This is a genomic window from Streptomyces sp. NPDC048442, assembly GCF_040651475.1.
In the GTDB taxonomy this organism is placed as follows: Bacteria; Actinomycetota; Actinomycetes; order Streptomycetales; family Streptomycetaceae; genus Streptomyces.
This window is the reverse complement of the sequence record NZ_JBEZKB010000030.1, coordinates 1-105,478: the sequence shown is the minus strand read 5'-3', so window position 1 is coordinate 105,478 and position 105,478 is coordinate 1. Positions and strand designations below refer to the sequence as shown.

Genomic DNA, 105,478 nt, shown 5'->3' with positions numbered 1-105,478 from the left:
CTGCAGGGGGGACCCTGTGGGAGAGTAGGACGCCGCCGAACAATTATTGTGGGATAGCCCCGCACCAGGAAACTGGTGCGGGGCTTTTCTGCGTTCACGGAGTCGATTACTCTGACTGCGTCGGCGCGTACCCGATCTCGGGGCGCGACCCATTTATCGCTGGAGTGTGACGCCGTGCTGCGCACCATGTTCAAGTCCAAGATCCATCGGGCCACCGTGACCCAGGCCGATCTGCACTACGTCGGATCCGTCACCGTCGACGCCGAGCTCATGGAAGCCGCCGATCTGCTGGCCGGCGAGCTCGTGCACATCGTCGACATCACCAACGGGGCCCGGCTGGAGACCTACGTCATCGAAGGCGAACGGGGTTCCGGAGTCATCGGGATCAACGGGGCGGCCGCCCACCTCGTACACCCCGGCGACCTGGTGATCCTCATCAGCTATGCCCAGGTCGACGACGCCGAGGCACGCGGGTTCGAGCCGCGCGTGGTGCACGTGGCGGAGGGCAACCGCATCGTGGGGACCGGCACCGACATGGCCGAACCCGTACCGGAGGCGGCCGGGCAGGTGCGGAACCCGCAGGCGGTCCTGAAGAGTGTGGACTCGGCGGGCGTGGGCAGCCGCACCGGGAGAGAGTGGGGTTGATCCGCACTTCGACCAGACTCCGAAACTGGAGGTCGATCAGGCATGACCCAGCCGAACCCCGATCCCGTACCGCCTGCGCCGGTTCCGTCGCCAGGACCGATCGGGCCTGACCCCGGGCCGCTGCCCGGACCCGTGCCGGGACCCGCGCCCGGACCGCCCGGCCCCGCACCTGGCCCGATGCCGCCGCTGCCCGACCCCGTACCTCCGGGGCCCGGACCCGACCCGGCTCCCGAGCCGGCACCGGGACCGATGAGCTGAGCGCGGAGCGGGACGAAGACGGAGGAGGGGCCCTGTGCGGGCGTAGCGACCGCACAGGGCCCCTCTCGCTCTAAATCCGTGGCCCGTTAAATCAGTGGACCCGGTCGGGGCGCCTCACTACGGTGTCCCCGTGTCCAGTCCCGAGGCGTCAAGACTCTAGCCACCGGTCGTCCGGTGGCTTCTCGGCATGGTCGCGTGGGTTTTTCCGCGACCGTTTGCGACTGTTGCCCACCACCGGACCACCGGCGTCGTCAAGGCTGTGTCTCATCACGACGTCTGTGGAGCTTTGCTGTGCCGTTCGCTCTCTTACCTGCTCGCGCTTGCCGTTTTCGCGCAGGGCACCTCCGAATTCATGCTGTCCGGGCTCGGGCCGGACATCGCCCGGGACCTGGGCGTTTCCCTGCCGGTTGCCGGGTCGCTGACCTCGGCCTTCGCCGTCGGAATGGTCGTGGGCGCGCCGTTGATGGCGGCCCTGAGCCTGCGCTGGTCGAGGCGCAGGGCGCTGCTGGCGTTTCTGCTCGTCTTCCTCGGCGTCCATGTCGTCGGTGCGCTCACCGGCAGCTTCGGCGTGCTGCTCGCGACCCGGATCGCCGGTGCGCTCGCCAACGCCGGGTTCCTGGCGGTCGCCCTGGTGACGGCCACCGGCATGGCCGAGCCCCGAGCCAAGGGGCGGGCCACCTCCGTGCTCCTCGGCGGGGTCACGCTCGCCTGCGTCGTGGGCGTGCCGGCCGGCGCCTGGCTCGGACAGCTCTGGGGCTGGCGGGCGGCGTTCTGGGCGGTGGTGCTGCTGGCGGTGCCCGCCGTCGCGGGAATCCTGCACTCCGTACCGGGAGACTCGAAGACCTCGGGTGCTTCGGGCGTACCGGAAGGTGCCGCCGCGACCGGCCGTCCCGGGGTACGGGGCGAGCTGCGCGCGCTGCGCAGCACGCGACTGCTGATGACGCTCCTGCTGGGGGCGCTCGTGAACGGCGCGACCTTCTGCACCTTCACCTATCTCGCCCCCCTCTTCACAGGGGTCACCGGCTTCGGCGACATGTGGGTGCCCGCCGTGCTGGCGCTCTTCGGGCTGGGTTCCTTCGTGGGCGTCGCCGTGGGCGGCCGGATCGCCGACGTACGGCCCGTACCCCTGCTGGTGGGTGGGGGAGCGGCCCTGCTCGCCGGGTGGGTGCTGTTCGCGTGCACGGCGGCGCACCCGGTGGCGGCCCTCGTGCTCGTCTTCGTCCAGGGAGCGCTGTCGTTCGCGGTCGGCTCCACCCTGATTTCGCAGGTCCTGTACGCGGCCGGGGGAGCACCCACGCTGGCCGGGGGGTTCGCCACGGCGGCGTTCAACGTGGGGGCGGCCGTCGGGCCCTGGGCCGGGGGCGTCGCGATCAGGGCGGGGCTCGGGTTCCGTTCGCCGCTGTGGGTGAGTGCGGGTCTGGTGGCTGTTGCGCTCGTCAGCGCCGGTGCGGGGCGGCGCGTGTGGCTCAGGAATTTTGATTCCGCTTCAACTCCCGCGCGGGTGAAGTGAGTTCATGCCCTTGTCATGGTCCGCACCATGCCCGTACTTTTGCCGATTGCGACGTGTCGAGAAGTGCGAGTGGAGGAAGCGAGACATGGCCTCAAGCGGTCGTCACCGGCGGTACCAGCCCAGCCGTATCAACAACGCCTCGTTGACGGCGGCGGCCGGCGGCGTCGGCATCGCCCTCCCGCTCGTCGCCACCGGCACGGCCGGTGCGGCCCCCGTGGACATCTGGGAGAAGGTGGCCGCCTGCGAGTCCACCAACAACTGGAAGGTCAACACCGGGAACGGCTACTACGGCGGCCTGCAGTTCCGGCAGGCCACCTGGCAGGCGTACGGAGGCCAGGCCTATGCGCCGCGCGCCGACCAGGCGACCAAGGACGAGCAAATCGCCGTCGCCGAACGGGTGTTGAAGGGCCAGGGCCCCACCGCCTGGCCGGTCTGCTCGGTGAAGGCAGGACTGGTTCGGGGCGGAGACGCCCCCGACATCACCATCACGACCCAGGGCCGCAAGGCCCCCGCGCCGCCGGAGAAGAAGACCCCCGCACCGCCCAGGAAGAAGGCCCCCGCGCCGCCCGCCCGGCAGACGCCCCCGCCGAGGACGGACCCCGCTCCGCCCAGCCCCGCCCCGGGACCGGCCGAAAAGAAGGCCACCTACACCGTCGTCGGCGGTGACACGCTCTCCGGCATCGCCGAGACAGAGCGGGTTTCCGGCGGCTGGCAGCGGCTGTACGAGAGCAACCGCCAGGTCATAGGCGGCGACCCGGACGTCATCCGGCCGGGCCAGCGCCTGCTGGTACGCATCACCGCGCCGAGCAAACCGGACCAGAAGGACCAGCAGGACCGGACCGGCACAGCCCCCGGCACGGACACGCGCAAGAACGACAACAAGGACGAGAACGAGAAGAAGAACGACAGCAAGAACGGCAACAAGGGTGAGAGCCAGAACGACAACAAGAAGAAGGACGGGCCGCCGAAGAGCGGCGAGAAGCAGACCCGCACCGAGACGGTCTCCTCACGCGCGGCCCGCAAGACCGGGCTGAGTGCCCCGGTGGACGCCGACTCCAGCACCCCCTACCGGGCGGCCGGTTCGTCGTGGTCGAAGGGGTACCACACCGGCGTCGACTTCCCGGTGCCCACGGGCACGTCCGTGAAGGCTGTCGCCCCCGGCAGCGTCGTCTCCGCCGGGTACGCCGGTTCGTACGGCTACCAGGTGGTGATCCGGCACGCGGACGGCAAGTACAGCCAGTACGCGCACCTGTCCGCGTTCACCGTCCGCGAGGGCCAGAAGGTCGACTCCGGGCAGCGCATCGGGCGGTCAGGATCGACCGGCAACAGCACCGGGCCGCATCTGCACTTCGAAGTGCGGACGGGGCCCGGCTTCGGCTCGGACGTCGACCCGGTCGCCTACCTGAGGGCGGGCGGGGTCACCGTCTGACCCGACGGGCCATCCTGCTTCTGCTGTACGGGCACACCGGGGAGGAGCTCTGCCCAGGGCTCCTCCGCCGCCTGCGAGGCCTGTAGTGCCCGCGCCGCCTGCGAGGCTTGTAATGCCCGCGGGGTCTGCGAGGCCGGTGATTCCTGCGCCGCCTGTTCCAGCCGGGCCTGCTCCGTCTGCGCGTGGTTCGTCGTCAGCAGGATCAGGCCCGCGGCAGCGAGAAGGCCCGCGCCGAGGGCGAGGGCGGCACCCGTGGGGCCGTACCGGAACGACTCCCCGAAGAGGGCGAGGCCGACGGCGGAGGCGACCGCCGGGTTCACGACGGTCACCGTGGCCAGCGGTGCGGTCAGCCCCGCACCCCGGTAGGAGGCCTGGGACAGCAGCACGCCCGCCGTCGCGAACACCACCACCGCCGGCACGGCCTCCCACTGACCCGACAGTCCGTGCGAACTCCAGCCCACGGCAAGGGACTTGACGAACACCGAGGCGATCCCGAACGCCACTCCGGCCGCCCCGGCCAGCACCATGGAACGCACGACTGTCCGGCGCAGCCACCGTGCCACCGCGAACAGCACCGCGACAGTGGCGAGCGACGCGCCGGCCACCACCAGCTCCTCGCCGTCGGCCAGCGACTCGGCGTGTGCCGTGCCGGTCAGCGACAGCAGCCCCGCCAGGCCGACGGTCGCCATGAGCGCACCCCGCCACGCGAGGGTGCCCGCCCGCCGGTGCACGAACACCGCGGCGATCGGCAGCGCGAACACGATCGTCAGCGCTCCCATCGGCTGGACCAGACTCAGCGGTCCGTAGGCCAGTGCCCCGACGTGCAGCAGCGCTCCGACGCCGTTCAGCGACATCGCGACCCACCAGGCGGGGCGCCGCACGGGTGCGTAGGCATGGTTCCGGTCGGTGGCTGCGACACGCTCCTGGAGGACCGCCCCGATCGCGTACGCGACCGCGGAGACCAGCGCGAGGAGCACGGACAGCGCGAGAGCACTCATGTATCCACGATGACCCCTCGGAGCCTTCACGTCGTCATTCTCAAGCAGGCATGGGGCCGTACTGCCGACGTAGTACGTGAGTACCGCCGGACGCGGGCTGCGGTAATCGCCTTTCGTTGATCACCCCGGCATGGATACGGTGGTGGGGTAATGGCTGCGCCGTATTTACTGAAATAATTGGCCCTTGTGGTTGAAAGGCGGACATGATGGATTTTGTCGAGCTGTCTTCGGTGAACGGCTTCTTCGCGCTGCGGGCGGGGGCGGCGAAGGAACTGCCGGGCAGCGGCGGGCACGTGCCGCTCTCCCAGGTGTACGCGGGTGACACGGCGCCGCTGGCGTTCCGCATCGACAAGGTCGCCGCCCGGCTGCGCGCCCCCGAGCGGCGGGTCGCCGCCTCGATAGCGCACCTGGGGATCGTGGCCCGGCTCTGGTCGGTGGCGCTCGGGTCCGCCGCGTTGTACGACACGGTGCCCGACCTCGCCGCCGAAGGGCTGCACTGGAACCCGGACGGCAGCACGCCCGACGACCTGGTGCTGGTGTCACCGGTGCGGGAGCTGCCGGCGACCGCCGAGACGCTCCGTACGACACTCGTGGACGGCCACCTGCTGCCCCTCGCGGAGGCCTTCCAGCGGGACGGGAACATCTCGGAGCAGCTGCTGTGGGGCAACGCAGGGTCCGCGCTCGCTGCCGCTGTATCCCAACTCCGCTTGTGGTCCAGGGACATGGAGCGTCCCGAGGTGGGGAAGCGGGCCGCAGTGATCGCACACGAGGTGTTCGGCCATCCCGACCTGAATTCCACGGGCGCGCTCAAGGCGGGGTCGTTCCGGCGCAACAGCTGCTGCCTGTACTACCGCTGCCCGGCCGGCGGGCTGTGCGGCGACTGCGTTTTCGAGCGCGCCCCGCAGCGGTCTTCCGTGCGGAGCGGATCTGAGTGACCATCATGGGGTGAAAGTGGGACTGCTCACGCGCGAGTATCCGCCGGACGTCTACGGAGGCGCCGGCGTCCATGTGGAGTTCCTGGCCCGGGAGTTACGGGCCCTGGTGGACGTCCAGGTGCACTGCTGGGGCGAGGGCGAGGGGGAAGGTGCCGGAGGGGGTGTGACGCGCCACCGGCCCGATCCTCGTCTCGCACACGCCAACGACGCACTGCGCACCTTCTCCGTCGACCTCTCCATGGCAGCCGCCCTCGGGGGCCGCGACCTCGTCCACTCCCACACCTGGTACGCCCACCTGGCCGGACACTTCGCCAAACTCCTGCACGGCGTACCGCATGTGATGACCTGTCACTCGCTCGAACCGTTGCGCCCCTGGAAGGCCGAGCAGCTCGGCGGCGGGTACGCGCTCTCCGGCTGGGCCGAGCGGACCGCCGTCGAGGCCGCCGACGCCGTCATCGCCGTCTCCCGGGGCATGCGCACCGACATCCTCGACTGCTACCCGACGCTGGACCCGGCGAAGGTGCGCGTCGTGCACAACGGAATCGACACCACCCTCTACCAACCGACCGAAGCCACCGACGTGTTGGAGCGGATCGGGCTGGATCCCGAGCGGCCCTACGTCCTGTTCGTCGGCCGCATCACCCGCCAGAAGGGCGTCCCGCACCTGCTGCGCGCCGCCCGCGCCCTCGACCCGGCCGCACAGCTCGTGCTCTGCGCCGGAGCCCCCGACACGCCGGAGATCGGCCGCGAATTCCGCGAGCTGGTCGAGGAGTTGGAGCGGGCCAGGGACGGCGTGTTCTGGATTCCGGAGATGCTTCCCCGCCCCGATGTGGTGCAACTCCTCAGCCACGCCACGGTGTTCGTCTGCCCCTCGGTGTACGAGCCGTTGGGCATCGTCAATCTGGAAGCCATGGCCTGCGGCACCGCCGTCGTCGCCTCCTCGGTCGGCGGCATCCCCGAGGTCGTCGACGACGGGAGCACCGGGCTCCTCGTCCCGTACGAGAAGAAGCGGGCGGCCAGGCACCCCGAAGAGTTCGAGGACGCCCTCACCGAGACCCTGAACCGGGTGCTCGACGAGCCGGAGGCCGCGGCGCGCATGGGCGCTGCAGGGCGGGTACGCGCAGTGCAGGAGTTCGGGTGGGATGCCGTGGCGCGGCGTACCGCCGAGGTGTACGCGGAGTTGGTCAAGTGATCCTTGCTGGTTGACCCTTGGGGGCGGCGATGCGCGGTGGACCTTCGGTGCTCGGGATCGTACTGGCAGGTGGGGAGGGCAAGCGGCTGATGCCGCTCACCGCCGACCGGGCGAAACCGGCGGTCGTCTTCGGCGGCACGTACCGCCTCGTCGACTTCGTCCTGTCGAACCTCGTCAACGGCGACATCCTGCGCAACTGCGTCCTCACCCAGTACAAGTCGCACTCCCTGGACCGGCACATCACCACCACCTGGCGGATGTCCAGCCTGCTCGGCAACTACGTCACGCCCGTCCCCGCACAGCAACGGCTCGGCCCTCGCTGGTACTTGGGAAGCGCCGACGCGATCCTCCAGTCGCTCAACCTGGTGCACGACGAACAGCCCGACTTCATCGCGGTGTTCGGCGCCGACCACGTCTACCGGATGGACCCCCGGCAGATGCTCCAGCAGCACATCGACAGCGGCGCGGGCGTCACCGTCGCCGGGATACGGGTACCGCGCAAGGAGGCGTCGTCGTTCGGGATCATCACGCCCGCCGCGGACGGCACACGGGTGGAGCAGTTCCTGGAGAAGCCCACCGATCCGCCAGGACTGCCCGGTGACCCCCGTCGGGTCTTCGCCTCCATGGGCAACTACATCTTCACCACGAAGGTGCTTCTCGACGCGCTGATCAGGGACGCCGAGGACGAGGACTCGGTGCACGACATGGGCGGCAGCATCCTCCCGCAGCTCACCGAGCGCGGCACCGCCATGGTGTACGACTTCGACGACAACCACGTCCCCGGCGAGACCGCGCAGGACCACGGCTACTGGCGCGACGTCGGCACCCTCGACTCGTACTACGACGCCCACATGGACCTGGTCGCCGAACAGCCGGAGTTCAACCTCTTCAACCGGCGCTGGCCGATCTACACCCACTTCGGACAGCTGCCGCCCGCCCGGTTCTGCTCGGCCGGCATCGCCAGCGAGTCCGTCGTCGGTCCCGGCTGTGTGATCAGCGGCCAGGTCACGGGCTCGGTGCTCTCACCCGGAGTGGTCGTCGAGCCGGGGGCGGTCGTCCAGGGCTCCGTACTGCACGACAACGTACGGGTGGGACGCGGCGCGGTCGTGCGCGGCGCGATCCTCGACAAGAACGTCGACGTGCCGCCGGGAGCCACCATCGGCGTCAATCCGGAGCGCGACGCGCAGCTGTACACGGTGTCGAAGAACGGGGTGATCGCGCTGGGTAAGGGCCAGCAGGTCCCGTAGCCGAGCCGCCACCGGCGCCGTCACGCTCCGTGGTCGTACACCTCGTGGTTTGTCGCAGTCGCCCCTGCCTCCGTACGATTCCGCTTTTGAGGACTTCGGGAAATTCCGGCGGTCCTCGACAATGGACACGTGAACGAGAGACGGCAGCGGCGATGACGGTGACAGAGGGCGGCCCCGTGGAGCCCGTGGAGTACGGGCCCGGCATCGACCCGGAGCGCATGGCGCTGTGCCTCAGCGTCCTCGCGGAGCTCGACGAGCTCGACGTCGACCACCCCGACGCGATCACGATCCGCCGCGCCACCGCCGGGATCTACCGCACGGTGAAGCAGCGCCGCCGCCAGGACCGCCGTGCGGCCAAGACCGCCAACGACAAGGCGGTCACCGAGGCCACCGCCACCGGCTCCGCCGTGCGCATCGACGACGAGACCGAGGGCCTCCTGCCGTCGTCGGTCACCGAGGAGGGCCGGATCGCCGGGATACTCCAGCGGCCCCGCTCCTGCTACATCTGCAAGACCCGGTACGTGGAGGTCGACTACTTCTACCACCAGCTCTGCCAGCCCTGCGCCGCCCAGAACCGGGCCAAGCGCGAGGTCCGCGCGGACCTCACCGGCAAGCGCGCCCTCCTCACCGGCGGCCGCGCCAAGATCGGCATGTACATCGCGCTGCGGCTGCTGCGCGACGGCGCGCACACCACCATCACCACCCGCTTCCCCAAGGACGCCATCCGCCGCTTCAAGGCCATGGAGGACTCGGCGGACTGGATGCACCGTCTTGAGGTCGTCGGCATCGACCTGCGCGACCCCGCCCAGGCGGTCGAGCTGGCCGGGCGGGTCGCCGAAGCGGGCCCGCTGGACATCCTGATCAACAACGCCACGCAGACCGTGCGCCGGCTGCCCTCCGCGTACGCCGCGCTGGTAGACGGCGAGAGCGCCCCGCTGCCGCCCGGTGAGCTGCCCGCCCACCAGGTGATCGGCGCGTTCAACTCCGGCGCCGTCGACGGCCTCGCCGCACTGCCCCTGGGCGTCAGCGGTCTGGACGCACAGCAGGTCGCAGACCTGGCCCTGGTCGCGGGCAACGCCAGCGTCGAGCGGCACCGCGACGGCAGCGCCATCGACGCGGGCGGTCTGGTGCCCGACGTCGTCGACACCAACACGTGGGTGCAGACCATCGAGCAGATCTCCCCGGTGGAGCTGCTCGAAACCCAGCTCTGCAACTACACCTCGCCGTTCATCCTGATCAGCCGGCTGCGTCCGGCGATGGCCGACGCCGCCCGGAAGGCGTCCAGCGGGCGCGCCCACATCGTCAACGTCTCCGCGATGGAGGGCGTGTTCGGCCGCGGCTACAAGGGTGCCGGACACCCCAACACCAACGCCGCCAAGGCCGCCATGAACATGGTGACGCGGACCAGCGCCCAGGAGATGTTCCAGACCGACGGCATCCTCATGACCTCCGTCGACACCGGCTGGATCACCGACGAGCGCCCTCACTTCGACAAGCTGCGACTGGCCGAGGAGGGCTTCCACGCCCCGCTCGACCTGGTCGACGGCGCGGCCCGCGTGTACGACCCGGTCGTGCGCGGCGAGGCGGGCGAGGACCTCTACGGGATCTTCCTCAAGGACTACGCGCCCGCCAACTGGTAGAACCGGTCAGCGCTGCTAGATCCGGGCAGCGCTGCGCCAACGGGTAGACCCGGGCAGCGCTGCGCCGGCCCTCTGCTCAAGAAAGGCTCCAGGGCAGAGGGGGAGAGTGGGAATCCGTACCGGGCACCGCCGAAGGATCCGAGGCAACCCCTTGGACAAGGGCGGGTCGGGTACGGCAAATGGGGACGTAGGTCGCAAGCAAGCCCTAGTGACACCCGATCACTGTCGAGGGAGTGCGCAGTGAAGGACCGTGGAGCCACAGCGGGCCGAAAGTCGACGGAATCCATCGAGCGCAAGGGCGCTCAGATGGGTACTCTGTTCGTCACGGACAGAGCGACACCCTCGGCCCGTACCGGGAAGGCCCACCACCAGGGCTGCTCCCGAACGAGTAACACCGGCGCCACCGCGACCGAAGAGCCTTTTCCTTCTTGCCCCTTCGGGCACCCGGCGGCAGTCCGGCAGAGGACGCCGCGGACATGTCCGACGGGTTACGCGACACAAAGGAGTGCGCGGTGACACCAGAGATGACCCAGCACCAGCGCCGGACCGCAGCGCGGACGACGACGTACAGGGCCGGGGCCGACGGCCGGGCCGGTGAGCCCAAGGAGCTCGGCAGCCTGGAGGTGTGGGCCAGGTCGGCGCCGATCCGGCTCGCCGGGTACGAGGACGACCTGGCGGAGCCGCACATCCTGCCGGGAGTCGACTGATCCGGCACGGACGGCCGAAGGGCCGCGCCCCCTGACAGTTCAGGGGGCGCGGCCCTTCGGCTTCCCGGACGGCGGCCAGAACCGGCCACACCGTACGGCCACCGCGCCTTGGGGGTGGCGGTGTGGGTGCAGCGGGCTCGGGTGGGCTGAGCCCAGAGCGAATTCCCTGGTGCCCCGACCATGGTCGTGGGCAGGATGACCGCATGTCAGCCACACCCAGCGGCCCCACCGCATTCCACGACCTGTCCGCCTTCCTGGCCACCCCGCGCGTGAACAGCCTCGCCCTCTCGGCCGACGGCAGCCGCCTGGTCGCCGCCGTGCAGACCCTCAACGGGGAAGGCACCGCGTACGTCTCAGGGCTTTGGGAGATCGATCCGACCGGCGAGCGCGCACCGCAGCGGCTGACCCGGTCCGCCAAGGGCGAGTCCGCGCCCGCGTTCGCCGCCGACGGCACCCTCTTCTTCGTGTCCGGCCGCGACAACACCGACCCGGGCGCGGAGAAGGGCGAAGGCAAGGACGGCGCCACCCTGTGGGCGCTGCCCGAGCGCGGCGAGGCCCGGCAGATAGCCCGCCACCCCGGCGGTATCTCCGGCTACGCCCTCGCCGCACGCGCCGCCACGCTCGCCTACTCCGGCGGCCTGCTGCCCGGTGCGGCCGACGCCGAGGCGCACGCCAAGCTCAGCAAGGACCGGGAGGACGCCAAGGTCACCGCGATCCTCTACGAGGCGGGCCCCACCCGGTTCTGGGACCACGACCTCGGCCCCGCCGAGCAGCACACCTTCGTACGTTCCGTCACCGGCGAGGCCGCGACGGTCGACGCGGGCGGCCAGGGCAGCCGGGACGACGGCGAGTCGGCCCTGTCGCCCGACGGCAGCCGGGTCGCGTACACCCGCTTCGTCAACGGAACCGTCCCCGGCCTGAACCGCGACGCCGTGGTGATCGCCGACGCCGCCACCGGGGAGGAGATACGTGTCCTGGAGGACGCGGAGTACGACTACTTCGGCCCCGTGTTCAGCGCGGACGGGCGCTTCCTGCTCTGCCTGCGGCTCCTGAAGCTCACGTACGAGACGCCGTACGACGAGACGCTGGTCCGCGTCGACCTGGAGACGGGGGAGGAGACCGACCTCCTGCCCGGCTTCGACAACTGGCCCGCGGGGATCGCCGTATCGCCCATCGAGGGTGACGAAACGGTGTGGTTCACCGCCGACGAACTCGGCCACGCCCCGGTCTTCAGGCGCGACCCCGACGGCACCGTCACCCGGCTCACCGTCTCCGGCGCGTACTCCTCGCTGCAGGTGGCCCCGGACGCGGCGACGCTGTACGCGCTGCGGACCGACATCGACGCGGCGCCGGTTCCGGTCCGCCTGGACGCGGCGGGCGCGGCTCAGAGCCCGGTTGCGCTCAAGGCGCCCGGAGACATCGGCGCTCTGCCCGGCAGGCTGACCGAGGTACGGATCGACGGCGACGACGGATTCCCGCTGCGGGCCTGGCTCGCAGTGCCCGAAGAGGCGTCGGCGGACGCCCCGGCGCCGCTGCTGGTGTTCGTGCACGGCGGCCCGCAGAGCTCCTGGAACGCCTGGACCTGGCGGTGGAACCCGTGGCCCTTCGTCGCCCGCGGCTACGCCGTACTGCTGCCGGACCCCGCCCTGTCCACGGGCTACGGCCAGCGCATGCACGAGCGGGGCTGGGGCCAGTGGGGCGGACAGCCCTACCGCGATCTGATGGCGCTCACCGACGCCACCGAGGCGCGCCCGGACATCGACGAGACCCGTACGGGGCTCGCCGGAGGCTCGTACGGCGGATACATGGCCAACCGGGTCGCGACCAGCACGGACCGCTTCAAGAGCATCGTCTCGCACGCGGGGCTGTGGGACCTGCGCTCCTTCCAGGGCGACACGGACGGGTCGTGGATCTTCCGGCAGATCTTCGGCGACCAGCTGACGCAGCCCGAACGGTACGAGGCGAACTCGCCGGTGCTGGGGGCTGAGCGGGTACGGACACCGATGCTGGTGGTGCACGGGGCGAAGGACTACCGGGTGCCGGTGGGGCAGGGGATGGCGCTCTTCCAGGACCTCCAGCGCTTCGAGGTTCCGGCGAAGTTCCTGTACTTCCCGGACGAGAACCACTGGGTGCTGAAGCCGAATCACTCGGAGCTCTGGTACGAGACGCTGCTGAACTTCTTCGACGCACATGTGCTGGGGAAGGGGTGGGTGCGGCCGGGGCTGGTGTAGGGGGCGGGCGGGCGGCGGCGGCTTGCGGGGCGGGGCGGGGGCAGGGTTCTGCGGGGCGGTGAGCGTCGTGCGGGTGCGTGGTGGCTGGTCGCGCAGTTCCCCGCGCCCCTAAAAGACTGCCCCTTGGCCTGCTGGCTCTCTTGGGCAGCGGGGCCGCCCCCGTGGGGGCCTGCGGGGCGGGGGCATCGTGCGGTGCGGTGCGGTGTGGCTGGGGGGTGGGCGTCGTGCGGGTGTGTGGTGGCTGGTCGCGCAGTTCCCCGCGCCCCTAAGAGACTGCCCCTTAGCCCTGTTGGCTCTCTTGGGCAGCGGGGCCGCCCCCGGGGGCCCGGTCGTCCACTTGCGGGTGCACTCGATGTGCGGCAGACATGGAGGGACAAATGCCGAGAACGAGGACGGGAGAACCGCGTGCACTCACCTACGCGCCGCCACACCCTCGTGGCAGCGGTGTCGGCAGTGTCCCTGGGGCTGCTGGCCACGGGCTGCGGCAGCGGCGGCGCCGCAGATGACACCACGTCGGCAGGCGATCAGGAAGTACTCCTGCAGCCGGTTGCCGCACAGGGCCCCGATCCGTTCACGCAGTCGACCGCGAAGACCAGCACACCCCTGCCGTCCACGACGACGGCCACCCCCACCAGGACCGCGAGCGCCACCCCCTCGGCCCGCCCCGCGCACCGGCTCTCCGGCGGCACGCCCGGCCTGTACGGCGGCACGCAGTCCCTCTCCAGCTGTGACGTCGAGCAGCAGATCCGCTACCTCACGGGGAGCGGCGCCGACCCGGCCAAGGCGCGCGCCTTCGCCGACGCCAGCAGCATCGACCCGGCCTCGATCCCGGGCTTCCTGCGCGGCCTGACCCCGGTCGTGCTGCGCGTCGACACCCGGGTCACCAACCACGGCTTCAGCAACGGCTCCTCCACGTCCTTCCAGTCCGTCCTCCAGGCGGGCACCGCCGTCATGGTCGACGCCAACGGGATGCCACGGGTGCGCTGCGCCTGCGGCAACCCGCTGCTGCCGCCGACCGTCGTCCCGGGCACGGTGACCCACCGGGGGCAGCCCTGGACGGGCTACCGGCCGGCCGAGGTCGTCGTGGTCACCCCCGCCCCGGTCGTGATCAACAACCTGACGATCGTCAACATCGTCAACAACACCTGGATCGAGCGCCGGACCGGCTCCGACGGCGAGCGCGACAGGGCCCCCGACCCCGACGACGAGCTGCCGCCCCCGCCCGGCCCCGACGACCTGCACCGCAGTACGACGGACACGCCCCCGGACGGCGACGGGGACCAGCAGCCCGACACCGATGGCGGTACGACGTCCGGCAATGTCGGGCCCAGTACCCCTTCCACGGACACGTCCGACCCCGCCGTACCCGGCACCGACCCGGGGGCCGACCCCTCCGGGGAGCAGAACCGGTCGCAGGACCCCTCCGAGAGCACCACCACCCCGGAGAGCACCCCTCCCGGCACCGGCAGCAGCACCGCGCCCCCGCCCACCACGCCCTGCCCCTCCCTCTCCCCGGACGCCCCCGTCACCGGCCCTCCCGTCTCCGTTCCCCCCGGCTGCCCGACGACGCCCCCGGTCTCGCCGCCGCCGTCGGACACCGACCGGGAGCCCGACACCGCACCCGGATCGGACGGTGTCTGACCTGCCCTCCGACCCGCCGGCCGGCCGGTCGGCCGCCTCGGGCGGCGACTGGCCGGCTCCTCCCGCGCTGGGCCTCGCGCTCAACAGGATGGGCATCTTCGACTGGGACCTCGCCCAGTCGTACCTGCACCTCGACGCCTCCGCCCTGGAGGTGTTCGACCTGCTGCCCGAGGAGTACGACGGCACCCCGTCGGGTCTGGCCTCCAGGGTGGCGCCCGGCGAGGGCGAACGGATGGACAGCGTCGTCTCGCAGGCCCTGAAGAGCGGCGAGACCTCGTACGGCAGCTACTTCAGGGTCCGCCGCCGCGACGGCTCGCTGCGCTGGAGCCACACCCAGGGCACCATCCGCCGAGACGCCTCCGGACGGCCGTACCGGATCATCGGCGTCGTCCGGGACGCCACCCAGGAGATCGCCGACCGCGCCGACCGCACCGAGTACGACACGCGGGGGCGGGGCGGCACCGGCGTCGTGGCGGCCACCACGGCCGCGCTCGCGCACGCCCGCAGCGTCCGCGACGTCATCGATGTGCTCAGGGACGCCCACGAACTCGGCAGCTTCGAGTCGTCGTCACTCGTGCTGGGCCTCGTCGAGGCGGGGCGCATCCGCCTGGTGGCGGAGGGACCGGAGTACATGCCCGGCACCCGGCTCACCCGCATCGACGACCCCGAGTACCCGATGAGCGAGGTGGTGCGCACGCTGGCGCCCCGCTTCATCGAGTCGGCCGACGACTTCGCCGCCTCGTACCCCCGGCTGTGGGAGCACGTCCGCGGTTTCGGCGTCACCTCGGCGGCGTATCTGCCGCTGATCGCGCAGGCCCGGCCGGTCGGCGCCCTGGGACTGCTCTACAGCGGGCGTACGAGGTTCGACTCCGACGAGCGGAACCTCCTCATCGCGCTGAGCAGCAGCATCGCGCAGAGCGTCCAGCGGGCCCTGCTGTACGAACGGGAGAAGGACCTCGCCGAAGGCCTCCAGCAGGCGATGCTGCCGCGCCGCGTGCCCAGTGTTCCCGGTGCGAGCATCGCCGTCCGCTACCGCTCGGCGCGCGACGGGCAGGACATCGGTGGCGACTGGTACGACGTGATCCCGCTGCCCGGCGGCCGGGTGGGCGCCGTCATCGGCGACGTACAGGGGCACGACACGCACGCGGCGGCCGTGATGGGCCAGCTGCGGATCGTGCTGCGCGCGTACGCGGCCGAGGGGCACACCCCCGCGACGGTGATGGCCCGAGCCTCCGGCTTCCTCCACGAGCTCGACACCGACCGCTTCGCCACCTGCACCTATGCCGAGATCGACCTCACGACCGGAGTCGTCCAGCTGGTACGGGCCGGGCACATGGACCCGCTGCTGCGGCTCGCCGACGGCTCGTGCCGCCGGGTGCCGGTGGAGGGCGGGCTGCCGCTCGGCCTGTCCGCCGAGTTCGGGCAGCTCGAATACCCGGTCACTACAAGGGAGCTGGATCCCGGTCAGACGCTCCTGTTCTACACCGACGGACTGGTGGAGCAGCCGGGCACCGACCTCGACGAGGGGCTGCAGGCACTCGCCGACCTGGTGCACAGCGGCCCCGGCGACATCCAGCAGCTCGCCGACCTGCTGTGCGCGGCGGTCGACGAACGGGACGGCGGGGACGACGTGGCGCTGCTGCTCCTGCGCCGCCGCGCCGCCGACGCGCCCCGGGCGGGTGCCCGGCTCCAGCAGCACGTCGCACCGAACGACCCCGAGGCGCTGTCCTCGGCCCGCCACATGATCCGGGCCGCGGTACGGGCCTGGGGCGCCGAGTCCCGCGGCGACGAGATCGAACTCGTCGCCGACGAGCTGATGGTGAACGCGCTCATGCACACCGACGGGGGCGCCGTCCTCACCGTACGGATCCTCACCGCGGCCGAACGCAGGCTGCGCGTCGAGGTCGCGGACGCCTCCAGCGCGCTGCCGCGCCGCCGGGAGGCGGCCGACTCGGCGCAGTCCGGGCGCGGCCTGCTGCTGGTGGACCTCCTCGCAGACGTGTGGGGAGTCGAGCCGAGGGGCGAGGGAAAGGCGCTGTGGTGCGAGTTCATCGTCCCGTCACGTGAGAACAAAACCCCGTCAACCCCCTCAACCTCCTGAAACCCACCGGACCCGGCGGCCGGTATCGGTAACTGTCCGCGTTCTGGAAGTACTTGACCGTAACCGACCGATCGCGATTGACTGCGGGCTTCGCCGGCTTCCCGGCATCCCACGACGTGAGGGCTCCTTGAGTACCGAGTTGACCACCGAGTTGACCACCGAGTTGACCACCGAGGAACGCACCGGGTTGACCACCGGGCTTCTGACACCTCTTGACCTGGCGTTCTGGCACCTCGAATCCACCGACCACCCGATGCACCTCGGTGCGCTCGCCTTCTTCGGCGGTGACGCGGGCTGCCCGGAGGGCGAGGACCTCCTCGATCTCCTCGCCGCCCGCGCCACCGCCGTCCCCCGGCTCCGGCTGCGGGTACGGAGCGTCCGGCTGCCCGTCGGCGGCTCGGAGTGGGCCGTCGCCGAGGACTTCGACGTACGCCGCCACGTCCGGCGCGTCCTGCTGCCCGCGGAGGGCTTCTCGGCCGAAGCCACCCTGCTGGCGGGGGAGCTGATGGAGCGTCCGCTGGCGCGCGGGCTGCCGCCCTGGGAGATGTTCGTGCTGACCGCGGACCGCGGCGGCGAGTGCGCGGTCCTGGTGAAGCTCCACCACGCGCTCGCCGACGGCATGCGGGCCGTGGCGATCGGGGCCGGCATCTTCGACCAGATCGCGGGAGCACGCCCGGCCGGCCCGCGGAGCAAGGGTGCCGAGGACCGTCCCTCCGGGTTCCCGGGGCCGGGCCGCGCGATGGGGATCGCCAGGGACCGCATCGGCGAGGTCGGCCAGGTGCTGGGCATCGGAGCCTCGGTGGTACGGGCCGGACGGCTGCGGTCCCTGCTGCCGCTGCCCGGCGGCGGCGACGCGCTGAGCGCCGACTCCAGCGGCACCCGGCGGCTCGCGACGGCGGCCCTGAACCTCGACGACGTACAGCAGGTGCGCCGGGCGAGCGGCGGCACCGCCAACGACGTCCTCCTCGCCGTCGTCGCCGGAGCGCTGCGCCGGTGGTCGCGGGAACGGGGCGAGCCGGTCGCAGGTGACCCCCGGGCCCTGGTGCCGGTGTCGCGGCGCCGGCCGGGCGGGGCGGCACCCGGCACGGGCAACAAGCTGTCGGCGTACCTGCTCGACCTGCCCGTCACGGAGCAGGACCCGCGGGCGAGGCTGGCAGCCGTACGGGACGGCATGGCGCGGAACAAGGCGGCCGGACCCTCGCGGGGCGCCGGGGCGGTCGCCCTCCTCGCCGACCAGCTCCCCGCGTTCGCCAGCAAGTTCGGGGCGCCGCTGGCGGGCGGGGCGGCCCGCGTCCTGTTCGACGTACTCGTCACCAGCGTGCCGCTGCCGCGCGCGGCCCTGTCCCTCGGCGGCCGCCCGCTGCGCGCGGTCTACCCGATGGCCCCGTTGGCCCGCGGCCAGGCCCTGGCCGTGGCGCTGTCCACGTACGACGGCCAGGTGAACGTGGGCCTGGTCGCGGACGGCGAGGCAGTGCCGGACGTGGAACGGCTGGCGGAGGCGATGGGGGAGGAGCTGGGAGAGCTGGTGCGGGTGGTGGGCATCCCCAGCCCGTCCGGCGTTTGAGGACGCGCGGACGGAGTCCGTGCACGGGGCGCAGCCCCGAACACCGGCCCGGACGGGCCCGCACCCGCCCACCCCGAACCCGCCCCGTACGGTGTCCCCATGCTGCGCGTACTCGCCGTCGACGACGAAAAGCCCGCCCTGGAGGAACTCCTCTACCTCCTGCGCGCCGACCCGCGGATCCGCAGCGCCGAAGGAGCCACCGACGCCACCGAGGCCCTGCTCCGTATCAACCGGGCGCTCGACGCGGGCCCCGACGGCGACGACGCCATCGACGTCGTCTTCCTCGACATCCACATGGCCGGCCTCACCGGCCTGGACCTCGCCCGTCTGCTGGCCGGGTTCGCGCGCCCGCCGCTGATCGTCTTCGTCACCGCCCACGAGGGCTTCGCCGTCCAGGCGTTCGACCTCAAGGCCGTCGACTACGTCCTCAAGCCGGTACGCCGCGAACGTCTCGCCGAAGCCGTGCGCCGCGCCGCCGAGGGCACCGCGGCCACCCGGGACGCACTGCCGGGGAAGAGCCAGGCCGCCAACCCGGCCGCCGCGCCCGCTCCCGCCCCTGCTGCCCAGGACCAGATCCCCGTCGAACTCGGCGGCATCACCCGCTTCGTCCCCATCGCGGACATCGCCTACGTCGAGGCGCACGGCGACTACGCCCGTCTGCACACCGTCACCCCCACCGGCCACGGCACCACCGCCGGCACCGGCCACCTGGTCCGCATCCCCCTCTCCACCCTGGAGGAACGCTGGGCCTCCCGCGGCTTCGTCCGCATACACCGCCGCCACCTCGTCTCACTCGGCCGGATCGAGGAACTCCGCCTCGACGCGGGGACGACGACCGTCCGGGTCGCCGGTGCCGAGCTCGTCGTGAGCCGCCGTCACGCGCGCGAGCTGCGGGACCTCCTGATGCGCCAGGCCGGAAGGCGCTGAACGCCGAGCCGAACACCGGGCCGCGCCCCCCGCGACCGCCCGGCGCTCCCGCCGCACCGTTCGCCGACGTACGGCAGCCGCAGGGCGACCGGCACCAGGCCGCACCGCCGCCCACCCCGGACCCGCACCTACCCTGACCCTCGACCACAGGGTGAGGGAGCCGGATGACCGAAGTAGAAGCGCTGCTCGCGGAACTCCGGGAACTCCCCGGAATCCACCCCTCCGCGCCCCATGAGCTGGACGCGCTCCTCCGTCGCATCAAGAGTGCCGCCGGCCGCTGGGCCGATGTCCTGTACGAGGTCCAGGAGTCCGCACAGCTCTTCGCGACACCCCGCACGGCCGCCGCCCTGGAGGTCGCCTTCCGGCGGGCGGAGCAGTCGTACGTGGAACTGGAGATCGCCCTGAACGACGCGGACCGTCCCGCGTAGACTCCGCCTCCGTACCCGTACGAGCACCTGTACGAGCACCTGTACGAGGCCGACGACGCACAACGAACCTTCCGGAGCCCACCCCATGTCCGCAGCCCCGCGCCCCCGTCGCGAGACCGTGACCGGTGTGCCCCGCGGGAATCCCCAGGGCCGCGTGCCCCGGTACGCGCCCGCCCGGTCGGAGATCAGCGAGCAGACCACCCTCGGCGCCACGTACGTCCGCTCCCTGATGCGCAGCCAGTTGCGCACCGCCCTCCTCGGCCTCGGGGTGCTCGCCCTGCTCGTGGGCGCACTGCCGCTGCTCTTCCAGCTGCCGCAGGTGCTGGCCGGGGCGCCGCGCACGCCGGGCCCTTACCTCTGGGTGGGGCTCGGTGTCGTCGTCTATCCCGTCATGTGGCTCATCGCCCGCTGGTACGTCCACCGGGCCGAGCGCAACGAGCGCGACTTCCGCGGGCTCGTGGAAGGCCGCTGACGGGCCGTCCATGAACCAGGACCAGCACCAGCGCAAGGACCGGCACAAGGACCAGCACCGGCACCGGCTTCAGCACCGGCTTCAGCACCAGCACCGGCATCGACCGAATTCCGCATGCCCGTGAATCATGCGTACGCCGTCGCGGCCGTCACCGTCGTCGTTCTCGTCACCCTCCTCATAGGCGCCCTCGGCCTGCGCATATCCCGTACCACCTCCGACTTCTACGTCGCCTCGCGCACCGTCGGCCCCCGTCTCAACGCCGCCGCGATCAGCGGCGAGTACCTCTCCGCCGCCTCCTTCCTCGGCATTGCCGGACTGGTCCTGCTCCAAGGGCCGGAGATGCTCTGGTACCCGGTCGGATACACCGCCGGATACCTCGTCCTGCTGCTTCTCGTCGCCGCCCCGCTGCGCCGTTCCGGGGCGTACACGCTCTCCGACTTCGCCGAGGCCCGGTTGGAATCACCGCAGGTCAGACGGCTGGCGAGCCTCTTCGTCGTGGGTATCGGCTGGCTGTACCTGCTGCCCCAGCTCCAGGGCGCGGGACTGACCCTGGAGATCCTGACCGGGGCGCCCGAGTGGGTCGGAGGGCTGGTCGTCGCGGTCGTCGTGACCGGGGCCGTCGCCGCCGGGGGCATGCGGAGCATCACCTTCGTGCAGGCCTTCCAGTACTGGCTGAAGCTGACCGCGCTGCTCGTGCCGGCACTGTTCCTGCTCGGCGCCTGGTTCGGGGACGACGCCCCGCGCGCCCGCTTCGACGCGCCCGCCACCTTCCGCGAGCACACGTCCGTGCGGTTCCAGGAGACCGTACGCATCGAACTCGACCGGCCGCTCACCCTGACCGTCTCCGGGACGGTCAACGACCGGACCTACGAGAGGCGGGAGCTGCGCCTGGAGCCGGGCGCGCACCGCGTCGCGGGCGGCACCACCCTCCGCTTCCCGGCCGGCGCCGAGGTGCCCGAGAAGCGCGACGACCGGGCCGCCGGCGCCTCCACCTGGTCCCAGCCGCTCGCCGGCAGCCGCGAGGAACACCCCCTCTACGCCACCTACGGACTGATCGTCGCCACCTTCCTCGGCACCATGGGCCTGCCGCACGTCGCCGTCCGCTTCTACACCAGCCCCAACGGCACCACAGCCCGGCGCACCACCCTCGTCGTCCTCGGGCTCATCGGCGCCTTCTACCTGCTGCCACCGGTGTACGGGGTACTGGGCCGCATCTACGCGCCCGAGCTCGCCCTCACCGGGGACGCGGACGCCGCGGTGCTCGTGCTGCCCGAACGGCTGATCGGCGGGGTCGGTGGCGACCTGCTGGGAGCGCTGCTCGCGGGCGGGGCGTTCGCCGCGTTCCTGTCGACCGCCTCCGGGCTGACGATGTCGGTGGCCGGGGTGCTCACCCAGGACGTGCTGCCGGCGCGCGGCGTACGGCACTTCCGGGTGGCCACCCTTCTGGCGGTGGCCGTGCCCCTGTCCGTCTCCACCGTGACCTCCAACGTGCCGGTCGCGGACGCGGTCGGGCTGGCCTTCGCGGTGTCCGCCTCGTCGTTCTGCCCGCTGCTCGTACTGGGCATCTGGTGGCGGGGGCTCACCCCGCCGGGGGCCGTCGCGGGGCTGGTCGTCGGGGGAGGGGCGGCGCTGGCGGCGGTACTGGCGACCCGGGCCGGGTTCCCTTCGTCGGGCTGGGCGCACACGCTGCTCGCCTGGCCAGCGGTGTGGTCCGTACCGCTCGGGTTCCTGACGATGGTCCTGGTGTCGCTCGCGACCCCAGGCCGTATCCCGGCGGGCACGGCCGCGACCCTGGCCCGGCTGCACCTCCCCGAGGAACTGACCGACAAGCCGAGCGGAGTCGACGAGCGGTGATCACGAACCGGAGCGGTGCTCTCGGAGTCCGAGCAGTGCTCTTGGAGTTGAGCAGTGACCATTGTCGAGATCACCGCTTTGGGAGTGGAACAGTGGCCACTGTCGAGATCACCGCTCTGGGAGTAGAGCAGTGACCACTGTCGAGATCACCGCTCTCGGAGTGGAGCAGTGACCCCCATGGAGATCGCCGCTCTCGCCGCCGCCGGAGCACTGCTCCTCGCCGCGGGCACCGCTCTCGGCCGGTTCACCGCCCGCCGCGGCGAGAAGAACCTCGACCTCGGTACGCCCGTGGAGCGCGCCACCTTCCTCACCCTGCACGCCGCCTCCCTCGCCGCGCCCCCGCTGCGGGCCGGACTCACCGAGGACACCGCCCGCAAGGCCGCCCGCCGGCTGCGCTCGCTCCTCGGCACCGAGACCCTCTGCCTCACCGACCGCAGCACCGTCCTCGCCTGGGACGGGCCCGGCGCGGGCCACCACAAGGAGAAGGTGATGCTCAAGGTCGCGGAAATGCTCGACTCGGGCCGCAGCCAGAGCATCCACACCGACTGCGGCGACCCCGAGTGCCCCCTGCGCTGGGCCGTCATCGCCCCGCTCACCGGCGAGGAGGGAGTGCTCGGCGCCCTCGTCGCCTACGGTTCCCGCGAGTCCGCCGTCCTGGTGCGTGCCGCCACCGAGGTCGCCCGCTGGGTCTCCGTACAGCTGGAGCTGGCCGAGCTGGACCGGTCCCGCACCCGGATCGTCGAGGCCGAGATCCGCGCCCTGCGTGCCCAGATCTCGCCGCACTTCATCTTCAACTCCCTCGCCGCGATCGCCTCTTTCGTCCGTACCGACCCCGAGCGGGCCCGCGAACTCCTCCTGGAATTCGCCGACTTCACCCGCTACTCGTTCCGCAGGCACGGCGACTTCACCGAGCTCGCCGACGAACTGCGCTGCATCGAACAGTATTTGGCGCTCGCCGGAGCCCGCTTCGGCGAGCGGCTCAAGGTGACCCTGCGGATAGCCCCCGAGGTGCTGCCCGTCGCCCTGCCCTTCCTCTGCCTGCAGCCCCTCGTCGAGAACGCCGTCAAGCACGGGCTCGAAGACTCCCGCGAGGACTGCCGGATCACCCTCGCCGCCCGGGACGCGGGCGCCGAGGCGATCGTCACCATCGAGGACGACGGCGTCGGCATGGACCCCGACCGGCTCCGCCGGATCCTCGCCGGGCAGGAACCGACCGCCTCCGGCATTGGCCTCTCCAACGTCGACGAGCGACTGCGCCAGGTGTACGGCGACGACTACGGCCTGGTCATCGAGACCGGCGTCGGCGCGGGCATGAAGATCACCGTACGCATACCCAAGTACCGTGCGGGCGTGCACAGTTCACCCCGCATCACGAGGTGACGCACCGTCAGGAGCGGCAGGTTCCGACTCAGAAGAGGTGCACCGAAAGGTGCCCCAGCGGCAGCCCCAGCTGCCAGGCCGGGAGCCAGACCCGGGTGCTCTCGTCCACCCGGTCCACCGCGTCGGGTCCGAACGCGCCCGGCAGGCCGGCGCCGTCCTCCACCCCCGTCCCGGCCAGATCCGTCGCCAGGAGTTCCGTGGACTCCAGCCAGTGCCAGGACGCCCTGGCCAGTTCCAGCTCGGGGCCCCCCGCGTCGGCGCGGGCCGCGAACCGCTCGCGCACCCACTGCTCCCACGGGTGGCCGTACGCGGTCAGCGACAGCCATTCGTCGAGCTGGGAGATCACCCCGACCCCGGACAGCTCGTCCGTCGAGTCCGACAGATAGACGGTCAGCGCGAGGGCCTCCCGCCCGGCGCGGAACTCCAGCGTGCCGGGCGGGATCAACTGCCCCGTGCGCAGCAGCTCGTCGGCGATGTACTCGGCGTACAGCCATGCCATGGGGACGGCAAGACTGCTTCCGCCGGTGCCATTGGCGCTCTCGGGCAGCACAGCATTCCACCTTCTCCGGTCGTGCTTCCGGTATGCGGGACTCCGGACTTGAGTCCCCGGCGAAGAGCTTTCACGCTGCGGGGGGTTTGGCGGGGCATCTTTACTGAACTTGACGACGTGCTTTCGAAATCGTCGCGACCGCGCCGTGGCACAGGAGGAAGGGGTGTACCGCCGGTACGCATGTGACTCAGGACGTCTCCGACCCGGCCGGCAGGACCGTTCCGTCCGACCATCCGTCCGGGCGGTCCGGGCGGTCCGGGCGGTCCGGGCGGTCCGGGCGGTCCGGGCGGTCCGGGGCGTCCGGGCCGTCGGGCCGTCCGGATCAAGCGGCCGACTCGTATCCCGGGAGCACTCCGCGCAGTGCCCGCAGCGCGTAGAACGTACGGGACTTCACCGTCCCCTCCGGAATGCCGAGCACCGTCGACGCCTCGGCCACCGAACGCCCCCGGAAGTACACCTGCACCAGCACCTCGCGGTGCTCGGTGCGCAGCGTCTGCACCGCCTGGCGCACATCGAGCTCGGTGACCGAACGCTCCGCGTGGTCGTCGGGCAGCGCCGAGTGGGCGAGCACCTCCGCGCCGACCTCGCTGGGCCGGGCCCGCCGGGCCCGCCGGGCGTCGATCGCGAGCCTGCGGCCGACCGTGAACAGCCAGGGCCGCATCGAGTCGTGGTCGCTGGCGAGGGCCTCCGGGTGCTGCCAGGCCCGTACCAGCGTTTCCTGCACCAGGTCCTCGGCGCGCTGCCGGTCGCCGTAGGTGAGGCCGAGCAGGAAGCCGAAGAGCGCGGTGCCGTGCTCGTGCTGGAGTGCGGCCAGGGCGCGTTCGTGGGTGCGGGGGGCGAGAGGGAGGGAGGTGGTCACCGTGACGCTCCTTCGGGCGTGAGGTGGGCAGTCGGCGGCCCGGCGCGGGGTGAGTGACGGCGATCACAGCCGGGTCGAGTTCAGGGGCGAAGATAACCGTCGGTACGCGGATCCGGCCGCAGGCGGTGCGCGGCGTGCGAACGGGCGGCCGGTGCGTGCGACGAACGGTCGAGCCGCGCGACGAGTGGCACGACGAACGGTCGGCGTGCGCGGGTGTGCACGTGGGTGCGGGTGCGGAGGTGTGCCGGAGCGTGCCGGGCGGAGACCGCCGCCGGACCGGAGGGGCCGTTCGGGCGGGATTGTGCGGGTATGTCCGTAAAGGTCCTTGACTTCACGGGGCCTCCCGGATGGATTCTCTTTGCGCATGTCCGGCGCATGTTCGAGACCCGAGTTCTTGCCCATGAGAACCGCCACCGCGAGGGAAGCCGGTCCGATGACGAAGTGCACTGTGAGCCCGCAGCGGTACCGAGCAGTGGCTGTCGCCGCACTGCTGATCGGCGCCGCCACCGCCTGTACCGCAGGACCGGGCGGACCCGGCGGTCGCCCGTCGGAGTCCGGGAACCCGGCCGCCCAGCAGCCCGGCGCGGGGTCGCCGAAGTCCGCGGCCCCCCGGCAGGGCGCCCCCGCCGCCCCGCAGCGAGGTTTCACACTGGTCGCCTCGGGCGACGTACTCCCGCACGAATCGATCATTCAGCAGGGCCGCACGGACGCGGGCGGCGACGGCTACGACTTCGCGCCGATGCTCGCGGGCGTCAAGTCCGTCGTGTCCAAGGCCGACCTGGCGATCTGCCACATGGAGACGGTGTACGGCGAGGCGGGCGGCCCCTACAGCGGCTACCCGGCGTTCGTCTCCCCGCCGCAGGTCGCCGCCGGACTGAAGGCCACCGGCTACGACTCCTGCTCCACCGCCTCCAACCACACCCTCGACGCGGGCGCCGCCGGCATCCGCCGCACCCTCGCCGCCTTCGACAGGGCGGGCCTCGCGCACGCGGGATCGGCCCGCACCGCGCAGGAGGCCGCCCGCCCCGCCCTGCTCAGGGCGGGCACCGCCAAGGTCGCCCAACTCGCCTACACGTACGGCACGAACGACTACCCGCTCCCCGAGGGGCAGCCCTGGGCGGTCAACCTCATCGACCGCGGCAAGATCCTCGCCGATGCCCGCGCCGCCCGGAAGGCGGGCGCCGACGTGGTCGTCGTCTCCCTGCACTGGGGTACGGAGTGGCAGGACGAGCCCGACGAGAAGCAGCTCTCCCTCGGCCGCGCGCTCACCGCCTCAACCACCGCGGGACGCCCGGACATTGACCTCATTCTGGGAACACACGCCCACGTCCCGCAGGCGTACGAGAAGGTCAACGGGACGTACATCGTCTACGGCATGGGCGACCAGGTCGCGGGCACCATGTTCAACCACTCCGGCGCCCAGGACGACCGCGGCAACATGAGCAGCATCGGCCGCTTCACCTTCGCCCCGCCCGTCGCCCCCGGCAAGCGGTGGGAGGTCAAGAAGGCGGAATTCGTCCCGCAGTTCTTCGACCTCGGATCCAACCGGGTGCTCAACCTCGGTGCGGAGGACAGCGGATACGGCGAGACGCGCGACCACATCCGCCGGATCGTTCTCAGTCGGGGCGCGGCCAAGTCGGGTCTCACCATGGGGCGTTGACCTGTGCCTGGCGGCGCCGTTCGACACCGAGGAGCGCGAGTTCCAGGAGTCCCTCGACAGGAACTCCTGACCGATGTCACCGGTTGACCCGTACGGGTGACGCGGTCATCAGCCCCCAGCCCCCAGCCCCCAGCCTCCTCGGCCCCCAGCCTCCTCGGCCCCCAGCCTCCTCGGCCCCCCGGCCTGCTCGGCAGTCCCGGCGGAACCGGCCGGTTACGGCACCACCGTGACCGGCCACCGCCCCGCCTTCACCAGCCGCACCGCCACCGACCCCACGAACCGGTGTCCCGCCGACTCCGACGCACCCACCACGACCGCGTCCGCCGTCAGCTCGTCGGCCGCCGTCACCAGACCGTTGTACGGGTCACCCCGGAAGGTGTGGAACTCCCACCGCACCTCGAAGATCCCCTTCACCCGCTCCGCCGCCTGCCGGATCTCCGCGATCAGGTCCTCGGCGATCTCCTCGGTGGTCCCGGCGACCGGGGCGCCGAGCGCCGCGCCCGTCGGCATCAGCGGCTGTACGTAGACGAGGGCGAGCAGCGCGTTCTGCCGCCGGGCCAGCCCCGATGCGTACGCCGCCGCGCGCAGGGAGGAGGGAGAACCGTCGAGCCCGGCGACGATCACCTTGGGTCCGTCGGTACCGCGTTCGAAGGCGTGGCGCTGCTGTTCGGGCTGTTCGGTCACAGAGCGGAGGTTATCCCGTGCCACGCGTGGGCCGAAACGAGCCTCGTGCGGACCGGGAAGACCGTCGTGCGCAGGTGGCGGTACCTACCCCCGGGAGGCGTCGGGCTCTCACGCTCCCTAGAGTTCCCACCATGAGTGTCACCGTGGAGGAGACTCCCACCAGCCGCAACCGCTTCCTCAACAGGGTGCCCGACGGATTCGCAGCCTTCTTCGGCCTGCTCGGTCTGTACTGTGCCCTGCTCGCCATCAGCCAGCCCCTGCGCAGACTGGTCCGGCCGATCACCGGGCTGCTGGAGTTCCTCACCGTCCCGGTGAGCGCGAACCTGGCGTACGCCGTCTTCTTCTTCCTGCTCGCCGCTGCCGTCGGCGCGCGCAAGAAGGTCGCCTGGTGGCTGGTCGTCGGATATCTGATCCTGCTGCTGGTCGGTGACGTCCTCTACATCGTGCTGGAGGACTGGGAGGCGCTGGCCTCCACGGTGGTGGCCGTCGCCGCGCTGGTGGTGCTGGTACTGGCCCGCAAGGAGTTCTACGCGGCCTCCCGGCACGGTGCGGTGCGCAGGGCGCTGGGCGTGCTGGTGGCGGGACTCGCCGCCGCCGTCCTCGTCGGCTGGGGGCTGATCTCGCTGTTCCCGGGGACCCTCGTGCGCGAGGACCGGTTGCCGTGGGTGATCGTCCGCGTCTTCGGCGGCGTGCTGTACGGCGAGTTCGACGGGCACGGCCCGCGCTTCCTCTACTTCCTCTTCGGCCTCTTCGGCGCGCTCGCCCTGCTCGCCGCGGCCGCCACCCTGTTCCGCTCGCAGCGCATGGAGTCCTCCCTGCACGGCGACGAGGAACCCCGCATCCGCGCCCTCCTGCGCACGTACGGCGCGCAGGACTCGCTCGGCTACTTCGCCACCCGCCGCGACAAGGCCGTCGTCTTCGCCCCCAGCGGCCGGGCCGCCGTCACCTACCGCGTCGAGGCCGGAGTCTCCCTCGCGTCGGGCGACCCCGTCGGCGACCGGGAAGCCTGGCAGCAGGCCATTGAGGCCTGGCTGGCGATGGCCAAGCGGTACGCGTGGGCGCCCGCCGTCATGGGCGCCTCCGAAGAAGGAGCCACCGCGTTCGCCCGCGCCGGGCTCAGCGCCATGCAGCTCGGTGACGAGGCCATCCTCGACGTCGCCTCCTTCGACCTCGACGGCCGCGACATGCGCGTCACCCGCCAGGCCGTCAACCGGGTTCGCCGCACCGGCGCCACCATCCGCATCCGCCGCCACTCCGCGCTCTCCGACGCCGAGATGGAGCAGATCATCGACCGCGCCGACGCCTGGCGCGGCACCGAGACCGAACGCGGCTTCTCGATGGCGCTCGACCGGCTCGGCGACCCCGAGGACGGCGACTGCCTCCTCGTCGAGGCCTTCGACGCCGACGGCAAGCTGATCGCCCTGCTGTCCTTCGTGCCCTGGGGCAAGGACGGCATCTCCCTCGACCTGATGCGCCGCGACCGACAGGCACCCAACGGCGTCATGGAGTTCATGGTCGCCGAGATCTGCGCACAGGTCCCCAAGCAGGGCATCCGCCGCATCTCCCTCAACTTCGCGGTCTTCCGCTCCGCCTTCGAGGAGGGCGCCCGCATCGGCGCGGGCCCGGTGCTGCGCCTCTGGCGCAGGCTGCTGCTCTTCTTCTCCAAGTGGTGGCAGCTCGAAGCCCTCTACCGCTCCAACGTCAAGTACCAGCCCGCCTGGTACCCCCGCTTCCTCTGCTACGGCGACGCGGGCTCCCTCGCCCGCGTCTCCCTCGCCTCCGGCATCGCCGAAGGCTTCGTCGCCGTACCGAGCCTGCGCAAGATGTGGGGCCGCGGACACTCCCCGCGCCGTACGTTCACCAACCCGGCCAGCACCGCGGGACTGCCCTCCATCGAGGCCCTCGGCCTGGCGGGCCCCGCCGCCGACGCGAACACCGACCCGACCGCGCACCTGCCCGAGCAGATCCGCATCCGCCACCGCAAGCTGGAGCGGCTGCGCGCCGAGGGCACCGACCCGTACCCCGTCGGCGTTCCCGCCGCCACCCACACCCTCGCCGCGATCCGCGCCGCGCATCCGGCGGACGTACCCGGAACCCGCACCGGCGAACAGGCCACCGTCTCCGGCCGCGTCATGGTCGTCCGCGACTTCGGCGGCGTCGTCTTCGCCGACCTGCGCGACTGGTCGGGAGACCTCCAGATCGCCTTCACCCGCGACGGCTCCGGAGCCGCCGTCCTCGACCGGTTTACTGCCGACGTCGACTTCGGCGACCTGGTGTCCGTTACCGGTGAGATCGGTACGACCGACCTCGGCGAGCCGACCCTCTTCGTCACCGGCTGGCAGCTCACCGGCAAGTGCCTGCGCCCGCTGCCCGACAAGCGGCTCGGCCTCACCGACCCCGAGGCCAAGGTGCGCCGCCGGTACGTCGACCTGGTCGCCAGCCCCGACGCCCGCGAGGTCGTCCGCTCCCGCTCGGCCGTCGTCCAGGGCCTGCGCCAGGGCCTCCTGGAACGCGGCTACCTGGAGGTCGAGACCCCGATGCTCCAGCAGATCCACGGCGGCGCCAACGCCCGCCCCTTCACCACCCACATCAACGCCTACGACCTCGACCTCTACCTGCGCATCGCCCCCGAGCTGTACCTCAAGAGGCTCTGCGTCGGCGGCATGGAGAAGGTCTTCGAAATGGGCCGCACCTTCCGCAACGAGGGCGTCTCCTACAAGCACAACCCCGAGTTCACGATGCTGGAGGCCTACCAGGCGTACGCCGACTACGACGTCATGCTCGACCTCACCCGCGAGCTCATCCAGGGCGCCGCCACCGCCGCCTTCGGCTCGCCGATCGCCCGCAAGACGGACGCGGAAGGCAAGGTCGTCGAGCACGACATCTCCGGGCCCTGGCCGGTCAAGACGCTGTACGGGGCCGTCTCCGAAGCCCTCGGCGAAGAGGTCGACGCGGACACCGAGGAGCCGCTGCTGCGCAGGCTCTGCGACCGCTCGGGCGTCCCGCACACCCCGGAGAACACCCGCGGCGACCTCGTCCTGGAGATGTACGAGCGCCTCGTCGAGGAACGCACCACGCTCCCCACCTTCTACAAGGACTTCCCCACCGACGTCTCCCCGCTGACCCGCCAGCACCGCAAGGACCCGCGCCTCGCGGAACGCTGGGACCTGGTCGCCTTCGGCACCGAACTGGGCACCGCCTACTCGGAGTTGACCGACCCCGTCGAGCAGCGCCGCCGCCTGATGGCACAGTCGCTGCTCGCGGCGGGAGGCGACCCGGAGGCCATGGAGGTCGACGAGGACTTCCTGGACGCACTGGAGTACGCGATGCCGCCCACCGGCGGCCTCGGCATCGGCGTGGACCGCCTGGTCATGTTCCTCACCGGCCGCACCATCCGCGAGACGCTGCCGTTCCCACTGGTGCGCCGCTGACGGCTGTTTCGCCGTACGGCCCGTAGTTCCATCGGGTGCAATAGCGGCCCGTATGCGGAGTGGATCGATGCCTCGCACGCCATGGCGTGCGAGGCATTAGTCATGAAAGAAGATCAGCAGTCCATTCCGGGGTCCACTCCGGGCCGTCGTGCGCTGCTCCGCCTCGCCGCCTGTACCGGCGCCGCCGCCACCGTGCACGTGCTGACCGCCGACCCGGCCGGAGCGCCCGGCCCGCCCGCTCCCGCGAAGCCCCGGCCCGCCGCCGGTCCGCAGCGGGCCGCGGCCCCGCTCAAGCCGTCCGCGTACCGGCTGCGGCCCATGACCGCGTACGCGCCACCGCGGCTCGGAGCCGCGCGCCCGCCCGTACGGCACAAGCCGTTCCTGCGGATGGACGCCCCCGGCCGCACGATGGTCCTCACCTTCGACGACGGCCCCGACCCCCGCTACACCCCGGACATCCTCAAGACGCTGCGCCGGCACGGGGCGCGCGCGATGTTCTTCGTCTGCGGCGAAATGGCGGTCGACAACCAGGACCTGCTGCGCGAGATGGTCGACGACGGACACATCATCGGCAACCACTCCTGGGACCACCCGCTCATGCCCAAGCTGTCCCGCTCCCGCATCCGCTCCCAGCTGGAGCGCACCAGCGACGTCGTGGAGAACGCGGTGCGGGAGGCGCCCCGCTGGTACCGGGCCCCGTACGGAGCCTGGAACCGGGCGTCCTTCGAGATCGGCGCCGACCTGGGCATGGAGCCGCTCGGCTGGACCGTCGACACCCTCGACTGGACCGAGCCGGGCTCCTCCGCCATCATCCACCGGGTGCGGGCCGGCGCGGGCGCGGGAGTCGTCGTCCTGTCGCACGACGCGGGCGGCAACAGGTCGGGCACCGTCCGCGCCCTGCGCACGTACCTCCCCGAACTCCTCGACCAGGGCTACCGGATCACCGTCCCGCACCTCTAGCCGGTGGCCGGCGGGAGGTCACGCCTAGCGGGTGGCCACGAGCCGGGCGAACACCACCACGTTCCCCGCGTAGCCGCTGTCCTTCGAGTAGCCGCCGCCGCAGGTGATCACCCGCAGCTCCGGGTGCCCGGTGCCGCCGTACACCCGGGCGCCCGGGAAGTCCTCCTTGGAGTACACCTCCACCCCGTACACCTCGAAGACGGCGGTACGTCCGTCGAAGCGGTCCACCTCCACCCGCTGGCCCTTCTTCACCGAGCCGAGGCCGAAGAAGACGGCGGGCCCGGCGTGGTTGTCGACGTGCCCCACGACGACGGACGTGCCGTTCTGGCCGGGCGCGATGCCGTTCTGGTACCAGCCGGCCAGGTTGGCGTCCTGCGGGGGAGGGGCCTCGATCCAGCCCTCCTGGTCGAGGCCGACGTCCACCATGGGTGCGTCGACCTGGACCCCCGGGATGCGGACCCGGGCCGCCGGTGCGTACGGCAGCGGCGCGACCCCCGTGGCCCGACGTGGACCTGACGGCCCGTCAGAACCGTGGTCCCGTGCGGCTGCCGCGGCCGGCTGCGGCGGCCCGAAGGTGATGTCGCTGCCGTTGCGCAACAGGGCGAGCCCGGTGAGCATCGCCAGCGCCAGGGCACCCCACGGTGCGCGCCTCTTCGGGTGCGCGCCGCGCCATTCCTGCCCCATGTTGCTGCTCCCTTCGTCGCGCCCCGCCCGCCCGCCGTGCACGGATCCGCCCGTCTGGTACGGACGCTAAGCGCGCGGCGTCGACGCGGCGAGGTGCGGAGGGCGAACGGGTGGCAGGGCAGGAGTTTTGACGGCCAGTCACCTGGCGGGCCGTCAGTTGGCTAGCCTGCGGGGCCCTCCGGAGTGCTCCGCAGGGCGTCGAAGTGCGTCGAAAGCTTCAGGAGGACGCCCCAAGGCTCCGGAAGTCACCGGAACGGCGTGTTACGTCACCGGTCCGGCTCAGTGCGAAATGCGGGAGTCGCAGGCCCAAGTGAGGGTTCGTCATGGGAGACGTACTCGTCGAATTTCCCGGAGCACCGCTCCGGAGCGTCGTCCCATGGAGGTTCTACGATGCGTGCTTCACGCGCCTACGCGGCGATCGCCGTCGCTTGCGCCGCCGTCGGTTTCGCCGCTTCGCCGGCCGCCGCGACCAACGGTCCCAGCGACGTCACGGTCAACCCCTACTCGGTCCACCAGGGCAGCACGATCTCCATCGCGGCGACCGGCTGCGGCCACGGTGGAACGGTGACGTCCAACGCCTTCCCGCAGGCCAGCCTGTCGGCGGGCGGGAAGGGGTACGCGTCGGCCCGGATCAACGACCACGCCACCCCCGGGCACTACAACCTCGCGGTGAAGTGCAGCGACAACGCGATGGTCGCCACCCACCAGTTCACCGTGCTCGCCGGGCGCGGTGCGCACGGCGGACTCGGCGGCTCGTTCGGCCCCAGTGACACGGACGTGGCGGTCGGCGCGGGCCTGGTCGCCTCGGCGGCCCTCGGCGGTGCGATCTTCGTGGCCCGCCGCCGCAGGGCCGCCGGCGCCAGGGCCTGACCCGTACGTGCCAGGTGGTGCCACGCCGGTGGGCCCGAGTCCCTGCTCCAGGGACTCGGGCCCACCGGCGTATGTGTGTGACGCGGGTTCCGCAGCGCCGAGGTCTCAGTGCCGGCGGTTGCCCGCGGCCCGCCGGTGCACCGCGTACCAGGAGCCGCCGGCCGCGAGCACCACGAGGGCCGCACCACCGGCGACGCGGGTGCGGTCCATGCCGCCGATGCTGCCGCCGAGTCCGCCGCGCACCCCTCGGGGGGAAGCGGAAGTAATGGGGGAGGGGGTAGCGACGGGAGGGGTGGAGGTGACGGGAGAGGCGGAGGTGACCGGGGAGGCGGGGGTGACCGTGGACGGCCGGGAGGTCGAGCTCGTCGTCGGGAGGGTGCTGCTGCCCGCGACGGTCAGCGAGGCGGAGCCCTTGGCGCCGTTGCAGGAGAACGCCACGTCGTACCTGGCGCCGGGCCGGGAGTCCCAGCCGACGGTCGCCCTGCCGGTCTTCCCGGCCGGGATGAGCACCCTGTCGAAGACCCCGGAGGTGACGGTGGCGGAGCCGGGGCATCCCGTGGCGGTGAGCGTGACCTGGCGGCCGGGCGCGATGGTGGAGGGCGTCACGGAGAACCTGTACGCGGTGCCGGCCCCCGTAGTGGTGTCGCCGTCCGCCGCGGAGACGGGGGAAACGGTGCAGGTCAGAGCGGCGAATCCGACGGCGGTCGCCGCTGCGGTGGATGCGAGCCGTGTCGCGCGCATGGTGAAGCCTCCGGGTCCCCGAGGAGCAGCGGCGGAACGGTTTTCCACTCGTACATCGGAAATGCGCCTCGATATCCGAAACGCTAGGAGTGCCCGGTGCGACTCGCGATCACAGTCGCGCGAATGGGGCACAGAAGTCCCCCGGTCGGCCCCGGTGGGGAGGGTGGGACGACGGGACGGGGGGGCGCATTCGGCGGCATCACGGAGTGGTACGGGCAGGGGAGTTGACGCTGCCGCTCGGGCGGCCGGGGTGCACGGTGACCGCGGTCGGGCCGGACCTCGCCACCCAGCGCAAATAACGTTACTCGGTTGCGGTTGAGTCTTGGTTGTGTTTTTCTTCGTGTGGTGGACGTGCGACCTGACCGACCGCCGGACGAAGTGCGCAACGGAGGAGCGGACATGACTGGTGTGCTGATCGTGGGATCCGGGCCGACCGGGCTGACCCTGGCGTGCGACCTCGCCCGCCGGGGCGCCGAGGTGCGGATCGTCGACAAGTCCCCCGAATTCCCCCGGAGTTCACGGGCCAAGGGCCCCAACCCCCGAAGCCTCGAAGTGCTGGAGGACCTCGGTGTCGTAGGGGAGGTGCTCGCCGCCGGATGCGCCCCTCTCCTCATGCGCAAGTACCGCGACGGGACGGCCATTGCCGACTCCGACCCGAACGAGTCGCGGCGGCCGACCCCCGCCGCCCCCTACGACCGGGGACGGCTCCTCCCGCAGTGGAAGCTGGAGGAGATCCTCCGCACCCGGCTGGCCGGGTACGGCGTGCACGTCGAGCTGGGCACGGAGATCGTCTCGTACGAACAGGACGGCGACCGGGTCCTCGCCAAGGCCGCCGCCGGCTCCCGCATCGAGGCGGACTACCTGGTCGGCTGCGACGGCGGACACAGCTCGGTCCGCAAGCTCATGGGTGTCTCCTTCGACGGCACCACGCACGACACGCAGCTGATGGTCACCGGCGACGTCGCGCTGGAGGGCCCGCCGGACGGCGGCGCACAGCTCACCCGCGACCGCTGGCACCAGTGGTTCGACGAGGACGGCGCCGTGATGCTCTGCCCGATCCCGGGCACCGACACCCTCTGGTGGTTCCAGGCGGGACCCGAGTCCGACGCCGACGGTACGCCCGCACCTCCCTCCCGGGAGAGCTTCCAGCGGCTCTTCGACCGGCACGCCCGCATCCCCGGCATCCGCCTCACCGACGCCGCGCTGCTCTCCACGTACCGCGTCAACGTGCGCATGGCCGACCGCTTCCGCGACGGCCGCATCTTCCTCGCGGGCGACGCCGCGCACGTCCACCCGATCGCGGGCGGCCTCGGCATGAACACCGGCATCCAGGACGCCTTCAACCTGGGCTGGAAACTCGGCGCCGTCCTCACCGGGCAGGCCGGTGAGGACCTTCTCCGCACGTACGAGGAGGAGCGCCTGCCCGTCGCCGCCTGGACCCTCGACACCTCGTCGGCAGGGCTGGCGGCGGTCATGGAGGCGATCAAGAAGCCCGGCGGCGGCCTCGACGCGGGTCTGACCGAGGAGACCAACGCCCTCGGCCTCGGCTACCGCTGGAGCTCGCTCTCCCGCCGCGGCACGGTGGCCTCCACCACGCTCCAGGCGGGCGACCGCGCGCCGGACGCCCCGTGCACGGACACCGCGACCGGCACTCCGCTCCGCCTCTTCGAAGCGTTCGCAGGACCGCACTTCACCCTCCTCGGCTTCGGCGAGGGCGCGGCGGCGGCGCTGAAGGAGGTGGCCGAACAGGCCCCCGGCACCGTACGGACGTACCCGGTGGACGCGGGCCCGCACGGCGGTCTGAGCGACGACGACGGGCACGCCAGGGCCGCGTACGGCATCGAGGGCGACGCCCTGGTGCTGATCCGGCCCGACAACCACGTGGCCCTGTTCGCCGCGGCGGACGACAAGGACGCGGTGCTGGGCTGCCCCGGGGTGTGAACGCCTGTCGGCTCCCCGCGGGAAGCACGGGGAGCCGACAGGGCGGGGGTGGGGCGGGGGCGCGCGGTGGTCAGCCGCTGCCCGGGAGGAGCTCCAGGAACGGGTCCGGGGTGGCTGCGATGCCGTGGCCGAACGGTGAGTCCAGGTCCCAGATGAGGAAGAGCAGGAAGGCGATCATCACGCTGAAGAGTCCGGCGAGCAGCAACTCCCGTGGAGTGCGCCGGATTTGGAGGGTGAAGATCAGGCCGACGGTGATGAGGCCGCCGGTGATGAGGCCGAACCAGACGACGCCGGGCATCGTCGCCTCGGTGTTCTGGGCGCGTTGGTTGCGGGCGTCGTCCGCGGCGGCGACCTGGTCGACCAGGGGCTGGTAGGCCTGGCCCTCCAGGTCGGTCCTGGGGGCGTAGAGGGTGACGTCGTGGCGGACCCGGTCGAGGAGTTCGCCGCCGCGGTCGGTGAGTTCGCCCTGGTCGGTCATGTGCTGCCACTCGGTGTTGACGACGTGGCTGACGTACGCGTCGACGTCGGCGCGGATGCGGGCGCGGACCTCGGCCGGGTAGACCTCGGTGCGGGCACTGACCTCGTGCAGGGCCTGGGCCTCCTGGCGTACGGACTCCTGGGCGGCGCCGCGGCCCTCCCAGACTCCGGCGATGGCGAGGCCGAGGACGATCGCGTAGATCACGCCGATCATCATCGTCATGTATTCGAGGACATCGGGCGTTTCGCTCGGATCGTCGTCCTCGCCGACCCGGCGATGGTTGATGATCACGATGGTGATGACGACCGCACAGGCAGCGGCCATCGCGATGGTCAGTACGAGCCATTCCGACAAAAGAACCTCCGACGAAGGTCCCGCTCAGCGGGAGGAGCGGGGGCGCAGAACCGCGACGGCGAACACCGCGGGCGCCGAGATCATGAGCGTGAGAGTGAGCATCGAGGTCTGGCCCTCGGCGGGTTTGCGGGCCGGCCTGCGGTAGCTGGGAAGGGCGACCGCTCCGGGCAGCGGCGGTGCAGGCCGTGCCGAGGGGGGCGGTGCGCGAAGGGGCGGTGGAGGAGGGGGCAGCGGGGGCGGTGGGAGTGGTGGGGCTGCTTCCGGTCGTACGGGCGCGGGGGGCGCCGGTGCGGGCACCGGAGGCGGGGGCTTCGGCGACGGCGGCTTGGGTGCCGGGGGCCGCGGTGACGGAGGCTTCGGCTTCGCCGGAGGTGCCGGGGGCTTCGGGTCGGAGGGTGGCGGCGGCTGGGGTTCGGGCGGAGGCGGAGTCGGGGTGGGCGTCGGCCGGCAGGGGATGTGGCTGCCCGCCGCCGACACCGCGACCGACTCGCCGTCCTGGCCGACGGACGCGTACGCGCAGCTGTCGGCGGACGCGGGTACGGAGCCGGCCAGCAGCCAGCAGAGGGCGGCCGAGGACAGCAGGCGCACGAGGAGCGGACCGGAGATCCGGCGTGATCCAGCAAGGAAGGTCGTCATGAATCTGCTCAACGACGGTATGCGGGAGAAGTATGGGATCCCCTGATGGCTGATCTTTTGCGGATTCGCGTTCGGGACGGGAACGAATGAGCGGCGGAGGCCAACGGATGAGCGGCAGAGGTCACGGCAGCCGGTCCGGAAAGTTTTTCCCGGGGCGTTGAACACGGGGGCGCATCCCGCACGTACCTAGGGCCATGAGCGGCGCACACCGGCGTCGCACTCAGCCCTTCGGGCACCTTCGGGATACGGGAGTCGACATGAGCACCTGGCGGAATGCTTCGCTCGCGGTGACGGCGGCGGCAGTGCTGGCACTGACGACGGCGTGCGGTCAGGAGAACGGGAACGGCTCCTCCGGTTCCCAGTCCGTGGGGAACGCCGCCCCGGCCGAGAAGCCCGCGGGCGACGGGTACGGCAGCGGCGACGGATACGGCGACGGAGCGGCGGCCGCACCCAAGGAGGCGGGGCGGCTCGCAGTCAGGGACACCGGACAGCTCGGCAAAGTCGTCACCGACAGCGCGGGCATGACCCTCTACCGGTTCGACAAGGACACCGCGAAGCCGTCCCAGTCGAATTGCGACGGCGACTGCGCGAAGGCCTGGCCCGTGGTGCCCGCAGGCAGCGTCACCGCCGCACCTGGAACCGACCCGTCCGTGGTCGGCTCGGTGACCCGGAGCGACGGCAGCAAGCAGCTCACGCTCGGAGGCTGGCCCATGTACCGGTTCGCGAAGGACGCCAAGGCGGGCGACCTCAACGGGCAGGGCGTGGGCGGCACTTGGTTCGCCTCCGCGCCCGACGGCAAGAAGGCCGCCCCGGCGGGCGCGGAGGCACAGGCCCCGCCGGCCCCCGGCTCGGCGGCCCCGGAGGCCCCCGACGGGCTCCCCGGGATGTCCGTACGCAAGGACCCGAAGCTGGGCGAGATCGTCGTCGACTCCCAGGGCAGGACCGTCTACCGCTTCAAGAAGGACTCGGCCTGGCCCATGCGGACCGCCTGCACCGGAGCCTGCCTGGCGAAATGGCCGGCGGTCCCCCCGGTGGCCAGGAACAGCATCGAGGGCATCCTCAAGAAGGGTTTCGTCGTCTTCGACCGGCCCGACGGCGTCAAGCAGCAGACGATCAACTGCTGGCCCGTTTACACCTTCTCGGGCGACAGCAAGGCGGGCGACACCAACGGGCAGGGTGTGGGCGGCACTTGGTACGCGGTGTCCCCGCAGGGAAAACTCGTGGGCGCCCCCAAGTAGCAGTCCCGGCACATCAGCTCATACAGTCGGCCCGTCGTTCCCGCCCCGCGCGGGAACGACGGGCCGGACGCGTACCGTGGCACCGTGCAGGCGTACAGGGTGCACATGCCATCGGAGTGTGACCGAGAACGGACCGCCATTTTCCGTTTTCACTCGCTCTGCTGGCTACAGGTCAGTAGCCTCGGCTCGAACAACCGGGCGTGGTGATCAGCCTTGCCCGAACCCGTCGTGGCGACTTGTTGGAGACATTGATGGAGCGTCCCGCCTGGGCCCCGCCCGGCATCGACATCTCGATGCCGAGCGTGTCCCGCATCTACGACTTCTACCTGGGCGGTTCGCACAACTTCGAGGTCGACCGGGAGGCGGCCCGCCGGGCCATGGAGTTCATGCCGGGCCTGCCCAAGATCATGCAGGCGAACCGGGCGGTCATGCGGCGCGCGGTGCGCCACGCACTGTCCCAGGGCGTCACCCAGTTCCTCGACATCGGCTCCGGCATCCCCACCTTCGGCAACGTCCACGAGGTCGCCCAGGCCGCCGAACCCGGGGCGCGCGTCGTGTACGTCGACCACGATCCGGTGGCAGTCGCCCACAGTCAGGCCGTGCTCGCCGGGAACGACCTGGCCGCGGTCATCGCCGCCGATCTGCGCAAGCCGCGCGAGATCCTGGACCACCCCGCCCTGGGCCAACTCATCGACCTGGAACGGCCGGTGGCGCTCCTGCTGGTCGCCGTCCTGCACTTCATCGAGGACGCCGACGACCCGCAGGGCGCCGTCGCGACCCTCCGCGACGCGCTCGCGCCGGGCAGCATGCTGATCGTCACCCACGCCTCGTACGAGGGCGTCCCGGTCACCGAGGAACAGGCGGGCGGTGCCGTCGACGTCTACCAGAAGATCAAGAATCCGCTGATCATGCGCTCGCGCGCCGAGGTCGCCCGGTTCTTCGAGGGGTACGAGATGGTGGCACCCGGCCTCGTGCCGATGGCCGATTGGCGCCCCGAGACCCCTGTCGCGCAGGAGGACCCGTACGCGTTCTCAGGCTTCGCAGGGGTGGGGCGCAAGGCGTGAGCGCGCAGGCGCAGGCACCGGACGGGGAACAAGGACCGGGCCACGACGGCCGACCGGCCACGGCCCCACGACAGAGCCCCGACGCGATCCGGGCCGGGGGCGCCGGGCAGACCCCGGGCGCCGGACTGGCCCCAGGTGCCGGGCAGGCTCCGGGCGCAGGGTCGGCCCCAAGCATCGGGCAGAATCCGGGCGCGGACCCGGTATCGGCCAGGGGGCCGGTCAAGGGCGGTACCCCGGACCAGAGCGCCGACACGGGCATCGGCACGGGCATCGGCACGGGCAAGGGCGCGACCCGGGGTGCGAGCACGGCCCCGAGTGCCGGACCGGCCCCGGGCATCCGGCAGGCCCCGGGTGCCCGTGGAGACCGGCAGGCGGGTGTGGACCGGCAGGCGGGTGCCGACCAGCAGGCCGGTGCAGACCGTTGTGCCGTTCCCGACGGGCCCGAGGACCGGCTCAGGCGGTTTGCCACGATCTGGAGCCGGGCCATCTTCCCGGCCACCGCCACCTCCCTGACCCGCCCCGAGTTCGAGCAGCTCCTGCTGCCGCTCGCCCGGCGGCTCGGCGAGGCACTGCCCCGGCGGCCCTTCGACGCGGCGCCCGCGCACGAGGTCGGTGCCGCCCTCGTCGACGCGCATTGCACCGACCCGGACGCCCTCGTCCGTACCCTCGGCGTCGTCGACTCGTATCTCGTCCTCTACTGCGCCGCCGGTGACGAACCCCCGGCCGCAGCCGAGGAGAACCGGGCCCGCTGTGCCCGCCTCCAGCACGGCATCGCCGCCGGTTTCGCCCAGGCGCTGCGCGAGCGGACCCTGCGTGAGCAGGAGGCCATCGCCCGGTCCGCGCTGTCCGCCCGCAGTGAGGCCCGGCAGGCCCTGCACGCCACCGAGGAACGCTTCCGCGCGGTCTTCGAGGGAGCGGCCGTCGGTATCGGCATCGCCGCGCTCGACGGCACGATCCTGGAGGTCAACGAGACGCTGACCCGCATGTTCGGCGGCCTCGACTCCCAGGTCCGCGGCCGCAAGGTCAGCGAGTGGGGGCACCCCGAGGACACCGCCCAAATCTGGGGCATGTACGAGGAGTTGGTGCGCGGCGAGCGCGACCACTACCGCTGCGAGAAGGCGTTCTACCGCGGCGACGGTACCGTCCTGTGGACCAACCTCACGGTGTCCCTGCTGCGCGACGCCGACGGCCGCCCGCAGTATCAGCTCGCCCTCATGGAGGACACCACTGAGCGCCGGCTGCTCAACCTGCGGCTGCGGTACGAGGCGACGCACGACGCGCTCACCGGGTTGCCCAACCGCACCCTGTTCTTCGAACGGCTGGAGAAGGCGCTGGCTGCGGGCGGCGCTCCCCGCTTCGGCCTCTGCTACCTCGACCTCGACGGCTTCAAGGCCGTCAACGACAGCCTCGGCCACTCCGCGGGGGACCGCCTGCTCGTCGAGGTCGCCGACCGGCTGCAGAGCTGTGCGACCGCCCCCGGCGAGATGGTGGCCCGGCTCGGCGGCGACGAGTTCGTGGCGCTGACCACAGGCCCCGACACTCGCCGCGAGGTCGACGACCTGGCCGCCCGGATACTGAACGCGCTGGCCACCCCGGTACACCTGGAGGGCCGCGAGATCACCGTGCGCGGCTCCATCGGCATCGTCGAGGGCCCGGCGGGCGAACGCGGTCCCGCCGACGTGCTGCGCAGCGCCGACATCACCATGTACCGGGCCAAGTCGGCCGGTGGCAACCGCTTCGAGTTCGCCGACGCCGAGGCCGACGCGCGCGCCATCACCCGGCACGGGCTGACCAACGCGCTGCCCGCGGCCCTGGAGCGCGGTGAGTTCTTCATCGAGTACCAGCCGCTGGTCCACCTCGGCGACGGCAGCGTGCACGGCGCCGAGGCCCTGGTCCGCTGGAGCCACCCGCAGCACGGCGTCCTTGGCCCGGACCGGTTCATTCCGCTCGCCGAGCACACCGGTCTCATCGTGCCGCTCGGCCGTTGGGTGCTCCAGGAGTCCGTCACCCAGGCCAGGTACTGGCAGGAGAAGCACGCCGACGGCGGGCCCCTGCGCATCAACGTCAACCTCTCGCCCACCCAGCTGCACCACCCCGGCCTCGTCGCCGACACCGTCGAGGTCCTGGAACGTGCCGGGCTGTCACCAGGGGCGCTGTGCCTGGAAGTCACCGAGTCCGCGCTGATAGGGGCCGACGAGGACCTCCTGAAGCCGCTGCGCCAGCTCGCCGACATGGGCGTCGACATCGCCCTCGACGACTTCGGCACGGGGTACTCCAACCTCGCCAACCTGCGCCGCCTCCCGGTGAGCGTCCTGAAGCTGGACCGGTCCTTCACCCAGAGCATGCAACAACTGCCCGCCGATCCGGTGGACTTGAAGATCGTCGAGGGGATCGTCGCGCTCGCCCACAGCCTCTCGCTGGCGGTGACGGTCGAGGGCGTCGAGACGGGCGCCCAGGCCGACCAGCTGAGGGAGCTGGGCTGCGACACCGCCCAGGGGTGGTACTACGCCCGCCCGGGTGCGCCGGATCGCATTCACTCCCTGGTGCTGATGGACGCGGTCTAGCGGCCAGTGGGGTTGCCCCCCCTACCGGGAGTTGCCCATCGGGGGCGGGGGCATTGTGCGGGTGCGTCGTGGCTGGTCGCGCAGTTCCCCGCGCCCCTAAATGCCTGCCCCTCAGCCCCGCTGGCTTCCCACGCGGAGTGCCCCTTTTCCACGACCGCTCACCGCTCACCGCTCAGCCAAAAGCACCCGCTGCAGCTCCCGCGCCGCCCGCGGCGGAGCCACGTCGCTGCGGTGCGCCAGCGCGATCGTGCGCCGCAGCCCCGGTCTGGCCAGCGGCGTGACGCGCAGCCCGGTCCCGGCCCGTTCCGCCACCATGCGTGGGACGACGGCCACGCCAAGACCCGCCCGTACGAAACCGAGGACCGCGTCCATCTCGCCGCCCTCCACCGTGAACACCGGCTCGAAGCCCTCCGCCCGGCACGCGGCCACGGTCAGTTCCCGCAGGTCGTAGCCGTGCCGGAACATCACCATCGGCTCGTCCCGCAGATCCGCGATGCGGACCGGACGGCGCGGTGCGCGCGCGGCCGGCGACGACACCACCACCAGGTCCTCGTGCAGCAGTTCCACCGTGGTGAGCGCGGGGGAGGGGGTCGGGAGGGGCAGGACGACCAGGGCCAGGTCCAGGGCGCCGCGCGCCAGTTCCCGTACGAGATCGTGCGAGCCGCCCTCCTCGACGAGGAGCTGGATGCCCGGGTGCGCGTCGTGGAAGGTGCGCAGCACGTCGGGCAGGAGCCCGGTGCAGAGACTCGGCGTCGCACCCAGGCGGACCCGCCCCCGCCGCAGCTGCGCCAGCTCCTGCACCTCAAGACGGGCGGTGTCCGTGTCGGCGAGGATGCGCCGGGCGAGCGGGAGGAGGGCCTCGCCGGCATCGGTGAGGGAGATGTTGCCGCGCGCCCTGGTGAACAGGTCGGCGCCCAACTCCCGCTCCAGCGACCGGATCTGCTGGGAGAGCGAGGGCTGCGCCACATGCAGCTCCTCGGCGGCACGGGTGAAGTGCCGCGACTCGGCGACGGCCACGAAATAGCGGAGCTGCTGGAACTGCATGAGGCCAGTCTAGATGGGTCGATAGGCATTCCCTATGGAGATGAGCCGTACCATGTGTTGGACCTCTGGGGCCTTTCGGCCCTAGCGTCTTGCTCCATGGCTCTGGCAACGCGGCAGGACACCGCTCCCTCCCGAAAACCGCCCGTACGGCGCCCCACCGGACTCCGGGGATTCTGGGGGTCGACCGTCGGCAAGAAGACGGTCATGGCCGTCAGCGGGCTGATCATGCTCGGCTATCTCGTCGCCCACATGATCGGCAACCTGAAGATCTTCTTCGGGACGGACGAGTTCAACGGGTACGCGCACTGGCTGCGCACCATGGGCGACCCCGTCCTGCACTACGAGTGGGCGCTGTGGGGCGTACGCGTGCTGCTGCTGGCGGCCGTCGTCGGGCACGCGGTGTCCGCGTACCAGCTCAGCCGCCGCGACATCCGGGCCCGGCCCACCGCGTACGTCCACAAGCGCAGGCGGGCGAGCTACGCGACCCGCACCATGCGCTGGGGCGGCGTCATCCTGCTGCTCTTCATCGTGTGGCACCTGCTCGACCTGACCCTGCTCACGGTCAACGAGAACGCGCAGCCGGGCAAGCCGTACGAGAACGTCGTCGCGACCTTCTCCCACTGGTACGGCAACGCGATCTACATCGTCGCGATGCTCGCCGTCGGCCTGCACGTCCGGCACGGCTTCTGGAGCGCCGCCCAGACCCTCGGCGTCGGCAACGCCACCCGCGAGCGCTTCCTGAAGGCCGCCGCGAACCTCCTCGCCCTCGTACTGACCGTGGGCTTCCTCTCCGTACCGGTCGCGGTCATGACCGGATTGGTGGGCTGACATGACTTCCCCGTACGCCGACGCCGCGTCCTTCTCGGAATACGCGACCGGCGCCCCCGTCGCCGACACCAAGGCCCCCTCCGGGCCCGTCGCCGAACGCTGGGACACCCGCCGCTTCGAGGCGAAGCTGGTCAACCCCGCCAACCGGCGCAAGCACACCGTGATCGTCGTCGGCACCGGCCTCGCCGGCGGCTCGGCGGGGGCCACGCTAGCCGAACAGGGCTACCAAGTCGTGCAGTTCTGCTTCTCGGACTCCCCGCGCCGCGCCCACTCCATCGCCGCCCAGGGCGGCATCAACGCCGCCAAGAACTACCGCAACGACGGCGACTCGGTGCACCGGCTCTTCTACGACACCGTCAAGGGCGGCGACTTCCGCGCCCGCGAGTCCAACGTGCACCGGCTCGCCCAGATCTCGGTGGAGATCATCGACCAGTGCGTCGCGCAGGGCGTGCCCTTCGCCCGCGAGTACGGCGGCCTGCTCGACACCCGCTCCTTCGGCGGCGTCCAGGTGTCGCGGACCTTCTACGCCCGCGGCCAGACCGGACAGCAGCTGCTCCTCGGCGCCTACCAGGCACTGTCGCGGCAGATCGCCGCCGGGAGCGTCGAGATGCACCCGCGCACCGAGATGCTCGACCTGATCGTCGTCGACGGGAAGGCGCGCGGCATCGTCGCCCGCGACCTGATCACCGGGAAGATCGACACGTACTTCGCGGACGCCGTCGTCCTCGCGTCCGGCGGCTACGGCAACGTCTTCTACCTCTCGACGAACGCCATGAACTCCAACGCCACCGCGATCTGGCGGGCGCACCGGCGCGGCGCGTACTTCGCCAACCCCTGCTTCACCCAGATCCACCCCACCTGCATCCCGCGCACCGGCGACCACCAGTCCAAGCTGACCCTGATGAGCGAGTCGCTGCGCAACGACGGCCGCATCTGGGTGCCCAAGGCCCAGGGGGACCAGCGGCCGGCCCGCGAGATCCCCGAGGAGGAGCGCGACTACTACCTGGAGCGCATCTACCCCTCCTTCGGCAACCTCGTCCCCCGCGACATCGCCTCCCGCGCCGCCAAGAACGTCTGCGACGAGGGCAGGGGAGTGGGACCCGGTGGGCAGGGGGTCTACCTCGACTTCGCCGACGCCATCGCCCGGATGGGCCGGGGGGCCGTCGAGGAGAAGTACGGCAACCTCTTCGACATGTACGCGCGGATCACCGCCGAGGACCCGTACGAGACGCCGATGCGGATCTACCCCGCCGTGCACTACACGATGGGCGGGCTGTGGGTCGACTACGACCTCCAGACCACCGTGCCCGGCCTGTTCGCCGTCGGCGAGGCCAACTTCTCCGACCACGGCGCCAACCGGCTCGGCGCCTCCGCCCTCATGCAGGGCCTCGCCGACGGGTACTTCGTACTCCCTGCCACCATCAACGACTATCTGGCCCGGCACGCCCAGCAGGACGCCGTGGACGCCTCCCACCCGGCCGCCGCCGCTGTCGTACGGGAGACGGAGCAGCGCATCGAGAAGCTGCTCGCCGTCGACGGCGACCGCACCCCCGACTCCTTCCACCGCGAACTCGGCGAGCTGATGTGGGAGTTCTGCGGAATGGCACGGACCGAGGAGGGCCTGCGCAAGGCGCTGGGCCGGATCCCGGAGATCCGCGAGGAGTTCTGGCGGCGGATCAAGGTGCCCGGCACCGGCGAGGAGTTCAACCAGTCCCTGGAGAAGGCCAACCGCATCGTCGACTACCTGGAGCTCGCCGAGCTGATGTGTCTCGACGCCCTGCACCGTGAGGAGTCCTGCGGCGGCCACTTCCGCGAGGAGTCCCAGACCCCGGACGGGGAGGCGGCCCGCGACGACGCGCGCTTCTCCTACGCGGCCGCCTGGGAGTTCACCGGCAACGCCCCCGTCCTACACAAGGAAGACCTCCTCTTCGAGTACGTCCACCCCACCCAGCGGAGCTACGCATGAGGCTCACCCTGCGCGTCTGGCGCCAGAAGAACCCGAACACCCCCGGGGAGATGGCGAGTTACGACGTCGACGGCATCTCCGCCGACATGTCCTTCCTCGAAATGCTCGACACCCTCAACGAGGAACTGATCCTCAGGGGCGACGACCCCGTCGCCTTCGACCACGACTGCCGCGAAGGCATCTGCGGCGCCTGCTCGCTCGTCATCAACGGCGACGCACACGGCCCCGAGCGCACCACCACCTGCCAGCTCCACATGCGGTCCTTCTCCGACGGCGACACCATCGACGTCGAACCGTGGCGGGCCTCCGCGTTCCCCGTCGTCAAGGACCTCGTCGTGGACCGCTCCGCCTTCGACCGGATCATCCAGGCCGGCGGATATGTGAGCGTGCCCACCGGCGCCGCACCCGAGGCGCACGCCACCCCCGTGCCCAAGGCCGACGCCGACTTCGCCTTCGAGCACGCCGAGTGCATCGGCTGCGGGGCGTGCGTCGCAGCCTGCCCCAACGGGTCGGCGATGCTGTTCACCTCGGCCAAGATCAACCACCTGAATGTGCTTCCGCAGGGCGCACCCGAGCGCGAGACGCGGGTCCTCGACATGGTCGCGCAGATGGACGACGAGGGCTTCGGCGGCTGCACCCTCGCCGGAGAGTGCGCCACCGCCTGCCCGAAGGGGATTCCACTGCCGTCCATCGCGGCGATGAACAAGGAATGGCTGCGGGCGAACAAGAAGGTCCGGCGCTGAGTTCCCGGACGGGAGAGGCGGCCAGGACGGCGGTCAGGACGGCGGCCAGGACGGCGCTCAGGACGGCGTACCGGCCCGTGGAGGACTAGACGGATCCACCGGCGAATTCCCGTGCCAGGTACGGCGCGGTACGGCTCTCCGCCGACCGGGCCACCTCGCGGGGCGGTCCGGCCGCGACGATCCGGCCGCCCTCGTCGCCGCCGCCGGGGCCGAGGTCGAGCACCCAGTCGGCGCCCGCCACTACGGCCATGTCGTGCTCGACGACGACCACCGAGTTCCCGGCGTCCACGAGACCGTGCAGCTGCCGCATGAGGACTTCCGTGTCGGCGGGATGCAGTCCGGTCGTCGGCTCGTCGAGGACGTACAGGGTGTGCCCCCTGCGGGTACTGGAGCGCTGCAACTCCGATGCCAGCTTGATGCGTTGGGCCTCGCCGCCGGACAACTCGGTGGCGGGCTGGCCGAGCCGCAGATAGCCGAGACCCACCTCGAGCAGGGCGCGCAGACTGCGGGCCGCGGCCGGAGTGGAGGCGAAGAAGTCCGCCGCCGCCTCGACCGTCAGGTCCAGCACCTCGGCGATGTTCAGGCCCCGGTGCGTGACCTGGAGCGTTTGCGGGTTGTAGCGGGCGCCGTGGCAGTCCGGGCACGGCGCGTACGTACTGGGCAGGAAGAGCAGCTCCACCGAGACGAAACCCTCGCCCTGGCAGGTCTCGCAGCGGCCACCCGCCACATTGAAGGAGAACCGGCCCGCTCTGTACCCGCGCGCCTTCGACTCCTCCTCCGCCGTGAACAGCTTCCGCACGACGTCGAAGAGTCCGGTGTACGTCGCCAGGTTGGAGCGCGGTGTGCGGCCGATCGGCTTCTGGTCGACCGTCACCAGCCGCTGCACACCGGGGAGTTCATCGGTGATCCCGCCCGCCAGGGTGGACTTTCCGGAGCCCGAGACCCCGGTCACGGCGGTCAGGACGCCCAACGGCAGTTCCGCCTCCAGCGCGTGCAGGTTGTGCCGGGTCAGCGGGCCGAGCTTCAGCCACCCGGACGGCTCGCGGACGGCCCGTACCGGCGGCGGCTGCCGGTCGAAGAGGAAGCGACGCGTCGCCGACTGTGCGACCTCGGCGAGCGCGGCGGGCGGCCCGCTGTGCAGCACCAGCCCGCCGTGCTCGCCCGCCGCCGGGCCGACGTCCACCAGCCAGTCCGCACGGCGTACGACATCGAGGTGGTGCTCCACGACGAACACCGAGTTGCCCGACGCCTTCAGCCGGTCCAGGACCACCAGGAGGGCCTCGGCGTCCGCCGGGTGCAGTCCGGCCGACGGCTCGTCCAGGACGTACACCACACCGAAGAGCCCGGACCTCAACTGGGTGGCCAGGCGCAGACGTTGGAGTTCTCCGTTGGAGAGAGTGGGGGTGGTGCGGTCCAGGCCGAGATAGCCGAGACCGAGCTCGGTGACGACGGCGATACGGGCGCGGAGGTCGTCGGTGAGCACACGGGCGGTCTCCCCGGCGGTGCCCGCCGCGAGGACCTCCGAGAGCTCGGCGAGGGGGAGCGCCGCCAGCTCCGCGATCGTACGGCCCGCGAAAGTGACCGCCAGGGCCTCAGGGCGAAGCCTGCTGCCGCCGCACGCCGGGCACGGCGCGCTGCTCAGGAAGCGTTCGGCCTTCGTGCGCAGCGACTGGCTCTTGGTGTCGGCGAAGGTGTGCAGGACGTACCGCCGGGCGCTCATGTACGTGCCCTGGTACGGGCGTTGGATGCGGCCCGCGTCGCGCACCGGGTGCACGGTGACCACCGGCTGCTCGTCCGTGAACAGGATCCAGTCCCGGTCCTGCTGCGGCAGCTCCCGCCACGGCCGGTCCACGTCGTACCCGAGGGCGTCCAGCACGTCCCGGAGGTTCTTGCCCTGCCAGGCACCCGGCCAGGCGGCGATCGCCCCGTCGCGGATCGACAGCGACGGGTCCGGCACCAGCAGCTCCTCGCTGGTGCCGTGGACGCGGCCGAGCCCGTGGCACTCGGGACAGGCCCCGGCGGCGGTGTTCGGCGAGAACGCGTCCGAATCGAGGTGACCTGCGCCCGCCGGGTAGGTGCCCGCCCGCGAGAAGAGCATCCGCAGCGAGTTCGACAGCGTGGTAACCGTACCGACGGAAGACCGGGAGGACGGCGCCGACCTGCGTTGTTCGAGGGAGACCGCGGGCGGCAGGCCGCTGATCTCACCGACGCGCGGGGCACCGACCTGGTGGATCAGCCGGCGGGCGTACGGGGCGACCGACTCGAAGTAGCGGCGCTGTGCCTCCGCGTAGATCGTCCCGAAGGCCAGCGACGACTTCCCGGAGCCGGAGACTCCGGTGAAGACCACGAGGGCGTCGCGCGGGATGTCCACGTCGACGTCGCGGAGGTTGTGCTCGCGGGCGCCCCGGACACGGACGTACGGATCGTGCGGGCTGTGCATGGGGTACTCCGTACGAACGGGGGCGGCGGCGGGGGGGAGCCACGGGACAAACAGTTCGATTCTAGGCGCGTGTGGGGATCCGGGGGCGGCGGGGGATCTGGGCGTGCGGGGGCACGGCCTGCCGGTCGCGCCCCACCAGGGCCGCCAGCAGCCGGTAGGAGTCCAGCAGGCCCGCCCGGTCGTACGTACTGGTGGTGACCAGCACCTCGTCCGCACCGGTGGCCCCGATCACCTCGGTGAGAGCCGCCTCGACCTGCTCCGGGGTGCCGTGCACATGGCCGCGCAGCCCGCTCTCGTAGAAGCCCCGCTCCTTGTCGCTCATGCCGCCCTCGGCCCGGGCCCGCCGCTCGATGTCCTCGGCGGGGGCCAGCGGCGGGAAGGTGCCGTGAGTGCGTGAGTACGCCATGGACCAGGCTTCCGGGACCAGCAGCCGCCGGGCCGCCTCCTCGCTGTCCGCGACCGCCACCGTCCCCGCTATCACCACGTACGGCTGCGCCGCCCACACGGACGGCCGGAAGTCCGCGCGGTAGCGGTCCACGGCGGCCAGGAGCTTCTCCCGGCCGCGCAGGTCGCCGACCACCACCGGCAGCCCGGCCGCGGCGGCGATCCGGGCACCCTCCCCGGTGGCCAGCACGAACGGCGGTACGCGCAGACCCTCCGCCGGGTACGCGTGCACCGGGCCGCCGCCGGTGAACCGGCGCAGCAGCTCCGCCAGCTGCTCCTCGAAGCGGTCGGCGTCGTCCTTGTCCCGGCCGAGCGCCTTGCGCACCCCGTCGGTGAAGCCCACCGAGCGGCCCAGACCCATGTCGATCCGGCCGGGGAACAGTGCCTCCAGCACCCCGAACTGCTCGGCCACCACCAAGGGCTGATGGTTGGGCAGCATCACTCCGCCGGTGCCGACCCGGATCGTGGAGGTCGCGGCGGCGACCGCGGCGGCCAGCACCGTCGGAGCGGAACCGGCCACCCCGGGCACACTGTGGTGCTCGGAGACCCAGAAACGGTCGAAAGAACCCAGCGCTTCGAGCTGCTGGGCGAGGCGCACAGAGTCGCGCAGCGCCTGCGGGCCGTCGTGCCCCTCGCGGGTGCGGGAACGGTCCAGAACGGAAAACCGGGTCTGCGCGATCACTGTGCTCACACAGGGTTCAACGCAGGAGCGGCGACAAGATTCCCGAACGGCATTTCGACCGAGGCCCCGGCCGGGTCCTTAGGCTGTGGCCATGACGGATCACCCCAGGCCCCTCGCCGTGTTCGACCTCGACGGGACCCTCGCCGACAGCACGCACCGCCAGCGCTTCCTGGAACGCAAGCCGCGCGACTGGAACGCCTTCTTCGCCGCGGCGCCCCAGGACCCGCCCCTCTCCGAGGGGGTCGCGCTCGCGCTGAGCAGCGCGCGGGAGTGCGAGGTCGTCTACCTCACCGGACGCCCGGAGAGATGCCGCCGCGACTCCGTCGCCTGGCTCGCCGCCCAGGGGCTGCCCGAGGGGCGGATGTGGATGCGGCCGGACAACGACCGGCGGCCCGCCCGGCAGACCAAACTGGAGATCCTCAAAAGGCTGGCCAGGGGCCGGGAGGTACGGGTGCTCGTCGACGACGACGCCCTCGTCTGCGACGCGGCGGAGCAGGCCGGGTTCACGGTCGTACGGGCCCGCTGGACCGCCGCGTCCGCCGCGCTCAAGGACGCCCAGGAGCGGGAGGGACGCACCTGAGGAGCGAGGCAGAAGCGGAAGGGACCGGGGGCCGGGCGGACAACGGCGGCGCACGGACTGCAAGTCGTGCCCCGGAACCCCTTGACCAGCGGAATGGTCCATGCATATTTCTTGATCCGTGAACCTTGCGCAGAAACGCTCCATATCCGTCGCCACCGCGTGTGCCACGACAGGCGCCCTCCTGACCGGCTGCGGGATGCTGCCCGGATCGGCCCCCGAGGAGAAGTCCAAGACCATCACGGTCTGGTTGATGAAAGACAGTGCTTCCCAGGAATTCCTGAAAAGGTTCACGGAGGAGTTCGAGCGGAACCACGCCAATACAACGCTGGAGTTCCAGATCCAGCCGTGGGCCGGCATCGGCCCCAAGGTCAACAAGGCGTTGGAGAGCGACAGTCCGCCCGACGTCATCGAGGTCGGCAACACCCATGTCGCCCAGTACGCCGACCGCGGCGGCCTGCAGAACCTCACCCTGGAGTCGGTCCGCGACTTCGGCGGCGACGACTGGCTGCCCGGTCTCGCCGAACCGGGAAGGATCAGCAACGCGCAGTACGGCATCCCCTGGTACGCGGCCAACCGCGTGGTCATCTACCGCAAGGACCTCTTCCAGCAGGCCGGCATCAAGACGCTGCCGCGCGACCGCACGGAGTGGCTCCAGGCCACCAACGATCTCAACACCAACGGAAACCAGGGCATTTACCTGGCAGGGCAGGACTGGTACACGCTGTCCGGCTTCATCTGGGACGAGGGCGGCGAGCTCGCCGCCGACGCCGGCGGGAAGTGGAGCGGCACGCTGCACAGCGAGGCCGCGCTCAAGGGCATGCAGTTCTACAAGAAGATGCAGGGGCTCGGCCGTGGCCCCCGCGACGCGGACGAGGAGAAGCCCCCGCAGGCCGACATGTTCGCCCAGGGGGACATCGCACAGATCATCGCCACCCCCGGCACCGCGAAGCTCGTCGAGCAGAAGAACCCGCAACTGCGCGGCAAGCTCGGCTTCTTCCCCCTCCCGGGCAAGACCGAGGACACCCCGGGAGCCGTCTTCATCGGCGGCTCCGACCTGGTGATCCCCGAGCGCACGGACGAGCGGCGTGCGGCGATCGAGGTGGTGAAGGCACTGGCGAGCGAGAAGTGGCAGAAGGACCTCGCCCGCACCATGAACTACGTCCCCAACAAGGGCAGTCTGGCCTCCGCGGTGGCGGGCGAGGAGGGCGTGGCGGCCATGGCGAGGGGAGCCGTGGCGGGCCATGCCACTCCCGCGTCGCCCAAGTGGGGGGACGTCGAGGCGGACAACCCGATCAAGAAGTACATGACGAAGGTGCTGAACGGCGCCCCTGCCGCCGTCGCCGCGAAGCAGGCGTCGGCGGAGATCACCGAGGTGCTGCAGCGGGTCGGCAAGGAAGAAGAGGAGTAGGCCGGACGGCAGGCCGCCCGGCCCCACTCGACGGACTGGCGGCCCGGTGGACGGAAGTCTCCTGGGCCCTGCGGCCCGGTGGACGGTGGTTCCTACCCGGGGGCGGACAGCGACAGGGCGAAGCGGCCCGCGCTGTCCGTCCACCAGTGGCCCAACTCCATTGCGGCGGCCGCCAGTTCGCTCCGTACGCCCGCCTCGCGGAACTTCGCGGACACCTCGGTGCGCAGCTCCTCGCCCGCAGCGAAGGTGACCGCGAGGTCCAGCTCCCGTACCTTCACCGTCAGCGCCGAGCGGGCCCGCAGCCGCATCTCGATCCACTCCTGCCGCGGGTCCCAGTGCGCCACGTGGTCGAAGTCGTCCGGGTCGAAGTCCGCGTCCAGTTCACGGTTCAGGACGGTCAGGACGTTCTTGTTGAAGGCGGCCGTCACCCCCGCCGTGTCGTCGTAGGCCGCGACGAGCGTGGACTCGTCCTTCACCAGGTCCGTGCCGAGCAGCAGGGCGTCCCCCGGCTGCAGCATCGACCGTACGGACTTCAGGAACACGGCACGCTCTTCGGGAAGCAGATTGCCGAGCGTGCCGCCGAGGAAGGCCACCAGCCGCGGCCCCGGCGTGCCCGGCAGGGCGAGCCCGCGTGTGAAGTCGGCGATCAGTGCGTGCACGGAGAGGTCGGGACGCTCGGCCAGGAGGCCTTCCGCGGCGAGAGCGAGCGCACTCTCGCTGACGTCCACGGGTATGTAACTGTGCAGGCCCGGGAGGGCGTCGAGGAGGATCCTGGTCTTCTCCGACGACCCGGAGCCCAGCTCCACCAGCGTGCGCGCCTGCGTGGCGGCGGCGACGTCCCGTGCACGAGCGCGCAGGATCTCCCGCTCGGCACGCGTGGGGTAGTACTCGGGGAGCCGGGTGATCTCCTCGAACAGTTCGCTGCCGCGCGCGTCGTAGAACCACTTGGGCGGCAGCGACTTGGGACCGCGGCCGAGCCCCTGGAGCACATCGGTGCGCAGATCGGCGTCGGTGGAGTTCACGGGGAGGGTACGGGTCACGAGGTACGGGCTCACGCGGCGGGCTCCTTGAGCGGGGTCAGCAGGACGTCGGTGCGGGTGGCGGCGAGCAGGGTGCGGTCGGGGACCTCCACCCAGTGCGGGTCGTCGTCGTACGGTTCGGAGGCGACCACCGTGCGGCGGCCCGGCTCCGCCAGGTACCAGAGGGTGTCGCCCCAGGCGGTCGCGGTGACCGTGGTGCCGTCGGTGAGCAGCAGGTTGAGCCGGGACCCGGGCGCTGCCCCCGCCACCTCCAGCACCGTCTCGGCGAGGGCCTGGCCCATCTCGTCGCCGGCCCGCAGCCGGTGCAGGACCAGCGCCCACACCAGGGCGGAATCACAGCGCGCCTCCAGGGTCAGCAGCTCGGCGGCGGGCAGGACGGCGGCGAGTCCCGCCATCGAGGCCGGCCAGCCGGGCAGTGACCCGTTGTGGCTGAACAGCCAGGGACCCGAGGCGAACGGCGCCGCCGCGGCCTCCCCGTCGGCGCCCGGCTCGGTGGCGTCCCGCACTGCCGCCAGCAGCGCCCCCGACCGTACGACCCGGGCCAGATCGGCGAAGTTGGTGTCGGCCCACATCGGGCCCGTGCGCCGGTACCTGGCGGGCGTCGGGTCACCGTCGGCATACCAGCCGACCCCGAAACCATCGGCGTTGACCGAGCCGTGCTTCTGCAGCCGGGGCTCCCAGGCCTGGTGATAGAGACCGCGCAGGGGCTCGACGACGACCTCCCGCAACGGCAAATCAGGACCGAGGAAAGCGAGATGACGACACATCAGAACTCTCCTTCCGAGGCGTCCCGAGCGGTGCGGAACCCGGCGAAGATCTGCCGCCGCACCGGAAGGTCCCAGTTGCGGAAGGTGCCCCGGCACGCCACCGGGTCGACGCCGAAACAACCGCCGCGCAGCACCTTGTGTCCCGGGCCGAAGAAGACTTCCGAGTACTCGCGGTACGGGAACGGGGCGAACCCCGGATAGGGCAGGAAGTCGCTCGACGTCCACTCCCACACGTCGCCGATCAACTGCCGTACCCCCAGGGGTGATTCACCGGCCGGATACGCCCCGACGGGCGCCGGGCGCAGATGGCGCTGGCCCAGGTTGGCGCGCTCCGGGGTCGGGTCCGCGTCGCCCCACGGATAGCGCATCGAGCGGCCGGACGCCGGGTCGTGCCGGGCCGCCTTCTCCCACTCGGCCTCCGAAGGCAGCCGCCGGCCCGCCCAGCGCGCGTACGCGTCCGCCTCGTACCAGCTGACGTGCAGGACCGGCTCGTCGAGCGGCACGGGCTCGGTCGCACCGAAGTGCCGCCGCAGCCACTGGCCCCCCTCGCACCGCCAGAACAGCGGTGCCGTCAGGCCGTGTTCGCGGACCATCGCCCAGCCGGCCGCCTCCCACCAGCGCGGCTCCGTGTAGCCGCCGTCCTCGACGAAACGCAGATACGCCCCGCACGAGACCGGAGTCGTGTCGACGTGGAAGGCAGGTACGAACGTGGCGTGCGCGGGCCGCTCGTTGTCCAGCGCCCACGGCTCCACCGAGGTCCCCATCGTGAACGGGCCGCCGGGGACCAGGACTTCACCCGGCAGAAGTGCCGCACCGTCGGGCGCGGACGGCGGCGGGGGAGCGGTCAGCGCGGTGGGCCCGCGGCGGAGCTGATGGGTGATCAGCATCGTTTCGTCGTGCTGCTGCTCGTGCTGGGCCACCATCCCGAACGCGAACGCGTCGTACACCAGCGGAGCGCCGCGCAACGGACTGCGCTCCAGCACGTCCAGGGCCCTGCCGCGCACCTCGGCCGCGTACGTCCGGGCCTCGGCGGGGGCGAGCAGCGGCAGCGTCGGACGCGCGGAACGCGGGTGCTCGAAGGCGTCGTACACCGAGTCGATCTCGGGCCGCATCGCGTCACGCCCGGCGACGTTGCGCAGGAGCCACAGCTCCTCCTGGTTGCCGATGTGCGCCAGGTCCCAGACCAGCGGGGACATCAACGGCGAGTGCTGGGCGGTCAGTTCGGCGTCATCGATGCAGGAGGTGAGCAGTTCGGTACGGGTCCTGGCGGCGGTCAGCGCCTCGACGGCGCGGCTGCGAAGCCCCGCGGAGTCCACGTCCTGGGGCTGGGCGGTGTCCTTCATCGAAGAGGTTCCTCCAGATCGAGGTCGAGCAGGTCGTCGGCGGGGCAGCGGCCACGGGACACATAGCGTTCGATGTACGAAGCGACCGCGTCCCGCACCGGCTCCGTCGCACCCAGCCGGGGCAGCGCGTCGAGGGCGGCGGCGAAACAGATCACGGCGGCGGCGTGCAGCTCCGGGTCCGACAGGCCCTCGCGGGCGGCGGTCTCCCACAGCGGGTTGTGCGGCGCGGGCCCCGAACCAGCGGTCTCCGCAAGGGGCTTGACGGTGCGATAGGCGATCTCCGTCGCCTGCGCGTCGTCGAAGAGCGCCGCCGTCACGGCGAGCGGCACCAGCCACCCGTCCTCACCGGGCTGCGCGTCGATCATCCGCAGCTCCAGGTGCCCCTGCGGCCTGACCGGCGGGAACAGCGTCGTGAGGTGATAGGCGAGATCGGCGCGGTCCGGGGCGCGCGGCTGCCGGCCGCGCGTCCAGTCCCGGAAGGTCAGCCCCTCCGGCACCTCCCAGGGTTCACCGTCCCGGGCCCGTACGCACATCACCGGGGCGTCCAGGACCCGCTGTGCCCACGCGGCACGCGGCTCGGCGCCGGACGGCGGGGCGAGCGTACGGCCGGGCTCGATGCCGGACCAGAGGGCCTGCCTGTGGGAGCGCCAACCCGTACGAACGCCTTGCGCATAGGGGGAGTTCGCGAACGCGGCGAGCAGTACCGCACCCAGCAGATGGGCCAGCAGCCAGCGCCGCCCGAGCCCCAGCGGGCCCGGCTCCTCGTGTCCGGCGTCCACGCACACCTGGACCGAGGCCGAGGTGCACATCATGGCGAGACCGGAAGGACCCGCCCGGTCGAGGTAGCGCTCCATGGCCTCGTACCGGGGTTCCCGCAGGAAGCGGCGCGGCGCCTGCCAGGGGTCCTGGCCGAATCCGGCCAGAGCGAGCCCCTGCGCGTGCAGGGCGCCGCGTACGGCGGTCAGATCGGCGGAGACGGAGTCGATGACTTCCGTGAGAGAGGGGGCGGGCAGTGAGCTGAGCTCCAACTGGCCGCCGGGTTCGACGGTGAGGGCCGACCGCAGCGGCAGCGAGCGTGCGGCGGCATGGGCCGCTTCGAGGCGGCCGGGGGAGACGGGCAGGTGCGGCGTGTGCAGGTCGTGGACGAGCCATTCGAGTTCCGCCCCGACCATCCGGGGTGGGCCCGTCTTGAAGCAGATACATCGCAGCAGGTCCGCCGCCTCGGTCTCGGCGATGGGCGGCCCGCCCTCGGTGAACCGGTCTGTGGACATGGTCGGTTCCTCCTCCTCGAAGCTCCATGACTGTGCCCGGTGTGCGTGTCCCGGCCGGCCGGGCCGGGGCACAGCAGACCACCCAAGCGACTGTCGGGGCATCGCGCAAGAGGCATCTTTTGGCCGTGACGGGGTGACGGCCGGGTGCGGCGGCGCTCCTGCAAAACCCTTTGCGCCGAAGGGGATGCGCGGCGGAAGATCATCCGGTGAGTGCACGACTGCGCGGGATCGCGCGAGAAACGGAAAGCATCGTCGCCGCCGGGAAGTACGTCTGCCCCGAGGGCCGGGACGTGTCCATCGCCGCGGACACGGCCGCCGCAGCGGCCGGCACACGGATGTACGGGCCGGAGCCTGTGCCTGTGCCTGTGCCGGAGCCGGTTCCTGTGCCTCTGCCTGTGCCTGTGCCTGTGGCGGACGGTGGAATCCTTACGGGCACCGTCTTCGAAGTCACCGGCGAGAGCAGCACCGAGGCGGCCCGCCGCCTGACCGGCGAGGCCCCCGACCCGGTCGCCGTCCTGTGCTTCGCCTCGGCCCGCAACCCGGGCGGCGGCTACCTCAACGGCGCACAGGCCCAGGAAGAGGCGCTCTGCCGCGCCTCGGCGCTGTACACCTGCCTGCTGCGAGCACCGGAGTTCTACGCCCACCACCGCGCCGAACGCGACGTGTTCTACACCGACCGCGTAATCCACTCGCCCGGCGTTCCGGTCTTCCGGGACGACCGCGGACGGCTGCTCTGCGCCCCGTACAAGGCGGGATTTCTCACCTCGCCCGCCCCCAACGCCGGGGTGATCCGGCAACGGGAGCCGCAGGAGGCCGGGCGCGTCCCGGCCGTGCTCGCCTCGCGGGCGGAGCGCGTCCTGGAGGTGGCGGTGGCCTGCGGCTACCGGCGGATCGTCCTCGGGGCGTGGGGCTGCGGGGTCTTCATGAACGAACCCCCGGTGGTGGCAGGGGTATTCAGGGACCTGCTGACCGGCGACGGGCGGTTCGCCCGCCACTTCGACCGGGTGACCCTCGCGGTCCTCGACCGTACCGGCGGGGGCCCGGCCCTCGCGGCGTTCCGTACGGCCTTCGCCGCCTGAAGCGCCGTCGGCCGGACCCCCGGTACGTACAGCAGAGGACTCCGGTACGGTCAGCCGCGCCAGCCGTAGCGCTCGCCGAGCCGCTGCGCCACCTGGTCGAACCGGGGCCGGTCCAGCGCACACGCCTCGCGCCGCATCCCGTCCTCGTGCACCCGCAGCACCCGGTCCAGGTCCACCCACGACTCGCGGCCCGCGCTGTCCCACGGCCCCGAACCGATCGGCAGCCACTCGCGGTCGTGGTCGTGCCGCTTGCTCGACAGCCGCACCGCCAGCAGCGTGCCCGCCTCCTCGCGGGCCACCACGAGCACGGGGCGGTCCTTGCCGCGTCCGTCGTTCTCCTCGTACGGCACGAAGGTCCACACGATCTCGCCCGGGTCGGGATCGCCGTCGCGCTCGGGGGCGTACTCCATCCGCACCGGGCCGATCTCGTGCGGCTCGGCCTCGGTCGTCGCGCTCGGACCACTGCTGCCGGGCAGGTCGGGCCGGAAGTCAGGGTCCTTCGGGTTGTCCACTGAAGTCGTCACGCGCCCAGGGTAGGGGGCAGTCTTCAGAGGTACGGGGCTGTACCGATATGCGGCTCCGCCGTGTGGGCGCGACCAGCCACGGCACTCCTGCACGACGCCCCCGGGAAATGACTAGATCCAGCCATCCAGCGACGACATGAAACCGTCGAAGTCGTCCCGCTGAATGGTGTGGCCGGCGCCCTTGACCGTACGGACGTCGAAGCCGCGCCCGCGCAGCAGCTCCGCCCGCTCCTCGTTGATGAGCATGCTCGGGTCGGCCAGCTGCACCAGCGACGGAACGACCGGCTTCGCGGGCAGCAGGTCGCGGTCCCGGAGACCGGCCAGGCCGAGCGCCGACGCCTCGTCCCACAGCGCCAGGGTCGCCACCTCGATGTCGACGTCCGCCTCGTCCCAGCGCGGGTTCAGCCCGGCGATGTGCTGCCGGGGGAGCGACTTGAACTGGGCGAAGACCTCGGGGCCCGCGCCCCCGGGCAGCTCCAGGTGCCACGCCGGGTCGGAGTACACCGCACGCGCCGGACGCAGCCGGTCCACGGCGAGGGACAGGACGAGCCCGCCCAGCGAGTGGCCGACGGCCAGTTCGGCGCCCGCAGGAAGCGTCTCGACGAGGTCGTCTGCGAAGTCTTCCGGGGTGTAGGAGTCGGCGCGCCCGCTGAGGCCGTGGCCCCGCAGGTCCACCGCGATGACGCGGTAGCCCTTGCCCGCCAGCGCGGGACCGACGGTCCGCCAGGCGCGGTGGTCGGCCATGATGCCGTGGATGAGGAGGGCGGTGCGGTCGCCCTCGCCCCAGGTGTGGGTGTTCAGCTGCACGACGAAGTGCCTTTCTCGGTGGTGCGGGTGGGGCCTTGTGAGCCGGGGGCCGTGCGGGGCAGTCTGCCAGCGGACTTTCGACCGGCGGACGGCCGGTCAGCGGACGGCTGGGTGGCGGACGGCTGGGCGGCGGGCCGTCCGCCGAAGGGCCGTCCGCCGACCGGCGTGCCGGTCAGCGCACGCTGCGGATCGGGCGCACCGCGAGGGCGCCCAGTACCGAGAGCACCGCCGCGACCAGGAAGAGCGCGGTGTAACCGCCGCTGAGCTGCACGACCAGACCGGCGACGAACGGGGCGGCGATCTGCGGCCCCGCGTTGGCGACGTTGAGGATGCCCATGTCACGGGCGGCGTCCTCGGACTTCGGCAGCACCATCGTCACCAGCGCGGTGTCCACGGCCATGTAGCAGCCGAAGCCCAGGCCGTTGATCGCGCCGAAGACCAGCATCGCGGTCCAACTGGTCGAGAGGGCCGGGAAGATCATGGCGACGGCGGCCAGCATCGCGGAGACCCCGACGAACAGCTTGCGGCGGTTGTACTTGTCGGACAGCCAGCCGCCGAGGACGGTGGAGACCACCGATGCGGCGGAGTTGACCATCGTCAGGATCGCCGCGGCGGACGCCGGATCCATCCCGGCGGGCAGCTTCGTGTGGTCCTGGAGGATGTACAGCTGGAAGCCGAGGACCCCGAAGTAGCCGAGTATCAGCAGCGCCCGGCCGATGAACGCCCAGCGGAAGTCGTGGTTCGCCAGCGCACTGGCGAAGGACGTGAACTGTTCCTTGAACGGCACCGGGGGCTTGCCCGGCCGGCGCTCCTCACGGGCACACAGGGTGAACAGGACGGCCGCGGCCGCCACCAGCGCGCCGAACAGCAGGTACCCGGTGCGGTAGCTGTCCGAGAACGCCGCACCGATCAGGGCGCCGACGGTGGAGCCCAGCGGGATGCCGAGGCCGACGGCCGCCGACGCCTTGCCGCGCGAGGCGAGCGGGACGCGGTCCGGAACCACCGAAGTGAGCGCTGCCTGGTAGAAGTTCATCGCCGCCTGGCCGAGGCACCAGACGATCGTCACGAGGAGCACGGTGTTGACGCTGCCCAGCAGCGCCATCACCCCGAGGGCGGCGACGCCGCCGCCCAGGATCCACGGGTTGCGGCGCCCGGAGCGGTCGGACATCGCGCCGGCGATCGGGTTGAAGATCGTGGCGAAGACCGCGGACACACCGGAGACGACGGTCATGTTGCTGACCTTGTGCGCCTCGTCGATGCCGGCGACCTGCATCGCCAGCACGAAGCCGGGCACGCCGATGTAGAGCGCGTACATCACGGTGTTGCCGACGAGCAGCAGGGGGAGCAGCCCTCGGGTCGGGGCGGCTGACGGGGCGGAGTCGGTGCCGGCTGCAACGCCGGTGCCGGGGGAGGAAAGGGCCACGCTGCCCTCCAGGGTGAAATGAGCGGCGAATGGGATGAGGAGAGAGCTCTGCCCGCAGAGTGGAGAAGGGTTCTGCCGGGCGCTCCGAGAGCGAAGGTGACACGTGTCAGTGACCCGTGTAAACGCTTTGTAGCACCCAATTCCGGCCAACCGCTAGACCCTGTGCCGCACTCGTCTGGAAAGATGCCGAACGCGATGAGCCAGACACCGAAGAAGTCAGCCGACCAACCCGTCCCCACCAGTACAGATGTCGCACGCCTGGCAGGCGTGTCGCGCGCCACGGTCTCGTACGTCCTGAACAACACCTCGGCCGTACGGATCAGCGAGCCGACCCGCCGCCGGGTCCGCGAGGCCGCCGAGGAACTCGGCTACGTCCCGCACGCGGCCGCCCGCAGTCTGCGCGCGGGCCACACCCGCATGGTCCTGCTGCCGACCGCGCACATCCCCGTCGGCCCGCTCTACGGCCAGTTCTTCAACGAGCTGCACTGGGCGCTGCGCAACCTCGACTACACGGTCGTGCAGTACGGCAGCCTCGGCCTCACCGGTGACGAGGCGGCCCGCGCCTGGGCCGAACTGCGGCCCGTGGCCGTGGTGTCGCTCGGCGAGATCACCCTGAGCGCGCGCGGCGTGCAGCTCCTCAAGAGGTCGGGGGCCAAGGCCGTCATCACGCTGGGCCCGCAGCGCGTCGAGGGCGCCCACTCGCTGGTGATGGACCAGCGCGAGGTCGGCGTCGCCGCCGCCGAGCACCTGCTGGCGCGCGGCCACCGCCGCATCGGCGCCGTCGTCCCGGAGGAACCCGGCCTGGAGCTCTTCTCCAAGCCGCGCCTGGCGGGCCTGCGCAAGGCGGTCGCCGGCACCGGCGCGAGCGTCGAACCGCTGGGCATGCGGTACGACGAGGAGTCGGCGGCGGCCCTCGCGGCCCGCTGGCGCGACCTGGGCCTGGACGCGGTGTTCGCGTACAACGACGAGTACGCACAGCTCCTCATGAGGGCGCTCCAGGACGCGGGCATCGACGTCCCCGGCGAGGCCGCGGTCATGGGCGCCGACAACCTCCTCATGGGCAAGCTCCTGCGCCCCAGCCTCAGTACGGTGCGACTGGAGATGCCGCCCGGCCAGTACCTCGCGGACCTGGTCGACCGGCTGGTGCAGCACCCGTCGGACCAGGTGGAGAACAGCGACCTGATGGGCGCGCACGCGGTGCCGCGCGAGTCGAGCTGAGACATCGGGGTCAGAGGGTGTCCCGCCGGGCGTTGACAGCCGACGGGACGCGGAACAGACTCGGGCGCGGGTGATCAAGGACGATCACAGGCGGTCGTACGGAGGGGAGAACCCGGTATCGGTTCGGAGCCTTCGGTGCGAACGCCCTTGAGCCGGAGGAGAGTTCCGATGCCCACGAGCATCCGTGACGTCTACGTCGTCGACGCCGTCCGCACGCCGATCGGTAAGTTCGGGGGCGCGCTCGCGGGCGTACGCCCCGACGACCTCGCCGCCCATGTCGTGCGGTCCCTGGTCGCCAGGACCCCGGACCTCGACCCGGCCCGGATCGACGACGTGTACTTCGGCGACGCCAACGGCGCGGGCGAGGACAACCGTGACGTCGCCCGCATGGCGGTCCTGCTCGCCGGGCTGCCCGTCACCGTCCCCGGCGTGACGGTCAACCGGCTCTGCGGGTCGGGCCTGGAGGCCGTGATCCAGGCGGCCCGCGCGATCGCCCTCGGCGACGCGTCCGTGGCGATCGCGGGCGGCGTCGAGTCGATGTCCCGCGCCCCCTGGGTCCTGCAGAAGCCCGAGCGGGCCTTTCCCGCCGGTCACCAGCAGCTGCACTCCACGACGCTGGGCTGGCGGATGACCAACCCGCGGATGCCGGCCGAGTGGACCGTCTCCCTCGGCGAGGGCGCCGAACTCGTCGCCGACAAGCACGGAATCGGCCGGGCGGAACAGGACGCCTTCGCCCTCGCCAGCCACCACAAAGCCGCGGCCGCGTGGGCCGCGGGGCTCTACGACGGCGAGGTCGTGCCGTACGAGGGCGTCGACCTCCTGCGCGACGAATGCATCCGGGAGTCCTCGACCCCTCAGACGCTGGGCCGGCTGAAGCCGGTCTTCCGTACGGACGGCACGGGCACGGTGACGGCAGGCAATTCCTCGCCGCTCAACGACGGGGCGGCGGCCCTGCTCCTGGTCGACGAGGAGGGGCTGCGGGCCACCGGACGCGAACCGCTCGCCCGTATCCGTACCTCCGCGGTCACCGGCATCGCACCGGAGCTCTTCGGGCTCGGCCCCGTCGAAGCGGTCGACCGGGCTCTGGGCAAGGCGGGCCGGAGCTTCGCCGACCTCACCGTCTTCGAGCTGAACGAGGCCTTCGCCGCCCAGTCGCTCGGCTGTCTCGCCGCCTGGCCCGAGCTCGACCCCGCCGTGGTCAACCCGCGCGGTGGCGCCCTCGCCCTCGGACACCCGCTCGGCGCCTCAGGCGCACGCCTCGCGGGATCGGTCGCCCACCAGCTGGCGGCGGCGGGCTCGGGCACCGGTCTTGCCGCGCTCTGCATCGGGGTCGGTCAGGGGCTGGCGCTCGTACTGGAGCGCTGAGCACGCACCGGACACGGGAGTGGGCACCGCCTCCATGAGGCGGCGCCCACCGGCGCGTCGCAGGACGCGCTTCACAGGGGTACGGGGTTCAGCCCGCTTCCTTCTGCTCCCCGGCGGCCTCAGGGGCCCCGGTCTGCGCGTCCTCGATCGACTTGCGCACCTCGTCCATGTCCAGGTTGCGGGCCTGGCCGATGACGTCCTCAAGAGCCGCCTCGGGCAGCGCGCCGGGCTGGGCGAACACCGCGACGTTCTCCCGGACGATCATCAGGGTCGGGATCGACTGGATCTCGAAGGCGGCCGCCAGCTCCTGCTGGGCCTCGGTGTCGACCTTGGCGAAGACCAGGTCCGCGTGACGGTCGGAAGCCCCTTCGTAGACCGGCGCGAACTGACGGCAGGGGCCGCACCACGACGCCCAGAAGTCGATCAGGACGAAGTCGTTGTCGGTCACTACGCTGTCGAAGTTCTCTTTGGTCAGCTCGACAGTGGCCATGTTGTGCTCCTCTTCCGTCATTCCGGGCGTCACCGTCACCGCACAACGGTGCACGGCGCCGCCCTATTCCGTCGGTCCGCCTTCCCCTGTGGTCACGGCGCACACCATCCAGCAGACTGAGTTTCATGACAGCTGCCACAGAAACCGAAGCAGGCCGGGAATCCACCGAGTACGACGTCGTGGTGCTGGGCGCGGGCCCGGTCGGCGAGAACGTCGCGGACCGGGCCGCCGCAGCCGGGCTGAGCGTCGCCGTCGTCGAGTCGGAGCTGATCGGCGGCGAGTGCTCGTACTGGGCGTGCATGCCCAGCAAGGCGCTGCTGCGCCCGGTCACCGCACGCGCCGACGCCCGCCGCGTACCCGGGCTTGAGCAGGCCGTCCAGGGTGACCTCGACGTACCGGCCGTCCTCGCCCACCGCGACTACTACACCTCGAACTGGAAGGACGACGGACAGGTCGGCTGGGTGGAGTCGATCGGCGTGGCGATCCACCGCGGCCACGGCCGCCTCGACGGGCCCAGGAAGGTCACCGTCGAGGCCCCCGACGGCGGGCGGACGACGCTCACCGCCCGGCACGCCGTGGCCGTCTGTACAGGCACCAGGGCCGTCGTCCCCGACCTGCCCGGCATCGCCGGCGCCAAGCCGTGGACGAGCCGCGAGGCGACCAGCGCCAAGGAGGTGCCCGGCCGGCTGGTGGTCGTCGGCGGGGGAGTGGTCGGCGTGGAGATGGCCACCGCCTGGCAGGCGCTCGGCTCACAGGTCACCGTTCTCGTACGGGGCGAGGCCGGGCTGCTGCCGAGGATGGAGCCCTTCGCGGGCGAGCTCGTCCGCGAGGCCCTCGAAGAGGCGGGCGCCACCGTACGTACCGGAGTGTCGGTCTCCGCGGTGGAGCGCGACGGAGCGACGGTCACCGTCACCCTCGACGGAGGCGAACAGCTCGAAGCCGACGAGATCCTCTTCGCGGTGGGCCGCGCGCCCCGAACGGACGACATCGGCCTGGACACGGTCGGCCTCAAGCCGGGGTCCTGGCTGAGCGTCGACGACAGCTGCCGGGTGACGGGCTCCGACTGGCTGTACGCGGTGGGCGACGCCAACCACCGGGCGCTCCTCACCCACCAGGGCAAGTACCAGGCCCGTATCGCGGGCGGGGCGATCGCCGCACGGGCACAGGGCCGCCCGGTGGACGAGGCCCCCTGGGGAGCCCACTCGGCGACCGCGGACCACGCCGCCGTCCCCCAGGTGGTCTTCACCGACCCCGAGGCGGGCTCGGTCGGCCTGACCCTCGCGGAGGCCGAACGGGCGGGCCGCAGGGTGCGGGCCGTCGACTACGACATGGCGTCCGTCGCCGGAGCGGGCCTCTACGCCTCCGGCTACAAGGGCCGCGCCCGCATGGTCGTCGACCTCGACACCGAGACCCTCATCGGCGTCACCTTCGTCGGCCCCGCGGTCAGCGAACTGGTGCACTCCGCGACGGTGGCCGTGGTGGGCGAGGTGCTCCTGTCACGGCTGTGGCACGCGGTTCCTTCGTATCCCACGATCAGCGAGGTGTGGCTGCGGCTCCTGGAGACGTATCGCGGATGACCGCGGCCCACGCGGGTGTGCGAATGAAGCTCGGCTTGGGGGCCACTTAAGAAATCCTCGATGGACGCGGCCCGCGCGGATCGGCAGATTGGAGCCCGCAAGCGATCACCATGGGACTCCCACGGACGATCACCATGGGACAGCCATGGACGATCACCATGGGACGGCCGTGGACGATCACCATGGGACAGCCATGGACCGGCGCCGCCTCACCGCGTGCCGTCACGCCCTACCGCCTGGAGCCACAGCCATGAGAGCACTCGTCAAGCACAAGGCCGAGCCGGGGCTGTGGCTCATGGACGTCCCCGAGCCGGAGACCGGCCCCGGCGACGTGCTCATCAAGGTGCTGCGCACCGGCATCTGCGGCACCGACCTGCACATCCGCAACTGGGACGGCTGGGCGCAGCAGGCCGTCACCACGCCCCGGGTGCTCGGCCACGAGTTCGTCGGCGAGGTCGCGCACGTCGGTGCGGACGTCTCCGACATCGCGGTCGGCGACATCGTCAGCGGCGAGGGCCACCTGGTGTGCGGCAAGTGCCGCAACTGTCTGGCCGGCCGCCGCCACCTGTGCCGCAGCACGATCGGTCTCGGCGTCGGCCGCGACGGTGCCTTCGCCGAGTACGTGGCGCTGCCCGCCTCCAACGTGTGGGTGCACCGCACCAAGGTCGACCTCGACGTCGCGGCGATCTTCGACCCGTTCGGCAACGCCGTGCACACCGCGCTGTCCTTCCCGCTGGTCGGCGAGGACGTACTGATCACCGGTGCGGGCCCGATCGGCATCATGGCCGCCGCCGTCGCCAAGCACGCCGGCGCCCGCAGCGTCGTCATCACCGACGTCAGCGAGCCCCGCCTGGAACTGGCCCGCCAGGTCGGCGCCACCCTCGCCGTCAACGTCGCGCAGAGCAGCATCAAAGAGGCGCAGGCCAAGCTCGGCCTCAAGGAGGGCTTCGACATCGGTCTGGAGATGTCCGGCCGCCCCGAAGCCATGCGCGACATGGTCGACAACATGACGCACGGCGGACGCATCGCCATGCTGGGCCTGCCCGCCGAGGAATTCGCCGTCGACTGGTCGAAGATCGTCACGTCGATGATCACCGTCAAGGGAATCTACGGCCGCGAGATGTACGAGACCTGGTACGCGATGACCGTCCTGATCGAGGCCGGCCTCGACCTGCGGCCCGTCATCACCGGCTCGTACGGGTACGAGGACTTCGAGGCCGCGTTCGACGAGGCGGCGACCGCCCGCAGCGGCAAGATCATCCTCAACTGGGCTTGATTTTTTTAAGGCTCGGTTCGCCTCCGGGGCTGTTCTTCTGAGGCTCGGTTCGCCTCCGGGGCGCCCGAGCGGACGTCGACGGTCGACCGTGCTCGGCTGCTCGTACCTCACAGCCTGCGCGCGCTCTCCCTTTTTTCGAGGCTCGGTTCGCCTCCGGGGCGCTCAAGCGGACGTCGACGGTCGACCGTGCTCGGCTGCTCGTACCTCACAGCCTGCGCGCGCTCTCCCTCTCGACGTCCGCGCGCCCCTTCGGCTCACTCGCCACGGCCCCCGCGAGACTGGGCTCCTCCGCCCCACTCGCCGAGCTCCACCAGACACTGAACATCCCGCACCGCGACCTCCACCTCCAAGGGAGCCCCTCATGTACGCGTCCGTCCGCGACGACCTCCGTGCCACCCTCGACGAGATCCGCGAAGCCGGGCTCTTCAAGCCCGAGCGCGTCATCAGCAGCCCGCAGAGCGCCACCGTCGGCGTCACCACCGACGGGCAGGCCGCGGACGTCCTCAACTTCTGCGCCAACAACTACCTCGGCCTCGCCGACCACCCCGAGGTCGTCGCCGCCGCCAAGGACGCCCTGGACCGCTGGGGCTACGGCATGGCGTCCGTCCGGTTCATCTGCGGCACCCAGGAGATCCACAAGGAGCTGGAGGCCCGCCTCTCGGCCTTCCTCGGCCAGGAGGACACGATCCTCTACTCCTCCTGCTTCGACGCCAACGGCGGCGTCTTCGAGACCCTCCTCGGCCCCGAGGACGCCGTCATCTCCGACGCCCTCAACCACGCCAGCATCATCGACGGCATCCGCCTCTCCAAGGCCCGCCGCCACCGCTACGCCAACCGCGACCTCGCCGACCTGGAGAAGCAGCTCCAGGACACCCAGGACGCCCGCCGCCGCCTCATCGTCACCGACGGCGTGTTCTCCATGGACGGCTACGTCGCCCCGCTCGCCGAGATCTGTGACCTCGCCGACCGCTACGACGCCATGGTCATGGTCGACGACTCCCACGCGGTGGGCTTCGTCGGCGAAGGCGGCCGCGGCACCCCGGAACTGCACGGCGTGATGGACCGCGTCGACATCATCACCGGCACCCTCGGCAAGGCACTCGGCGGCGCCTCCGGCGGATACGTCGCCGCCCGCGCCGAGATCGTCGCCCTGCTGCGCCAGCGCTCGCGCCCGTACCTCTTCTCCAACTCCCTCGCCCCGGTCATCGCCGCCGCCTCCCTCAAGGTCATCGACCTGCTGGAATCGGCCGGGGAACTGCGCGAGAAGCTCGCCGCCAACACCTTGCTGTTCCGTACGAAGATGACCGAGGCCGGCTTCGACATCCTGCCCGGCGACCACGCCATCGCACCGGTCATGATCGGCGACGCCGCCGAGGCGGGCCGCATGGCGGAGCTGCTCCTGGAGCGCGGCGTGTACGTCATCGGCTTCTCGTACCCGGTCGTCCCGATGGGCAAGGCACGCATCCGCGTCCAGCTGTCCGCCGCGCACTCCACCGCCGACGTCGAGAGGGCGATTGCGGCGTTCGTCGACGCTCGGGCGACACTGGCTGGGTGATCGACCCCAGACGGCTTCGCATTCTGAGGGCCGTGGCGGACCACCGTACGGTGACCGCCGCGGCCTCCGCGCTGTACCTGACCCCCTCCGCCGTGTCCCAGCAGCTCAACGCGCTGGAGCAGGAGACAGGGCACACCCTGCTGATCCGCAGTGGCAAGGGGGTGGAGCTCACCGCCGCGGGCGAGATCCTGCTCGCCCACACCCACGCCGTACTCGCCCAGCTGGAACGCGCGGAGGCGGAACTCGCCGACTACGCGGGCGGCGTCGCCGGCGAGGTCACGGTCGCCTCGTTCGCCACCGGCATCGCCGAAGTCGTCGCCCCCGCCCTCGGCCGCCTCGCCACCGGGCACCCCGGCATCATGATGCGCGTGTGGGACGCCGAGGGTGACGAGAGCCTGCCGCTGGTCCTCGGCGGCAAGGCCGACGTGGCGGTCGCCGTCGAGTACCGGGGCGCACCCCGCGAGGACGACCGGCGCCTCTCCCGCGTACCGCTGTACGCGGAACCCTTCGACGCCGTGCTGCCCGCCGGCCACCCCCTGTGCGCGGAAGAGAAGGTGGCCCTCTCAAGGCTCGCCGACAGCGACTGGATCGGGCCCTACCCCGGCAACCCGTGTCATGACATGGTCCTGCTCGCCTGCGAGCTCGCGGGCTTCCAGCCGCGCCTCAAGCACTCCTCCGACGACTTCCACGCGGTGGTCGCCCTCGCGGGCGCCGGCGCGGGGGTCGCCCTCGTCCCGCGTTCCGCCCTGCGGGGCATGGAGCTGAAGGACGCCGTCGTACGCCCCGTGGAAGGGCCCGCCGCCACCCGCAGGGTGTTCGCCGCCGTACGCCGCGGCGCGGAGGACCATCCGCTGATCCGGCCGGTGCTCGACGCCCTCGTCGCTTCCACGGGCGGTCTCTCCACCGGATGAAGGCACGTCAACCCGCGGGTGCGAGAGGCCCGTGGGGGCGGCCTCACGAAATTTATTGACCGCAAGCCCGGTTGAGGTTCTAGCGTTCAGTGTGTTCCCCGGGCCAGGCAGGCCGACGGGACGCCGAACGTCGGACAAGCTGATTCCGGAGGCACCTCCCGTGGACATGGAAGTCACCGCGTGGACATCGATGCACAGCGTGATGACCGCGCAAGACGACAAGCGGCCCTTCTCCAGGGCCACCCTGCGGAGGATCGCCTCTTTCGCCAAGCCGCACCGCAAGCAGATCTACCAGTTCCTGCTGCTCAGCGTGGTCACCGCACTTCTCGCGGTCGCCACCCCCGTCCTCGCCGGCCGCGTCGTCGACGCGATCGTCAAGGGCGACGAGACGGGCACGGTCACCCGGCTCGCCCTGCTCATCGCACTGATCGCCGTCGCCGAGGCCGGCCTCGCCCTGCTCACCCGTTGGCTGTCCTCCACCCTCGGTGAAGGGCTGATCCTCGACCTCCGTACGGCGGTCTTCGACCACGTGCAGCGGATGCCGGTCGCCTTCTTCACCCGTACCCGCACCGGCGCCCTCGTCAGCCGCCTCAACAACGACGTCATCGGCGCCCAGCGCGCCTTCAGCAACACCCTCTCCGGGGTCGTCTCCAACCTCGTCACCCTGCTGCTGACGCTCGCCGTGATGCTGAGCATCTCCTGGCAGATCACCCTCCTCGCCCTCGTCCTGCTGCCGGTGTTCGTCGTCCCGGCCCGCCGGATGGGCTCCCGGATGGCCCGGCTGCAGCGGGAGGCGGCCGGGCACAACGCCACCATGGGCACCCAGATGACGGAGCGTTTCTCCGCCCCCGGCGCCACCCTCATCAAGCTCTTCGGCAGGCCATCCGACGAGTCCAGGGAATTCGCCGCCAGGGCCCGCCGGGTCCGCGACATCGGCGTCCGTACCGCCATGGTGCAGTCCACCTTCATCACCGCCCTCACCCTCGTCTCCGCACTGGCGCTGGCGCTGGTCTACGGACTCGGCGGCTTCTACGCCCTGCGCGGCAGCCTCGACCCCGGTGCCGTCGTCGCCCTCGCGCTGCTCCTCACCCGCCTCTACGCCCCGCTCACCGCCCTCGCGGGAGCCCGCGTCGAGGTGATGAGCGCCCTGGTCAGCTTCGAGCGGGTCTTCGAGATCCTTGATCTGAAGCCGCTGATCTCCGAGAAGCCGGACGCCCGTACGGTCCCGGACGGGCCGGTCTCGGTGGAGTTCGACGGCGTCACCTTCGGCTACCCCTCCGCGGACAAGGTCTCCCTCGCCTCTCTCGAGGACGTGGCGGTCCTCGACAACCGCGGCGGCACCGACGTCCTGCACGACGTGTCCTTCCGTGCCGAACCAGGCCGCATGATCGCCCTCGTCGGGTCGTCGGGCGCCGGCAAGTCCACCATCGCGCAACTCCTGCCGCGGCTGTACGACGCGGACGCGGGCACGGTACGGATCGGTGGCGTCGACGTCCGCGACCTGAGCGCCGACTCCATCCGTGCGACCCTCGGCATGGTCACCCAGGACGGCCACCTCTTCCACGAGTCCGTACGCGCCAACCTGCTGCTCGCCCGCCCCGAAGCGAGCGAGGACGACATCTGGGACGCACTGCGCCGCTCCCGCCTCGACGGCCTCGTGGCGTCCCTGCCCGACGGCCTGGACACCGTGGTGGGGGAGCGCGGCTATCGGCTCTCCGGCGGCGAACGCCAGCGTCTCACCATCGCCCGGCTGCTCCTCGCCCAGCAGCGTGTCGTCATCCTCGACGAGGCGACCGCGCACCTCGACTCCACCTCGGAGGCGGCCGTCCAGGAGGCGCTCGCCGAGGCCCTTGAGGGGCGTACCGCCGTGGTCATCGCGCACCGGCTGTCGACCGTACGGGCCGCCGACCAGATCCTCGTCGTCGAGGAAGGGCGGATCGTCGAACGCGGCACCCACACCGAGCTGCTGGCCGCAGGCGGACGGTACGAGCAGCTCTACCGCACGCAGTTCGAGAGGCCCGGAGCCGAGGGGGCCCACCCCGTCCGGTGATTTCCGGCCGTATCAAAGAGGGCGCGGCCCGGAGCATTCGCTCTGGGCCGCGCCCTCTTGATGTGACGTCCCTGGTGCGCCCTCTTTGATGTGGCGGTGCTACTCGCCGATGTCCTCGTTCCACAGCTCCGGCCGCGCCGCGATGAAGTCCTTCATCATCCGCACGCACTCCGGGTCTTCCAGCCGGACGATCTCCACGCCGTGCTCGGCCAGCCAGTCGTGCCCGCCGTGGAAGGTCTCCGACTCGCCCACGATCACCCGCGAGATGCCGAACTGCCGCACCAGGCCGCTGCAGTACCAGCAAGGCGACAGCGTCGTCACCATGGTGGTGCCACGGTACGAACGCTGCCGGCCGGCGTTGCGGAACGCCGCCGTCTCCGCGTGCATCGACGGGTCGTCGTCCTGCACCCGGAGGTTGTGACCGCGCCCGAGGAGGGCGCCGTCCGCGCCGTACAGGGCGGCACCGATCGGGATGCCGCCCTCGGCCAGGCCGGCCCTGGCCTCCTCGACGGCGGTCGCCAGCCACTGGCGGGCCTGGGTGTGATCCATGGTTCTTCTCCCCTCGCTCTGTTCAGGACAGCCCCCGTCCGGCCTGCCCCTCCTCGTACTTCAGCTGCTTGACCCGGCGCAGGACCGGCGTGCACTCGACGTGCTGGACGCCTTCGAGGCGGCCGAGCTTCTCGCTCAGATATGTGTACAGGGCCGTGGAGTCCCGGTTCAGGACGACCGCGAGGATGTTGCAGGGGCCGGCGGCGGCGCTCGCGAACGCCACCTCGGGGTGGACTGCCAGCGCGCGGCCGACCGTGGCCAGGGCAGCCGGCGCGGTGGTGATCCACAGCAGCGCGGCAGTGGGGTGCCCGAAGCGCTCCGAGTCGAACTGGACGTCGATGAACAGGGCGCCCGAGGAGAGCAGTTGGTCGAGCCGGCGCCGCAGCGCCGACTCGGAACGCCCCGTCGCCTTCTGGAGCTCCGCGAAGGTGGCCCGGCCGTCCCGCTCCAGGGCGGCCGCCAGAGGCTCGTCGTCCGTGGTGATGCGGGCCGCTCCCGCCGTGCTGTCGGCCTCGGCTGCGTACCGCGGAAGCAGCGCCTGCACCTGCTCGGGCGTGAGCGCCGCGCTCTTGCGGAGCCAGCCCTGGGGGCCTCCGTAGAACCGGTGCAGCAACTGGTACGCGTGGATCTCCACGATCCGGGGGGTGCGCGGCAGTTTCCCCAGCAGCAGCTCCTCGTGCTCGCCGCGGGTACGGGCCCTGGTCATGCAGACCACTTCGGTGCCGCCGGACGTCAGCGCGATCCAGGCGGTGTCGGGGCGGCGGGCCAGCGCGCGGGCGATCGCGGAAGCGGAGTCCGGGGTGCAGCGCAGCCGCAGCATCCACGACTCCTGGCCGTGCGCGACATGGTCGCGGACGGCCACCACTCGCATCTCGGCACCCGTGTGCAGGCGCTTGAAGCGGCGGGCGACGGTCTGGTCGGAGACGCTGAGAACGGCCGCGATCCGGCTGAACGAGGCACGGGCGTCGACTTCGAGGGCGTGCAGGAGGCGGCGGTCGAGTTCGTCGTACTCGTGGAGTTCCATCGTCCAGCCGCCTCAAGATGTCGGATTCCGTCGACACACGGGCCGTGGGTAGGTGATCCCGTCGGCCAGGACCGATCGTACGGGAAGCCGCCCGACGGAGACGGCGCTGTACGGAAAGGACGCAACCATGCGGAAATGGGGACCGCTCACGGCGGTCTGTCTGGGCACGTTCATGCTGCTGCTCGACGTCACGATCGTGATCGTCGCGCTGCCCGACATGGCGCACTCGCTGGGGGCGTCGCTCTCCGATCTCCAGTGGGTCATCGACAGCTACGCCCTCGCGCTCGCCGCGCTGCTGCTCGGCGCGGGGGCGGCGGCCGACGTGACCGGGCGGCGGCGGGTGTACGTGGCCGGGACCGCCGTGTTCGCACTGGCCTCGCTCGCCTGCGGGCTCGCGTCGAGCCCGGCGGTGCTGATCGCGATGCGCGCGCTCCAGGGGGTGGGCGGCGCGGCCATGTTCGCGACCACGCTCTCCCTGCTCGCCGCCGGCTACCAGGGGCGGGACCGGTCGGTCGCGCTCGGTGTGTGGGGTGCGGTCAGCGGCGCCGCCGCCGCGATCGGACCGGTGCTCGGCGGAGTGCTCACACAGGCGCTGGACTGGCGGTGGATCTTCTTCGTCAACCTGCCGGTCAGCGCGCTGGCGATCTGGGTGACGCTGCGGACGGTGCCCGAGTCGCGGGGCCGGGGTGAAAGGCGGATCGACTGGGCGGGCACGGTGGCCTTCGCCGTGTTCGCGGGCGCACTCACCTTCGCGGTCGTACGGGCGGGCGCCGAGGGGTGGGCGTCGGCGCCCACCGCGGTGACGCTCGCCGTGGCGGTGCTCGCGCTGGCCGTGTTCGTGGTCGTCGAGGAGCGTGTCGCGCAGCCACTGCTCGACCTGCGGCTGCTGCGGCGCCCCTCGTTCGCGGTGGTGATGCTGGGGGCGCTGGCCTTCAACGCGACGGCTTTCGGGGTACTGCCGTACACCTCGATCTGGCTGCAGACCCTGCTGGGGATGAGTCCGGTACGGGGCGGGCTCGTCGTGCTGCCCCTCGCGGCGGCGTCGTTCGTGGTGGCCGCGGCCGGCGGACGGCTGCTCCACGGGGCTCCGGCACGGCTGGTCATCGGCGGCGGTCTTGTGCTGATCGGCGGCGGGGCCCTGGCCCAGACGATGCTGGACGCGGACTCCGGGTGGGCCGTGCTGGTGCCCGGGTTCGTGGTCGCCGGAATCGGTGTCGGCCTGGTGGCACCCGCCCTGGCGGGTGCGGCGCTGGCCTCCGTACCGCCGCGGAACGCGGGCATGGCGGGCGGCGCCGTCAACACCTTCCGCCAGCTCGGGTTCGCACTGGGGGTCGCGGTGTTCGGCACGGTCCTCACCTCCCGCATGGCCGACTCCCTGCTCGGGGCCACCGGGGACGCACGCACGGCGCGGGAGGCCGCGCACGCCCTCGCGGGCGGCGGAGCGGCGGCACTGCGCGGGCGGATCCCGGACGGGGAACTGCACGCGGCCTTCGCCTCGGGGCTCAGCGGGGCGGCGCTCGTCGCGGGGACGGCGGGGGTTCTGGCCGGACTGGCTGTGCTGCTTTTCCTGCGGCCCGTGCGTCCCGCCGCCGGGGAGGGGACGGGCCGGCCGGACGCGGCGTCACTGGCCGGATGAGGCGAAATGGCCGCGCCGGGCGGGGCCTGGCCGGCCCCGTCCGGGGCTGACCTGCTGCGCGAGCGGTACGCCCGAGCCGGGGCGGTCGGTGGCGGGCCGGACGCAGCGGGTTAGCCTGAACCACAATGAACCGCTTGACGACGCCCTGGGGCGTGTCCGAACTCGCCCGTTTCCCTGCGGACCCGCGCGACACGCTGCGCGCGTGGGACGCAGCCGACGAGTACCTCTTGAGGCACCTCGCGGGCACCGACGACGCCCCGCCCGTGGACCTGTCCGGCAGCGTCGTCGTACTCGGCGACCGGTGGGGTGCGCTGACCACAGCCCTGGCCACCGCACCGACCACCACGCGGGACAGTGCCGCGCAGGACCCCGCGGAGGCCACCGGGCCGGCCGCCGCGCCCGCGGAGCTCCACCCCGTGCAGATCACCGATTCGTACCTCGGCCGGCAGGCCACCCGGGCGAACCTCGCACGCAACGGCACGGACCCGGACGGTGTCCGCCTGCTGTCCACGCGCGACACCCCGCCGGACCGCATCGACGTCCTGCTGATCCGCGTGCCCAAGAGCCTCGCGCTCCTGGAGGACCAGCTGCACCGGCTCGCCCCCGGTATCCACGAGGGCACCGTGGTCGTCGGCACCGGCATGGTCAAGGAGATCCACACCTCGACCCTCCGGCTGTTCGAGCGGATCGTCGGCCCGACACGCACCTCCCTCGCGGAGAAGAAGGCCCGGCTGATCTTCTGCACGCCCGGCTCGCTGACCGACCGGGGCGGCGACCCGTGGCCGCTGACGTACACCCTGGACGCCGACGCGGGAGCGGGGTCGGGACTGACCGTCACCAACCACGCGGGGATCTTCTGCGCCGAGCGCCTCGACGTCGGCACCCGCTTCTTCCTCCAGCACCTGCCGCAGGGCACGGGTGCGTCCCGCATCCTCGACCTGGGCTGCGGCAACGGCGTGGTCGGCACGGCCGCCGCGCTCGCCCACCCGGGCGCCGAGGTCCTCTTCGTCGACGAGTCGTTCCAGGCGGTCGCCTCGGCGGAGGCGACGTACCGCGCGAACCTCTTTGAGGACGAGGCGGGCGGCAAGGCCGAATTCGCGGTCGGGGACGCGGCGTCCGGCATCCCCGCCGAGTCCGTCGACCTCGTCCTGAACAACCCGCCCTTCCACTCCCACCAGGCGACGACCGACGCCACGGCCCGGCGCATGTTCGCCGGGGCGCGCGACGCGCTGCGCCCCGGCGGGGAACTGTGGGTGGTCGGCAACCGGCACCTGGGCTACCACGTACGGCTGCGCAGGATCTTCGGGAACTGCGACGTCGTCGCGAGCGATCCGAAGTTCGTCGTCCTGCGCGCCGTCAAACGCTGAGACCCGTCAGTCAAACGTTGAGACCCGTCAGCTACGGGTCTCCAGCGACGCAAAGTCGCCGGACAGGGCCGCGGCCGTGCGCAGGTACGGCGCGGCCTCGGCGTGCCGCCCCTGGCGCTCCAGGGTGCGGCCCAGCATCAGCTGCGCGTAGTGCTCGACGGGGCAGGCCGCCAGTACGGCACGCAGCTCGGACTCGGCCTTGGACAGCTGGGCGGAGTGGTAGTACGAGCGGGCCAGCAGCAGCCGCGGGGCGGTCAGTTGCGGGGACTCGTCAACCAGTGCGCGCAGGATGCGCGCCGCCTTGTCGTACTCCTTCGAGTCGAAGAACAACCGCGCACGGTCCCAGCGCTCGGCCTCGCTGCCCTGCTGGTAGTACGCGTCGTTGAGATTCGCCTGCGCGTTCACCGCTGCTCCGTTCTGCCCGCCGTGCCACCGGCCCTTCCGGCGGCTCACCTCCTCCAACACCCCGCAGTGGTTGAACATTCCACTACGGGGTGGGGGGGCGGGGTGTGGGGCGGTGGTGTGGGGGCGTGGCGTGGCTACTGCGCCGCCGTCGCCGCGGGAATGTCGACGCGGGCGGCCCGGCGGGCCGGCCAGAGCGAGGCGAGCAGTGCTCCGCCAAGGGCGAGCAGCACACCGAGGGCGAGGCGCCCCCAGGGCAGCACCAGCGTGTAGCCCACGACGCTCTCCTGGAGGGTGTGGCCGAGCGCCCAGCCCATGAAGACACCCAGGACCGTGCCGACGGCCGCGCCGAGCGCCCCGACGAGCAGGGCCTCCAGCCGGATCATCCGGGTCACTCCGCTGCGGCCGAGACCGATGGCGCGCAGGGTGCCGATCTCCTTGCCGCGTTCGAGGACGGACATCGCGAGGGTGTTGGCGATGCCCAGTGCGGCGATCACCAGGGCCATGCTGAGCAGGGCGTAGAAGACATTGAGCTGGTCGCCGATGCCGCTGGTGTCCTCGGCCGCGATGCCTTCCTTGTCGAGGACGGCCAGCGCGGGGTTGTCGCCGAGGGCGCGGGTGACGTCCGCGCGCGCGGCCCTGCCGGGGCTGCCGTCCGTGGCGACGAGGATCGCGTGGGTGCTCGGGTCGGAGTCGTAGCGGGCCACCAGGGAGTCGGGTGCGGTGATGCTGGGCGTCAGGTCGCTCTGCTCGTCCGCCCGGTAGACGGCGCCGATGGTGACCTTGCCCTTCTTGCCGTTCCGCTCCAGGGGGAGGCTCTGACCGACCTTCCAGCCGGCCGCCGCGGCCTTGAAGTCGGCCACGGCGATCCGCCCCTCGGCGAGGCTGCCGAGCGAGCCCTCGACGATGTCGTACCGCAGCAGAGCGCCGATGGCGGCCGGGTCGACGCCGGTCAGTACTGCGGTGGCGCCGCCGAGCTCGTATTCGGTGGACTGGTTGAGCGGGCTGTACGTGGCGCCCGGCAGCCTCTTGAGGGGCTCGGCGGTCGCGGGGGTCATCCGCTGGCCGCCCGCGGGCGCCTTCACGACGTAGTCGGCGGTGAGGGCGTCGGTGGTCGCGCGTTCGAGGTACTGGGCGGCGGAAGCGCCGAGGACGGACAGGCCCGAGGCGAGCGTGAGGGCGATGGCGAGCGCCGCGGCGGTGGCGCCGGTACGGCGAGGGTCGCGCACGGTGTTGCGGGCGGCGAGATCGCCGTACACCGGGCTCACTCGGAGCAGCAGCGGCCGGAGCACGGCGACGAACGGCCGCGACAGCAGCGGAATCAGGCCGATCGCCCCGATCAGGGCGAGGGCCGCACCGAGACCGATGACGGTCCGGGAGTCCGCGCCGGCGCCAAGGGCTCCGTACAGCACGGCGGCGACGCCGACGAGCACCAGCGCGGCGCTGAACCGGCTGCGCAGCGAGCCGGACCGCGCGGGCGCCGTGTGCTCGGCCGCGCCGAGTGCGGCGACGGGCGCGATGGCCATGGCCCTGCGGACCGGAATCCATGCGGCGACCACGGGCAGGGCGGTGCCGACCAGCATCGAGACGATGACGGTCGCCGGGGTGAGGACCAGCGGGGCGGCCGGGCTGTCGGCGTCGGCGAAGAGCGTCTGGAGCAGGGCGGCGACCCCTGTACCGGCGGCGAGACCGGCCACGGAGGCGAACACACCGACGAGGAGCGACTCGGTCAGCAGAATGCGGCGCACCTGCTGGCGGGTGGCGCCGACGGCCCGCAGCAGGGCCAGTTCCCGGGTGCGCCGGGAGACCAGCATGGTGAAGGTGTTGGAGATGAGGAAGGTGGCGACGAACAGGGCGACCGCGGCGAAGCCCACCATGATCTGGCTCATCGTGTCGCTGTCGCTGGAGGAGAGCCTGGCCTGCAGCCGGGCGAGCTGGGCACCGGTGGCGGCGCTGGTGTTCTCGGGCAGCACCTGAGCGACGCGGTCGCCGAGCCGGTTCACGTCGGTGCCGGGGGCGGCCGTGATCTCGATGTTCGTGTACTGGCCGGGCTGGAGGAAGAGCCGCTGTGCGGTGGCGTTGCCGAAGAGAGTGAGACTGCCGCCGGGGGTGAGCTTGGAGGCGTCCGTACGGAAGACGCCGGTGAGTGCGTACGAGGCTGCGCCCGTGTTCGTGCCGACGCGCACGGTGTCGCCGATGCGGTATCCGGCCTTGGCGGCACTGGCCTCGTCGAGGGCGATCGTGCCGTTGCCGGTCGGGCCAGCCCCCTGGGTGAAGTCGTAGGCGGGGTCCGATCCCTGCGCGTTCGGGGCGAAGTTGCCGCCCCTGCGGAAGTCGCCGGATCCGAGGAGCTTGCCTTCGCGGTCGGCGACGGCGGCGAAGCCGCTCACCCGGCCCGCGGCGGCACTGACGCCGGGGAGCTTGGCAAGAGCGGCCGTGGTGCCGGAGTCGAGTGTGGCGGGCGGGGCACCGGGGACGGTGTCGGGCGCGACGTTGAGGGAGATGCGGTCGTAGCCGGCGGTCGCCCGGTCGACGGCGGCCTGCTTCAGGCTGTCGCCGTAGACGAGGCTGCCGGAGATGAAGGTGACCCCGAGCATGACCGCGAACGTGGTCATCAGCAGGCGGGCCTTGTGCGCGAAGACGTTGCGCAGGGCGGTACGGAACATGGGGTGCGGGTCCCTGGGGGAGGCGGGCTCGGCGGAGGCGAGCGGGTGGCTGGTGCGGTGCCGGGAGAGAGCGCGGGCGGCTGGTGGGGCGCCGGGGCCGAGCGGGGCTCGGCTGGTTCGGTGCCGGGAATCGGCGCGGGTCAGTTGGTGCGTGGCCGGGTGTCGAACGCCTTCATCCGGTCCAGGACCCGGTCGGGGGTGGGCCGTGTCATCTCGTCGACCAGCCGGCCGTCGGAGAGGAAGACCACGCGGTCGGCATATCCGGCGGCGACCGGATCGTGGGTGACCATGACCACGGTCTGGCCCAGCTCCCGCACCGAGTCCCGCAGGAAGCCGAGTACCTCGGCCCCGGCCCGGGAGTCGAGATTGCCGGTGGGCTCGTCGCCGAAGACGATCGCGGGGCGGGAGACCAGCGCCCGCGCCACCGCGACGCGCTGCTGCTGCCCGCCGGACAGTTCGCCGGGGCGGTGGCCGAGCCGGTCCGCGAGGCCGACCATGGAGACCACGCGGTCCAGCCACTGCTTGTCGGGGCGACGGCCGGCGATCGTCATCGGCAGCGTGATGTTCTCCAGCGCGGTCATCGTCGGCAGCAGGTTGAACGACTGGAAGATGAAACCGATCCGGTCCCGGCGCAGCGCGGTGAGCTGCCGGTCGTTGAGCGTGCCCAGCTCGGTGGTGCCGATGCGGACGGAGCCTGAGCTGAACGAGTCGAGCCCGGCGGCACAGTGCATCAGGGTGGACTTGCCGCAGCCGGAAGGGCCCATGATCGCGGTGAACTCGCCCTCCCGGAAGGAGATGCCGACCCGGTCCAGGGCGACGACACGGGTGTCTCCGCTGCCGTAGACCTTGGACAGGTCGATGACGGCGGCGGCGATCCCGGCGGCCGGGTGCGGTACGAGCGTGTCGAGGGGTGCGGCGGTCACGGGGGGCTCCTCTTCGGGTGCGGAACGGTGCACTTCGAAGGGTGTCCGGGGAACGTATCGGGGCCTGGACCGCCGTGTATCGGTGTCCGCGCCGCTTCGTATCAGTTGTGTAGGGCGTCGGCCGGTTCTGTAGGGGCAGTCGGTTCCGTACGGGCCGGGTGGGTCAGGCCGGCAGGCGCAGGGTGGCGACGGCGCCGCCGTCCGGGGCGTTGTCCAGGCGCAGTTCGGCGCCGAGGAGCCGGGCCTGGCCCAGGGCGATGGTCAGGCCCAGGCCGTGGCCCGAGCCGCGTTCCGCGGCGCCCGTGTGGAAGCGGCGCGGGCCGTGCAGCAGCAGGTCGGAGGGGAAGCCGGGGCCGTGGTCGCGTACGACCACGGTGCGTCCTTCGACGGTGACCTGCACCGGGGCGCCGCCGTGCCGGTGGGCGTTGACGACGAGGTTGCTGACGATCCGTTCGAGGCGGCGGGGGTCGGTCTCCACGGTCTGCCCGGTGTCCGTGTCGGTGAGGGAGGTGTCGAGGCCGGTGCGCGTCACGGCCTCGGCGACGACCGCGCCGAGCGGGACCCGGGCGCGGACCGGATGTTCGGCGCCTGCGTCCAGCCGGGAGATCTCCAGGAGGTCCTCGACGAGGCCGCGCAGATCACGCACCCGGGCCCGGACCAGATCCTCCGTCTCGCCGGGCGGCAGCAGGTCGGCGGCGACCAGCAGACCGCCGACAGGGGTGCGCAGCTCGTGCGCCACGTCCGCGGTGAAGCGGCGCTCGGTGCGCAGCCGCCGGCCGAGACTGTCCGCCATGAGGTCGACGGTCGCGGCGATGTCGGCCACCTCGTCACCGCCCTTGGTGGGTCCCGTACGGGCGTCGAGGTCACCGGCGGAGATACGGCCCGCGGTCTCGGACACCCGCCGCAGCCGGCGGGCGAGCAGCCCGGCCCCGTAGACCGTCAGCGGGGTGGCCGCCACGAGGACGATCAGCGAGGCCACCGCCATGGTCACGTCGAGCCGGAACAGGGTGTGCAGCTCCGTGCTCATGTTGACCCGGTAGGCGAGGACCGGGCTGCCCGGCCCGCCGGTCCGCTGGGCGGACCAGAAGCTCGGGCCCACGTTCCCGTAGGTGCTTGCGTCGTAGGCCGTGTACCGCTCGTCGCCGGACGGCTGCCGCAGTCTTCTGGGCAGGTCGGCCGGGTCGAGTGCGGCGCCGCCCATCAGGGTTCCGGTGCGCCGGTAGATGTCCATGGCGGAGTAGACGCTGTTGAAGGCCTCCGCCTCGGCCCGGCTCCGGATGTCCTGCGCGGTCCACACGTGCACCAGCACGCCCACCGCCGCCACCACCAGGAAAGCCGTTGCGGAGGCCAGCGCGGCGATCTTCCAGCGCAGGGGCACACGGCGCCGGGGCATGCCGGGGGCGCCAGGGACGCCGGGGATGCCGGACGTGCCGGGGGTGCCGGACGTGCCGGACGGCCGCAGTCGGCGGAACGGGCGCACCCGCCTCAACGCCTGAGCTTGTAGCCGAAGCCGCGGACCGTCTCGATCCGGTCCCGGCCCAGCTTGCCGCGCAGCCGCTGCACGCACAGGTCCACGACCCGGCTGTCGCCGTCCCAGCCGTACTCCCACACGTCCCGCAGCAGGGTGTGCCGCTCCAGCACGATGCCCGGGTGCGCGGCGAACTCAAGGAGCAGCTTCAGCTCCGTCGGGGTCAGCGCCACAGGGCTCCCGGAGACGCACACCTCCAGACCGCCGGTGTCGATGGTCAGGTCCCCGAAGACCAGCAGGTCGGCATCGGACGGCGTGGGACCGCCGTCCGCGACCCGCCCGGGTTCGGGGGCGGGCGCGTAGGTCGCCCGCCGCAGCAGCGAACGGATGCGGGCAACGAGCACGTACGTATCCACGGGCTTGACCACGTAGTCGTCCGCCCCGGCCTCCAGCCCGGCGACGACGTCGAGCCCGTCGCCGCGGGCGGACATCATCAGCACCGGCACCAGGCTGCTCTCCCGGACCCTGCGGCACAGGCCGATGCCGTCCAGACCGGGCAGCATCACATCCAGAATCAGCAGGTCGAAGCTCTCGTCGCGGAAGAGCTCCAGGCCCGACAGCCCGTCGGCCGCAGCCGTCATCCGGTATCCGTAGCGCTCCAGGGCGACGGTGAAGGACCGGCGCATCAGCTCGTCGTCCTCCACCAGCAGCACGCGAACGGGCCGCTGAGGGGGCGGGGCCTGAGGGGGCGAGGACACGGGCGGACGACTCCTGTTTTCGTACGGTCGTGAGGCGCGGGCGGTTGTCGAGAGGCACGGGCTCGTCCGCCCTCACGTGCGGAGGAGACCTGCCAGGAACGATATGGCAGATATCAGACGCACCGTCGCCACGGCGGCCCGGCACCCGGATCCGATGGCAGACCAAGCGCTCCCTGATACCCGACCGATACACAACCGGCCGGACCGGAGTCAGGGCCCCTCGACGCTCCCGATCAGCCGGAATCCGCGCGGTTCGCAGAGGTGGACGCCCGCGTGGGCGCCGTCGGCCGGCCGGGTGTCGTCCGCGTTTGCGGGCCAGGGGCCCTGGACGAGGAGGAGCCCGTGCGTGCCGTCCTTGCTCCCCAGCAGCCGCACGGTGCGTACGCCCGCCGGCCGGATACGCCGGACCCGTTCTGCAGTGGCGGCGGCCCAGAGCGCCGTCACCTCGGGGATGCCGGTCCGCGCGCGTACAAGGGTGAGCGTCCCTGCGTCGGAGGACGTCCCGGCGTCGCCGGTGTGTGTCCTGGCGTCGCCGGAGTCGAGCCGCAGGCTGTGCGCCACTGTGTACCGGGTCAGTCCTGGACGCTGAATGCCGGGCACTTCCTTGTCGATGCGACCGATCATGTCCGACCGGTGCGTGCGTACGAACGCGAGATGTGCCTCGTCGCCGGCCCACTGCGCGTGGCTGAGAAGCACGCGTCCGTCGTCCGAGGCGAAGCACGCCAGACGCAGGAACGCCGCGGGCCGGAAAGCCGAGACGAGTGCCCGCCACTCGCCCAACAGGGCGTCGGCCGCGGCCCGTTGCCGCTCGGGGGTGTCGACGATCCATTCGCTGATCAGCTGGGTTCCCGCGTGCGGCCTGCCGGCCTCTGGCGGTGTGTTCTGCGCGGCCATGGGTTTCCTCCTGCGCTCCGGGGGCGGCCCTCGGGCGGCCGCTGAAGTGCAGCATGGAACCTCAAGCGCAGTCGAGGTCAACCTCCGGGTGGAGTTCCGGGCCGGAGCCTCAGCCGTGGGTCAGAGCGCGGTCGAGGAGGGGGAGCAGCCGGTCCCAGTGACGCTGCAGTCCGGAGGGGCTGAAGACTGCGGTGTCGGACATGGTGAAACCGTGGACGGTGTCGGGGTAGATCTCGGTGGTGTAGCCGACACCTGCGGTATCCAGGGCCTGGTGGAGTTCGTCGAGGGCCTCGGGTGTCAAGTCGCCCTCGGCGAGGCCGAGATGGACCTGGGCGGTGAGCTTGGCGGCGAGGCGGTGCGGACTGTCGGGTGCATCGGTGACCAGGAGGCCGGGGTGGAATCCGGCGACGGCGGCCACCCGGTCGGGGTGGGCCGTCGCGGTGCGCATCGCCAGGGCGGCCCCCATGCAGTAGCCGGTCACGGCGACCGGTCCTGCACTGACCTCGGGCTGGGCGGTGAGGAACCCGAGGTAGGCGTCGGCGTCGCGCAGGATGCGTGCGGTGGTGTGTGCCTCGACCAGGGGCATCAGCAGGCCGAAGAGCGCGGGCCGGTCCTCGTCTGCGATGTGCTCGGGAAGGTCGACCACCGGTGCAGTGCCGTGCCGGTAGTAGATGTGGGGGACGAGCACGTAGTACCCGTGCCCGGCCAGTTCGCGGGCCATCTCCTCCAGTACGGGACGCAGGCCGAAGGCGTCCGAGTACATCAGGACCCCCGGGTGCCGCTCGCCGTGGTCGGGGAAGGCGGCGAACGCGTCGGCCCGGCCGTCCGCGGTGGGAATCTGCAGGTTCTTGGTGGGCAAGATCTTCCTCTCGTCTGCCGGTAACCGGCGCACGGCCTCCCACAAGAGCGGCGTCGGCCCGGTCCCTCAACCCCGGTGCTCGCTCCGGCAGTTGCCCCTGGCGGAGCAACTGCTCGGCATCGCCCGGTAGGTGCCTGACGGATGCTAACAGTGCTCCGGCAGGCCGCCCCGGCGAGGTCCGCCGCACCTGCCCACGCGACAGGGCCCCGACGGGGCAGCCGGCCCCGGGCGGTGCCGTCAAGGTCAACGACTGCAGTTCCGAACAGCCGTAGAAACCCCGCTCCCGGCGTGCGGCAAGAAGAACTTCGCCCGACACGCACCTTCACGGAGTGCCGGGGGCCGCCTCCCCGCCGTCGCGCCCCGTCCGCGCAGTGAGTGGGGAGACCCCGTGGTCGCGGGCGGCAGTGCGGTCACAACGTGGCGTGCAGGATGCAGGTGTCGTCGTGGCGGGCGTCCGGGGTGGCGAGGGCGTCCAGGATGCGGGAGCCCTGGTAGGCCTCGGCGGTGTGCGCGAGGCGGGCGAGGCCCTCGTCGATGTCTCCGCCCGGTACTTCGACCAGGCCGTCGGTGTACAGCAAGAGATGGTCGCCGGGCATCAGCTGGAGGGTGGCTTCTTCGTAACAGGGTGCCGCCATGGCTCCGAGCAGGATGCCCCGGGGGGCGGGCAGGTAGCGGGCGCAGCCCTCTCGTAGCAGTAGGGGCGGCAGGTGCCCCGCTTGCACCCAGGTGAGCTGTGAGGTGGTGGGGTCGTAACGGCCCATGATCATGGTGGCCGTGCTGAAGTTCCGCCCGGAGGTGTGCAGCAGCAAGGTGTTGAGGCGGGTGAGGATCTCGGCCAGGGACGTTCCGGTGATGGCCATGCCCTTGGTGGTGAAGCGGAGCTGGGCCATGGTGGCCACCGCGTCCAGCCCATGGCCCGCAACGTCGCCGACGACGAGCAGCGCGCTGCCGTCGGGCAGTTCGATGGCGCTGTACCAGTCCCCTCCCACATTGAGCCCCTCTTGCAAAGGGTGGTAGGCGACGTCCACCGTGAGGCCGGCAACGCGGAGGGACTGCTGGGGAAGGGGGAGCAGAGCGTGTTGGAGGCGTGCGGCGACGTCCTTCTCAGCGGCCAGCAGACTGCTCTGGGCCGAGGCCGCCTGCTGGTGCTCCAGCATCTGCTGCTCGGCTCGATTCACCAGCGTGCGGTCCTGGAAGAAGCCACGGACCTTGACGGGCGCTCCCCGTACATCCAGTTCGGCCTCCGCGACGATGCGCACATGCCGGATCTCCCCGCCGGGAGTGGTGATCCGGAACGTGTGGTCAATGGGTTTGCCCCCACGCAGCAGACGCTCCACCGACTCGCCCACACCGGGGACGTCCTCGGGGACGACGAGACGGGGGAGCTCCTCCAGAGTCACCGTGCCCATCGCCCGTTCCCGGCCGAAGATCGTGAAGACTTCCTCCGACCACGTGGTTTCGTTGAGGAACAGGTCCCAGTCGGCCCACCCCATCCCCGCCAGGCGCTGCATCACTGTCAGACGGCGCTGCTCACGTTCGCCGGTGTCCAGCCGGACCCAGGAGACGATCAGCCCTCCCATGCAGGCCGCCACGCGAACAGCGAAGCGCGACCGGCGCGTCATACCGGCGAGAACCTCTTCGTACTCGAACGGTTCCCCCTCGTACCGGCCGCCACTCTCCAGCACTTCCAGGTACCCGCGCCACAGGTCACTGCCCGCCACCGTGGGATAGGTCTCCAGAACGCTGAGACCCACCATTTCCTTTCCCCGGCGGGACCCGATGTCGACCGCATCAGGTGACGCAGCTACGACACGGAAATCAGCAACGGCCCCGTTCTGGCCGTATACCGGCCTCAAGAAGATGGCGGAGCCGGGCAGACCGTTCAAGACCTCCTGCACCGAGAAGACCGGCACAGCTGACGCCCGGTCACCATGCATTTTGGATGGCCGGGGTACGAGGTGGCGGCTGGTGGAGAAGGCCAGATCGCCCTCCACGACACCTGAGCCGTCCTCGCCCGATGGCGCCGGTCCCAGCTCATCGCGGTCAGTCATGCCCCGATCATGGCACGCCGCGCTATGAAGGTTCAGTCCTTGTGACCAGCCGTACCGGCACCCGTCTTGCGCCCGTTCGCTTCCGTTCCATGCCCCGTAGGCAGCGGGTGCAGAGGCATGGAGCGCAGATCAGCGCACCCGACCCCGCGGTTTCAGGGGCACCGGCGGGAGTTCCGGGGCAGGCAGGGGAGCGCCGTCGTACCCCTTCACCTCGCCGAAGCGGCTGCTGTTCATCCAGTCCGAACGGGCCTGGGCGATGTCGTCGTGGGAGCGGCCGATGTAGTTCCACCACATGACGATCTCCTGCTCGAAGGGTTCGCCGCCCAGGAGCATCAGGCCCGCGTCGGACTCCGCGCGCAGTGGCAGTTCGGTGCGGCCGCAGCCGAGGTAGAGCATCGAGCCGGGGAGTACCGGCACCCCGTCCACATGCGCCTCGCCCGACATGGACAGCACGGCGTACTCGAAGTCCGGGTCGAGGGGGAGGGACGTCTGCGTGCCGCGCGCCAGGGTGAGGTCCGCGCCGACGATCGGGGAGTAGGTCGTGCCGGGCGACGGCGCACCGTCGAGTTCGCCCAGGATCACGGTGGCGGTGAGACCGGGCGCGGCCACCGTCGGCAGGTCCGCGTGGTGCTGGAAGTGCGGTTCTACGTCGCGGTGGGCGTCGGGGAGAGCGACCCAGAGCTGGGCGCCGTGCAGCAGCCGGGCGTGCGGCCTCGGGCTCTCCTCCGAGTGGCTGATGCCGCGGCCGGAGGTTATCAGGCCGAGTTCGCGTGGGCGGACGGTGGCGAGGCTGCCGGTGCTGTCACGGTGCAGGACCTCGCCCTCGTGCAGCCAGCTGACCGTCTGCAGACCCATGTGCGGGTGCGGCGGGACCTGCATGCCGGGCTCGTCGGCGATGTCGTCGGGGCCGTAGTGGTCGACGAAGGCCCACGCGCCGACCATCCGCCGGCCCAGGTTGGGCAGCAGACGCCGTACCTCGGTGGACTCGCCGAGCTTCACATGGCGGGGCGAGAGGAGTTCGCGCACGGGCTCCGCCGCGACGAAGCCGCGACCACCGCACAGGGAGGGGGTGCTCTGACGGTCAAGATTGCTCATGGCGTCAACGTAGCGCCCGCGCGCGTGGAAGGGAGCGCCCGCGCGCGTCGAACGGGGCGGCCGCGCGCGTCGAACGGGGCGGCCGGACGGCGGGCCGAGTGCCCGTGCGCGTCGGACAGAGAACCGACAGAGAACCCGTACGGGCCAACAGGACGCGCGGCCCCCCGCCTCCACGGGCTGCAATGGACGGGTGACCGCGCCTCCGGACGACTGCCTCGCGCGCAATGAGTGGATCTGCGGCGCCTATCTGTCCAGTCGGCGCGAGATCCTCTGGGAAGCGGTGCTCCAGCACCTCCAACTCACCGTCATATCGGTGCTGTTGGGGCTGCTCATCGCGGTCCCGCTGGCGATCGCGGCCCGCCGCTGGCGGTGGGCCGCCGCGCCCGTTCTCGGGCTGACGACGGTGCTCTACACCATCCCCTCGCTGGCGATGTTCTCGCTGCTGCTGCCGGTGTACGGGCTCTCCGCGTCCCTCGTGATCGCCGGGCTCGTCCTGTACTCGCTCACCCTGCTCGTACGGAACCTCCTCGCCGGGCTGCGCGCGGTTCCCGAGGAGACCCGGCAGGCCGCCCGTGGCATGGGCTACGGGCCGATCCGGCTGCTGCTCGGTGTCGAGCTCCCGCTCGCCCTGCCCGCTGCCATGGCCGGGCTCCGCATCGCCACCGTCTCCGCCGTCTCCCTCGTCACCGTCGGTGCGATCGTCGGCCACGGTGGACTCGGCAACCTCATCTACTCCGGGATGAACACGTACTTCAAGGCTCAGGTACTCACCGCCTCCGTGCTGTGCGTGATCATCGCCATCGCCGCCGACCTGATCCTGCTCGGCGCGCAACGACTGCTGACCCCCTGGACGCGCGTATGAACACCCTCACCGCCGCCTGGGACTGGCTCTCCAGCGCCGGGCACTGGAACGGCGACGGCGGCATCTGGAGCCGCCTCGGCGAGCACCTCTTCCTCACCGTCGTCTGCCTGCTGCTGAGCTGCCTGATCGCCCTTCCGGTCGCCCTGGTCCTCGGCCACCTCGGCAAGGGCGGGGCGCTCGCCGTCAACATCTCCAACGTCGGCCGGGCCGTGCCCACCTTCGCCGTACTGGTCCTGCTGCTGCTCACCCCGATCGGCACGAAGGGCGAGTGGCCGACGATCATCGCGCTGGTGCTGTTCGCCGTACCGCCGCTGCTGACCAATGCGTACGTCGGGATGCGGGGCGTCGACCAGGACACCGTGCGGGCGGCCAGGGGGATGGGCATGACCGGCCGTCAGCTGCTGTTTCACGTGGAACTTCCGCTCGCCCTGCCGCTGATCATGACCGGTGTACGGATCGCCGCCGTCCAGCTCGTCGCGACGGCGACGCTCGCCGCGCTCGCGGGCGGCGGCGGCCTCGGCCGCATCATCACCGCGGGCTTCAACCTCGCCAGTACGCCGCAAGTGGTCGCGGGCGCCTTCCTGGTCGCCGTCTTCGCCCTGCTGGTGGAAGGCCTCTTTGAGGTGGCGCAGCGGCTGGCACCGGAATGGGCGAGGGGGCGAGCCGGATGAAGCGACACCTGTACGCCGCGGCTGCGGCGCTGCTCCTCGCCGCCACCGCCTGCACGACGGGCCCGTCCCTGGAGGACCAGGGCGAGATCACCGCCGAGCCGGGCGACAGCAAGGACCTGCACATCGGGTCGGCAGGCTTCACCGAGAGCGACCTCCTCGCCCAGATGTACGCCCTGCTCCTGGAGCGTGCCGGATACAGCACCACCGTCCTGTCCGTCACCAACAGGGAGCTGTACGAACCCGCCCTGGAGAGCGGTCAGATCGATGTCGTCCCGGAGTACGCGGCCACCTTCGCCGACTGGCTCAACGCGAAGGCCCACGGCGCGGACGCCGCCCCTGTCGGCTCGCCCGATCTCGACGCCACTATGCGGGCGCTGCGCACACTGGCCGTGCCGCGCGGTCTCACCGTCCTCGACGCGGGCCGCGCCGTCGACCAGAACGCCTTCGCCGTCACCGCCGCGTACGCGAAGCAGCACCGGCTCAGGACGCTCACCGACCTCGGAAGGTCAGGGCTGCCCGTGCGGCTGGCGGCCGGTGACGAGTGCGTGCAGCGCCCGTACTGCGCACCGGGCCTGAAGAAGACGTACGGCATCAACATCACAGGCGTCGACCCCAAGGGCGTCGGTACGACTCCCGCCAAGCAGGCGGTCCAGACCGGGCAGGACCAGATGGTGCTCACCACGACCACCGACGCCACCCTCGACGCGTTCGGCCTGGTCCTCCTTGAGGACGACAAGCACCTGCAGAACGCCGACTACATCGTGCCCGTGGTGAACAGGGCGCAGGCGGGATCGGAGCGCGTCATCAAGGCGCTGGGCAAGCTCAACACCGTACTGACGACCCGGGACCTGGCCGATCTCAACCGGCAGGTGGACAGCTGGCGGCGGCTTCCGCAGGACGTGGCGCGGGCCTACCTGGAGTCCAAGCGGCTGATCTGAATGGGCCGTTCCGCGCGGAGAGGGGCCGTTCCGCGCCGAAACGGCCCGTCCGCGCTGATCCGAAACGAGCCGTTCCGGCCGGGCGGGTGCCCCTACGCGTCCGCGATCGAGTCGAACTGCACTTCGTCGCGCTGGACCCCCTGCACATCGGCGTCCACCGAGCGCCGCAGCGCCTCGTGCAGCTTCACCGGAGTCAGTACGCCGACCAGGCGTGCCCCGTCGAGGACCGCCACCCACCCCGCGTCCCACTGGAGCATCTCGCTGAACGCGTGCTTCAGGGGAGCCCCCATCGGCACCCAGGCGTCCATCCTGCGGGCCAGATCGCCCACCGTGCCCTCCGAGCCCGCCAGCGCGAGGTCCTCGGTGGACACCCAGCCGTGAAGTTCGCCGCGCTCGTTCAGCACGACGGCCCAGCGGGCCCCCTCGGCCCGCAGCCGGGCCGCCGCCGGGGCGGCCGGCTCATCCAGCCGGGCGCGCGGCGGATCCTCCAGGTCGTCCGGCTCGATGGCGGTGACCGACAGCCTCTTGAGGCCGCGGTCGGCGCCCACGAACTGCGCCACATACGGAGTTGCCGGGGCGCCGAGCACCGCGGCCGGGGTGTCGAACTGCTCGATGCGGCCCTGCCCGTACACGGCGATCCGGTCGCCCATCCGTACCGCTTCCTCCATGTCGTGGGTGACGAGCAGCACCGTCTTGCGGACGGTCGCCTGGAGGCTGAGGAACTCGTCCTGGAGGCGTTCGCGGACCACCGGGTCGACCGCGCCGAACGGCTCGTCCATGAGCAGGACGGGCGGGTCGGCAGCCAGGGCGCGGGCAACGCCGACCCGCTGGCGCTGGCCGCCGGAGAGCTGCTCGGGGTAGCGGGAGCCGTACACGGAGGGATCGAGGCCCACCAGGTCGAGGAGTTCGGCGCCGCGCGCGCGGGCCTTCTCTTTCTTCCAGCCGGTCAGGAAGGGGACGGTGGCGGTGTTGTCCAGAACCGTGCGGTGCGGGAAGAGGCCGACCTGCTGGATGACGTAGCCGATGCGGCGGCGCAGCTTCACCGGGTCGATGCGGGAGATGTCCTCGCCGTCCATCAGGATCCGGCCCGACGTCGGCTCGATCAGCCGGTTCACCATCATCATGGTGGTCGTCTTGCCGCAGCCGGACGGGCCCACCAGTGTGACCAGTTCACCCTTCGCGACCTCGAAGGACAGGTCGTCGACGGCCGTGGTGCCGTCCGGATACACCTTGCTGACCTGCTCGAACCGGATCATGTACGCACGCTAGGCGCGCCGGGGACGCGGCGCACACGGACCGGGACTGTCCGGGTGGGACCTGGAGGGCCCGGAACAGCGCCCCACAAGGGTGTGCTGAACTGATCGCCAACGATCGGACCAGGAGAAAACAGGAGCAAGAGTGACCAGCTACCGCCAGCCCGGTACCGTCCTCACCGACCACCGCTTCACCGTGCCCCTCGACCACGCCGACCCCACCGGCGAGCAGATCGAGCTGTACGCGCGCGAGGTCGTGGCCTCGGACCGGGCGGCCGGCGACCTCCCCTGGCTCGTCTACCTGGAGGGCGGCCCCGGCTTCGGTGCCCGCCGCTTCGTGGGACGCCAGGCCTGGCTCGGCCGGGCCCTGAAGGAGTTCCGGGTGCTCCTGCTCGACCAGCGCGGCACCGGCCTCTCCAGCCCGGTCAACCGGCAGACCCTGCCGCTGCGCGGCGGCCCCCGTGAACAGGCCGACTACCTGGCCCACTTCCGCGCCGACTCCATCGTCGCGGACTGCGAGAGCATCCGGCCGCTGCTGACCGGCGGAGCACCCTGGACGGTGCTCGGCCAGAGCTTCGGCGGGTTCTGCGCCACCCACTACCTGTCCACCGCCCCCGAGGGGCTGCAGACCGTGCTCATCACCGGCGGACTGCCGTCGCTGCACGCGCGTGCGGACGACGTCTACCGGGCGGCGTTCCCGCGCATCGCACGCAAGACCGCCGCGCACTACGCCCGTTACCCGCAGGACGTCCAGCGGGCCAGGGACATCGCCGCCCACCTCACCGAGCACCGGACCGTCACGCCGAACGGCTACACGCTCACCTCCGAGGCGTTCCAGTCCCTCGGCATCGCCCTCGGCGGCGGCGACGGCACGCACCAGCTCCACCATCTCCTGGAGAACGCCTTCGTCCGCACGCCGCAGGGGCCCGCCCTCTCGGACGCCTTCCTGGAGTCCGCGCAGTCCGCACTGTCCTTCGCGGGCCACCCGCTGTACGCCCTGCTGCACGAGTCCATCTACGGCCAGGGCGCGGAGCCCACCGCATGGGGCGCCGAGCGAGCCCGCGCCGAGTTCCCGGACTTCGACCCGGCGAAGGCCCTCGCCGGAAGCGGCCCGCTGCCGTTCACCGGGGAGAGCATCCACCCCTGGCACTTCGAGTGCGACCCCGTGCTGCGCCCGCTGCGCGAGACTGCCGAACTCCTCGCCGCCCGTACCGACTGGGCGCCGCTGTACGACCCGGCCCGCCTCGCCGCCAATGAGGTGCCGGTCGCCGCCGCCGTCTACCACGACGACATGTACGTCGACACCGCCCACTCCCTGGAGACCGCCCGGTCCATCCGCGGCCTGCGCACCTGGGTCACCGACGAGTACGAGCACGACGGGCTGCGCGCGAGCGGCCCGCGGGTGCTGGACCGGCTGCTGGCCCTGGTCCGCGGCGAGCTCTGAGGGCCGGCGCAGGACCGGACGGCCCGCGGGCGCCGGCCGTCCGAAATGAGCCTGCGGCCCGGGGTCGTTGTCGGCGGCGACGCCTATCCTGCGCGTATGACCACAGACATGGCGTTCGATCAGCTGCAGCCCATGCCGGACGACTGGCAGCGTGCCCTCGCCGTCGTCGCGCACCCGGACGATCTGGAGTACGGATGCGCGGCGGCGGTCGCCGCCTGGACCGACGCCGGACGCGAGGTGACGTACGTACTGGCCAGCCGCGGCGAGGCCGGCATCGACACCCTGGAACCGGCCAAGTGCGGCCCGCTGCGCGAGCAGGAGCAGCGGGCGAGCGCGGCCGTCGTGGGCGTGCGGGAGGTCGAGTTCCTCGACCACCGCGACGGGGTGATCGAGTACGGAACGGCACTGCGCCGGGACATCGCCGCCGCGATCCGCAGGCACCGGCCCGAACTGGTCATCACCCTCAACCACCGCGACACCTGGGGCACCCACGTCTGGAACACCCCGGACCACCTCGCCGTGGGCCGCGCCACCCTGGACGCGGCGGGCGACGCCGGGAACCGGTGGATCTTCCCCGAGCTGACGGAGCAGGGGCTCCAGCCCTGGGACGGGGTGCGCTGGGTGGCCGTCGCGGGCACCACCTCGCCCACCCACGCCGTCGACGCGCGGCCCGGCCTGGAGCGCTCGGTGCGGTCCCTGCTCGAACACCGGGCGTACATCGAGGCGTTGACCGACGAGGACCCCGAGCAGTACTGCCGGCGCTTCCTGACCGACAACGTGCACGCGGCGGCCCAGCGTTTCGGCGGCATCCCGGCCGTGCCCTTCGAGGTGTTCCGCCGCTGAGGGAGTCGGGGGCAGCGCGTAACGGCACAGGCCGCCGGGCGCCGTCGCCCCTGTGCCCGCTGCCCGCGCGGCAGCTCCGTTTCCGGACGGGGCTGCCGCGCTTTGTCGTACCAGCGCTCCCTGAGCCCCTTCCCGACAGGGCAAGCGACCGCTTAGTATGCACGTGCACGGTACTGCCGACGACAGCGCGTGGAGGCCCTTGATGCAGGCATGGCGAGTGCACGAGAACGGCGAGCCCGGCGAGGTGATGCGTCTCGAAGAGGTCGACCGGCCGGTCCCCGGCGACGGGCAGCTGCTGCTCAAGGTGCGTGCCGCGAACATCAACTTCCCCGATGCGCTGCTCTGCCGCGGCGAGTACCAGATCCGCCCGCCGCTGCCCTTCACCCCGGGCGTCGAGATCTGCGGCGAGACCGAGGACGGGCGCCGCGTCATCGCCAACCCGGCGCTGCCGTACGGCGGTTTCGCCGAGTACGTCGTCGCGGACGCGGCAGGGGTGCTGCCCGCGCCCGATTCCCTCGACGACGCACAAGCGGCCGCCCTGCACATCGGCTACCAGACGGGGTGGTTCGGCCTGCACCGGCGCGCACACCTCCAGGCGGGGGAGACCCTCCTGGTGCACGCGGCGGCGGGCGGCGTCGGCAGCGCCGCCGTCCAGCTCGGCAAAGCGGCGGGCGCCAAGGTCATCGGCGTCGTCGGCGGCCCCGACAAGGCGGCGGTCGCGCGAGAGTTGGGATGCGACGCCGTCATCGACCGCCGCACGGAGAACGTCATCGGCGCGGTGAAGGAACTCACCGGCGGGCGCGGCGCGGACGTCGTCTACGACCCGGTCGGCGGCGACGCGTACACCCAGTCCACCAAGTGCATCGCCTTCGAGGGCCGGATCGTCGTGGTCGGCTTCGCCAGCGGCACGATCCCGGCGCCCGCGCTCAACCACGCCCTCGTGAAGAACTACGCGATCCTCGGCCTGCACTGGGGCCTCTACAACACCAAGGACCCCGCCGCGATCACCGCCTGCCACGCCGAGCTGACCCGGCTCGCGACCGAGGGTGCCATCAAGCCGCTGATCAGCGAGCGCGTCCCGCTCAAGGACGCGGCCGCCGCCGTCCAGCGGGTCGCCGACGGCCGTAGCACCGGCCGTATCGCCGTCGTGCCCGAAGGGAGCACCCGATGACCGACGCCGCCGAACTCCGCACCCGTACAAGGGAATTGCTCGCCGCGCACCCGCCTGCGTCCACCGGCCGCACCGACTTCCTCAAGGCGCGCTTCGACGCCGGGCTCGCCTGGGTGCACTACCCCGTCGGTCTCGGCGGACTCGACGCACCGCGCGACCTCCAGGCCGTCGTGGACGCCGAACTCGATGCGGCGGGCGCCCCCGACAACGACCCCCGTCGCATCGGCATCGGCCTCGGCATGGCCGCCCCGACGATCCTGAAGTACGGCACCGACGAGCAGAAGCAGCGGCTGCTGCGCCCGCTGTGGGTCGGCGAAGAGGTGTGGTGCCAGCTCTTCAGCGAGCCGGGCGCGGGCTCCGACCTCGCCGCCCTCTCCACCCGCGCGGTGCGCGACGGCGACAGCTGGGTGGTCAACGGGCAGAAGGTCTGGACGTCCAGCGCACATGTCGCCCGCTGGGCGATCCTGGTCACCCGCACCGACCCCGACCAGCCGAAACACCGCGGCATGACGTACTTCCTGTGCGACATGAGGGACCCCGGTGTGGAGGTGCGGCCGCTGCGCCAGATCACCGGCGAGGCCGAGTTCAACGAGGTCTTCCTCAGCGACGTACGCATCCCGGACAGCATGCGGCTCGGCCCGGTCGGGGAGGGCTGGAAGGTCGCCCAGACGACCCTGATGAATGAGCGCGTCTCCATCGGCGGCTCCCGCATCCCCCGCGAGGGCGGCATGATCGGCCCCGTCGCCAGGACCTGGCGCGAACGGCCCGAACTGCGCACCCACCCCCTGCATCAGCGGCTCCTGGAGCTGTGGGTGGAGGCCGAGGTGGCCAGGCTCACCGGGGAGCGGCTGCGCCAGCAGCTCGTCGCGGGCCAGCCGGGCCCCGAGGGCTCCGGCATGAAGCTCGCCTTCGCCCGCCTCAACCAGGAGATCAGCGGCCTGGAGGTCGAACTGCGCGGCGAGGAGGGCCTGTTGTACGACGACTGGACCATGCGCCGCCCCGAACTCGTCGACTTCACCGGGCGCGACGCCGGGTACCGCTATCTGCGCTCCAAGGGCAACTCCATCGAGGGCGGCACCTCCGAAGTGCTGCTCAACATCGTCGCGGAACGCGTTCTCGGCCTGCCCTCCGAGCCCCGCACCGACAAGGACGTCGCCTGGAAGGACCTCGCCCGATGAACCCGACGAACCCTTCGAGCCCGACGAACCTTTCGAATCCTACGAATCCGGCGGCCGAGCCGCACAAGCCCGACCTGCTGTACTCCGAGGCGGAGGAGGACCTCCGATCGGCGGTGCGCGCCCTGCTCACGGACCGCAACGACCCGGCCCGGGTCGTCGTACGCGCCGAGGAGGGCATCCCGTACGACGCCGGACTGTGGAAGGCACTGGCCGCGGACATGGGCGTCGCAGGGCTGCTCGTGCCGGAGGAGCTGGGCGGGCAAGGGGCCTCGCACCGTGAAGCCGCTGTGGTCATGGAGGAGTTGGGGCGCTCTGTCGCCCCCGCGCCGTACCTCACCAGTTCCGTGGTGGCCACCCAGGTGCTGCTGGCCTGCGACACCGGAAAGCCGGAAGTGGTGGAGCTGCTCGGCGACCTGGCATCGGGGCGGCGGACCGCGGCACTGGTGGCGAGGTTCGCCGCGGGCCCCGACGACTTCCGGCTGCGGCCGGGCCTCGACGGGACGCTGCCCGGAGTCGCGGATGCCGCGACCGCCGACGTCCTCCTGGTCCCCACCACCCAGGGCCTGTACGCCGTTGACCGGGCCGGGGACGGGGTGGCTGTCGCACCGCAGATCCCGCTCGACCTCACCCGCCCGCTCGCCACGGTCCACCTCGACGGGGCGGCCGGCACCCTGCTCGCCGACGCGGCGCAGGGAGAGGCAGCCGTCCGCCGAGGCCTCGTCGCAGGCGCCGGACTCCTCGCCTCCGAGCAGCTCGGCCTCGCCGAATGGTGTTTGGAGGAGACCGTCCGCCACACGAAGGAGCGCCACCAGTTCAACCGCCCCGTCGGCTCCTTCCAGGCACTCAAGCACCGCATGGCGCAGCTGTGGCTGGAAGTCGTCTCCGCCCGTGCGGCCGCCCGCAACGCCGCCGACGCACTGGCGGCGGGCAGCCCCGAAGCGCCCCTCGCGGTGGCGGTGGCGCAGGCGTACTGCGGGAAGGTCGCGGTGCACGCCGCGGAGGAGTGCGTACAGCTGCACGGCGGAATCGGGATGACCTGGGAGCATCCGGCGCACCTCTACCTGAAGCGTGCCAAGGCGGACTCGATCGCGTTCGGGACCTCCGGAGCGCACCGGGAGGCCGTGGGGCGACTGGTCGGACTACCGGCCCCGAGCTGATCCGCTGCCCGGCTGACGCGCGCCCCCGCTACCCCGCTGACCTGCGTCGCTGTCCTGCCTCCGAGGGAGGCGGGGCAGCGCGCACCCCTTGACGTGTTGTTTAATTGCGAGCTGCTTGCAATAACAGCCGATCTTCAAAGAGGGGTGTGGGGAGTCCATGACGGCCCGATCGATACGCGCGGTGACCGCCGCGACGCTGGCCGGAGCCCTGGCCATGACCGCTGCGGCCTGTTCCAAGCCGGGCGGCTCCGCCGGGTCCTCCGACGGCGCCAAGGACTCCGCGGTCGTCGGCATCGCGTACGAACCGGAATCCCTCAGCCCGCTCCTCGGGTACGGCAAGGACGGCAACTCCAAGATCTTCGACGGGCTGCTCGCCTTCGACGGGGACATGAAACTGCGGCCCGCGCTCGCCGCCGAACTGCCGAAGGTCTCCGCCGACGGACTGACCTACACGTACAAGCTGCGCCAGGGCGTGAAGTTCAGCGACGGCTTGCCCTTCAGCGCCAAGGACGTCGTCTTCACGTACGAGACGATCCTCGACAAGTCGACCAACAACGCCGCCAAGACGGAGCTCGACGCCGTCAAGAGCGTCAAGGCCGAGGGCGACAGCACGGTCGTCTTCACGCTCAAGTACCCGTACGCGCCGTTCGCCGAGCGCACCGTCCTGCCGATCGCCCCCGAGCACATCGCGGGCAAGCAGGACGTGAACAACGGGGCCTTTACCACCCGGCCCATCGGCACGGGCCCGTACGTCCTGACGAAGTGGACCAAGGGCGACAAGCTCAGCTTCAAGGCCAACCCCGACTACTGGGGCGGCGCCCCCGCCGTGAAGAAGTTCACGATGGCGATCATCAAGGACGACGACGTCCGTGCCACCCGGCTGCGCAGCGGCGACCTCGACGGCGCGATCCTGCCGCCCAACCTCGCCAAGGCCGTCCAGGCCGAGAACAAGAAGCGCGAGACGTACGCGGCGAAGTCCTTCGACTACCGCACCGTCACCCTCCCCACCCACAACAAGGTCGCCGGTGACCCGGCGGTCCGGCGTGCTCTTGATGTCGCGGTGGACCGCCAGGCCATGGTCGACAAGATCCTCGAAGGTGCCGGGAAGCCCGCGTACGGTCCCGTCCCGACCGACAGCCCCTGGTTCGCCAAGGGCACCGAGCGCACCCACGACCTCGCCGGGGCGAAGAAGATCCTCGACGACGCCGGGTGGAAGCCGGGCGACGACGGCATCCGCGTCAAGGACGGCGTGCGCGCCGAATTCCCGCTCTGGTACCTCTCCGGCGACAAGCTCCGCCAGGACCACGCCCTCGCCTACGCGTCCGATGCCAAGAAGGCCGGCATCGACATCAAGACCCAGGCGGGCACCTGGGAGGTCGTCGAGCCGCGGATGAAGACCGACGCGGTCCTCGCGGGCGGCGGATCTCCCGGCGACCCCGACTTCGACCAGTACACCCTGCTCAAGTCCTCCCTCGGCGGCGACGGCTTCAACAACATGGCCTGGTACGACAACAAGGCCGTCGACACCGCCCTGGAAGCCGGCCGCCGTACCAACAAGGACGCCGAGCGCAAGGCCGCGTACACAGCCGTCCAGCAGGAGCTCGTGAAGAACCCGGGGTACACCTTCCTCACTCACATCGACCACCTGTACGTCGTCAACGACACCTGGGACGGCCTGTCCACCCAGGTGGAGCCGCACGACCACGGCCTGGCCTCCGGCCCCTGGTGGAACGTCGAGGACTGGAAGCCGAAGAAGTGACCGAGGCCGTGACCGAGGCAGCCGGCGGCCGTCGCGGGCTCCCCTGGGGGCCGATGGCGCGGATGGCGGGGCGGCGACTGCTGTTCGCCGCCCCCGTCCTCCTCGCGGTGACCTTCGGCGTCTTCGCCGTCGCCGCGGCCTCCCCCTTCGACCCCGTCAAGGCCTACGCGGGCACCGCCGGCCTCACCTCCTCACAGGCCAACCTCGACCAGCTGCGCGCCAACCTCGGCGTCGACCAGCCCCTGGTGGCCCGCTGGTGGAACTGGCTGACCGCCGCCCTCACCGGCGACCTCGGCGACTCCGGCGTGATGCGCCAGAGCGTCCTCGACGTCATCACCGAGCGCCTCGGCTGGTCCACGCTCCTTGCCGCCACCGCGTTCCTGATCGCGATCCTGCTCGGCACGACGCTGGGCGTACTGGCCGCACGCCGCCCCGGCGGCTGGCTCGACCGGTGCGCGAGCTCCGCCGCGTACACCCTGGAGGCGGCGCCCGCCTTCTGGCTCGGGCTGCTCGCCATGTGGTTCTTCGCCCTGAAGCTGGGCGTGCTGCCCGCGGGCGGACTCACCGACACCGACAGCGACGTCATCACCTTCGGACAGGTCGCCTCCCACCTGGTGCTGCCCGCCGTCGTACTCGGCGTCACCCAGCTGCCGTGGTTCTTCCTGTACGTGCGTCAGGGCGTCGCCGACGCGCTGGAGGAGGACCCCGTACGGGGAGCACGTGCGCGCGGCACCAGCGAACGCACCGTGCTGTTCGGGCACGCCCTGCGTTCCGGGATGCTGCCGATGCTCACCCTCGTCGGCTCGCGCGTGCCCGAACTCATCACCGGCGCACTCCTCGTCGAGACGGTCTTCAGCTGGCCCGGCATCGCCGCCGCCACCGTGCAGGCCGCCACCGCCGTCGACTTCCCGCTGCTCGCCGCACTGACCGTGCTCGCCACGGCAGCCGTCCTCGCGGGCAACCTGCTCTCCGACGTCCTGTACGGACTCGCCGACCCGAGGGTGGGCTTCGATGGCTGACCTCGTCAAAGACCGCACCGCATCCGGCCCCGTCGAGTGGCGCGCCCACGGCCGCACCCGCCGCTCCACCCGTACGATCCGCGTCCGCACCTCCGCGGTGCTCGTCGCGGCAGTGGTGCTCGCCGTGCTCGTCGTGCCGCCGCTGGCCCAGCTCGACGAACAGGCCGTCGACCTCGCCCTCAAGCTCCAGCCACCCTCCCCGGCGCATCCCTTCGGCACCGACGACGTCGGCCGCGACCTGCTGCTGCGCTGCGTCTACGGACTGCGGGTCTCCCTGCTCGTGGGTCTCGTCGCCGCTCTCGTCGCCACCGTCATCGGCACGGCGGTCGGCGCTGCGGCGGCGGCCTTCGGCGGCTGGACCGACCGCGTCGTGATGCGCCTGGTCGACACCTTCTCCTCGGTGCCGCACCTGCTGCTCGGCATCTTCATCGTCGCCATGTTCCGGCCCGGGGTGTGGCCGGTGATCGTGTCCGTCGCGCTCACGCACTGGCTGTCCACCGCCCGTATCGTCCGCTCCGAAGTGCTGTCGCTGCGCTCCCGCCCGTACATCGACGCGGCGGTCTCCGGCGGCGCCTCGCGGTGGCGGGTCGTCGTCCGGCACCTGCTGCCCGGGGTGATGCCGCAGGCGGCGCTCGCGGCCGTCCTGATGGTGCCGCACGCCATGTGGCACGAGTCGGCGCTGTCCTTCCTCGGCCTCGGCCTGCCCAGCCACCAGGCCAGCCTCGGCAACCTCATCCAGTCCGCCCGCAGCTCACTGCTGGCGGGGGACTGGTGGCCGACGCTCTTCCCCGGCCTCTTCCTGATCATCCCCACGCTCGCGATCGCGGGCCTCGCCGGTGCCTGGCGGGAACGGATCAACCCCCGCCGCCGATCGGAGCTGATGCTGTGAGCACCCGTCCGCCGCAACCCCCGGCACCTCTTGAGGCGGCCGCGACACGGGCCACCGACACCGTGCCCGTGCTCGCCGTGCGCGACCTCTCGGTACGTTTCCGGATGCGCGGCGGTCGGCACGTCGCCGCCGTCACGGACGCCTCCTTCGACCTTCCGGCGGGGGAGTGCCTGGCCCTCGTCGGCGAGAGCGGCTGCGGAAAGTCCGTCCTCGCCTCCGCCCTCCTCGGGCTGCTCCCCGGCAACGCCCAGACCGCGGGCCGGGCCCTGCTCGGCGACACCGACCTGCTCACCGCCGACGAGAAGACCCTCGCCCGCACCGTACGGGGACGGCGCATCGGCCTCGTGCCGCAGAGCCCCGCCGCCCACCTCACCCCGGTACGGACGGTGGGTGCGCAGCTCGGCGAAACCCTGCGCGAGCTCACCGGGACCCGTAAGCCGGACGTCCCCCGCGCGGTGCGGGCGGCGGCCGAGCGGGCCGCGTTCCCCGCCGACCACCTGAACCGCTATCCGCACGAACTGTCCGGCGGGCTCGCCCAGCGCGCCGCGACCGCCCTCGCCCTCGTCGGCGACGCCCCTCTGCTGCTGGCGGACGAGCCGACCACAGGGCTCGACCGCGACCTGGTGAACCGCACCGTCGACGAACTCCGCCGGCACGTCGACGACGGCCACGCCCTCTTGATGATCACCCACGACCTGGCGGCGGCCGAGCGCATCGCCGACCGCATCGCCGTCATGTACGCGGGCCGCATCGTCGAACTCACCGACGCCAAGGCCTTCTTCGGCACCCCAGGGCCGCGTCACCCCTACGCGCGCGGGCTGCTGAACGCCCTCCCGGAGCGGGAGTTCACGCCGATCCCCGGCCTGCCCCCCGAACTGGGCGACCTGCCGGCGGGCTGCGCCTTCGCGTCCCGCTGTCCGCGGGCGGCCGAAGTCTGCGCCGTACAGCCGCAGTTCACGGACGGCATCGCCTGTCACCACCCGTCTCCTCTACCGCTTCCGTCGCACCCGTCGCTTCCGTCGCACCCGTCGCATCCGTCGGCCGAGGAGCCCGCCCGTGCTTGAACTCGCCTCGATCACCGCCGGATACGAGCGCGGCCTGCCCGTCGTACGGGACGCGAACTTCACCGTCGCCCCCGGGGAGTCCGTCGGGCTGCTCGGCCCCAGCGGCTGCGGCAAGTCCACGCTCGCCCGGGTCGCCGCCCTGCTGCACCGCCCGGACGCGGGCACCGTCACCCTCGACGGTGCGCGCGTAGAGGGCTGGCGGCACCGTGCGCCGCGCGAACAGCGCACCGCGATCGGCGTTGTCTTCCAGCAGCCGAGGCTCTCCGCCGACCCCCGGCTGCGGCTGCGCGACCTGATTGCCGAACCCCTGCGGGCGACCGGACGGCGGGACGAAGTCGCGAGCCGTGTCGCGGAGTTGAGCGACACCGTGGGTCTCGGCGCCGACCTGCTGGGCCGCCGCCCGCACGAGGTCAGCGACGGGCAGCTGCAACGCGCCTGCCTGGCACGCGCGTTGGTGCTGGAACCCCGCTGGCTGGTGTGCGACGAGATGACGGCGATGCTGGACGCCTCGACGACGGCCGCCCTGGTGGCGGTCGTCGAGGACTACCGCAGCGCACGTGGCGCCGGGCTCCTCACGGTCGGGCACGACCGGGTGCTGCTGGAGCGCTGGTGCGACCGCACGGTGCGCTGGGAGGACGTGGCCACCGCGCCTGTGGACTGAGCAGGTGCTCAAGCGGGCAGCTGCTTGAACCGACTGAGCGAGTGCTCAAGCCGGTTGAGCGCTCGCTCAAGCCCCTTGAGCGGGTGCTCAACCGCACTCCGGGCGGGTGCTCAGGCCTCGTTGGGGTTGCTCGGCTTGCCCTGTACGGCGTCCAGGCAGCCCCGTACCCACGCGGCGGGGGAGTCGTCCGCCTTCTTCCCCGCGGTGCGCGCCGCGCGCTCGCACCCCCCGGCGATGGCGTCGGCCACCACGCTGCCGTCACGGTCCGTCTTGCGGAGCTGTGTCCCGTCGTAGTACCCGGCCCCGTAGGCGACGTTCATCGGCCACAGGGGCTCGTTGTTGAATCGTGAGACCAGTACCCAGGCGGCGGTGCCGAGCACCACTGCGGCGACCACGGCTGCGATTGCCAGGTTCTTGCGGCGCGGGCCGCGGACATGGGTGGACACATCACCTGTGAGGACCATGTGAACAGGGTGACAGACGCTTCGCACGCCTGATCCACCGGGTCCGCCCGGTGACCGCCGGTCGAACATGGCGCGAACTCGCGTGCGCACCCCTGCCGTTCGGCCCCCTCCCTGACGGATACTCGCCGAGTCCCCGAGCAGCCCCGCCGACCCCGGAGCCTTTGCATGTCCCTCACCACGCGACGTACCGCAGCAGCCACCCTCGCAGGAGCGCTGGTCGGCGCCGCGGGATGGGCGAGCACCCTGCCCGCATCCGCGCACCTCCCGGCCGCCGCCCCGAAGGCGAAGCGCCCGTCCGGGCCCCGGCCCCTGCGCCGCGCCCACGCCCACAACGACTACGAGCACCCGCGCCCGCTCCACGACGCCCTGTCGCACGGCTTCACCAGCGTCGAGGCCGACATCTACCTGGTCGACGGCCAACTCCTCGTCGCCCACGACCCGGTGGACCTCGACCCGGCGCGCACCCTCGAAGCGCTCTACCTCGACCCCTTGGCTGCCCTGGTCAAGGCACACCACGGCACCGTCCACCCCGGCGACCACCGGCCCTTCCAACTGCTCGTGGACATCAAGACGCAGGGCGCCGAGACCTACCTCGCACTGCACCGGGCACTGCAGCCCCACCGGCGGATGCTCAGTACGTACCGCGACGGCAGGGTCCGCCAGGGCGCAGTCACCCCGGTAGTCTCCGGCGACCGCGCGGCGCGCACCCCGATGGAGGCGCAGCGCACCAGGTACGCCTTCTACGACGGCCGGCTGGACGACCTCAACGCGGCGGCGTCCGCCTCGTTCATCCCGCTGATCAGCAGCAGCTGGACGGAGAGCTTCAGCTGGCTGGGCACCGGCCCCTTCCCGCGCACGGAACGCGACACACTGCACGCCCTCGTCCGCACCGCCCACCGCAGGGGGCAGCGCGTCCGCTTCTGGGGCACGCCCGACGTGCCGGGCCCGGCCAGGGAAGCCCTCTGGCGCGAGCTCCTGGCGGCCGGCGTCGACCACCTGAACACGGACGACCTGGCGGCGCTGGAGAAGTTCCTCAGGACGTACGACCGGTAGGGACGTACCACCGGGAGGGACGTACGACCGGCAGGGACGCACCACCGGCAGGGACGTACCACCGGGAGGGCCGGTACCCGAACTCGCCCTGCCCGCAGCCGGGTTCAGATCAGGCGGGACCTGATCAGGAAGCGCACCCCCTCCGGAGCCTCCAGGGAGAATCCGGAGCCGCGCCCCTCGACCACGTCGACGATCAGCCGGGTGTGCCGCCACACCTCGTACTGACTTGTCGACATCCAGAACGGTACGGACTCCTCGACGCCCTCCACCGCGAGGGACGCGAGGAGCACGTCGGAGCCACCGGTACGGAACTCGCCGTCCAGGTAGCACATGGGCGCGCTGCCGTCGCAGCAGCCGCCCGACTGATGGAACATCAGCGGGCCGTGGGCGTCCCGCAGTCGTCGCAGCAGGCCGGCGGCTGCGGGTGTCAGTTCCACGGGTGCGGCTTCCCTGGGTGTGGTGCCGGGGACGGAACTCATGATGTGCGGCCCCTCTCGCGTGCGGTGGATGGTGCGGCTGTCCCGTTCAGCTTCCCTGCTGAACGGGCCGGCCGACACCCCGCGTCCCGCCTTGGTTCGGGGCCTGAATTCAGCCCGCGTCGGCCGCCAGCGCCGCCGAGACGACCGCCTTCGCCTCCTCCTGGACCCGGCCGAGGTGCTCGGTGCCGTGGAAGGACTCGGCGTAGATCTTGTACACGTCCTCGGTGCCGGAGGGGCGGGCCGCGAACCAGGCGTTCTCTGTGGTCACCTTGATGCCGCCGAGCGACGCGCCGTTGCCGGGGGCCGAGGTGAGGACCGCGGTAACCGGCTCGCCCGCGAGGGTGTCGGCGCCGACCTGCTGCGGCGACAGCCTGCCCAGTACCGCCTTTTCCTCGGGGGTGGCGGCCGCGTCGATCCGCGCGTACGCGGGTTCGCCGAACCGCGCCGTCAGGTCCGCGTAACTCTGCGACGGCGTACGCCCGGTGACCGCCAGCATCTCCGAGGCGAGCAGCGCCAGGATGATGCCGTCCTTGTCGGTCGTCCACACCGAGCCGTCCCGGCGCAGGAAGGACGCCCCGGCCGACTCCTCGCCACCGAAGCCGAGCGAACCGTCTGCGAGTCCGTCCACGAACCACTTGAAGCCCACCGGCACCTCGACCAGCGTGCGGCCGAGGTCACCGGCCACCCTGTCGATCATCGACGACGAGACGAGTGTCTTGCCGACACCGGCGGAAGCCGCCCACCGGTCGCGGTGCGCGAACAGGTAGGAGATCGCCGCGGCCAGGTAGTGGTTGGGGTTCATCAGCCCGCCGTCGGGGGTGACGATGCCGTGCCGGTCGGCGTCCGCGTCGTTGCCCGTGGCGATCTGGAAGCGGTCCCGCTGCTCGATGAGCGAAGCCATCGCGTACGGCGACGAGCAGTCCATCCGGATCTTGGCGTCCCAGTCCAGCGTCATGAACCGCCAGGTCGGGTCGGTCAGCGGATTGACCACCGTCAGGTCGATGCGGTGCTGCTCGGCGATGCGCCCCCAGTACGCGACGGACGCCCCGCCCAGCGGGTCCGCCCCGATGCGCACCCCGGCGGCGCGCACGGCGTCCAGGTCGAGGACGGCGGGCAGGTCGGCGACGTACGTGCCCAGGAAGTCGTAGCGCCCCGTCGTGGCGGCGGTCAGGGCGCGCGCGTACGGGATGCGCCGCACGCCCTTGAGGCCGCCGGCGATCAGCTCGTTGGCCCGGTCCTGGATCCAGCCCGTGGCGTCGGAACCGGCGGGGCCGCCGTTCGGCGGGTTGTACTTGAAGCCGCCGTCTGCGGGCGGGTTGTGCGACGGGGTGACGACGACGCCGTCCGCGAGAGAGGCCGTACGTCCCTTGTTGTACGCGAGGATCGCGTGCGACACCGCGGGGGTGGGCGTGTAGCCGTCCGCCGAATCGATCAGCACCCGCACGTCGTTGGCGGCGAACACCTCGACCGCGGTGACCTTCGCGGGCTCCGACAGGGCATGCGTGTCCGCGCCCAGGAACAGCGGTCCTTCAATGCCTTGAAGGGTGCGGTACTCGCAGATCGCCTGGCTCGTGGCGGCGATGTGGTCCTCGTTGAAAGCGGTGTTGAGCGAAGAGCCCCGGTGACCCGAGGTGCCGAAGGCCACCCGCTGGCGGGGCTCGGCCGGATCAGGGTGGAGCGCGTAGTACGCGGTCACCAGCCGGGCGACGTCGACGAGATCGTCCGGCCGGGTCTGCTGTCCCGCTCGTTGGTGCGGCATCCGCCCGTTACCTCCATGTTGTGTCGCAATGCGGTCGGCACATTCTCCCGGACCGGCGGGGCTGATTGCACGCACACATGTTCTCGCTGGTGGGGGAGGTGTGCGAGGTGATGCGGTGGGGTAGCAGGGCCACTGTCGACAAGTGGAATACCGCGGTAAATGGGTGGAAACTCGTCGAAGAGTCACAGAAGTGCAGAGTCACCGAAGTGCAGAAGTACAGACAGAAGTACAGAACGACAGCACAGTCGAACGTGAGGAGAAGCGCCATGTCGTCCAAGCGCCGCCGCAAGAAGAGGGCACGTCGCAAGAACGGTGCCAACCACGGCAGCCGCCCCCAGAGTCATGATCACGGGCCGCAACAAGCGCGCTCTCGAGGACCACTTCGACCGCAACTACGAGCTGGAGTCGGCCCTCACCA

At 71.7% G+C, this 105,478-nt stretch carries 88 protein-coding genes; 55 read left to right on the top strand and 33 right to left on the bottom strand.

Annotation, left to right across the window (positions count from 1 at the left end):
- Positions 1-174 precede the first annotated feature (174 nt).
- The 3 genes from panD to AB0D18_RS33705 all read left to right on the top strand — a co-directional run bounded on the left by panD (position 175) and on the right by AB0D18_RS33705 (position 3,842).
- Positions 175-645, top strand: coding sequence for an aspartate 1-decarboxylase (gene panD, locus AB0D18_RS33715; protein ID WP_362427394.1), 471 nt, complete (start codon positions 175-177; stop codon positions 643-645).
- Positions 646-1,213: 568 nt separating this feature from the next.
- Entirely contained in the window at positions 1,214-2,413 is a 1,200-nt protein-coding gene (locus tag AB0D18_RS33710; RefSeq protein WP_362427432.1) for a Cmx/CmrA family chloramphenicol efflux MFS transporter, read from the top strand.
- A gap of 85 nt (positions 2,414-2,498) precedes the next feature.
- A complete protein-coding gene (locus tag AB0D18_RS33705) occupies positions 2,499-3,842 on the top strand; it encodes a transglycosylase family protein (protein ID WP_362427391.1) in 1,344 nt (447 codons plus the stop codon).
- Here the strand turns inward: AB0D18_RS33705 and AB0D18_RS33700 are convergent.
- Positions 3,812-4,840, bottom strand: coding sequence for a DMT family transporter (locus tag AB0D18_RS33700; protein WP_362427389.1), 1,029 nt, complete (start codon positions 4,838-4,840; stop codon positions 3,812-3,814). The two genes, AB0D18_RS33705 and AB0D18_RS33700, sit on opposite strands and share 31 nt — an antisense overlap.
- Positions 4,841-5,043: 203 nt before the next feature.
- Between AB0D18_RS33700 and AB0D18_RS33695 the strand changes: the two genes are divergently transcribed.
- The 14 genes from AB0D18_RS33695 (at position 5,044) to AB0D18_RS33630 (ending at position 23,159) form a co-directional block, all read left to right on the top strand.
- Positions 5,044-5,775, top strand: coding sequence for an IucA/IucC family C-terminal-domain containing protein (locus AB0D18_RS33695; protein WP_362427386.1), 732 nt, complete (start codon positions 5,044-5,046; stop codon positions 5,773-5,775).
- A 10-nt stretch (positions 5,776-5,785) separates the two neighbouring features.
- Complete coding sequence (glgA, locus tag AB0D18_RS33690; protein WP_362427383.1) at positions 5,786-6,967, top strand: glycogen synthase; 1,182 nt, start codon at positions 5,786-5,788, stop codon at positions 6,965-6,967.
- Positions 6,968-6,996: 29 nt separating this feature from the next.
- Positions 6,997-8,214, top strand: coding sequence for a glucose-1-phosphate adenylyltransferase (gene glgC, locus AB0D18_RS33685; RefSeq protein ID WP_362427380.1), 1,218 nt, complete (start codon positions 6,997-6,999; stop codon positions 8,212-8,214).
- A 152-nt stretch (positions 8,215-8,366) separates the two neighbouring features.
- Complete coding sequence (locus AB0D18_RS33680) at positions 8,367-9,854, top strand: SDR family NAD(P)-dependent oxidoreductase (protein ID WP_362427377.1); 1,488 nt, start codon at positions 8,367-8,369, stop codon at positions 9,852-9,854.
- Positions 9,855-10,378: 524 nt separating this feature from the next.
- A complete protein-coding gene (locus AB0D18_RS33675) occupies positions 10,379-10,561 on the top strand; it encodes a hypothetical protein (protein WP_362427429.1) in 183 nt (60 codons plus the stop codon).
- Between the two features lie 203 nt (positions 10,562-10,764).
- A complete protein-coding gene (locus AB0D18_RS33670) occupies positions 10,765-12,792 on the top strand; it encodes a S9 family peptidase (protein ID WP_362427374.1) in 2,028 nt (675 codons plus the stop codon).
- 405 nt (positions 12,793-13,197) lie between these two features.
- Entirely contained in the window at positions 13,198-14,433 is a 1,236-nt protein-coding gene (locus AB0D18_RS33665; protein WP_362427371.1) for a DUF6777 domain-containing protein, read from the top strand.
- Positions 14,426-16,534, top strand: coding sequence for a SpoIIE family protein phosphatase (locus tag AB0D18_RS33660; protein ID WP_362427368.1), 2,109 nt, complete (start codon positions 14,426-14,428; stop codon positions 16,532-16,534). The genes AB0D18_RS33665 and AB0D18_RS33660 overlap by 8 nt, the downstream gene beginning before the upstream one ends.
- Positions 16,535-16,721: 187 nt before the next feature.
- Entirely contained in the window at positions 16,722-18,098 is a 1,377-nt protein-coding gene (locus AB0D18_RS33655; protein ID WP_362427427.1) for a wax ester/triacylglycerol synthase family O-acyltransferase, read from the top strand.
- A gap of 99 nt (positions 18,099-18,197) precedes the next feature.
- Positions 18,198-19,025 (top strand): response regulator transcription factor, encoded by an 828-nt coding sequence (locus AB0D18_RS33650; protein WP_362427365.1) that lies wholly within the window; start codon positions 18,198-18,200, stop codon positions 19,023-19,025.
- A 164-nt stretch (positions 19,026-19,189) separates the two neighbouring features.
- Positions 19,190-19,453 carry a hypothetical protein gene (locus AB0D18_RS33645; protein WP_362427362.1) on the top strand — a complete coding sequence of 88 codons (264 nt, stop codon included), beginning with the start codon at positions 19,190-19,192 and terminating at the stop codon, positions 19,451-19,453.
- Between the two features lie 85 nt (positions 19,454-19,538).
- Positions 19,539-19,925 (top strand): hypothetical protein, encoded by a 387-nt coding sequence (locus AB0D18_RS33640; protein WP_362427359.1) that lies wholly within the window; start codon positions 19,539-19,541, stop codon positions 19,923-19,925.
- 120 nt (positions 19,926-20,045) lie between these two features.
- Positions 20,046-21,779 carry a cation acetate symporter gene (locus AB0D18_RS33635; protein WP_362427424.1) on the top strand — a complete coding sequence of 578 codons (1,734 nt, stop codon included), beginning with the start codon at positions 20,046-20,048 and terminating at the stop codon, positions 21,777-21,779.
- Positions 21,780-21,947: 168 nt separating this feature from the next.
- Complete coding sequence (locus AB0D18_RS33630) at positions 21,948-23,159, top strand: histidine kinase (RefSeq protein WP_362427356.1); 1,212 nt, start codon at positions 21,948-21,950, stop codon at positions 23,157-23,159.
- A 28-nt stretch (positions 23,160-23,187) separates the two neighbouring features.
- Here the strand turns inward: AB0D18_RS33630 and AB0D18_RS33625 are convergent, their stop codons facing one another.
- Both AB0D18_RS33625 and AB0D18_RS33620 read right to left on the bottom strand, forming a co-directional pair.
- Positions 23,188-23,658 (bottom strand): hypothetical protein, encoded by a 471-nt coding sequence (locus tag AB0D18_RS33625; RefSeq protein WP_362427421.1) that lies wholly within the window; start codon positions 23,656-23,658, stop codon positions 23,188-23,190.
- 373 nt (positions 23,659-24,031) lie between these two features.
- Positions 24,032-24,568 (bottom strand): sigma-70 family RNA polymerase sigma factor, encoded by a 537-nt coding sequence (locus AB0D18_RS33620; protein WP_362427353.1) that lies wholly within the window; start codon positions 24,566-24,568, stop codon positions 24,032-24,034.
- A gap of 433 nt (positions 24,569-25,001) precedes the next feature.
- Between AB0D18_RS33620 and AB0D18_RS33615 the strand changes: the two genes are divergently transcribed.
- Positions 25,002-26,228 (top strand): CapA family protein, encoded by a 1,227-nt coding sequence (locus AB0D18_RS33615; protein WP_362427350.1) that lies wholly within the window; start codon positions 25,002-25,004, stop codon positions 26,226-26,228.
- Between the two features lie 213 nt (positions 26,229-26,441).
- Here AB0D18_RS33615 and AB0D18_RS33610 read toward each other — a convergent pair whose 3' ends face one another.
- Positions 26,442-26,912 (bottom strand): universal stress protein, encoded by a 471-nt coding sequence (locus AB0D18_RS33610; protein WP_362427347.1) that lies wholly within the window; start codon positions 26,910-26,912, stop codon positions 26,442-26,444.
- Between the two features lie 131 nt (positions 26,913-27,043).
- Between AB0D18_RS33610 and lysX the strand changes: the two genes are divergently transcribed.
- Both lysX and AB0D18_RS33600 read left to right on the top strand, forming a co-directional pair.
- A complete protein-coding gene (gene lysX, locus AB0D18_RS33605; protein WP_362427344.1) occupies positions 27,044-30,343 on the top strand; it encodes a bifunctional lysylphosphatidylglycerol synthetase/lysine--tRNA ligase LysX in 3,300 nt (1,099 codons plus the stop codon).
- Positions 30,344-30,445: 102 nt separating this feature from the next.
- Positions 30,446-31,303: a polysaccharide deacetylase family protein gene (locus tag AB0D18_RS33600; RefSeq protein ID WP_362427341.1), complete on the top strand. Its 858-nt coding sequence runs from the start codon at positions 30,446-30,448 to the stop codon at positions 31,301-31,303.
- A gap of 24 nt (positions 31,304-31,327) precedes the next feature.
- Here AB0D18_RS33600 and AB0D18_RS33595 read toward each other — a convergent pair whose 3' ends face one another.
- Positions 31,328-31,987 (bottom strand): class F sortase, encoded by a 660-nt coding sequence (locus tag AB0D18_RS33595; RefSeq protein ID WP_362427338.1) that lies wholly within the window; start codon positions 31,985-31,987, stop codon positions 31,328-31,330.
- A 390-nt stretch (positions 31,988-32,377) separates the two neighbouring features.
- Here AB0D18_RS33595 and AB0D18_RS33590 point away from each other — a divergent pair, with 390 nt between their 5' ends.
- Positions 32,378-32,857, top strand: a complete 480-nt coding sequence (locus AB0D18_RS33590; protein WP_362427335.1) for a hypothetical protein — start codon at positions 32,378-32,380, stop codon at positions 32,855-32,857.
- Between the two features lie 105 nt (positions 32,858-32,962).
- Here the strand turns inward: AB0D18_RS33590 and AB0D18_RS33585 are convergent, their stop codons facing one another.
- Entirely contained in the window at positions 32,963-33,598 is a 636-nt protein-coding gene (locus tag AB0D18_RS33585; RefSeq protein WP_362427332.1) for a hypothetical protein, read from the bottom strand.
- A 399-nt stretch (positions 33,599-33,997) separates the two neighbouring features.
- On the opposite strand from AB0D18_RS33585, the gene AB0D18_RS33580 reads away from it, so the two are divergent.
- Positions 33,998-35,539 carry an FAD-dependent monooxygenase gene (locus tag AB0D18_RS33580; protein ID WP_362427330.1) on the top strand — a complete coding sequence of 514 codons (1,542 nt, stop codon included), beginning with the start codon at positions 33,998-34,000 and terminating at the stop codon, positions 35,537-35,539.
- A 70-nt stretch (positions 35,540-35,609) separates the two neighbouring features.
- Here AB0D18_RS33580 and AB0D18_RS33575 read toward each other — a convergent pair whose 3' ends face one another.
- The gene (locus tag AB0D18_RS33575) at positions 35,610-36,371 is read right to left on the bottom strand and encodes a hypothetical protein (RefSeq protein WP_362427327.1); all 762 of its coding nucleotides are present in this window, start codon (positions 36,369-36,371) and stop codon (positions 35,610-35,612) included.
- Positions 36,372-36,804: 433 nt separating this feature from the next.
- Here AB0D18_RS33575 and AB0D18_RS33570 point away from each other — a divergent pair, with 433 nt between their 5' ends.
- The 4 genes from AB0D18_RS33570 to AB0D18_RS33555 all read left to right on the top strand — a co-directional run bounded on the left by AB0D18_RS33570 (position 36,805) and on the right by AB0D18_RS33555 (position 41,873).
- Positions 36,805-37,053: a hypothetical protein gene (locus AB0D18_RS33570; protein WP_362427324.1), complete on the top strand. Its 249-nt coding sequence runs from the start codon at positions 36,805-36,807 to the stop codon at positions 37,051-37,053.
- A gap of 211 nt (positions 37,054-37,264) precedes the next feature.
- Positions 37,265-38,245: an SCO0930 family lipoprotein gene (locus AB0D18_RS33565; protein WP_362427321.1), complete on the top strand. Its 981-nt coding sequence runs from the start codon at positions 37,265-37,267 to the stop codon at positions 38,243-38,245.
- Positions 38,246-38,496: 251 nt separating this feature from the next.
- A complete protein-coding gene (locus AB0D18_RS33560) occupies positions 38,497-39,309 on the top strand; it encodes an SAM-dependent methyltransferase (RefSeq protein WP_362427319.1) in 813 nt (270 codons plus the stop codon).
- 377 nt (positions 39,310-39,686) lie between these two features.
- Positions 39,687-41,873 carry an EAL domain-containing protein gene (locus tag AB0D18_RS33555; protein ID WP_362427418.1) on the top strand — a complete coding sequence of 729 codons (2,187 nt, stop codon included), beginning with the start codon at positions 39,687-39,689 and terminating at the stop codon, positions 41,871-41,873.
- 165 nt (positions 41,874-42,038) lie between these two features.
- Here the strand turns inward: AB0D18_RS33555 and AB0D18_RS33550 are convergent, their stop codons facing one another.
- Positions 42,039-42,917, bottom strand: coding sequence for a LysR substrate-binding domain-containing protein (locus AB0D18_RS33550; protein WP_362427316.1), 879 nt, complete (start codon positions 42,915-42,917; stop codon positions 42,039-42,041).
- Between the two features lie 96 nt (positions 42,918-43,013).
- On the opposite strand from AB0D18_RS33550, the gene AB0D18_RS33545 reads away from it, so the two are divergent.
- The 3 genes from AB0D18_RS33545 to AB0D18_RS33535 are packed head-to-tail and all read left to right on the top strand — an operon-like array spanning position 43,014 to position 46,454.
- Entirely contained in the window at positions 43,014-43,745 is a 732-nt protein-coding gene (locus AB0D18_RS33545) for a succinate dehydrogenase cytochrome b subunit (protein WP_362427313.1), read from the top strand.
- 1 nt (position 43,746) lies between these two features.
- Positions 43,747-45,711, top strand: a complete 1,965-nt coding sequence (locus AB0D18_RS33540) for a fumarate reductase/succinate dehydrogenase flavoprotein subunit (protein ID WP_362427310.1) — start codon at positions 43,747-43,749, stop codon at positions 45,709-45,711.
- Positions 45,708-46,454: a succinate dehydrogenase/fumarate reductase iron-sulfur subunit gene (locus AB0D18_RS33535; RefSeq protein ID WP_362427307.1), complete on the top strand. Its 747-nt coding sequence runs from the start codon at positions 45,708-45,710 to the stop codon at positions 46,452-46,454. Before AB0D18_RS33540 ends, AB0D18_RS33535 begins: the two co-directional genes overlap by 4 nt.
- Positions 46,455-46,539: 85 nt before the next feature.
- On the opposite strand, the gene AB0D18_RS33530 is transcribed toward AB0D18_RS33535, so the two are convergent.
- Both AB0D18_RS33530 and AB0D18_RS33525 read right to left on the bottom strand, forming a co-directional pair.
- Positions 46,540-48,894 carry an excinuclease ABC subunit UvrA gene (locus AB0D18_RS33530; RefSeq protein WP_362427304.1) on the bottom strand — a complete coding sequence of 785 codons (2,355 nt, stop codon included), beginning with the start codon at positions 48,892-48,894 and terminating at the stop codon, positions 46,540-46,542.
- A 61-nt stretch (positions 48,895-48,955) separates the two neighbouring features.
- Positions 48,956-50,029: an MsnO8 family LLM class oxidoreductase gene (locus tag AB0D18_RS33525; RefSeq protein ID WP_362427301.1), complete on the bottom strand. Its 1,074-nt coding sequence runs from the start codon at positions 50,027-50,029 to the stop codon at positions 48,956-48,958.
- An 82-nt stretch (positions 50,030-50,111) separates the two neighbouring features.
- Between AB0D18_RS33525 and AB0D18_RS33520 the strand changes: the two genes are divergently transcribed.
- Both AB0D18_RS33520 and AB0D18_RS33515 read left to right on the top strand, forming a co-directional pair.
- Positions 50,112-50,600 (top strand): hypothetical protein, encoded by a 489-nt coding sequence (locus tag AB0D18_RS33520; protein ID WP_362427298.1) that lies wholly within the window; start codon positions 50,112-50,114, stop codon positions 50,598-50,600.
- Positions 50,601-50,742: 142 nt separating this feature from the next.
- The gene (locus AB0D18_RS33515) at positions 50,743-52,008 is read left to right on the top strand and encodes an extracellular solute-binding protein (RefSeq protein WP_362427415.1); all 1,266 of its coding nucleotides are present in this window, start codon (positions 50,743-50,745) and stop codon (positions 52,006-52,008) included.
- Positions 52,009-52,100: 92 nt separating this feature from the next.
- Here the strand turns inward: AB0D18_RS33515 and egtD are convergent, their stop codons facing one another.
- The 4 genes from egtD to egtA are packed head-to-tail and all read right to left on the bottom strand — an operon-like array spanning position 52,101 to position 56,429.
- Complete coding sequence (gene egtD, locus AB0D18_RS33510) at positions 52,101-53,063, bottom strand: L-histidine N(alpha)-methyltransferase (RefSeq protein ID WP_362427295.1); 963 nt, start codon at positions 53,061-53,063, stop codon at positions 52,101-52,103.
- Positions 53,060-53,815, bottom strand: coding sequence for an ergothioneine biosynthesis protein EgtC (gene egtC / locus AB0D18_RS33505; protein WP_362427292.1), 756 nt, complete (start codon positions 53,813-53,815; stop codon positions 53,060-53,062). Before egtC ends, egtD begins: the two co-directional genes overlap by 4 nt.
- Positions 53,815-55,158, bottom strand: a complete 1,344-nt coding sequence (egtB, locus tag AB0D18_RS33500; protein WP_362427289.1) for an ergothioneine biosynthesis protein EgtB — start codon at positions 55,156-55,158, stop codon at positions 53,815-53,817. The genes egtC and egtB overlap by 1 nt, the downstream gene beginning before the upstream one ends.
- Positions 55,155-56,429, bottom strand: coding sequence for an ergothioneine biosynthesis glutamate--cysteine ligase EgtA (gene egtA / locus AB0D18_RS33495; RefSeq protein ID WP_362427286.1), 1,275 nt, complete (start codon positions 56,427-56,429; stop codon positions 55,155-55,157). The genes egtB and egtA overlap by 4 nt, the downstream gene beginning before the upstream one ends.
- Before the next feature lie 206 nt (positions 56,430-56,635).
- Here egtA and AB0D18_RS33490 point away from each other — a divergent pair, with 206 nt between their 5' ends.
- Positions 56,636-57,508 carry a TIGR02452 family protein gene (locus AB0D18_RS33490; protein ID WP_362427283.1) on the top strand — a complete coding sequence of 291 codons (873 nt, stop codon included), beginning with the start codon at positions 56,636-56,638 and terminating at the stop codon, positions 57,506-57,508.
- A 50-nt stretch (positions 57,509-57,558) separates the two neighbouring features.
- Here the strand turns inward: AB0D18_RS33490 and AB0D18_RS33485 are convergent, their stop codons facing one another.
- From AB0D18_RS33485 to AB0D18_RS33475, 3 genes are all read right to left on the bottom strand, one after another.
- Complete coding sequence (locus tag AB0D18_RS33485) at positions 57,559-58,020, bottom strand: type II toxin-antitoxin system PemK/MazF family toxin (RefSeq protein WP_362427412.1); 462 nt, start codon at positions 58,018-58,020, stop codon at positions 57,559-57,561.
- Between the two features lie 123 nt (positions 58,021-58,143).
- Positions 58,144-58,839: an alpha/beta fold hydrolase gene (locus tag AB0D18_RS33480; RefSeq protein ID WP_362427280.1), complete on the bottom strand. Its 696-nt coding sequence runs from the start codon at positions 58,837-58,839 to the stop codon at positions 58,144-58,146.
- A 172-nt stretch (positions 58,840-59,011) separates the two neighbouring features.
- The gene (locus AB0D18_RS33475; protein WP_362427277.1) at positions 59,012-60,262 is read right to left on the bottom strand and encodes an MFS transporter; all 1,251 of its coding nucleotides are present in this window, start codon (positions 60,260-60,262) and stop codon (positions 59,012-59,014) included.
- A gap of 195 nt (positions 60,263-60,457) precedes the next feature.
- Here AB0D18_RS33475 and AB0D18_RS33470 point away from each other — a divergent pair, with 195 nt between their 5' ends.
- Both AB0D18_RS33470 and AB0D18_RS33465 read left to right on the top strand, forming a co-directional pair.
- Positions 60,458-61,480, top strand: a complete 1,023-nt coding sequence (locus tag AB0D18_RS33470) for a LacI family DNA-binding transcriptional regulator (RefSeq protein WP_362427274.1) — start codon at positions 60,458-60,460, stop codon at positions 61,478-61,480.
- Between the two features lie 168 nt (positions 61,481-61,648).
- Entirely contained in the window at positions 61,649-62,845 is a 1,197-nt protein-coding gene (locus tag AB0D18_RS33465; RefSeq protein ID WP_362427271.1) for a thiolase family protein, read from the top strand.
- A gap of 88 nt (positions 62,846-62,933) precedes the next feature.
- Here the strand turns inward: AB0D18_RS33465 and trxA are convergent, their stop codons facing one another.
- On the bottom strand, positions 62,934-63,335 hold the full coding sequence (gene trxA / locus AB0D18_RS33460; RefSeq protein WP_362427268.1) for a thioredoxin: 402 nt from the start codon (positions 63,333-63,335) through the stop codon (positions 62,934-62,936).
- 125 nt (positions 63,336-63,460) lie between these two features.
- On the opposite strand from trxA, the gene AB0D18_RS33455 reads away from it, so the two are divergent.
- From AB0D18_RS33455 to AB0D18_RS33435, 5 genes are all read left to right on the top strand, one after another.
- Positions 63,461-64,912 carry an NAD(P)/FAD-dependent oxidoreductase gene (locus AB0D18_RS33455; protein ID WP_362427265.1) on the top strand — a complete coding sequence of 484 codons (1,452 nt, stop codon included), beginning with the start codon at positions 63,461-63,463 and terminating at the stop codon, positions 64,910-64,912.
- Positions 64,913-65,162: 250 nt separating this feature from the next.
- Positions 65,163-66,188 carry an L-threonine 3-dehydrogenase gene (gene tdh, locus AB0D18_RS33450; protein WP_362427262.1) on the top strand — a complete coding sequence of 342 codons (1,026 nt, stop codon included), beginning with the start codon at positions 65,163-65,165 and terminating at the stop codon, positions 66,186-66,188.
- Positions 66,189-66,549: 361 nt separating this feature from the next.
- Positions 66,550-67,743: a glycine C-acetyltransferase gene (locus AB0D18_RS33445; RefSeq protein ID WP_362427259.1), complete on the top strand. Its 1,194-nt coding sequence runs from the start codon at positions 66,550-66,552 to the stop codon at positions 67,741-67,743.
- Entirely contained in the window at positions 67,740-68,654 is a 915-nt protein-coding gene (locus tag AB0D18_RS33440) for a LysR family transcriptional regulator (RefSeq protein WP_362427256.1), read from the top strand. The genes AB0D18_RS33445 and AB0D18_RS33440 overlap by 4 nt, the downstream gene beginning before the upstream one ends.
- A 160-nt stretch (positions 68,655-68,814) precedes the next feature.
- Complete coding sequence (locus AB0D18_RS33435; protein ID WP_362427254.1) at positions 68,815-70,704, top strand: ABC transporter ATP-binding protein; 1,890 nt, start codon at positions 68,815-68,817, stop codon at positions 70,702-70,704.
- 99 nt (positions 70,705-70,803) lie between these two features.
- Here AB0D18_RS33435 and AB0D18_RS33430 read toward each other — a convergent pair whose 3' ends face one another.
- Positions 70,804-71,253 carry a nucleoside deaminase gene (locus AB0D18_RS33430; RefSeq protein WP_362427251.1) on the bottom strand — a complete coding sequence of 150 codons (450 nt, stop codon included), beginning with the start codon at positions 71,251-71,253 and terminating at the stop codon, positions 70,804-70,806.
- Between the two features lie 22 nt (positions 71,254-71,275).
- Positions 71,276-72,277 carry an AsnC family transcriptional regulator gene (locus AB0D18_RS33425; RefSeq protein ID WP_362427248.1) on the bottom strand — a complete coding sequence of 334 codons (1,002 nt, stop codon included), beginning with the start codon at positions 72,275-72,277 and terminating at the stop codon, positions 71,276-71,278.
- A gap of 127 nt (positions 72,278-72,404) precedes the next feature.
- Here AB0D18_RS33425 and AB0D18_RS33420 point away from each other — a divergent pair, with 127 nt between their 5' ends.
- Positions 72,405-73,913 (top strand): MFS transporter, encoded by a 1,509-nt coding sequence (locus tag AB0D18_RS33420; RefSeq protein ID WP_362427245.1) that lies wholly within the window; start codon positions 72,405-72,407, stop codon positions 73,911-73,913.
- A gap of 125 nt (positions 73,914-74,038) precedes the next feature.
- Entirely contained in the window at positions 74,039-75,280 is a 1,242-nt protein-coding gene (locus tag AB0D18_RS33415; RefSeq protein WP_362427242.1) for a methyltransferase, read from the top strand.
- A 27-nt stretch (positions 75,281-75,307) separates the two neighbouring features.
- On the opposite strand, the gene AB0D18_RS33410 is transcribed toward AB0D18_RS33415, so the two are convergent.
- From AB0D18_RS33410 to AB0D18_RS33370, 9 genes are all read right to left on the bottom strand, one after another.
- Positions 75,308-75,685 (bottom strand): tetratricopeptide repeat protein, encoded by a 378-nt coding sequence (locus tag AB0D18_RS33410; protein ID WP_362427409.1) that lies wholly within the window; start codon positions 75,683-75,685, stop codon positions 75,308-75,310.
- Positions 75,686-75,819: 134 nt separating this feature from the next.
- A complete protein-coding gene (locus tag AB0D18_RS33405) occupies positions 75,820-78,348 on the bottom strand; it encodes an FtsX-like permease family protein (protein WP_362427239.1) in 2,529 nt (842 codons plus the stop codon).
- A 140-nt stretch (positions 78,349-78,488) separates the two neighbouring features.
- Entirely contained in the window at positions 78,489-79,223 is a 735-nt protein-coding gene (locus AB0D18_RS33400) for an ABC transporter ATP-binding protein (protein ID WP_362427406.1), read from the bottom strand.
- Between the two features lie 211 nt (positions 79,224-79,434).
- Positions 79,435-80,751, bottom strand: coding sequence for a HAMP domain-containing sensor histidine kinase (locus AB0D18_RS33395; protein ID WP_362427403.1), 1,317 nt, complete (start codon positions 80,749-80,751; stop codon positions 79,435-79,437).
- Between the two features lie 5 nt (positions 80,752-80,756).
- A complete protein-coding gene (gene cseB, locus AB0D18_RS33390) occupies positions 80,757-81,497 on the bottom strand; it encodes a two-component system response regulator CseB (RefSeq protein ID WP_362427236.1) in 741 nt (246 codons plus the stop codon).
- 210 nt (positions 81,498-81,707) lie between these two features.
- Complete coding sequence (locus tag AB0D18_RS33385) at positions 81,708-82,391, bottom strand: antibiotic biosynthesis monooxygenase (RefSeq protein WP_362427233.1); 684 nt, start codon at positions 82,389-82,391, stop codon at positions 81,708-81,710.
- Between the two features lie 109 nt (positions 82,392-82,500).
- Entirely contained in the window at positions 82,501-83,250 is a 750-nt protein-coding gene (locus AB0D18_RS33380; protein ID WP_362427230.1) for a dienelactone hydrolase family protein, read from the bottom strand.
- A gap of 410 nt (positions 83,251-83,660) precedes the next feature.
- Positions 83,661-85,007, bottom strand: a complete 1,347-nt coding sequence (locus AB0D18_RS33375; RefSeq protein WP_362427227.1) for a SpoIIE family protein phosphatase — start codon at positions 85,005-85,007, stop codon at positions 83,661-83,663.
- Between the two features lie 423 nt (positions 85,008-85,430).
- Positions 85,431-86,396 carry a pirin family protein gene (locus tag AB0D18_RS33370; RefSeq protein ID WP_362427225.1) on the bottom strand — a complete coding sequence of 322 codons (966 nt, stop codon included), beginning with the start codon at positions 86,394-86,396 and terminating at the stop codon, positions 85,431-85,433.
- Positions 86,397-86,586: 190 nt separating this feature from the next.
- On the opposite strand from AB0D18_RS33370, the gene AB0D18_RS33365 reads away from it, so the two are divergent.
- The 3 genes from AB0D18_RS33365 to AB0D18_RS33355 are packed head-to-tail and all read left to right on the top strand — an operon-like array spanning position 86,587 to position 88,867.
- A complete protein-coding gene (locus AB0D18_RS33365) occupies positions 86,587-87,258 on the top strand; it encodes an ABC transporter permease (protein ID WP_362427222.1) in 672 nt (223 codons plus the stop codon).
- Positions 87,255-87,929 (top strand): ABC transporter permease, encoded by a 675-nt coding sequence (locus AB0D18_RS33360; RefSeq protein WP_362427219.1) that lies wholly within the window; start codon positions 87,255-87,257, stop codon positions 87,927-87,929. The genes AB0D18_RS33365 and AB0D18_RS33360 overlap by 4 nt, the downstream gene beginning before the upstream one ends.
- Positions 87,926-88,867, top strand: coding sequence for an ABC transporter substrate-binding protein (locus AB0D18_RS33355; RefSeq protein ID WP_362427216.1), 942 nt, complete (start codon positions 87,926-87,928; stop codon positions 88,865-88,867). The genes AB0D18_RS33360 and AB0D18_RS33355 overlap by 4 nt, the downstream gene beginning before the upstream one ends.
- A gap of 92 nt (positions 88,868-88,959) precedes the next feature.
- On the opposite strand, the gene AB0D18_RS33350 is transcribed toward AB0D18_RS33355, so the two are convergent.
- Positions 88,960-90,123 (bottom strand): betaine/proline/choline family ABC transporter ATP-binding protein, encoded by a 1,164-nt coding sequence (locus AB0D18_RS33350; RefSeq protein WP_362427213.1) that lies wholly within the window; start codon positions 90,121-90,123, stop codon positions 88,960-88,962.
- Positions 90,124-90,265: 142 nt separating this feature from the next.
- Between AB0D18_RS33350 and AB0D18_RS33345 the strand changes: the two genes are divergently transcribed.
- The 10 genes from AB0D18_RS33345 (at position 90,266) to AB0D18_RS33300 (ending at position 101,305) form a co-directional block, all read left to right on the top strand.
- Positions 90,266-91,564, top strand: coding sequence for an alpha/beta fold hydrolase (locus AB0D18_RS33345; RefSeq protein WP_362427210.1), 1,299 nt, complete (start codon positions 90,266-90,268; stop codon positions 91,562-91,564).
- Positions 91,565-91,660: 96 nt separating this feature from the next.
- Positions 91,661-92,407, top strand: coding sequence for a PIG-L deacetylase family protein (locus tag AB0D18_RS33340; RefSeq protein ID WP_362427208.1), 747 nt, complete (start codon positions 91,661-91,663; stop codon positions 92,405-92,407).
- 202 nt (positions 92,408-92,609) lie between these two features.
- Complete coding sequence (locus tag AB0D18_RS33335) at positions 92,610-93,578, top strand: NADPH:quinone oxidoreductase family protein (protein WP_362427206.1); 969 nt, start codon at positions 92,610-92,612, stop codon at positions 93,576-93,578.
- Positions 93,575-94,756 (top strand): acyl-CoA dehydrogenase family protein, encoded by a 1,182-nt coding sequence (locus AB0D18_RS33330; protein ID WP_362427204.1) that lies wholly within the window; start codon positions 93,575-93,577, stop codon positions 94,754-94,756. The genes AB0D18_RS33335 and AB0D18_RS33330 overlap by 4 nt, the downstream gene beginning before the upstream one ends.
- Positions 94,753-95,913, top strand: coding sequence for an acyl-CoA dehydrogenase family protein (locus tag AB0D18_RS33325; protein ID WP_362427201.1), 1,161 nt, complete (start codon positions 94,753-94,755; stop codon positions 95,911-95,913). Before AB0D18_RS33330 ends, AB0D18_RS33325 begins: the two co-directional genes overlap by 4 nt.
- Before the next feature lie 157 nt (positions 95,914-96,070).
- A complete protein-coding gene (locus AB0D18_RS33320) occupies positions 96,071-97,672 on the top strand; it encodes an ABC transporter substrate-binding protein (RefSeq protein WP_362427198.1) in 1,602 nt (533 codons plus the stop codon).
- Between the two features lie 53 nt (positions 97,673-97,725).
- Positions 97,726-98,691 (top strand): ABC transporter permease, encoded by a 966-nt coding sequence (locus tag AB0D18_RS33315; protein WP_362427400.1) that lies wholly within the window; start codon positions 97,726-97,728, stop codon positions 98,689-98,691.
- Positions 98,684-99,580: an ABC transporter permease gene (locus AB0D18_RS33310; RefSeq protein ID WP_362427195.1), complete on the top strand. Its 897-nt coding sequence runs from the start codon at positions 98,684-98,686 to the stop codon at positions 99,578-99,580. Before AB0D18_RS33315 ends, AB0D18_RS33310 begins: the two co-directional genes overlap by 8 nt.
- 104 nt (positions 99,581-99,684) lie before the next feature.
- Positions 99,685-100,644, top strand: a complete 960-nt coding sequence (locus tag AB0D18_RS33305; protein ID WP_362427397.1) for an ABC transporter ATP-binding protein — start codon at positions 99,685-99,687, stop codon at positions 100,642-100,644.
- Positions 100,637-101,305, top strand: coding sequence for an ATP-binding cassette domain-containing protein (locus tag AB0D18_RS33300; RefSeq protein WP_362427193.1), 669 nt, complete (start codon positions 100,637-100,639; stop codon positions 101,303-101,305). The genes AB0D18_RS33305 and AB0D18_RS33300 overlap by 8 nt, the downstream gene beginning before the upstream one ends.
- 110 nt (positions 101,306-101,415) lie before the next feature.
- On the opposite strand, the gene AB0D18_RS33295 is transcribed toward AB0D18_RS33300, so the two are convergent.
- The gene (locus AB0D18_RS33295) at positions 101,416-101,769 is read right to left on the bottom strand and encodes a hypothetical protein (protein ID WP_362427190.1); all 354 of its coding nucleotides are present in this window, start codon (positions 101,767-101,769) and stop codon (positions 101,416-101,418) included.
- Positions 101,770-101,934: 165 nt separating this feature from the next.
- On the opposite strand from AB0D18_RS33295, the gene AB0D18_RS33290 reads away from it, so the two are divergent.
- On the top strand, positions 101,935-102,822 hold the full coding sequence (locus AB0D18_RS33290) for a phosphatidylinositol-specific phospholipase C/glycerophosphodiester phosphodiesterase family protein (RefSeq protein ID WP_362427187.1): 888 nt from the start codon (positions 101,935-101,937) through the stop codon (positions 102,820-102,822).
- A gap of 104 nt (positions 102,823-102,926) precedes the next feature.
- Here the strand turns inward: AB0D18_RS33290 and AB0D18_RS33285 are convergent, their stop codons facing one another.
- The gene (locus AB0D18_RS33285) at positions 102,927-103,301 is read right to left on the bottom strand and encodes a DUF779 domain-containing protein (protein WP_362427184.1); all 375 of its coding nucleotides are present in this window, start codon (positions 103,299-103,301) and stop codon (positions 102,927-102,929) included.
- Between the two features lie 109 nt (positions 103,302-103,410).
- Positions 103,411-105,060 (bottom strand): phosphoglucomutase (alpha-D-glucose-1,6-bisphosphate-dependent), encoded by a 1,650-nt coding sequence (pgm, locus tag AB0D18_RS33280; protein ID WP_362427182.1) that lies wholly within the window; start codon positions 105,058-105,060, stop codon positions 103,411-103,413.
- Positions 105,061-105,478: the final 418 nt, after the last annotated feature.

What these genes read in the sequence shown, in the direction of transcription:
- AB0D18_RS33705 (WP_362427391.1), top strand. Translation starts at nt 2,499, where the DNA reads ATGGCCTCAAGCGGTCGTCACCGGCGGTACCAGCCCAGCCGTATCAAC.
- AB0D18_RS33700 (WP_362427389.1), bottom strand. Translation starts at nt 4,840, where the DNA reads ATGAGTGCTCTCGCGCTGTCCGTGCTCCTCGCGCTGGTCTCCGCGGTC.
- AB0D18_RS33695 (WP_362427386.1), top strand. Translation starts at nt 5,044, where the DNA reads ATGATGGATTTTGTCGAGCTGTCTTCGGTGAACGGCTTCTTCGCGCTG.
- glgC (WP_362427380.1), top strand. Translation starts at nt 6,997, where the DNA reads ATGCGCGGTGGACCTTCGGTGCTCGGGATCGTACTGGCAGGTGGGGAG.
- AB0D18_RS33680 (WP_362427377.1), top strand. Translation starts at nt 8,367, where the DNA reads ATGACGGTGACAGAGGGCGGCCCCGTGGAGCCCGTGGAGTACGGGCCC.
- AB0D18_RS33675 (WP_362427429.1), top strand. Translation starts at nt 10,379, where the DNA reads ATGACCCAGCACCAGCGCCGGACCGCAGCGCGGACGACGACGTACAGG.
- AB0D18_RS33670 (WP_362427374.1), top strand. Translation starts at nt 10,765, where the DNA reads ATGTCAGCCACACCCAGCGGCCCCACCGCATTCCACGACCTGTCCGCC.
- AB0D18_RS33650 (WP_362427365.1), top strand. Translation starts at nt 18,198, where the DNA reads ATGCTGCGCGTACTCGCCGTCGACGACGAAAAGCCCGCCCTGGAGGAA.
- AB0D18_RS33645 (WP_362427362.1), top strand. Translation starts at nt 19,190, where the DNA reads ATGACCGAAGTAGAAGCGCTGCTCGCGGAACTCCGGGAACTCCCCGGA.
- AB0D18_RS33640 (WP_362427359.1), top strand. Translation starts at nt 19,539, where the DNA reads ATGTCCGCAGCCCCGCGCCCCCGTCGCGAGACCGTGACCGGTGTGCCC.
- AB0D18_RS33625 (WP_362427421.1), bottom strand. Translation starts at nt 23,658, where the DNA reads ATGGCATGGCTGTACGCCGAGTACATCGCCGACGAGCTGCTGCGCACG.
- AB0D18_RS33615 (WP_362427350.1), top strand. Translation starts at nt 25,002, where the DNA reads ATGACGAAGTGCACTGTGAGCCCGCAGCGGTACCGAGCAGTGGCTGTC.
- lysX (WP_362427344.1), top strand. Translation starts at nt 27,044, where the DNA reads ATGAGTGTCACCGTGGAGGAGACTCCCACCAGCCGCAACCGCTTCCTC.
- AB0D18_RS33600 (WP_362427341.1), top strand. Translation starts at nt 30,446, where the DNA reads ATGAAAGAAGATCAGCAGTCCATTCCGGGGTCCACTCCGGGCCGTCGT.
- AB0D18_RS33595 (WP_362427338.1), bottom strand. Translation starts at nt 31,987, where the DNA reads ATGGGGCAGGAATGGCGCGGCGCGCACCCGAAGAGGCGCGCACCGTGG.
- AB0D18_RS33590 (WP_362427335.1), top strand. Translation starts at nt 32,378, where the DNA reads ATGCGTGCTTCACGCGCCTACGCGGCGATCGCCGTCGCTTGCGCCGCC.
- AB0D18_RS33585 (WP_362427332.1), bottom strand. Translation starts at nt 33,598, where the DNA reads ATGCGCGCGACACGGCTCGCATCCACCGCAGCGGCGACCGCCGTCGGA.
- AB0D18_RS33580 (WP_362427330.1), top strand. Translation starts at nt 33,998, where the DNA reads ATGACTGGTGTGCTGATCGTGGGATCCGGGCCGACCGGGCTGACCCTG.
- AB0D18_RS33565 (WP_362427321.1), top strand. Translation starts at nt 37,265, where the DNA reads ATGAGCACCTGGCGGAATGCTTCGCTCGCGGTGACGGCGGCGGCAGTG.
- AB0D18_RS33560 (WP_362427319.1), top strand. Translation starts at nt 38,497, where the DNA reads ATGGAGCGTCCCGCCTGGGCCCCGCCCGGCATCGACATCTCGATGCCG.
- AB0D18_RS33550 (WP_362427316.1), bottom strand. Translation starts at nt 42,917, where the DNA reads ATGCAGTTCCAGCAGCTCCGCTATTTCGTGGCCGTCGCCGAGTCGCGG.
- AB0D18_RS33545 (WP_362427313.1), top strand. Translation starts at nt 43,014, where the DNA reads ATGGCTCTGGCAACGCGGCAGGACACCGCTCCCTCCCGAAAACCGCCC.
- AB0D18_RS33540 (WP_362427310.1), top strand. Translation starts at nt 43,747, where the DNA reads ATGACTTCCCCGTACGCCGACGCCGCGTCCTTCTCGGAATACGCGACC.
- AB0D18_RS33535 (WP_362427307.1), top strand. Translation starts at nt 45,708, where the DNA reads ATGAGGCTCACCCTGCGCGTCTGGCGCCAGAAGAACCCGAACACCCCC.
- AB0D18_RS33530 (WP_362427304.1), bottom strand. Translation starts at nt 48,894, where the DNA reads ATGCACAGCCCGCACGATCCGTACGTCCGTGTCCGGGGCGCCCGCGAG.
- AB0D18_RS33520 (WP_362427298.1), top strand. Translation starts at nt 50,112, where the DNA reads ATGACGGATCACCCCAGGCCCCTCGCCGTGTTCGACCTCGACGGGACC.
- egtC (WP_362427292.1), bottom strand. Translation starts at nt 53,815, where the DNA reads ATGTGTCGTCATCTCGCTTTCCTCGGTCCTGATTTGCCGTTGCGGGAG.
- egtB (WP_362427289.1), bottom strand. Translation starts at nt 55,158, where the DNA reads ATGAAGGACACCGCCCAGCCCCAGGACGTGGACTCCGCGGGGCTTCGC.
- egtA (WP_362427286.1), bottom strand. Translation starts at nt 56,429, where the DNA reads ATGTCCACAGACCGGTTCACCGAGGGCGGGCCGCCCATCGCCGAGACC.
- AB0D18_RS33470 (WP_362427274.1), top strand. Translation starts at nt 60,458, where the DNA reads ATGAGCCAGACACCGAAGAAGTCAGCCGACCAACCCGTCCCCACCAGT.
- AB0D18_RS33465 (WP_362427271.1), top strand. Translation starts at nt 61,649, where the DNA reads ATGCCCACGAGCATCCGTGACGTCTACGTCGTCGACGCCGTCCGCACG.
- trxA (WP_362427268.1), bottom strand. Translation starts at nt 63,335, where the DNA reads ATGGCCACTGTCGAGCTGACCAAAGAGAACTTCGACAGCGTAGTGACC.
- AB0D18_RS33455 (WP_362427265.1), top strand. Translation starts at nt 63,461, where the DNA reads ATGACAGCTGCCACAGAAACCGAAGCAGGCCGGGAATCCACCGAGTAC.
- tdh (WP_362427262.1), top strand. Translation starts at nt 65,163, where the DNA reads ATGAGAGCACTCGTCAAGCACAAGGCCGAGCCGGGGCTGTGGCTCATG.
- AB0D18_RS33445 (WP_362427259.1), top strand. Translation starts at nt 66,550, where the DNA reads ATGTACGCGTCCGTCCGCGACGACCTCCGTGCCACCCTCGACGAGATC.
- AB0D18_RS33430 (WP_362427251.1), bottom strand. Translation starts at nt 71,253, where the DNA reads ATGGATCACACCCAGGCCCGCCAGTGGCTGGCGACCGCCGTCGAGGAG.
- AB0D18_RS33425 (WP_362427248.1), bottom strand. Translation starts at nt 72,277, where the DNA reads ATGGAACTCCACGAGTACGACGAACTCGACCGCCGCCTCCTGCACGCC.
- AB0D18_RS33420 (WP_362427245.1), top strand. Translation starts at nt 72,405, where the DNA reads ATGCGGAAATGGGGACCGCTCACGGCGGTCTGTCTGGGCACGTTCATG.
- AB0D18_RS33415 (WP_362427242.1), top strand. Translation starts at nt 74,039, where the DNA reads ATGAACCGCTTGACGACGCCCTGGGGCGTGTCCGAACTCGCCCGTTTC.
- AB0D18_RS33405 (WP_362427239.1), bottom strand. Translation starts at nt 78,348, where the DNA reads ATGTTCCGTACCGCCCTGCGCAACGTCTTCGCGCACAAGGCCCGCCTG.
- AB0D18_RS33385 (WP_362427233.1), bottom strand. Translation starts at nt 82,391, where the DNA reads ATGGCCGCGCAGAACACACCGCCAGAGGCCGGCAGGCCGCACGCGGGA.
- AB0D18_RS33375 (WP_362427227.1), bottom strand. Translation starts at nt 85,007, where the DNA reads ATGGTGGGTCTCAGCGTTCTGGAGACCTATCCCACGGTGGCGGGCAGT.
- AB0D18_RS33370 (WP_362427225.1), bottom strand. Translation starts at nt 86,396, where the DNA reads ATGAGCAATCTTGACCGTCAGAGCACCCCCTCCCTGTGCGGTGGTCGC.
- AB0D18_RS33360 (WP_362427219.1), top strand. Translation starts at nt 87,255, where the DNA reads ATGAACACCCTCACCGCCGCCTGGGACTGGCTCTCCAGCGCCGGGCAC.
- AB0D18_RS33355 (WP_362427216.1), top strand. Translation starts at nt 87,926, where the DNA reads ATGAAGCGACACCTGTACGCCGCGGCTGCGGCGCTGCTCCTCGCCGCC.
- AB0D18_RS33350 (WP_362427213.1), bottom strand. Translation starts at nt 90,123, where the DNA reads ATGATCCGGTTCGAGCAGGTCAGCAAGGTGTATCCGGACGGCACCACG.
- AB0D18_RS33340 (WP_362427208.1), top strand. Translation starts at nt 91,661, where the DNA reads ATGACCACAGACATGGCGTTCGATCAGCTGCAGCCCATGCCGGACGAC.
- AB0D18_RS33335 (WP_362427206.1), top strand. Translation starts at nt 92,610, where the DNA reads ATGCAGGCATGGCGAGTGCACGAGAACGGCGAGCCCGGCGAGGTGATG.
- AB0D18_RS33330 (WP_362427204.1), top strand. Translation starts at nt 93,575, where the DNA reads ATGACCGACGCCGCCGAACTCCGCACCCGTACAAGGGAATTGCTCGCC.
- AB0D18_RS33325 (WP_362427201.1), top strand. Translation starts at nt 94,753, where the DNA reads ATGAACCCGACGAACCCTTCGAGCCCGACGAACCTTTCGAATCCTACG.
- AB0D18_RS33320 (WP_362427198.1), top strand. Translation starts at nt 96,071, where the DNA reads ATGACGGCCCGATCGATACGCGCGGTGACCGCCGCGACGCTGGCCGGA.
- AB0D18_RS33315 (WP_362427400.1), top strand. Translation starts at nt 97,726, where the DNA reads ATGGCGCGGATGGCGGGGCGGCGACTGCTGTTCGCCGCCCCCGTCCTC.
- AB0D18_RS33310 (WP_362427195.1), top strand. Translation starts at nt 98,684, where the DNA reads ATGGCTGACCTCGTCAAAGACCGCACCGCATCCGGCCCCGTCGAGTGG.
- AB0D18_RS33305 (WP_362427397.1), top strand. Translation starts at nt 99,685, where the DNA reads ATGCGCGGCGGTCGGCACGTCGCCGCCGTCACGGACGCCTCCTTCGAC.
- AB0D18_RS33295 (WP_362427190.1), bottom strand. Translation starts at nt 101,769, where the DNA reads ATGGTCCTCACAGGTGATGTGTCCACCCATGTCCGCGGCCCGCGCCGC.
- AB0D18_RS33290 (WP_362427187.1), top strand. Translation starts at nt 101,935, where the DNA reads ATGTCCCTCACCACGCGACGTACCGCAGCAGCCACCCTCGCAGGAGCG.
- AB0D18_RS33285 (WP_362427184.1), bottom strand. Translation starts at nt 103,301, where the DNA reads ATGAGTTCCGTCCCCGGCACCACACCCAGGGAAGCCGCACCCGTGGAA.
- pgm (WP_362427182.1), bottom strand. Translation starts at nt 105,060, where the DNA reads ATGCCGCACCAACGAGCGGGACAGCAGACCCGGCCGGACGATCTCGTC.